Source organism: Frigidibacter oleivorans, assembly GCF_003993775.1.
Taxonomy (GTDB): Bacteria; Pseudomonadota; Alphaproteobacteria; order Rhodobacterales; family Rhodobacteraceae; genus Frigidibacter; species Frigidibacter oleivorans.
Window position 1 is genome coordinate 1 of sequence record NZ_RJRZ01000009.1, and the last position, 112,632, is coordinate 112,632.

Consider the following 112,632-nt stretch of genomic DNA (forward strand, 5'->3'; position numbering starts at 1 on the left):
GGGGGGGGCGCCGGGCGCAGGGGGGGGGGCGGGGGCCGGGGCCTGCGGCGCCGCGTGGCCGGGCTGCGCCGGGGCGGGGCGGGAGGGGCTGGACGACGCGGACGGCCCCTGGCCGAGGCCCGACGTCTCGGGCATCGGCGCCACGGCAAGGCCGGGGGCGAGCGCGGCCAGAACCTCGCCCTGCGGCGCGGCGGGGGCGGCCGGCGCCTCGGCCACCGCAGTCGGCGCCTGGGGACCGGACAGGGTGACGCCGCCATCCACCGTCTCGAACACGAATTCGGCCGGCGCGGACGGAGCCTCGGCCACCGCCGCGGGGGGGGCGGCCGGTGCGACGGCCGGTGCGATGGCTGGTGCAACAGGCGCGGGGGCTGCGGCGGCCGCCGGGGCGCCTGCCAGTTCCGGCGCGGCGGGATCGGCGACGGGGGCCGCGCCCAGCGTGGTGCCGCCATCCGCCGCGATTTCGAGGTTCAGGCTCGCCACCTCGATCTGTGCCTCGGCATTGGCCAGCGACTCTTCCGAAAAGCCCGAGGCGCGCAGCAATTCGATGAACTTGGTCCGATCCTCGGCGGGAAGCTGGGCCAGCAGTTCGAAATCCGCGTCGCTCAGTTCCTGCTTCCGTTCCTCCTCGGGGACGAAATAGAACTGTTCGCGCAGCGACGACTGGTCCCAGGGCGTCTGCCGGTCGCCGGTCGCATCCTCGACCGCGTTGCGCACCTCGATCATCATGTCCGACACGCTCAGCCCCGGCACCGCCAGATTGTCGAGCAGCGCCTGCGTGAACGGGCTGTGCGGCGCGCCCTCGACGCCGTCATAGGCCACCGCGCCCGGTTCGGTGGCGAAGGCCACGAAGGTCCCCGCCCCGGTCTGCAGCCGGGCCAGCCCGTCCGCCGTGCCCGATCCCCGCACCTCGGCCGGCAGCGGATCGTTCCGGCAGGCGTCGAGGAAGACCAGCGTCTGCCGCCGCCGGTCCTGCAACCGGGCGATCACGCCGTCGAGGCTCCAGGTCTCGGCCCGGATGGCCTCGCGGCTGTCCAGCGTGGCGCCGACCGGGATCAAATAGTTGACGCCGCTCATCTGGAAGGCATGGCCGGAATAGTAGAAGAGCGTGCTTTCCGCGCCATCGGCCTCGGCGGCGAAGCGGTCGAGCTCGGCCCAGAAGTCCGGCGCGGTGACATCCGTCAGCAGCGTCACCTCGAAGCCGATGCCCTCCAGCGCCTTGGCCACGCCCTGCGCGTCGCCCACGGCATTGGTCAGCTTCGGCACCGTCTCGTACCCGCCATTCCCCACCACCAGGGCCAGGCGGCGCGCCTCGGCCTCGCCCGCCGCGGCGAAGATCGCGCCCCAGACCATGACCGCCGCACAGGCGCCCCGCCGGACCGCATGGCCCGGCCCGAAACTGGGGCGCGGAAGGAAACCGGGCAAAGACATGGACGCAACCGAAGGACTGGGATGGAATGCGCCCGAGTCTACCGGCGGCAAGGCGGTCTGGCGAGTCACATTTGCCGTGCCAGCTGTCCGACGCGCCCACATCGAGTTCGCGCCCCGGCACGGGGCCGGCGGCCACGGGTCCGGGGACTGCCGGTCTAGGGACTGCCGGTCAGGAACAGCGTCCAGCGCTGCGTCTTCAGCGTGTCCACCTCGACGAAGCCCGCAGCGATGTTGCCCCGGCTCCAGCACTCCTGTGTGCCGCGGATGGTGAAGCGGCGGGGAGAGACGCACATCTGCGTGGTGCCGTTCAGCAGCGGCTGGCCCACCACGTCCTGCGCATAGACATAGACATAGCGCGTCGCCAGTTCCTCGCGGATGACGTTGGCGCACTGGTTCGGGCCGACCGTCCACCAGCCCCGCGTCTCGAACACGGTGCCGCTGTCGGCGGCGGTGGTGACGTCCAGCCCGATGGCCACGTTGACGACATCCAGCGACTGGTTGCAGACGGCGAATTCGGCCCGCACCGGCCCGGCCAGCGCCATCCAGCCGGCCAGCAGGGCCAGCGGCAATGTCATCGGGCCTGCGACGATGCGTGACATATAGGCCAGACTATATCCTCGTTTCATGCCTGAACCGCCCCGCCCTCTTGCGCCGCAATTGCCGCAAGGGGGTGTTTGGTCTAGAATCGGCGCATGTTCGGAACCCTGCGGGCGCGGTCTTCTTGTACCGGCAGCAGTTCCCAGTGCAACGGGATGGATCGGATGAAGACAGTTCACAGCTTCGCATTGCTGGCGGGAATGGCGGCGTCCGGCATCGCCCTGCCCGCCGCGGCCGCGCCGGATGCCCTGCAGCCCGGCATCGCCACCAACGGCAACATCACCTTCGAGGTGATCCCGCAGCCGGTCACCGTCTCGCCGCGGCCGAAGGCCCGGGCCGAGGTTGCGGTGGCCGCGCCCCGGACGCTCGCCCCGGCGGTGACAGTGCAGCGCGTGGCGCAGCCCGCGGCGACGGCGCCCCTGGCCCGCGTGGCGACGCGGTCCTTCCGGATGCCCTGGATGATCGGCGCCTACCAATAACCGTCCCGATGCCGCCGACCGGAGCCGCGCCGTGCCGAAGATGACCGCGACGACCCTTCGCGCCGCCTTGCTGCGCGGCATCGCCTGTGCCGGCCTGCTGGCCGTGCTGCCGGCGCCGGCCCTCGCCCAGACCGGGTCGATCGAGATCGAGCTGAACAACGCCGCCGACGAACCGGGCGGCTGCCGGCTGACCTATGTCGCCACCAACACCACGGCCATCGGGCTGGAGCGCGCTTCCTACGAGGTGGCGGTCTTCGACGCGACCGGCGTGGTGAAGCGGCTGGTGGTGCTGGAATTCGGCTGGCTGCCCGCGGGCAAGACCCGGGTGCTGCAGTTCGACCTGCCGGAGCAGGGCTGCGGCGACATCAGCCGCATCTCGGTCAACGGGCCGGTGGAATGCACCGCGGCCGCCGGCGAACAGACGCTGTGCCGCGACCAGCTGATCCTGAGTTCGCGGCTGCGCGAGATCCAGTTCAACTGATCCCCGGCAGCCGCGCGGCGCCCTCTATTCGATCCGGAAGGCGCGGAACACCGGCGCCACCGTCTGCCCGGTTTCGTCCAGCTGGGTGGCGATGAAGGGCATCAGCGCCCGCGCCGTCACCCCGTCGGGCACCACGGCCAGCTTGGTCAGCGGCTGATCCGTCACGATGGCCAGCAGCATCTGCCCCGCCGGTGCGCCATCGGCGAGGTTGACCGTGAAGCTGAAGCTGATCGTCCCGTCCGAGCTTTTGGCGATGAAGTTTCGCAGGTTGGTGGCGCCCCCCGCCCCGTTCACCAGGAACAGTTCCGCCGCCCGGTCGCCCACCCCCGCGAGTTCGCCCGACACCAGCGCGCCGCTGGCGAAACTGCCCTCGCCCGACAGGCGCAGCAGCGGCAGCGCCTCGGGCGCCGCGCGGTGGTCCTTGGCGAAATCCACGATGGGGCATTGCGTCGTCTCGACGATCTGGGTCTGGACCGTCGGCCCGTCCGGAAAGCGGCTGTCATAGGCGGCACGGGCCGGCGCCAGATCGGCTTCGGCGGCGGCGACGGCGGTGACCGCCGCGCCCGCCTCTGCCGGCAGCAGCGCGACGCAGGCGGGCGTCTCATGGGCCGCGATCCAGGCCAGCGGGTCGGTCGGTTCCGCCGCCAGGGGGGGCTCGCCGGCGGGGGGGGGGCCCGCCCCCGGGGGGGGGGGGGCGGGGTCGGGTTCGGCCGTGGCGGGCGCCTCGGGTGCCGCCGCCGTGGCGGGCGCGGCATCGGGCGCGGCGGGGGCCGGTGCCGCCGGCTCGGGGGCGGACGGCGCGGCAGGTTCGGGATCGGTGGCGGTCGCAGCCGGAGGCTCGGTAGTCGGTTCTGGGGCGATTTCGGGGGCCGGATCGGCGGCGGGCTCGGGCTCAGCCGCAGGCGCGGGATCCTCCGCCGCGGCAAGGTCCGTTTCGCCCTCGCCCGGCCCGCCCAGAAGACCGGTGAACCATGCGCCCCCTGCCCCGGCGGCGATCAGCACCAGCAGCACCGCCACCAGCATGCCCATGCCGCCGCCCGACCGGGCCGGGGCCGCCGACGCGGCAGAGGCGGACGCGGGGGCAGAGGCCGGGGCACCGAAGGGGCTGTCGCCCTCGTCCACCGGCAGGCTGCCGCGCGCCCCGGTCGTCTGCCTGCCGCCGGCCGGCACGCCCGTGGTCTGCCCGCCCGCCGCCGCCGCGCCGAAGCCGCCGGTCAGCCGCCCGCCGCCCAGTTCCGGCGGCAGGCTGACCGGCGGCAGCGATCCGGCGATCACCGTGCGGTTCGGGTCCGGCATTGCCGGCGGCGCCACGCGCGACGGCACCAGCGCCGGCGTGTCGAGCATGCGGATCACCTCGGCCATCGTTTCGGGCCGATGGGCGGGATCGGGCTCCAGCATATGTTCGATCAGCGGGCGCAGCGCCTCGGGCAGGCCGTCGATGGCCGGAACCGAGGCCCGCTTGCCCACCGCGTCGACGATGGAACTGCCCATGGGCACGACCGCGCCCCGGCAGGCCGCCGCGATCAGCAGCGCGAGGCTGTAGATGTCGGACCGCCCGTCCACCACCCCGCCGAAGGCGCCCAGCTGTTCGGGCGAAACGAAGTTGAACTTGCCCGCGAACTGCCCCTGCAACAGCGTGCCGCCGCCGATGGTCGAGGATTTGGCGATGCCGAAGTCGATGATCTTCGCGTGCTCGACGAAGCCATCCTCGAGGATGACGTTGTCGGGCGACAGGTCGCGATGCACCACCCCCGCCCGATGCGCCTTGTCGAGGCCCGAGGCCAGCCGGCGCATCAGCACCGTCACATCCTCCAGCGGCATCGGCCCCTGGTCCAGCCGGTCGGACAGCGACTGGCCCGCGACGAATTCCATGATCAGGCTGGGCCGCCCGATGGCCGGGTCGTTGGTGAAGACGTGATAGCGGACGATGGCGTCATGCGACAGCCGGCCCAGAACCGTCGCCTCTTTCTGGAACAGGGCCACGATCTTGGGGTCATGGGCAAGGCTCGGCAGCACGATCTTGATCGCGACCGGTTCGCCATTGTGGATGTTGCGGCCGCGATAGACCTCGCCCATCCCGCCCGAGGAGATCAGCTGTTCGATCTCGTAGGTGCCGATGATCTGGGTGCCGGCGGTCACGGCGGTGACGCGACGGTCGCCCTCGGCTGCCGAACCGGGCGCGACGCTGGCGCCGCGCGGGGCGTCCCCGGGGGGAACTGGGGGTTCGTTCGTCATCGTCAGCCGTCCAGTTGCCATTGATCCCCGCCGCCCGCGCGGCCGGGGGGATTTCCATACGCCCCCTGCGGGAGGCACCTTACCACCACCACCGTCACATTGTCGCGCGCCCCACGCGACAATGTAAGGTCCACCAGACGGTTGCAGGCCTCTTGCGCCGTGTGGCCCTGCAGCATCGCCGTCATTTCCTGCTCTGCCACATGTTCCGTCAAGCCGTCAGAGCACAGCAGGAACGTGTCCCCCGCCGCCAGCGCGCCATAGACCTCTTCGGTCATCGGCCGTTCCGCCACGCCGATGGCGCGGGTAATGACGTTGCGCCGGGGCCAGACCGCCGCCTGTTCCGGGGTGATCGCGCCGGACCGCAGCAACTCCTGCACCTCGGTATGGTCCGAGGTGACCTGCCGGAACTGCCCGTCCCGCAAGAGGTAGATCCGGCTGTCCCCGCACCAGATGCAGGCGAAATGGCGGTCGAAGATCAGCAGCGCCACCAGCGTGGCGCCGATGGTCGCGCCGCCGCGGCGGGCGGATTGCTGACGGATCAGGTCATGGGCGATGGCGATCCGGTCGTTGAACCGCGCCTGCAGGTCGGGGGCGGAACTGGGCCGGCCGATGGAGGCGGCGCTGTCGGCGATGGTCTGGCTGGCGAAATCGCCGGCCTCGTGCCCGCCCATGCCATCCGCCACCAGCCAGACGCCCGAGGGCGGGCTGACGAAATAGCGGTCCTCGTTATGGTCGCGCACCCGGCCGGTATCCGTGGCCGCGCCGGTGTCGAAGCTGAAGGGCGCCTCGCTCATTCTGCCTCTCCTCCATGGCGCATGGCGCGCCGTGCCAAGCGGTGCCTTGTGCCGGTGCCGGTCCGCAGGATCATGCTGCCCCCAGAAGCCAGGCGAGGACGGGGCCGCCGGGCAGTCCCGGCCCGGCATGGACCAGCGACGGCCGTTCCGGCAGGGCGGCAGGCGTCTGTACAGCCGGGGCCGTCGTGGCCGGCGCGGCGGGTGGTGCCGGGTCCTCCGGCGGCAGCGCATCCTCGGGCAGCGAGGGGTCGAGCCAAGCCGCGCCCGTCCAGATATCGGCAGGGACGGGCGCGGCGGGGGCCGGGGGCGCGATCTCCTCGGCCGGCGTCACAGCGGCGGGCGGTTCCGGCTCGTCCATCAGGGGCTCGGCCTCGGCGAGACCGGCCCCCGAAACCTCGGCCCCCACGGGTTCGGCCCCCACAAGGGCAAGTTCACGAGGTGGCGCGGGTTCGGCCGCCTCTGCGTCCGGCCCGCCGGTCGGCGCGGGCGCCGGGGTCGCCGCCGGGTCTTCGGCCAGCTCCGCCGCGGGCGCGACGGCCACCTGCCCGGCCCGCCACCAATAGCTGCGCCCGGCCGCGGCGCGGCGGTGGTCGGTCGCGGCGATATCGGCCAGCAACGCCGCCACATCCGCCGGCGCCCCCGTCGCCCAGAACCCGTCCGGCCCCGGTTGTCCGGCGGTCTCTGCCGCGGCCCCCGCTGCCGGCTCCAGCCCCTCGACCAGCGTGGCGGGCGGGCGGCCCGGCAGCGCGCCCGTACCGGCACCCGCCTCGTCCAGCCGGGCGCGCAGCGCCGCCTCCATCCCCGCATACCAGCCGAGATCGCCGGCCAGCACCGGCGGCGGCAGCGCGGTGCCGAGGTCGATCATCACCAGCGGAAAGCGGCGGCCCACCCGGTCGCGCGAGGGCGCGAGCACCCCGGCCATCGGCAGGCCCGCCATCGCCTCGCCGATCCAGAAGCACAGGACCGGCCGCGCCGCGCCCACCCGGTCCCAGACCCGTTCCCAGTCGGGGCCGAGCGCCTCGCGGCACTGGCCCATTGCGGCGTCGAGCCAGCCTTCCAGCATCGTCAGCGGCGCGGGCGGCAGGCCCACCTGCAGGAAGTCGCCCCAGCCCGGATGCTTGCCATAGAGGGCGAGCGCCATGTCACAGGCCCGTCGGACAGCCGAACTCGGACAGTTCGGACAGGTTGAACGGGTTTTCCAGCGCATTCACCCGCACGTCGAAGGCGATGTTGCGCCCGCCGATCACGTAGCTGACCTGCAGCACGTCGCCCACCTGCCGGGGATTGCCGTCGCGCAGGAACTGCAGCAGTCCCCACGGCCCCTGATAGCGGATCAGCGAGTCGCGGTTGCGCAGTTCCGGCAGCAGTTGCAGCGAGGTGGTGGTGCCGGTGCCGGGCCAGGTGATGGTGGTGGGGGTGTTGCCCACGGCACGGGTGACGATCTGCTGGTCGTCGATCGACAGGATCGCCTGCCGGATGCGGTCATGGGCCGCGGTCTGGTTGATGGTGACGTCGAGGCTGACCGTCGGGCTGCGCCCGGGGAAGAAGGCCTCGCGGATCTTCGCGGCGCGCTGGAACTGCCTCAGCGTCGCCAGCGACAGCCGGTCGCCCAGGGGGCTGTCGGCCCGCCATGTCCAGTCGGTGCCGCCCATATCGGCATGAACCGCCAGATTGGCGTTGAAATAGCGGTCGAGGATGCCGTCGGGCGCGAAAAGCTGGGCGAATTCGCTCATCGGCACCTGACGGCTGGGCGAACCGCCGAAGGGATAGCGGTTGGCGACGATGGTCTCGCAGGCGCGGGTGACCTGCTGGGCAAGGTCGTCGTTCAGCTGCGCGATGGTGGTCGAGGCGGCGCTGCCCTCGAAATCCTCCACCGCCTCGTCGGTCATCCGGCCGAGCGCGGGGGGCAGGCGCGACCCGGCGGTGCGCAATTGCCCGATCAGCGCCGGCATCTGCGCCGCCGCCTGCGCGATGCCGGAACTCGCCGCGATCACCAGGCTCTGGTGGATGCCGTCGAGGCTGGCGATCAGCGCGTCGACCGGCCGGCTGCCGGGCGTGCCGTCCAGCATCGCATGCCATTCCGCGAACTGCGCCTCGATATCCGCGCCGGGGATCACCGGAGCCGCGGCCGCCCCGCCGGCAGCCCCCGCGCGGCGCTGCGACTTGCCGGCCTCGAGCGCGAGGTCGAGCCCGATCCGCTTCAGCCCCGACATCCGGTGCAGGGTCAGCGCCTCTACCTCGCCCGCCGCCTTGGAGGCCAGCGCCGGGTCGATGCCCGCCTCGGCCAGCGGCGTGCCCGCCTGCGCCGGTTCCGCCGTCAGCCGGGTTTCCGCCGCCACCGTCTCGACCAGCCGCAGGATCGGCGAGGTCGCGGGCGACGAGGCCGCGGCGAGCGCCACATAGGCCGGCTTGTCGGCCGCCAGCGGCGCGAGGCGCAGGTTGTCGAGCATGGTTTCCCAGGCGGCGAGGAAATCGTCGCGATAGCGCGCCAGCAGCACCGGGCCCAGCCGGTCCAGCTGGTCGCCGATGCGCGCCTCTTCGGCCTGCGGACCCATCACCCAGGTCTCGGCCTCGATCTTGCGGGCGACCTCGCCCAGCTGGTCGAGGAAGAAGCCGTTGAAGCCTTCATAGGTGTAGAGCGCGGGGATCGTCACCTGCGCCAGATCGCTGCCATCGACCGTCTCGAATACCAGCCGCGCATCCGGCCCCAGCCGTTCCACGAGGTTGAGGTCCGGGATCCCGGAAAAGCCCGCCGTGGCCTGGATCAGCGAATAGGCCTGATCGGCGACGCTCATCCGGCCGAGGATGCGTTCCGCCTGCTGGATCAGCCCGCCGTTCAGCTCCACCGAAGGCTCGATCTCGGCATCCAGGTCGAGCATCGCCGCCAGATGCGCCTCGAGGTTGTCGCGCAGCGGCTGCTGGTTCACGCCGGGGAAGATGTCGCGCCATTCCTCGCGGAACCATTGCTGGATCAGCGGGTCCTCGGGTGCCGGGGCCAGACCGCCGAGCAGCTTGTAGACCTTCAGCGTCTCGTAGATCGCCAGCGTCTCGTTCGCCAGCACGAAGCCCTGCAACTGTTCCTCGATCCGCAGGATCAGCCGGGGCCGCAGCAGCCGTTCCAGCCCGTCGCGATAGGCCAGTTCGGCCGAGGTGTGCAGCTGCCGCCGCTGGCCGAGGCCGAAGCGTTCGGTGATGCCGCCGCCGGCATCGGGGTCGGCATAGCCCGCGGGCATGGTGCGCAGCAGCTGCAACTCGCCCGCCACCCGCGCAAAATCGGTATCGGCCACCTCGGTCGCCTGCAGGTCGTCGCGCGCCGCGATCTCGTAATCCGCCAGCGCCGCCTGCGCCGAGCGCACCAGCGCGCGGTTCTCGAAGAAGCTCCACCCCCAGGCGCCCAGCAACCCGGCCGAAACCAGCAGCATCGCTGTCAGCGCCGCATAGCGCAGCCCCGCGGACCGGCGCACCGCGCTGCGGTCATAGCTGACCCAGCCCTGTTCGGCGAAGATCACCTCGGTCAGCAGGTCGTGCAGGAAGAAGCTCTTGCCCCGGCCCGACATCAGCGCCGCGCCGGCATCGCGGCCGAAGCTGCGGTTCATCGCGCCCAGCACCTGGTCGATGGGCGTGCCTTCCTGCGTGCCCGAGGTGAAGTAGAAGCCGCGCAGCATCGCGTTGGTCTTGTAGCGCGTCGGCGCGAAGACCTGCCGCAGGAAATCCACCACCGGGTCGCGCAGGATCGCCATCTGCCCCGGCAGCCCGAAGATCGAGATGCGCGACACACCGTCGTTTTCCTCGCTCAGCCGGTCGATCACCTCGTCCGACAGGCGCGACACCAGCGCGTCGAATTCCTCGCCCGCCTGTTCATGCGTCGCCTCGCGGCGGCTTTCGGTCTGGAAGGTCACGCCCCAGACCTTGCGGCGGCGGCTGGCGCTGAACGAGGCGAAATATTCGCGGAAGCCGGCGATCAGGTCGGCCTTGGTGAACATCACATAGACCGGGAAATCCACCTTCAGCGTCTCGTGGATCTCGCCCAGCCGGTCACGCACGATCTGTGCATGGGCGGCGATCTGTTCGGGAGTGGCGTTCATCAGGTCGGCGACCGAGAGGGCGAGGATCACGCCGTTGACCGGCTGCTTGGGCCGGTTGCGTTTCAGCAGCGACAGGAACGAGGTCCAGCTGGCGCTGTCGGCGGCGGCATCGCTGTCCTGCGTGGTATAGCGGCCGGCGGTGTCGATCATCACCGCCTCTTCGGTGAACCACCAGTCGCAATAGCGCGTGCCGCCAAAGCCGGACAGGCCGCCCTGCTTCTGGTCGGCCAGCGGGAATTTCAGCCCGGAATTGACCAGCGCCGTGGTCTTGCCCGATCCGGGCGGGCCGATGATCACATACCAGGGCAGGTCATAGAGATAGGTCTTCGACTTCGACGACTTCTTCAGCGTCGTCAGCGCCCCGCGCATCCGTTCGGCCAGCACCGCGCCGTCGCCCGCCGGCGCATCCGCGACCATCGCCTTTTCCAGCGCCGCCTGACCGCGCCGCCGGCGCAGGAAGGCGAGCACCGCCCAGACCGCCACCGCCAGCAGCATCAGCCCGATCAGCAGCAGCCGCACCCAGACCGGCTCGAACGGGCGGGCGTCGCCGACGCCGATCAGCGGCCCCGCGAACCAGACCAGCACCGAAAAGGCCAGCGCGCCGAGCGCGATCAGCAGCGGTTTCAGCACGCGGCTCATTCCACAGCCTCCGTCGCGGCCTGCAGCGTTTCCTCGCGCGCGATCAGGATTTCCACCCGCCGGTTCAGCGCGCGGCCCTCGGCCGTGGCATTGTCGGCGATGGGATCGGCCTCGCCCTTGCCCTCGACGACGATGCGCGCCGGATCGGCCAGCAGCGGCGACAGCGTCGACTGCACCGATTCCGCCCGCGCCACGGACAGGTCGATGTTGTTCTTGAACCGCCCCGTGCCCTTCAAGGGCACGTTGTCGGTGAAGCCCACCACCCGGATCGGGCCGGGTTCCGGGTCCAGCGCACGGCCGATCTCGGCCGCCAGCGCCGCGAAATCGTCCTTCACCTCGGCGCGGCCGGAATCGAACAGCGCGGTGTTGTTGATACGCACGAAGATGAAATCGCCCTTCAGGTCGACCTCCATCAGCCCGGCCTCGATCTGCGGCGCCAGCGCGCCGCGGATGCGGTCCAGCTGCTGCAGCGTCGCCTCGGGCGGCGCCGGCGGCGGGGGCGGCACCACCGGTTCGGGACGGCGCAGGGTCACCGCCTGCGCGGGATGGATGCCGATCAGCCGCGACACCACCGCGCCGCCCTCGTTGGAAATCACCATCGACAGGCCCAGATAGGCGCCGAGCAGCGCCACCCCCAGCACCGAGGCCACCACCCATAGCGGCGTGCCGCCGAACCGCCGGCGCCCGCCCAGCCGGACCGGGTGCCAGCGCGGCGAGATGTCCTCGTCGGGACGCGGCTCGATCCGGCGCAGGCTGTCATGGATCATGCCGCGGATGCGCTGCAGCTCCACCGCGCCGTTCGGCATGGCGCGATACTGGCCCTCGAATCCCAGCGACAGGCAGACCAGCGCCAGTTCCAGCAGCTGGAACCGCTGCGCCGGGGCCTGCAGCGCCTTCTCGACCTCCTGAAAGAAGCCCACGCCCGAGGTGCGGCGATTGAAGAACCGCGCCACCATCGAATACTGCACCCACAGATGCCGGTCGGTGCCGGGGATGTTCTGCACGATGTCGTCGGCGGTGCCGCACAGCAGGTATTTCGCCACCTGCGCCTCATGCGCGTCGACACCAGCGGCGATGACATTCTGCTCGAAGGCCTCGATCTCGCGCGTGACGTGTTCCATCAGCGGCACGGCTTCCATCTCGACCATCTGGGTGCGCAGGCGGCCGAACAGGATCAGCAGGTTGGCGGCGGCGGCGAGGATCGGGTTCTTCGGCCCGCCCTTGCCCAGCCCCTTGGCCTGCAGCGCCAGCCGCAGGTCGATCTTCTGCGCGGGCGGCGCGAAGGACGCGGGTTCGGCGGCATGGGCATCGGGGAAGAAACTTTGCGAGGGCGCGAAGGCCCCTGATACCGGCGGCTGGCCGGGATAGGGCGGCTGCGGCTGGCCGAAGCCGCCGCCCCAGCCGGCCGCCTGCGAAGGTCCGGGCGGCTGTGCCGGGGCGGGCGTGCCCCAGGCATCCGCGGCGGGCGGCGGGGCGCCGTAGCCCTGCCCGAAGCCGCCCTGCTGGCCGAAGCCCTGCCCTTGACCGAAGCCGGGACCCTGACCGAAGCCGGGGCTTTGGCCGAAGCCGGGACCGGGGCCGAAGCCCGGCCCGCCCGGCGGGGCCAGCGCGCCGCCGATCACCGTGGGCTGGTGCTGCTGCGGAGGGGCGGAGGGTGGCGCGGAAGGCTGTGCGGGGGGCTGTGCCGGCGGTTGCGGAACGGGATTGGGCAGCGGGTTCGGCCCGGGGCCACCGAGGCTGCCGCCGATCACCGTCTTGTCCTTGTCGCTCCCCCCGCCCTTGCTCATGGCCCGTCCCTGCTCATGCCCCAGCCTTGCTCATGTCCGCGTCTCCACGATCGCCCAGAGGTCCAGCCGCAGTTCCGGCCAGTCGCCGGCGAAATGCATGCCGATCGCCGGGGCCGTACTGAATTCGCGCCACAACGGCGACGACTTGTCGAGCAGGAAATACACGTTGCGCGACATCGCCCGGATCTGCCGCGGCGGCGTCGGCGTGTGGATCAGCCCGATGCCCGGCAGGTTGTTGTTGACGATCTCGGCCATCCGCGTGTTCGGGCCGACCTTGCACAGTTCCGGGAATTGCAACTGGACCTGCGTCAGCGGGCGGCTCGTCTCGACCTCGATGACGAAGGCCGCGTCGCGGAACAGGTTGCGGTCGGGCACCTGTGCGAGGAAGGAATTCGCCCCCACCTGCCGCAGGTCCAGCCGCGTCGCCCGGCTGACATCGCGGCTGAGCAGGCGCTGGATGTCGCGCACCACCGGCTCGAAGCAGGATTTCAGGTCGGCATGGTCATAGGGCGGATATTCGGGCGCCAGCCGGCGGTCGTGGTCGAAGGTCCACAGCTCGCCGGAAAACCGCAGCAATTCCTCGAACAGCCGTTCGGGATGAACGTAACGCGACTGCCGGAAATGCCGCAGCACGTTGATGTTGCGGTTCAGCAGCAGCAGCATGAAGTAATCGGTCGCTTGCAGGCCGCCCCCCGCACTCGGGTCGGCGGCATAGCGCGACAGGCTTTCCAGCTTGGTTTCCACCCAGCCCACCACCCGGTCGAGCCAGCCCAGCACCACCGGATGCGCCTGCAGGGTCAGGACCGGCGGCGGGAAGGTGTCGTCGAGGATCACCACCTTGTCGCGCACCTCGAGGATGCGGGCGATCTTCAGGCACTGATAGCCCGGCTTCGGCGTGTTGCGGATATCGAGTTCCAGCCGCGGTTCGGCGATCTCGATCTGATGTTCGACCCGCATGGCCGAGGCGCTGTCGGCCACGGTTTCCGGCGCCACGACATAGCGTGTGGCCAGCCCCGCCTCGGCATCCAGCGCGATCTCGCGGCCGTTCATCGCCATGTCGGGCAGCGTCAGCCAGACCGGCACCCCGTCCGAGCCTTCGGGCACCTCGATGGCGGGGGGCAGCGCATTGACCGCCGGCGCGTCGAAGGGCAGCCCGTCCGGCAGGATGCCCGCGACCCGCACCAGCTCGATCCGGCCCTGCTGCAGCCGGTCGCGGTTGATGCGCAATTCCTCGACGCCCCAGGGATAGGGCGACATGTGCCGCGTGCGCGCCTCGATCAGTTTTTCGACATAGCGGTCGGATTGCTGGAAATGCTGGGGCTGCAGGAACAGCCCCTCCTTCCACGCGACCTTGCTGAACCACGACATGGTGTTGCCGCACCCTTTCGGGCCGGGGCGACGCCTGCGCCGCCCGCGGCCATTGCGATCAGAACGACAGGCGCAGCTGTGCGGTCAGCCCGAAGCTGTCTTCGACATCGTCGCCGAACCGGGCATCGGCCCGGACGTTGGCGTTCAGCTGCTTGGCCGTGCCCACCTGCCCGTCCAGCAGCGAGACATAGTTGACCCCGAGGCTGACCTCGCCGAACCCTTCCAGCGCCGAGGTGGTGACGTCGCTTTCGCCGAAGGCGGGCGAGGTGAAGGTCGAGTCGCGGTCGTCGGCGAATTCGTGGTAGTAGACCGCGCTCATAAACAGCGTGGTGCCGGCCGTGCCCGACTCGGCGATGGTGGTGCGGGCCAGCGTACCGCCGAAGAAGCCGATGAACGAGTCATAGGCGTCGGTCTCCAGCTCCGACCCGTCGTCGAAGCTCAGCTTCGATCCGCTGGTCCGGGTGTAGGAAAAGCCGGCCGTCGGCACCAGCGACAGCCCCTCGTCGTTCAGGTCCAGCGCATAGTTGACGCGGCTGCTGATCGTCGTGGCGGTCGTGTCGGTGTCGTCGTCCAGCCCGAGGTTCGTCGCCGGGTCCGAGGTGAAGCTGTAATCGGTCATGTCATAGCGCAGCTGCACGTCGGCGGTGAACTTGTCGCGCCGCGCCGCCATGTAGGCGCCGACATAGGTCTGGTCGAAATCGCCGTCGATCTGGCCCAGGGGACCGGCGCTGGTGTCGTACCGGGTCGGGTCCAGCGGGTCGATCGGGAAGACGTCCTGCGAGGTTTCGCCCGAGTTCACCCCGATCATGCCGCCGAAGGCGAGGTCCCAGCCCCCGAAGCGCCCGTCGAAGCAGCCGAAGTCGTAGCCCGCCTGGAAGCCGGCATAGGTCGCGTCGATGCTGGCGGTCAGTTCGCTGACGCCGTTGTCGCTCGACCCGGTGACGGTGGACTGGCCGCCGGTCGCCCGCCCGTAGCCGCCATGCGAACAGGCATCGCCCGAGGCGAGGCCCGACACGAAGGGGCTTTGCGGCCGGTTGACCACGGTGCCGAGCAGCGACTGCGTCAGCGAGATGTTGGCCGCGATGCCGCCGATGGCCGGGTTCGACTGGCCGACGACCGACAGGTCGCCATTCGCCCCCGCCTGCTGCAGCGCGAAGATCGTCGTGCCCGCGCCGCCCAGGCCCGAGGTATTGCCGATGGTGAAGTTGTTCGCCGCCCCGTCATTGACGTCGAGGACGAGGATCTCGTCGCCCAGGGTGTAGCCGTCGACGGTGCCCTGATCGAAGTCGAAGTTCAGCGTGCCCGTCGTGGTGCCGCCCACCGTCACCAGATCCGCCGTGCCGCCCGCCGTGTCGTCGAAGTCCAGCGCGAGCGTTCCGTTGTTCGAGAAGAAGTCGCCCGAGATGACCATCTGGTCGCCGCTGGCGCCGTCCTGCATCGAGATGGTGCCGGAATTGGTGGCGTTGCCGTTGACGGTGAACAGGCCCTGGATGTCGGTGGTGCCGCCATTGTCGAAATCGCCATTCACCGTGCCGTTGGTGGTGGTGAACTGGCCGAGGTTCGTGGTGCCGCCCGCGGTGGTCAGCGTGCCGCCGAGGATCAGCGAGGCACCCGCCTCGTTCAGGATCGAGGCCGCCGACAGCGTCCGCCCGGTCGACACCGTCAGCCCCGCCGGATCGGTCGAGCTGTTGGTGACCGCGCCCGCGCCGGTCAGGTCGCCGCCGGTGACATTCAGGTTGCCGGTATCCGAGATGGTGATCGCGTCGCCGCCGGCCACGAGGTTGCCGCCGGTCACGGTGAAGGTGCCGTTATCCTCGATGGCGATGGGGCCGGTGATGCTGCCGCGGGCGTTGACGGTGCCCGAGGTGGTCACGGCGTCCAGCGTGCCGGTCGAATTGACCGTGCCCGCCGCGCCGACCGTGGTGGCGCCGGTGACGGTGCCCGCGTTGTTCAGCGTGCCGCCGGTGACCGATGCGGTGCCGGTGATCTCGCCCGCGGCGCTGTTCGTGAAGGTGCCGCCGGTGTTGGACAGCGAAGCGACGTCGCCCGCGTTCGTTGCCGTGCCGCTGTTCGTCACAGCCCCGGCCGTGCCCGCCGCCTGGTTGGTGAAGGTGCCCCCGTTGGTCACCGCCGCCAGCCCGCCCGAGTTCGTCACCGTCCCCGCCGCGCCGATGGTCGTCGCGCCGTCCACGTCGCCCGAGTTGTCCAGCGACCCGCCGGTGATGCTCGCCGTCCCCGTCACAGTGCCGCTGTTGTTGAACGTGCCGCCGGTGTTCGACAGCGAGGCGACCTCGCCCGCGTTGGTGCCGGTGCCGCTGTTCGTCACCGCGCCGGCGGTCCCTGCCGCCTGGTTGGTGAAGGTGCCCGCATTGGTCACCGCCGCGAGGGTGCCCGAGTTGGTGACGGTGCCCGCTGCGCCGATGGTCGTCGCGCCGTCCACGTCGCCCGAGTTGTCCAGCGACCCGCCGGTGACGCTGGCCGTGCCGGTCACCGTGCCGCTGTTGTTGAACGTGCCGCCGGTGTTCGACAGCGAGGCGACCTCGCCCGCGTTCGTCGCCGTGCCGCTGTTCGTTACCGCGCCGGCGGTCCCTGCCGCCTGGTTGGTGAAGGTGCCCGCATTGGTCACCGCCGCGAGGGTGCCCGAGTTGGTGACGGTGCCCGCTGCGCCGATGGTCGTCGCGCCGTCCACGTCGCCGGAGTTGTCCAGCGACCCACCGGTGACGCTGGCCGTGCCGGTCACCGTGCCGCTGTTGTTGAAGGTCCCGCCGGTGTTCGACAGCGAGGCGACCTCGCCCGCGTTCGTCGCCGTGCCGCTGTTCGTTACCGCGCCGGCGGTCCCTGCCGCCTGGTTGGTGAAGGTGCCCGCGTTGGTCACCGCCGCCAGCCCGCCCGAGTTCGTCACCGTCCCCGCCGCGCCGATGGTCGTGGTGCCGTCCACGTCGCCCGAGTTGTCCAGCGACCCGCCGGTGACGTTGGCAGTGCCCGTCACCGTGCCGCTGTTGTTGAAGGTGCCGCCGGTGTTCGACAGCGAGGCGATCTCGCCTGCGTTGGTGCCGGTACCGCTGTTCGTCATCGCGCCGGCCTCGGCCCCGGCCTCGTTGGTGAAGGTGCCGGTCGTGGTCACCGTTCCGGCCACGCCGCCGTTCTGGTTGGTGAAGGTGCCGTCATTGGTGACGTCCGCCACGGTGCCCGAGCTGGTCAGTGCCGCGCCCGCGGCGACGGTCGAGGCGCCGTCCACGCTGCCGGTATTGGTGACGGTGCCGACATTGACATCGACGGTGCCGGTGATGTCGCCCTCGTTCAGGAAGGTGCCGCCGTCATTGGTCAGCGAGGCGATCTCGCCCGAATTGGTGCCGGTGCCGGTATTGGTGACCGCGCCGCCGGTGCCGCCCGCCTCGTTGACATAGGTGCCGCTGTTGTCGACCGCGCCGGTGCTGCCGCCGGACTGGTTGGTGAAGGTGCCGGCATTGGTGACGCCCGCCATCGTGCCGGAATTGGTGACGTCGCCCGCGGTGATCGTGGTGGCGCCGCCGACGCTGCCGCTGCTGGTGATCGTGCCGCCGGTCACGTCCATCGTGCCGGTGATGTCGCCCGTGTTGTTGAAGCTGCCGGCGGAATTCGACAGCGAGGCGATCTCGCCCGCGTTGGTGCCCGTGCCGCTGTTGGTGACCGCGCCGGCCTCGGCCCCGGCGGCGTTGGTGAAGGTGCCGGTGGTCGTCACCGCGCCCGCGACGCCGCCCGCCTGGTTGGTGAAGGTGCCGTCATTGGTGACGTCCGCCACGGTGCCCGCGTTGTTCAGCGTACCGGCCGCGCCCACGGTCGAGGCGCCGCCCACGGTGCCCCCGGTCAGGTTGCTGACCACGCCGCCGGTCACATCGGCGGTGCCGGTGATGTCGCCGCTGTTGTTGAACGTGCCGCCGGTGTTCGACAGCGAGGCGATCTCGCCCGCGTTGGTGCCGGTGCCGCTGTTCGTCACCGCGCCGGCCGTGCCCGCGGCGAGGTTGTCGAAGGTCGCGGCATTGTCCACCGCCGCCAGCGTGCCCGAGTTCTCGACCGAGCCGCCGGTGATCGTCGTGGCGCCGTCCACCGCGCCCGAGGTGGTGACCGCGCCGCCCGACACGTCCAGCGTGCCGGTGACGGTGCCGCTGTTGTCGAAGGTGCCGGCGCTGTTCGTCACATTGCCGTCGACGGTGCCCGAGCTGGTCAGGCCCGCCGCGTTGTCGACATCGGCGGTAAGGGTGCCGCCCACGTCCACCGCGCCGGTGCCGGTGACGGTGACACCGCTGGTCGCGGTAAGGTCGCCCGAGACGGTCAGGCTGCCCGCGCTGACATCGACAGTGTCCACCGTCGTGCTGTCGCCCGCCAGCAGTTCCGGTTGGTCCGGCAGGGCGCCGTTGTCGATGACCACCGCATCGGCGGCGCCGGGTTCGACGTCGCCGTCCCAGTTCGTGTCCTCGGTCCAGTCGGTGCTGGTGTCGCCGTCCCATGTCTGCGCCGCGACGCCCGTCGCGCCGAGCGCCAGCGCGACCGCCACGGAACAGAGCAGGCCGCTGCGCGAGGCGAGGGCGGGAATCCGAAGCCCGGTGAGCCGCGCGCGTGCGGTGCTGGTGGCGGCGACATCGAATGCAAGCATGATCTGACCCAATATGTTTTTCCGCGGGCGCGTCGGGCGAGCGAAATGAGCCCATGGCGTGCGACGGGTCCGCGCTTTCGAGCGAAGGAAACGCAACAATACTTCGTGAGGCAAGCAAAAACCGAGCGGGGTCCAATTTCCTGGACTGGGGTGGCAAAGCTGCGACGGGGCGTCGCAGCGCGCCGCCCGTCCGGCCCTCAGGCGGCCTCGACCGCCGCCGCCATCACCGCCGCGGTATCCGCCCAGCGGGGCAGCGCGGCCCCCGCCCGGGCCGCCGCCGCGGCCTTGGCTGCATGCAGGGCCGGATCCGTCAGCAGGGACCGCAGCGCCGCGGCGAAGGCCGGCACATCGTCCACCGCCACCAGCAGGCCCGCCGCCTCGGGCACGGTGTCGGGAATCGCCCCGCCCCGGCAGCAGACGATGGGCAGGCCGTGGGTCAGCGCCTCGGCGAAGACCATGCCATAGCCTTCATAGCGGCTGGCCAACGCGAAAAGATGGGCGCTGCGGAACTGTGCGGTCAGCGCCGCCTCGTCCAGCGGCCCGAGGAAGGTCAGCCGGCCCTCCAGCCCCGCCTCGGCCGCCTGCGCCTGCAGCGCCGTGGCCGTCGCCTCGTCCAGCCGCGCGCCGGCGATGCGCGCCTGCCAGGGCAGGTCGGTCAGGCTGGCCAGCGCCGCGATCAGCACGTCATGGCCCTTGCGCGGCACGAGGCTGCCCACCGACAGGATCAGCGGCGGGTCGGCGGGCGTCTTCACCGGATCGGGCGCGGGAAAGCCCGGTAGGGCGATGCGGATCTTCGCGGCGGGCACGTCATAGCGGTCCACCAGCACCCCGGCCGTATGGGGCGAGGGCACCACCACCTGCGCGGCCAGGCGCAGGTTGTCGCGTTCGGTCACGAACAGGTGCCGCGCCTCCGCCTCGGCCAGCCCGGTTTCCAGCGCCAGCGGGTGATGGATCATCGCCACGATCGGCGCGCGCACCCGCGCCAGCCCCGCCGTGTCGATGGCGCCATAGACGAGCCCGTCGAGGATCAGCACCCGGTCCTCCGGGATCGCCGTCAGCGCCGCCACCGTCTCGGCCATCGCGGCGGCATCAACCTGCGGGAACCCCCTTGGCAGCTGCAGGTGCCGCACCTCGCGCCCCGCCGCGCGCAGGGCCAGCAGCACCTGCTTTTCATAGATATAGCCGCCGGTCTTGGTGTCGATGTCGCCGGGAATGGCGAAGACGGCGGGGCGCAGGGTCATGGGCATCCTCAGCTCAGCTGTTCCGGTGCCGCCCGGGCCAGCACCGCGCGTTCGATCCGCGCCAGACCCGCCCAGGCCAGCATCGCCACGCTAGCGATCAGCGCGGTGGCGGACCAGAGCATCCCGTAGTCCGAGGTCGAGGCGACGGTGGCCATCAGCGCCCCCAGCCCCCGCCCCGTCGCCAGCCATTCCGCCGTCGTCGCGGCGAGGATCGCGGCCGGCACCGCCATCCGGGCCGAGGCGAAGAAGGCGGGTAGCATCGCCGGGGCCTGCGCATGGATCAGCCGGGTCAGCCGCGGCGCGCCATAGCTGTCGAAGATGTCGGTAACGGCAGCGGGGGTCTGGCGCATCCCCTGCAGGCAGGCGACCAGCGTGGGAAAAAAGATCATCGCCGCGACGATGGCGATGCCGCCCGCCGCCCCGCGGCCGAGCGCCAGCACGATCAAGGGCGCGGTGGCAAGGATCGGGATCGAGCGCAGGGCGATGGCCAGTGGCATCGCCACCCCCGCCACCCGCGGCGCCAGCACCAGCGCCGCGGCGATGCCCACGCCCAGGGCCAGCCCCGCCAGATAGCCGGGCAGCGCGATGGCCAGCGTCTGCCCGAGCGCCCCCAGAAGCTGGGCCCGGTGCAGGCCCGCCGCCGGTCCGGTCGCCAGATAAGCCCAGACATCGCCCGGACGCTTGGCGAAGAAGGCGGGCAGGCCCGCCGCCTCCATCGCCGCCCACCACAGCGCCAGCACCAGCAGGATCAACCCCGCCGCCCCGGCCAGCCGTGCCAGCGGGCCGCGCCCGGGGCGGGGCGGCGCGACGGCCAGGATCACCGGCGGCGGCGCGCGCGTCACCCGCCGCGCCAGCGCCCCGACCGCGGCATGGGCGGCGATGGCAGCGGCGGCGGCGATGCCGCCGATGGCCCATGTACCCGCCACGTCCAGCCCGCGCAGGGTGCGCAGGATCAGCACGCCCAGCCCTCGCTCGGCCCCCGTGAACTCGCCCACCATCGCGCCCAGGATCGCGGCCGGCGCGGCGATCTGCAGCCCCGCCGCCAGATAGGGCAGCGCCGCCATCGCCCGCACCTGCAGCAGCGCCGTCACCCGCCCCCGTCCATAGCTGCGGATCAGGTCCAGCCAGCCCGGCGGGGCGGCGCGCAGTCCCACCAGCAGCGCGACATGGGTCGTATAGCAGCAGGCCAGCGCCGCCAGCGTCACCTGCGGCCCGGTGCCGGGACCGTAAAGCACCCGCAGGATCGGCCCCGTCGCCACCAGCGGCAGGCAGAAGGCCAGCAGCGACAGCGCCGACAGCACCCGTTCGCTGCGCGGCACCAGCACCGAGACCAGCGCCAGCAGCATCGCCGCGAGATTGCCCCAGAGAAAGCCCTGCGCCGCCGCCCCCAGCGTCACCGCCGTCGCCCGGGTCAGCAGCCCCGCACGCTCTGCCGCCCAGTCCAGCACCGCCAGCGGCGAGGCGAGGATCCAGGCACCCGCCGTCGCCATCGCCAGGGCCTGCCACAGCAGGAGCAGCCCCAGCGTCGAGGCCAGCGCCGGCCCGGCGCCGCGTGTCATGGCCTCCAGCGCGCCGCGCATCACTCGGCCGCCAGCCGCCCGCCGCCACCGCCGAGCGCGTCCGACACCCGAGCCACCAGACGGCGATAGGGCAGGCTTTCCGTCACTGCCGCGGCGCGGGGCTGCGGCAGGTCCACGGGGATGTCGGCCACCACCCGCGCCGGACGGTCGGAAAAGACGAGGATGCGATCCGCCAGCAGTACCGCCTCGGACACCGAATGCGTCACCAGCAGCGTCGTCGTGCCCCGCGCCTGCCACAGCCGCGGCAGATCGAGGTTCAGCCGCAGCCGCGTGAGTTCGTCCACCGCGCCGAAGGGCTCGTCCAGCAGCAGCAGCGCAGGCTCGGTGACCAGACAGCGCGCGATGGTGGCCCGCTGCCGCATCCCGCCCGACAGTTCCGCCGGCCGCGCCTCGCCGAAGCCCGTCAGCCCCACGAGGTCGATCAGCCGGTCCACCGCCGCCGGATCGTCGGGCCGCCGCGCCAGCCGCAGCGCCAGCCGCACATTGCCGCGCAGGCTGCGCCAAGGCAGCAGCGCCGCCTCCTGAAAGGCGATGGCCAGATCGCCCTGCCGCTGCACCGCCGAGGGGCTCTGCCCGCCGATCCGCACCGCCCCGGCCGAGGGCGTCTCCAGCCCCGCGACCAGCCGCAGCAGCGTGGACTTGCCGCAGCCCGACGGCCCGACCAGTGCCGTCGTCTGCCCGGCGGCGAAGGTCAGGTCGAGCGGCGCCAGCACCTCCAGCTCGCCGAAGCGGCAGGCGAGGTCTCGGCAGACCACCTCGGGCGGGGTGTCAGCCATGGGCCTCTTCCAGCAGGCTGCGGTCCCACAGCTCGGGCGTCACCTTGCGGCCCAGCAGGGCCAGCGTCTCGATATTGGCGGCCACCGTCTCCTCGGTGAACCAGCCGAAGCCATTGGCATCGGTCAGGTCGGAAAACATCAGCGGCACCTGGCGGTCGGCCTGCAATTCCTGCGTCGGCAGGTCCAGCCCGGCATCGGGGAACATCCGCACCGTCAGCGCCGCCGCCGCCGCGGGGTCGGCCTTGTAGTCGGTCCAGCCCCGCACCTCGCCCTTCAGCAGCGCCACAAGCTCGGCCCGCCGTTCCGCGATCGAGGCATCGGTGGCGATGTAGGTCTGGGAATGGACGGCATAGCCGTGATCGGCCATCAGCATCGTCACCGCCTCGACGCCCTGCATCGCCATTGCGACCGGCAGGTCCGTGGCCCAGCACAGCAGGCAGTCCACCTGCCCCGCCAGCAGGGGGGCCGCGTCATATTGCGTCGGCACCACCTCGACCGCAGTCACATCGACGCCGTTCAGGCTGCACAGCGCCTGCAGCACGGGGGTATTGGCCAGCGCCATGCCGATACGCTTGCCCGCCAGATCGGCAGGGGTGTTGACCGGGTTGGCGGGCAGCGAGGCGATGGCAAAGGGGTTCTTCTGCATGGCAACGGCCAGAATGCGGAAAGGCGCGCCCTGTTCCACCGCGGCGGCGGTATAGTCGGCGGCGGAAATGCCGACCAGCGCCTGACCCGACACCACGGGCGGTTCCACCGGCGCGTTCGGCCCGCCGGGCTGCAGCACGACCTCCAGCCCCTCTGCCGCCCAATAGCCGCGGTCGAGCGCGATGTAGCTGCCGCCGAACTGCACCGAATGCAGCCAGGACAGCTGCATGGCGGCGGTCCGGGCCGCCTGCGCCTGCAGGCGCGGCGCGGCGAAGGGGGCGGCAAGGCCGGCGGCGAGCCCCCCGCCCAGCGCCAGCGCGGAACGGCGGGTCAGACGGAATGGCGGCATCGGTATCTCCCTGCTTGGTCAGGGAAAGCTTAGGGCGCTGTCACAGAAGAGCAATGATCCTGTGCCGGCCGCGCCGGGTCCGGGGTCACGCGCGCGGACGGTGCGACAGCCAGAAGGCACCGGGCAGGCTGGCGCAGAGGATGACCGCGCCGAAGACGATCGAGGCGGCGACGGCGGTTTCCGGGGTGATGCCGCCCAGGGGCAGCAGCGCCAGCGCCGCGCCTTCGCGAAAGCCCCAGCCCGCGATGCTGATCGGCACCAGCATCGCCGTCATCACCAGGGGCACCAGCGTCACCACCGCCTCGACCGGCATCACCACGCCGACGGCCCGGGCCGAGAAGGCGAAGGTCAGCAGGTTCAGCCCGACCACGGCCAGCCCCAGCACCGCCTGACGCGGCCAGACCTCGCGCGCCAGAACCGCCCGGCGCACCGGTTCGACCATCAGCGCGATCCAGCCGGGCCGGAACCGGCGCAGCCCCAGCACCGCCACCGCCAGCGCAAAACCGATCCCGGCCAGCCACAGCGGAATGATCTCGGTCCAGGCCGGCCAGCGCACCCCGCCCGGCAAGGCGCTGGCCAGCGCCAACCCGCAGAGCGTGACGATCAACAGCGCCACCTGACCCGTCAGCCGTTCGATCACCACCGCCTGGCCGGACACGGCCAGCCCCGCCTCGCCCTTGGTGCGGACGGCGCGGGCGGCATCGCCCAGCATGCCGCCGGGGAGGGTCTGGTTCACCAGCTGCGCCACGAAATATTCCCGCAGCGCGGTGGACAGCCGGATCTCGTGCCCGAGCGCGCCGGCCGTCAGCCGCCAGCGCAGCGCCAGCAGCACCGTCTGCAGCGCCGAGGCCGCGCAGGCCGCCGCCAGCCAGACCGGATCGGTCGCGGCCAGCCGCTCGGCAATGGCCGGGCCGTCCAGCCAGTGCCACAGCACGGCCAGCAGGATCGCCGGGACCAGCAGTCGCAGTGCCTTCATCGTTCCTCGTCGTCGCTCGCGATCGTTCCGCCCTGGCTGGTATATGTGCCGAGAAGCCGGTCGCGGAAAGCCTCCATCGGCAGGGAGGGCGCCGATGTGGCAGGGATCAGCCCGTTCGTCCAGCCCCAGTCCGCCGCCAGCGCCACCAGATCGGGCGGCCCGACCAGATGCGCGGGCACGTCGCGACCCTCGGCCTGCGCCACGAAGGGCGCGGGCGGATGGTCGCCCAGCACCAGCAACAGCGCCGGCCGGCGCCGGGGCTGCGCGGCATAGTCGAAGACGATGCGCAGGCTGTAGTCGATGGCCTGCCGGTACTGCGCGCGCACGCTGTCGGGATCGGCCCAGACCTGTTCGGGGCTGGGCGCGCCCTCGGTCATCGGGGTGAAGATCTCGCCGTTTCCCACGGCCGGCCATGGCACCGGGCGCGGCACCGGCACCCAGGGCGCGTGCGAGGAGATCAGCGCCACCTCGACGGCCCGCGGACCCCCGGCCCGGTCCAGCGCCTGCCCCAGCCGCGCCAGGGTGAACTGGTCCGGCATCGTCACCCAGTTGAAGGCCGCGCCGCGATAGTCCAGATCCGCCGCCGCCAGCACCTGCCCGAAGCCGAGCCGCGGACCTTCGGGCCAGGGCAGGGTGATCGCGGGGGCCACGGCCAGCGTCGGGCGGCCGGCGCCTGCGGCAATGTGCCACAGCGTCCGCCCGGGCGCGGCCAGCAGCGCGCCATAGCGTCCCTGCGTGTCGATCTTCAGCCCTGCGGCCAGCGTCGCATGGGCCAGCCAGCTTTGCCCGCCCGCGATGGGCGAGGTCAGCCAGCCCGACCGCATCGCCAGCCCCGCACGGGCCAGACCGGGTTCCGCCGCCGCCAGCGTGGCCCGATGGGTGGCGGCGTAGAGCGGCGCCTCGAGGCTGTTGCGGCCATAGCTTTCGACGAAGACCACGATCAGGTCGGCCCCGCCCAGCCGGTCCAGCGCCCCGGCCCGCCCGGCCCAGGCATCGGCCGCGGCGGCGCGGGCGAAGTCGCGGCGATCCTGCAGCCCGCGCTCCAGCCGCGCGGCGCGATCCAGCGCCAGCCGCGTCAGCGGGGCGTGGCCCGGCAGGGCGGGCAGCCACAGCGCCGCCGCCGTCCACAGCACCGCCAGCATTGCAAGCGGCAGCACCACCCGCCGCGGCCCCCGCCCCGCCAGACGGCGCAGCGCCCAGACCATCGCTGCCGCGACAAGGCCCAGGGCCAGCACCGCGCCCGCCACCGCGCCGGCCGCTGGCCCTGCCCCCACCGATCCGCGCAGCAGGTCGACGCCCGACCGCAGCAGCGGCAGATCCGTCAGCGGGTCGAAGGGCCGGGCGAAGGCGCCGGCCATCCCGGCATCGGCCAGCCGCCAGACCAGCGCCAGCAGCAGACCCCCGGCCAACCCCCACCGGGCCAAGGCGGCGGCCCGCCCCCGGTTCGGCAGCGCCAGCGCCAGCAGGATCGCTGTCGCCATCTCCGGCAGCGGCAGGCTGGCAAGGCGGGGCGGCAGGGCAACCGGCAGGGGCAGCGCCGCCAGCCCCACCGCCAGCGCGATGACGATGCCCGCCACCAGCGGCGGCACCGGCCCCCAGCCCCGCCCGCCGCTCATCCCCGCGCCTTGGCCAGCCTGCGGATGTCGACGGCGAAGGACCACAGCACCAGCGCCAGCGCCCCCGCCGCCAGCGGCACGGCAAGCGCCGCCGCCGCGGGCCAGAGGCCAGGCAGTTGCAGCGCGGCCAGCGCGCCGATCTGCACCACGCAGATCCAGCGGCGGCTGCGGCGCGGCGGCAGCGGCCCGTCGAGCCAGGGCCAGACCCACATCGCCGCCCAGAAGACATAGCGCGGCAGGCCCAGCACCAGCACCCAGGGGCCCAGCCCCGCCGTCTGCATCGCCAACAGCGCAAGCACCAGCGCCAGCAGCGAATCCGTCTCCATGTCGAACCGCGCGCCGAAGCGCGAGGCCAGCCCCGCCTGCCGCGCGAGCCAGCCATCCACCCCGTCCAGCGCCAGCGCCACCAGCGTCAGCGCCAGGCACAGCCCCGGCCGCGGTGTGCCCGCCAGCGCCGGGGCCAGAAGGCTGGCCGCCAGCGCGGCCCGGGTCAGCGTGACCGCATTGCACAGCCCGAGCCGGCCATGCGGATAGGTGCCGCTTCGCCCCCGCCCGATGCCGCGCACCGCCAGCGCCGCCGCGCCGAGAAACAGCGCCAGCGCGCCCGCACGGGACCGGGGCGCCGCCTCGGTCATCGCCTCGGCCAGCCCCAGCGTCAGCCCCGCCCCCGCCACGCACAGCAGCAAAAGCGCCGGCAAGGCCGGTGCGGCGGAGAAGGCTGCCAGGGGATGGGTCGGAAATGTCGCCATCCAGCGGGTGTAGGCGCATGGCCGGACCGGTCAAGACGGTTTTCCGGACTCGCCGAAAATTGCGCGCTCTGGCATCCTTCCTAAATCGCCAGCGCGAAAGGTCCGCCATGCCGCCGCCCCGCCCTCCGAGCGCCCGCCCGATGCCCGCGCCGTCCGCGACGGCGACGACCGTCGCCGACAGCGGGGTCTACAGCCGACCGGCCCGCCTCCTGCACTGGCTGGTCGCGGCGCTGGTGCTGACGATGGTGCCCGCCGGGCTGATCATGGTGCGCCCGGGGCTGGACCGGCCGCTGCAGGACACGCTGTTCATCTTCCACAAGAATGCGGGGCTGGTCGTCCTCGTGCTGATGCTGCTGCGGATCGGCTGGCGCATCGCGGTGCCGCCGCCGCCCCCCGTGCCGATGCCGCGCCTGCAGGCTGCGGTGGCCGAGGCGGTGCATGGCGCGCTCTATGTGCTGGTGCTGGTGATGGCGCTGTCGGGCTATGTGCGGGTGACGGCGGGGGGCTTTCCGCTGGAACTGGCCCAGAGCCTGGGCCTGCCGCCGCTGGTGCCGCGGTCGGAACCGCTGGCCGCCACGGCCAAGGCGCTGCACGGGGCGGTGGCGAACGGGCTGATCCTCGCGGTGGCGCTGCATCTGGCCGGGGCCGCGCATCACGGCCTGATCCGGCGCGACGGGCTGTTGCGGCGGATGTGGCCGCGCTAGGGGGCCGCTTCAGGGGCTGCGGCCCTTGCCAGCCCGCCCGCCGCGGTTAGGTTGCGCCCTGCCAGCGCCGGACCGGCGGGGCCCTGCCCACCCGCCGTCCGCAGCCCAAGGAGATGCGATGCCCCCTGACGAGCCCCGCAACGTCGACCCGAGCCCCGCCGCAACCGCCGAAACCGTCACGGCCGAGCAGTTCCGGCAGACGATGGCGCTGTTGCCGGCCGCAGTGAACATCGTCACCTCGGACGGGCCGGGGGGTCGCGCCGGGCTGACCGCCTCGGCCGTGTGCAGCGTCACCGATGCGCCGCCGACGCTGCTGGTCTGCGTCAACGCGCTGCGATCCACCGGCGACGCGTTCCTCGCCAACAAGGCGCTCTGCGTGAACACGATCGGCCCCGAACACGAGGATCTCGCGCGGCTTTTCGGCGGGCGCACCCCGCCCGAGGAACGCTTCGCCGCGGGCGACTGGCGGACGGGCCGGTCGGGCGCGCCGGTGCTGACGGGGGCGCTGGCGAGCTTCGACTGCCAGGTGGACGAGGTGAAGACCGTCGGCACCCATCACGTGCTGTTCTGCCGGGTGCTGGAGGTGGCCGCGCTGCCCGGCGGTCAGGCCAGCGTTTATTTCGCGCGCAGGTTCCACGCGCTGACCCCCTGACGCCGCGGCCGGCGAACCCGCGCCTTGCCCGGCCGACCCATCGGATGAACCATAGGCCGCACCCGGGAATCGGAGCAGCCGATGGCTTTCACCCTGCGCCAGTTGCAGTTCTTCACCGCCGCGGCCGAACTCGGTTCGGTCTCGGGCGCGGCGCGGGCGCTGTCGATCTCGCAATCCTCGGTGACCGAGGCCATCCGCGCGCTGGAAGACGACCTGGGCGTGACGCTGTTCGAACGCCAGCCGCGCGGCCTGCTGATCACGCACAAGGGATCGGCCTTCCTGCGCCATGCCCGCAACATCCTCGCCGATGTCGCCGCGGCGCGCACCGCCTTTCGCGACGAGGCGGAGCCTGCGACGGGGCGGCTGTCGCTGGGCGTGACCTCGCTGGTGGCGGGCTATGTGCTGTCCGACATCCTGCAACGGTTCCGCCGCGCCTTTCCGCAGGTCGACCTGTCGGTGACCGAGGACAGCGGCGACTATCTGCAGCATCTGCTGATCGGCGGCGAACTCGACGTGGCGGTGCTGGTCACCTCGGCGGTGCGCGACCGGATGGCGCTGCAGGTGGAAACGCTGCTGGTGTCGCCCTACCGCCTGTGGCTGCCGCTGGGGCATCCGCTGGCCCAGCAGGAGGCGATCGCGCTGGAGGAACTGGCCGGGCGGCCGATGATCCAGCTGATGGTGGACGAGATCGAGGAATCCACCCGCCGCCTGACCGCCGCGCTGCCGGTGAAGCCCGAGGTCGCCTTCCGCACCCGCAGCGTCGAGGCGGTGCGCAGCCTCGTCGCCACCGGGGCCGGGCTCGCGATCCTGCCCAGCCTCGTCTATCGCCCCTGGTCGCTGGAAGGCGACCGGATCGAGATCCGCGACGTGTCGGGCGACCTGCCCTCGGTGCAGGTGGGGCTGGCCTGGCGGCGGGGGGCACCGCTGTCGGTGCCGGCGCTGAATTTCGTGCGCTCGGCGCAGACCGGGCTGCAGGGCGGCGATCCCCTGCGCTGACCGCACGCAGCCATCGGAATTTCCGAAACCGCCCATCAGGCTTTTGATATTGCGAAGCCGCGGAGCGGGGCGCAGCCTTCGGCCATGACCGGATAACCGGCACCGGACCAACCGGCGGCCCCGACCTTCCCCGGCGGGCCATTCCACAGGGAGTTTCCGCATGACGTTCCGCATGACCCGCCACAAGACCCTGACCCGTTGCGGCACGGCGACGCTCGCCCTGCTCACCGGCCTCTCCCCCGCGCTGGCGCAGATGACCGAGATCGGCCCCGGCGAGGGCGAGCTGTCGATCGTCGCCTGGGCCGGCTATGTCGAGCGCGGCGAAACCGACGCCGCCTTCGACTGGGTGACGAAGTTCGAAGAGGCGACGGGCTGCATGGTCAGCGTCAAGACCGCCAATACCTCGGACGAGATGGTGGCCCTGATGAACGAGGGCGGCTTCGACCTCGTCACCGCCTCGGGCGATGCCTCGCTGCGGCTGATCGCGGGCGGGCGGGTGCAGCCCCTCAACGTCGACCTGATCCCGTCCTGGGCGACGGTGGACGACCGGCTGAAAGAGGCGCCCTGGCATACCGTGGACGGGGTGCATTACGGCGTACCCTACATGTGGGGGCCGAACGTGCTGATGTACAACACCGAGGTCTTCCCCGAACCGCCGACCAGCTGGAACGTGGTGTTCGAGCCGATGGACCTGCCGGATGGCCAGCCCAACAAGGGGCGGGTGCAGGCCTATGACGGCCCGATCCATGTGGCCGATGCGGCGCAATACCTGATGGCGCACCGGCCCGAACTCGGCATCACCAACCCCTACGAGCTGAACGAGGACCAGTACAAGGCCGCGCTGGACCTGCTGCGCGTGCAGCGCGATCTGGTCAGCCGCTATTGGCACGATGCCTTCATCCAGATGGACGACTTCAAGAACGAGGGCGTCGTCGCCTCCGGCTCCTGGCCGTTCCAGGTGAACCTGCTGAAATCCGAAGGGCTGCCCGTCGCCTCGACCATCCCCGAGGAGGGCGCGACCGGCTGGGCCGATACCACGATGCTGCATGTGGACAGCGAGCATCCGAACTGCGCCTATCAATGGTTCGAACACCAGCTGTCGTCGAACCTGCAATCGGACCTGTCGGTCTGGTTCGGCGCCGTGCCCTCGGTCCCCGCCGCCTGTACCGACGGGCGCGGGATGCAGACGGCCGAGGGCTGCGACACCAACGGGCTGGCCGATTTCGACCGGATCCGCTTCTGGACCACGCCCGTCGCCAATTGCAGCCAGGGCGAGGGCGCCTGCGTGCCCTATTACCGCTGGGTCAGCGACTATATCGGCGTGATCGGCGGGCGCTGAACCCGCCCTTCCCCCACCGTCCCGTCACACCGGCAGGCGCGCATCGCCGCGCCCGCCCCGGCCCCGCCTTCCCGCCTTCCGAAAGCCGTCCATGCCCGACATCCCCGCCGTGGAATTCACCGCCGTCTCGCGCCATTTCGGCGCGGTCCGGGCCGTGGACGGCGTCGACCTGACCATCGCGGAAGGCTCGTTCTTCGCCATGCTCGGCCCCTCGGGATCGGGCAAGACCACCTGCCTGCGGCTGATCTCGGGCTTCGAGGTGCCGACGGCGGGCACGATCCGCATCCTCGGGCAGGATGTGGGCCGGGTGCCGCCGAACCGGCGCAACGTGAACACGGTGTTTCAGGACTATGCGCTGTTCCCGCATCTGTCGGTGCGCGACAACGTGGCCTACGGGCTCATGGTCAAGGGCGTGGACCGCGCCCGCCGCCTGACCCGCGCCGACGAGATGCTGGCGCTGGTCAAGCTCGAGGGCTATGGCGACCGCCGCCCGGCGCAGCTGTCGGGCGGGCAGCGGCAGCGCGTGGCGCTGGCCCGGGCGCTGATCAACGAACCCCGGGTGCTGCTGCTGGACGAGCCGCTCGGCGCGCTGGACCTGAAGCTGCGCGAGGCAATGCAGGACGAGTTGAAGGCGCTGCAGCACCGGCTGGGCATCACCTTCGTCTTCGTCACCCATGACCAGTCCGAGGCGCTGTCGATGGCAGACCACCTGGCCGTGTTCAACGAGGGCCGGATCGCGCAGATCGGCACCCCGGCCGAGGTCTATGCCCGGCCGCGCACCCGCTTCGTCGCCGATTTCGTGGGCTCGTCCAACGTGCTGCCGCCCGAGGTCGCGGCCCGGCTAGGCGGTCCCGCCGCCTGGGCCTCGCTGCGGCCCGAGGCGTTGCGCCTGGCCCCGGCCGCGGGCGCGGCGCTGACGGGGCCGGTGGTGGCGACGCGCTATCTGGGGGCCGGGTCGCGGGTGGTGGTGCGCCTGCCCGGCACCGATCTGGCGGCGCTGGTGCCCGCGGGCCAGCCGCTGCCCGCCGAGGGCGAGACGGTGGGGCTGACCTTCGCGCCGGCCGACCTGCACCCGATGGAGGGCGAGCGATGACTGTGCCCGCCCCCGCCATCCTGCCCGCCCGGGGCGCCGGCGACCGGATCGGCGCGCTGTTCTGGCGCCATCCCCGCCTGCTGCTGGCGCTGCTGCTGGCGCCGCCGCTGGCCTGGCTGGGGGTGGTCTATCTGGGCTCGCTCGCCGCGCTGCTGCTGCAGAGCTTCTATTCCATCGACGAGTTTTCCGGCGTGATCGTGCGCGAGTTCACGCTGAAGACCTATGGCGAGCTGTTCCGTGCCCAGAACCTCGACATCATCCTGCGCACGCTGGCGATGTCGGCAGCGGTGACGCTGGCCTGCGCGGTGATCGCCTTTCCCATCGCCTATTTTGCCGCCCGCTATGCCCGGGGCCGCTGGAAGGCGCTGTTCTACCTCGGCGTCATGCTGCCGCTGTGGTCCAGCTATCTGGTCAAGGTCTATGCGTGGAAGCTGATCCTCGCCAAGGAGGGCATCCTCGGCTGGGCGGCCGAGCGGACGGGCACCACCTTCCTGATCGACGCGGCGCTGGCCCTGCCGGGGGTGGGCGGCAATTCGCTGTCCACCAGCCTGCTGGGCACCTTCATCGTCTTCGTCTATGTCTGGCTGCCCTACATGATCCTGCCCCTGCAGGCGGCGCTGGAACGGGTGCCGCTGTCGATGCTGGAGGCTGCCGCCGACCTGGGTGCCAGCCGGGCGCAGGTCTTCCGCACCGTGATCCTGCCGCTGGCGCTGCCCGGGGCCATCGCCGGGTCGATCTTCACCTTCTCGCTGACGATGGGCGACTACATCATCCCGCAGATCGTCGGCACCTCGGCGCGGTTCATCGGGCTGGCCGTCTATCAGCTGCAGGGCACGGCGGGGAACCTGCCGCTGGCCGCGGCCTTCGCCGTGGTGCCGATCCTGGTGATGCTGGTCTATCTGACCGTCGCGCGGCGGAAGGGGGCCTTCGATGCACTCTGACCGCGCGCCCTTGTCGCTGAAGGTCGCGGCCGGCGCGGGCCTCCTGTTCCTGCACCTGCCGATCCTGCTGATCTTCCTCTATGCCTTCACGACCGAGGAGCGCAGCTACCAGTTCCCGCCGCCCGGGCTGACGCTGAAATGGTTCGCGGTGGCATGGGACCGGCCCGACATCTGGCCGGCGCTGCGGCTGTCGCTGGCGGTGGCGGCGCTGGCCACGCTGATCGCCATGGTGCTGGGCACGCTGGTCGCCGCGGCGATGGCCCAAAGCCGCTTCTTCGGGCGCGACCAGATCAGCCTGCTGATCCTGCTGCCGATCGCCCTGCCCGGCGTGATCACCGGCATGTCGCTGCGCTCGGCCTTCTCGGTGCTGGACATCCCCTTCTCGACCCTGACCATCGTGCTGGGCCACGCCACCTTCTGCATCGTCATCGTCTACAACAACGCCGTCGCCCGGTTCCGCCGGCTGTCGGGTGGCATCCTCGAGGCCTCGGCCGATCTGGGCGCTACCGGCTTCCAGACCTTCCGCCACGTGCTGCTGCCCAATCTCGGTTCGGCGCTGCTGGCGGGGGGGATGCTGGCCTTCGCCCTGTCCTTCGACGAGGTGATCGTCACCACCTTCACCGCCGGCCAGCAGCAGACCCTGCCGATCTGGATGCTGGAGGAACTGGTCCGCCCGCGCCAGCGGCCGGTAACCAATGTCGTGGCGATCGTCGTCTTCCTCGCCACCGTCATTCCCATCCTGATCGGCTATTCCCTTACGCGCCACGGGTCCGAAACCGCCGGCGCGGGCAAATAACGGAGCTTCGCATGGACAGCATCCCCGCCGCCTTCGACACGCAGCTGCTGATCGGCAGCGATTTCGAACCCGGGCAGGAGGCCGCCGAGCCGATCCTGAACCCGCGCACCGGCGGGCTGATCCTCGACCTGCCCGAGGCCTCGACCGGGCAGGTGGACCGCGCCGTCGCCGCGGCCCGGGCCGCCTTCGAGCGGTGGTCGCGGACCACGCCCGCCGAACGGGCGGGGCTGCTTCTGGCCATCGCCGACCGGATCGAGGCCGAGGCGGAGGGGTTCGCCGCGCTGGAGGCGCTGAACTGCGGCAAGCCGGTGAATGCGATGCGCAACGACGAGATCCCCGCCATCGCCGACTGCTTCCGCTTCTTCGCGGGGGCGGTGCGCAGCCAGCACGGCACGGTGGCGGGCGAATACCTGGCCGGCCATACCAGCATGATCCGCCGCGACGCGATCGGGGTCGTGGCCTCGATCGCGCCGTGGAACTATCCGCTGATGATGATGGCCTGGAAGCTGGCCCCGGCGCTCGCGGGCGGCAACACGGTCGTCTTCAAGCCCTCGGAACAGACGCCGCTGACGGCGCTGAAGCTGGCCCGGATCCTGGCAGAGACCCTGCCCGAAGGCGTGGTCGGCATCCTGGCCGGGCGGGGGCATACCGTCGGCAACTACCTGATCAACCATCCCGGGGTGGACATGATCAGCCTGACCGGCGACGTGGCCACCGGCAAGAAGATCCTCGACGCCGCGGCGCGCACGGTGAAGCGCACCCATCTGGAACTGGGCGGCAAGGCCCCGGTCGTCGTCTTCGACGATGCCGATGTGGGCGAGGTGGTCGAGGGGCTGCGCGCCTTCGGCTATTACAATGCCGGGCAGGACTGCACCGCCGCCTGCCGCATCTATGCCGGCGCGAAGGTCTATGACCGGCTCGTCGCCGATCTGACCTCAGCCGTGGCCGATATCCGTCTGGGGCTGGAGGACGATGCCGAGAACGAGATCGGCCCGCTGATCAGCCAGCGCCAGCGCGACCGGGTGGCGAGCTTCGTCAACCGCGCGCGCGAGCTGAACCATGTCGAGATCACCACGGGCGGCGAGCCGATGGCGGAGGGCTTCTACTATCGCCCCACCGTCGTCGCCGGCGCCCGGCAGGAGGACGAGATCGTGCGGCGCGAGGTTTTCGGCCCGGTCGTGTCGGTCACGCCGTTTTCGGACGTGGACGAGGCCGTCGCCTGGGCGAATGACAGCGACTATGGCCTTGCCTCCTCGGTCTGGACGAAGGATGTCGGGCGCGCGATGGCGACGGCGGCGCGGCTGCGCTATGGCTGCACCTGGATCAACACGCATTTCATGCTGGTCAGCGAGATGCCGCATGGCGGGCTGAAACAGTCGGGCTATGGCAAGGACCTGTCCGCCTATGCGCTGGAGGATTACACCGTGGTCCGGCACGTGATGGTGAAGCACGGCTGACCGGGCGCGGCTGACCGGGCGCGGGGCGGCGAGGTCGCGGGGGGGCGCTGCCCCCCGGCCCGTCCCGGGCCGCCCCCCGGGATATTTGCGCCAACGAGAAGCAGCGGACGCGGGCGGGGGCGGCACGGGAACATCCCCTGCCCCTGCCTGTTCATTCCCCGAAGGCGCCGGCGACATGTCAACCGGGGGCGGCGGTACGAAGAACGTGGCGGTTTTCCCGGTTTCACGCCACGGCCAACGCAATGGCAGTCGAGCTTCTGTCCCGTCTGTCCCCGGCGCCTCACCCCTTTCCCTGATCCGCCGTTCCGGGCAGAAGCGGGACATGATCCTCTACCGGCTTCTGCTGTCGCTCGTCGCCCCCGCGATCCTCGCCCGCCTGCTGTGGCAGCGGCTGCGGGGCCGTGCCGCGCCGGGCGACCTGACCGAACGGCTGGGCGCCTCGGGCCACGGGCCGGCCGATCTGTGGCTGCACGGCGCCTCCAACGGCGAACTGGCATCGGTGCGGGGGCTGGCGGCGGCGCTGGTCGCGGCGCGGCCGGGGCTGCGGCTGCGGGTGACGGCGAATACCGCGACGGCGCGGGCGATGGTCGCGGGCTGGGGCCTGCCGGGGGTGAGCGCGGCGCTGGCGCCCCTCGACCTGCGATGGGTGCTGGCGCGGTTCCTGTCCCGCACCCGGCCGGGCCTGCTGGTGGTGGTGGAGAACGAGTTCTGGCCGAACCGGCTGACCGCCTGTGCCGCCCGCGGCATCCCGGTGGCGGTCGTGGGTGCCCGGATGTCCGGGTCGAGCGCGCGGGGCTGGCGCCGCTTTCCGGGGCTGACGCGCCGCGTGCTGGCGGCGATCCGGTTCCTCAGCGCGCAGGATCCGGGTTCCGAGGCGCGGTTTCGCGCGCTCGGCCTGCCCGGGGACCGGATCGGGCCGGTGGTGAACCTGAAGGCCTTCGTGGCGCCGCTGGTGCCGGAGGACGAACAGGCCCGGCTGGCGCCGCTGTTCCCGCGCGACCGGACCCTGCTGGCCGCCTCGACCCATGAGTGCGAGGAGGAGGCGGTGATCGCCGCCTTCGCCCGGCTGCACGCGGCGGATGCGTCCTGGCGGCTGATCCTCGCCCCCCGGCATCCGCGCCGGGGCGACGCGGTGGCGGCACTGATCGGCGCGGCGGGACTGGGCCATGCCCGGCGGTCGCGGGGCGCGGTGCCGGGGCCGGATATGCCGGTGCTGCTGGCCGACACGATGGGGGAGATGGCGCTGTGGCAGGCGCTGGCGGGGGTGGCCTTCATCGGCGGCTCGCTGGTCGACAGGGGCGGTCATGCACCCTTCGAGGCCGCGGCCCAGGATGTGGTGATCCTGCATGGCCCGCATGTGGCGAACTCGGCGGCAGCCTATGCCGCGCTGGACGCGGCGGGCGGGGCGCTGCGGGTGACGGATGCGGACACGCTGGCGGCGGCGGTGGCGGGTCTGGATGCGGCGGCGCGGGACCGGATGACCCAGGCGGCCCGCGCGGCGCTGGCCCGGCTGGCGGCCCCCGCCATCGGGGGCGAGACCGCGGAGGCGGCGCTGGCGGCGCGGCTGTTGGACCTGCTGGCGGCCCACCCGCCGCGACGCGCTTGAAATTTGCGCGGAAACCGTTACCTGCCAATCATATTCCCCGCAGGTCCGCGATGATCCGATATGCCCTGAAATGCCCCGACGGCCATGCCTTCGATAGCTGGTTCCAGTCTGCCGAGGCTTTCGATCGGCTGCAGGGCGCGGGGATGGTCGCCTGTGCCATCTGCGGCGCGACCGGGGTGCAAAAGGCGCTGATGGCGCCCGCCGTGGCGACGCCGCCCGCACCCCCCGCGACCGGCATCCCCGACCGGCCGGCGGCCGGGCCGCTGTCCGCGCCGCAGAACCCGGTCGAGGCGGCGCTTGCGGCGCTGCGCCGCCATGTCGAGGACAATTCGGAATATGTGGGCCTGCGCTTTTCGGCCGAGGCGCGGGCGATCCATGAAGGCACGGCGCCCGACCGCGCGATCCATGGCGAGGCCCGCCCCGACGAGGCGCGGCGGCTGATCGAGGATGGCGTGCCGGTGACGCCCCTGCCCTTCCTGCCGGCGCGCAAGGCGAACTGACCGGGCTGCCTATTCCGGCAGCGTCCAGGACCCCAGCGGGCCGAGATGGGCGAACTTCTTGTCCTGATGCCGGTCCATCCGCAGCAGGATGCCGCGCAGGAAGCCCACCGCCTCGACCAGATGCGGGCCCTTGTTCAGCATCACGCATTCCGCGCGCTGGCCCATCGCGGCATCCGTCGTCTCGGCCCGGCTGGCCTGCCCGTCCTTGACCAGCCCCTCCAGCACCTGCGTTGCCCAGACAGCCGGCACCTGCGCCGCCTCGCACAGCCACAGGATTTCCTCCTGCATCTCGGACAGACGCTCGAACCCGATCTCCACTGCCAGATCGCCGCGGGCGATCATCACCGCGACGGGGGCCGCGCCGCCCGCCCGCAGGATCAGGTCGGGCAGGTTGCGCACGGCGAGCGGCGTCTCGATCTTCAGCATGATCGCGGGCAGCGGCCGCCCCGCCCGCAGCGGCGCGAGCGCCGCCACCAGATCGTCCACATCCGCCGCCGTCTGCACGAAGGAGAACGAGACGATATCGGCATGTTCCGCCACGAAGGGCAGGTTGGCGCGGTCCTCGTCGGTCAGCGCCGGGATCGACAGGTCGGCGCCGGGCAGGTTCACGCCCTTTTCGGGCTTCAGCTTCTCGCCCTTGGCGCGCGCCCCCGTCACCGTCAGCAGCGCCGAGCCTTCGGACGGACGCTCCGTCACCTCGGCCCGCAGCTTGCCGTCGTTGATCCAGACCGGCTGGCCCGGCGGCATGTGGTCGAACAGCTGCGCGTGGCTGAGCAGCGCCACCGGCAGCTGCGGCACCGCCGCCGGGTGCAGCGCCAGCCCGAAGCGGTCGCCCGGCTTCAGCCGCAGCCCCTCGGCCCGGTCCACGCCGGCGATGCGGATCTTCGGCCCGGCCAGATCCATCGACACCGGCACCTTGCGGCCGAATTCCGCCTCGGCCGCGCGCAGATGGGCGATCATCGCCGCCCAGGCCTCGGCCCCGTCATGGGCGGTGTTGATGCGGACCGCCCCGGCCCCCGCCGCCACCAGATCGCGCAGCAGGGCCGGCGTCTCGGCCGCCTCGGACGGCAGGGTGACGAGGATGCGGCTGCGCGGCCCGTCGCCCTGCGGGCCGAACAGCGCGGCGCTGCGGCGGGCAAGTTCCGCGGCGGGCGCGGCAAAGGCGCCGGGGTCGGGAAAGGCGGGGGGGGTGCGGGCGCCGTCGATGCGCGCCAGTGCCGCGACCACGGCGGCGAGGGTCGCCGCGACATGCGCCTCGGCCCGGCCGAGCGAGGACAGGCCCAGCGTCGCGAGGCCCCGCTGCACCCCGCGCAGATCGTGCTGGCGCAGCGCCAGATAGCGGGCGAGGTTGGCGGCCGAGCTGCGGAACTCCTCGCGCCCGGGCGCCGGTACCCATCCGGCCAGCCGCCGGGCCACCGCCGCTTCCACATCGTCCTGCAGGGCGCGCAGCCGGTCCAGCAGGTCGCCAGCGCCCCAAGCCTCGTTCCTCGCGCCGTCCATGCCCATCCTCCCGACCCGGTCCGACAGAGCTATAGGCCGAATACGACAGCCAGATGTCATGCCGCGATGACGCAGACCCGCGCCCGCACGCCGCTGCCCATTCCCCTTGCATGGGGCGGGCGAAATGATAGGAAGCGGGCGATTTTGGCGGGCGGAGGCACGACATGCCGCTTCTGGTGATGAAATTCGGCGGCACGTCCGTCGCCGATCTGGCGCGGATCAGGAACGCGGCGGAAAAGGTCAAGCGCGAGGTCGATCGCGGCTATGACGTCATCGTCATCGTCTCGGCCATGTCGGGCAAGACCAATGAACTGGTGGGCTGGGTGGAACAGACCTCGCCGCTGTTCGACGCGCGCGAATACGATGCGGTCGTTGCCTCGGGCGAGAACGTCACCGCCGGGCTGATGGCGCTGACCCTGCAGGAACTGGACGTGCCGGCGCGCAGCTGGCAGGGCTGGCAGGTGCCGATCCTGACCACGAGCCAGCATTCCGCCGCCCGGTTCATGGACATTCCGCGCGAGAATATCGACCGCAAGTTCGCCGAAGGCATGAAGGTCGCCGTCGTCGCCGGCTTCCAGGGCGTTTCGGCGGAGGGCCGGATCACCACCCTGGGCCGGGGCGGATCGGACACCACCGCCGTGGCCTTCGCCGCGGCCTTCGCCGCCGAGCGCTGCGACATCTACACCGATGTGGACGGCGTCTACACCACCGACCCGCGCATCAGTTCCAAGGCGCGCAAGCTGGAAAAGATCGCCTTCGAAGAGATGCTGGAGCTTGCCAGCCTCGGGGCGAAAGTGCTGCAAACCCGTTCCGTCGAACTCGCCATGCGCTACAATGTGCGGCTGCGGGTGCTGTCGAGCTTCGAGGATACCGACGACAATTCCGGCACGCTGGTCTGCGCCGAGGAGGATATCATGGAATCGAAAGTCGTCTCCGGCGTCGCCTATTCGCGCGACGAGGCCAAGATCACGCTGTTCACCATCGAGGATCGCCCCGGCGTCGCGCAGGCGATCTTCGGGCCGCTGGCCGATGCGGGCGTTAACGTCGACATGATCGTGCAGAACATCAGCGAGAAGGACTATGACGAGGCCCATCCCGGCGCCGTCACCGACATGACCTTCTCCTGCCCGATCAATCAGGTGGCCCGGGCGAAGAAGGCGCTCGAGGATGCCAAGACCGCGGACCTGATCCACTATGACGAACTGATCATCGACACCGATGTGGCGAAGGTCTCCGTCGTGGGCATCGGCATGCGGTCCCATACCGGCGTGGCGGCGACCATGTTCCGGGCATTGGCCACCGAGAACGTCAACATCAAGGTCATCTCGACGTCCGAGATCAAGATTTCGGTGCTGATCGATCGGAAATACATGGAACTTGCGGTGCAGGCGCTTCATGATGCCTTCGAACTGGAGAAGGCGGCCTGAGCATCGGGGTCCGCACGGATGAGGGGCGTCGCGCGCGGAAATGCCCGACCGATCGGAGAGTGAAAGCCGCAAGCTGCTGCGCCGGCTGCGCGACCAGTTGGCCACCCCCGCCAAGGGGCAGGAACGGCTTGACCGCATCACCCATCTGATCGCGGATTCGATGCACACCGAGGTGTGCTCGATCTACCTGTTCCGCGACCGCGAGACGCTGGAACTGTGCGCGACCGAGGGGCTGAAGCCCGAGGCGGTGCACAAGACGCGGATGCGGCTTGGCGAGGGGCTGGTGGGCCGGGTCGCCAAGACCTCGAGCCCGATCAACACCGGCAATGCCCCCGGCGAGCGCGGCTTCCGCTACATGCCCGAGACGGGCGAGGAACTTTATTCCTCGTTCCTCGGCGTGCCGATCCAGCGTCTTGGCGAACGGCTGGGCGTGCTGGTGGTGCAGTCCAAGGCCGCCCGGCAGTTTTCCGACGACGAGGTCTATGCGCTGGAAGTCGTGGCGATGGTTCTGGCCGAGATGGCGGAACTCGGCGCCTTCATCGGCGAGGGCGAGGCGCTGTCGGCGCTGCACAAGAACCCGGTGATGTTCCGCGGCTTCACCGGGCAGGAGGGGGCGGCGGAAGGCCGGGTCTGGCTGCACGAACCCCGGGTGGTGGTGGCCAATCCCGTCGGCGACGACCCGAAGACGGAATCGCGGCGCCTGTCGGCGGCGGTCGAGGAATTGCGCCTGTCGGTCGATGCGATGGTCGACGGTGCCGAAAGCATGGACAAGGACCAGCACGAGGTGCTGGAAACCTACCGGATGTTCGCCAATTCCCGCGGCTGGCTGCGCCGGATGGAGGAAGACATCCAGCGCGGGCTGTCGGCCGAGGCCGCGGTCGAGAAGGAACAGTCGGCGGCCCGGGCCCGGTTGCAGCAGGTGCCCGACCCTTACCTGCGGGAACGGCTGAACGACCTCGACGACCTGTCGAACCGGCTGCTGCGCATCCTGACCGGACAGGGCCGCGACACCGGCGCCGAGATCCCGGACAACCCCGTGCTGGTCGCGCGCAACATCGGGCCCGGCGAACTGCTGGATTACGGGCGAAAGCTGAAGGGCGTGGTGCTGGAGGAAGGCTCCGTCGGCAGCCATGCGGCGGTGGTCGCGCGGGCGCTGGCGATCCCGCTGGTGATCCAGGCCGAGGGTCTGGTGGCCGAGGCGCTGAACGGCGACACGATCCTTGTCGACGGCGATCAGGGCGTGGTGCATCTGCGCCCCGAAGAAACGGTGGCCAGCGCCTTTCGCGACAAGATCGCCATGCAGGCCGAGGCGCAGAGCCGCTATGCCAGCCTGCGCGACCTGCCGGCCGAGGCGACCTGCGGCACGCGCGTCGCGCTGCACATGAACGCGGGCCTGATGGCCGACCTGCCCTCGCTGGTCAATTCCGGGGCCGAGGGCGTGGGCCTGTTCCGCACCGAGTTGCAGTTCCTGATCCGCAGCCGGGTGCCGCAGCGGGGCGAGCTGGCCACGCTGTATGCGCGGGTCATGGAATCGGCGAACGGCAAGCGGGTGGTGTTCCGCACGCTCGACATCGGGTCCGACAAGGTCCTGCCCTACATGAAGCCGCAGGACGAACCGAACCCGGCGCTCGGCTGGCGGGCGATCCGCGTCGGTCTGGACAAGCCCGGGGTGATGCGGATGCAGCTGCAGGCGCTGCTGCGGGCCGCGGCGGGCCGGCCGCTGACGGTGATGTTCCCCTTCGTCGCACAGATGGGCGAATTCGTGGCGGCGCGGCAGGCCCTGCTGGACGAGGTCGAACGCGAGCGCAAGCTGGGCCACCGGCTGCCCTTCAAGCTGGAAATCGGCGCGATGCTGGAAACCCCGAGCCTCGCCTATGCGCCGCGCGGCTTCTTCGAACTGGCGGATTTCATCTCGATCGGCGGCAACGACCTGAAGCAGTTCTTCTTCGCCGCCGACCGCGAGAACGAACGGGTGCGCCGCCGCTATGACACGCTCGACACCAGCTTCCTGTCCTTCATCGGCCATGTAGTGGACCGCTGCGAGGCGGCGATGACGCCGCTGTCCTTCTGCGGCGAGGATGCGGGCCGTCCGGTGGAGGCGGTCTGTCTGGCGGCGATGGGGCTGCGGTCGCTGTCCATGCGCCCGGCCTCCATCGGCCCGGTCAAGCACCTGATCCGCCGCGTGAACCTGCGTGACCTGCGCGCCCTGATCGACGCGCAGGTGAAGGCGGGCGCACAGTCGGTGCGCCCCGCCGTGATGGACTGGCTGGCGCGCCAGCCGCTGTGACGCGATCCTGCCCGGGCGTGGCTGGTTCGCCGCGGGCGACCCCTGCCCCCCCCTGCACCCCCCGGGGATAGTCCCGTCGGGTGCAGGGGGCGGCCGCGACAGACCGGATCAGGCCGCGCGGCGGTCGTGCCGGCCTTCGCGGATTTCCTCCACCAGCTTGGCGCAGAAGGCGTCGAGGTCGCCGGGGTTGCGGCTGGTCACCAGACCCATGTCGGTCACCACCTCGCTGTCCTCCCACTTGCCGCCCGCGTTGATCACGTCGGTCTTGATCGACTTGTACGAGGTCACGCGCCGGTCCTTGACGATGCCGGTCTCGACCAGCAGCCAGGGCGCGTGGCAGATCGCGCCGATCGGCTTCTTGGCCGTCCAGAAGGCGCGCACGAAGTCGAGTGCCGCCTGCTCCACCCGCAGCAGATCGGGGTTGATCTGGCCGCCGGGCAGGACGAGGGCGTCGTAATCCTCGGCCTTCACCGCCGACAGCACCTTGTTGACCTTGACCGGCTGGCCCCAGTCCTTCTTGTCCCAGCCCTTGATCTCGCCCGCTTCGAGCGAGACGACATGCACCTCGGCGCCCGCGGCGCGCAGCCGTTCCAGCGGCACCTCGAGTTCGGACTGTTCGAAGCCATGCGTGGCGAGGATGGCGACCGTCTTGCCTGAAATATCCTGCATCTTCGTCTCCGTTGATTGGGGAGTGAGCCCCCTCAACCCGCGGCGACGCCGGACGTTCCGGCAGTGGCGGCGCGGCGGCCGGACTTCGCTCAGGCCGCCGGTCAGGCCGCGCCCTCAGCCCCCGGCGGCGCGGCCGACCTCGCTGCGGCCCGCGGCGCGCGCGCGGATGCGGGCGCGCAGCGCCTCGGTCAGCGCCTCGCGCGGCAGGCCCTGCGCCTCGGCCAGCTTGCGCAGGCCGAACTGCACCCGCGCCATTTCCTGATAGTAGCTGGTATAGGAATAGTTGACCGCCGCCCCCGCCACGGCCCCCAGCACCGGCACCATCTGCGTGGCGAGCTTCTGGCCCAGCACCACCGACAGGCGCGGCGCCACCCGGGCGATCAGCGCATTGACGCTGGTGCCGGTCAGGGTGACGCGGGCGGCGAGGAAGCCGAGGTCGCTGCCATCGTCCTTGGTCATCGGTCCGGCGCTGGCGAAGACGCGGATGCAGTCGATCCGCGTCTGTTCGTCCTGCGGGTCGAAGCCGTGATCGGCGGCGATGCCCTGGATCGCGCGCAACAGCATCGTGGTCGTCACCGGCAGTTCCGCCATCGCGGTGGCGAGCCCGCCCGCCCCGCCCGCCACGCCCATCGCGGTGGCCAGCGCCGTGTTCACCCGGTCGGACCGGTCGCCCAGCACCCCGCGCGACCGCGCCGCCAGCGCAAAGGAGGTCTCGAGCGCGGCGCGGGTCACGGTTTCCAGCCGGTCCTTCACCTTGTCCGGCAGCCGTTCCAGCAGGTTTTCGGCGCTGCCGCCCACCATCCCCATCGCCTGCATCGCCAGCCCGTTCGCCGCCTGATGCCGCGCCGCCAGCGCGTCGAGCGCCACGGCCAGCGCCGGGTCGGCCAGCCGCTCGGCCAGGGGGCGCGCGGCGGCGAGGGTGTCGGTGGGGGTCTCGGCATTCTCTGGGGCAGTCATGGTGTCCTCCGGCGTCTGCCCCTTTCAGATGGGCGACGCTTCCGCCGGGACAAGGCTTCGGCCCGGCCGGCTGTTCCCTACTCCGCCGCCGCGCCGGCGGCCTGTCCCGTCTCGGGCAGGTCGCGCGTCACCTCGCCCGTCACCCCCGCCCAGGCCCCGGGCACGAGGTCGAGCCCCAGCACCCGGTCCGGGTTGGTCGGCGGCGGCATGATCACGCCGTCCTTGCGGACGAAGCCGAAGCGGCGGTAATAGGGCGCGTCCCCCACCAGCAGCACCCGCTGCCAGCCCAGGCGGCGCGCCTCGGCCAGGCTTTCGTGGATCAGGAGCCCGCCGAAGCCTTCGCCCTGATGCGTGGGATGCACCGCAACCGGGCCGAGCAGCAGCGTCCGCGCCCCGCCCACACGCACCGGCCAGTAACGGATCACCGCCGACAGCGCGCCCTCGCCGTCGCGCAGCACGAGGCACAGTTCCTGCACCTTCGGCACGCCGTCCCGCAGCCGGTAGGAGGACAGCGCCGTGCGCCCCGGCGCGAAGCAGAGGTCATAGAGCGCCTCCACCTCCCACCAGTCGGCATCGGTCTCTTCTTCCAGCTGATACATGGGGGACCCTGCATCGCGTCCGTTGCGGCTGGAACCGCGCGTATCATGCGCTAGGGTCGGGTTCAAACCGGAAAGGATCCCGATGTTCTACCGCCCCGAAGACGGCCACGGCCTGCCGCACAACCCGTTCAACGCCATCGTCGCCCCCCGCCCGATCGGCTGGATTTCCACCCGCGGGGCCGAGGGCGACAACCTCGCCCCCTATTCCTTCTTCAACGCGGTCGCCTATGTGCCGCCGCAGGTGATGTTCGCCTCGACCGCCAGCAAGGACTCGCTCGCCAACCTCACCGCGAGCGGTGTCTTCGCGGTGAACATCGTGGCCGAGGCGGCCCGCGACGTGATGAACGCCTCCTCGGCGGCGCTGCCGCGCGGGACGGACGAATTCGCCACCGCGGGCGCGGCCAAGGCCGAATGCCGGACCATCGACTGCCCGCGCGTGGCCGATGCCCCCGCGACGCTGGAATGCCGCCTGACCGAGGTCGTCCGGCTGAAGGGCAAGGACAATCACCTGATCCTGGGCGAGGTGACGGGCATCCACCTGCGCGACGACTGCCTGGTGGACGGCCGCTTCGACGTGACCCGGTTCCGCCCGCTGTCGCGGCTCGGCTATCAGGATTACGCGGTGGTGGAGCGGGTCTTCACGTTGGCCCGCCCGGGCGAGGGGTGACGGGCCGCGCCGCCGCCGCCCGGCGCGACAGGCTGCGCCCGCGCAACAGCGTGTAGATGCCGCTGGCGATGATGATCGCGCCGCCCGCCAGGGTCGCCGCATCGGGCCGCTCGCCCAGCACGACCGCCGCGACCGCGATGGCGAAGACGAGGCGGGTATAGCGGAAGGGGGTGACGACCGAGACCTCGCCCGTCCGCATCGCCGCCGTCAGCCAGGAATAGGCGATGACGCCGCACAGGGTGGCGCCGGCCAGCGCGGCCCAGTCCCCCGCCTGCGGCAGCACCGCGCCGCCGGTGACCGCCAGCAGGCCCGCGCCGGTGGGCAGCAGCGCCGCGAAACCCCAGAAGCCCAGCTGCGCGTTCGACAGCACGCGCGGCGCGGCGCGGGTGGCAAGGTCGCGCCCGGCAAAGCCCAGCGTGCCCACCACCGCCCAGAGCGAGGCCGGCTCGAACCCCGAAACGCCCGGGCGCAGGATTACCAGCACCCCGAGGAAACCGGCCCCGATCGCCGCCCAGCGTCGCCAGCCCACCCGTTCGCCGAAGACCAGCGCCGCCCCCGCCACCACGACCAGGGGCGTCGCCTGCAGGATCGCCGAGGCGCTGGACAAGGGCGTCAGCGCCAGCGCCAGGGTATAGCCCGCGCGCCCCGTCACCTCGAACCCCGCCTTCACGATCAGCGTGCGCGACAGCATCGCCGGATGCAGCAGCCGGCCGCCCTGCCGCCAGGTCAGCGCCGCGAAGACCGCCATGCCGCCCAGACCGAACAGCATCAGCACCTGCCCCGCCGGCAGATGCCGCGCCGCCGCCTTCACGCAGAGGTCTTCCAGCGTGAAGGCCGCCATCGCCGCCACCATCAGCAGGCTGCCCCGGACGTTGTCCATGCCCTTCCTCCGCCCCTGCCGTCCCGCGCGGTGCCGGCCCCGCTTCCTATCGCCGCGCCGGGGCTGCCGCCAGCGGCTTTCGGTCTTTTCGCGGCTGCGGCACGACCCTAAGCTGCGCCCCGGATCAGATCGGATCGCATCGGACCGGAACGGAGGCGCATATGCAGACGCGGATCGGCATCATCGGCGGATCGGGGCTCTATCAGATCGACGGGCTGCAGGCGGCGGAATGGGTCGAGGTGGCGACCCCCTGGGGGGCGCCCTCGGACGCGGTCCTGACCGGGACGCTCGACGGGGTGGCGATGGCCTTCCTGCCCCGGCACGGGCGCGGCCATGTGCATTCGCCGACCACCGTACCCTATCGCGCCAATATCGACGCGCTGAAACGGCTGGGCTGCACCGACGTGATCTCGCTTTCGGCCTGCGGCTCGTTCCGCGAAGAGATGGCGCCCGGCGATTTCGTCATCGTCGACCAGTTCATCGACCGGACCTTCGCCCGCGAGAAGAGCTTCTTCGGCACCGGCTGCGTCGCCCATGTCAGCGTCGCGCATCCGACCTGCCCGCGCCTGTCCGCCGCCTGCCTTTCGGCCGCCATCGACAGCGACATCACCGTGCATGACGGCGGCACCTATCTGGTGATGGAGGGGCCGCAATTTTCCACCCTCGCCGAAAGCCGGATGTATCGCGACCACTGGGGCGCGGATGTGATCGGGATGACCAACATGCCCGAGGCGAAACTCGCCCGCGAGGCAGAGCTGTGCTATGCCAGCGTGGCGATGATCACCGACTACGACAGCTGGCATCCCGACCACGGCAGCGTCGACATCACGCAGATCGTCGCCACCCTGCACGGCAATGCCGACAAGGCCCGCGCGCTGGTGGCCCGGCTGCCCGCGCTGCTGGGGCCGGACCGCGCGCCCTGCCCGCATGGCTGCGACCGGGCGCTGGACCACGCGATCCTGACCGCCCCCGGCGCACGCGATCCGCAGGCGCTGGCGCGGCTCGACGCGGTGGCGGGCCGGGTGCTGGGGGCGCCGGCATGACGCCTCCCGCGGCGGCGACGAAGACGGTGCGCGACTATATCCGCACCATCGCGGATTTCCCGCATGAGGGCATCCTGTTCCGCGACGTGACCACGCTCTTCGCCGATCCGCGCGGGTTCCGCATGGCGGTGGACCAGCTGGTGCATCCCTTCGCCGGCCAGCGCATCGACAAGGTCGTGGGGCTGGAGGCGCGGGGCTTCATCCTCGGCGGCGCGGTGGCGCATCAGCTGTCGGCGGGTTTCGTGCCGGTCCGCAAGAAGGGCAAGCTGCCCGGCCCCACCATCGCCGAGGCCTATACGCTGGAATACGGCGAGGCGGTGGTCGAGGTGCATGACGATGCGCTGATGCCGGGCGAGACGGTGCTGATCGTCGACGACCTGCTGGCCACGGGCGGCACCGCCATTGCCGGGCTGCGGCTTATGGAACGGCTGGGCGCGCGGGTGGCGGGCTGCGCCTTCGTGGTGGACCTGCCCGACCTCGGCGGGCACCGGCGGCTGCTGGACATGGGGATGGCCGTTCACACGCTCTGCGCCTTCGAGGGGCTCTAGGGGCGGCCGGCGCCGCGGGGGGCGCTGCCCCCCGGCTCGTCCCGAGCCTCCCCCCGGGATATTTCCGCCGACAAGACGCAGCGGGTCCGGGGGTCAGGCGCCGCGCAGCACCGCGCCGGGGTTGAGGATGCCCGCCGGGTCCAGCGCCGCCTTGATCGCCCGCATCGCCGCCAGTTTCGCCGGATCGCCATAGCGTTCCAGGTCGCCCACCTTCAGCCGGCCGACGCCATGTTCGGCCGCGACCGAGCCGCCGAAACCGTGGACGATGTCATGGACACAGGCCTTGATGTCGTGGCGCAGGTGATCGTCCATCGCCCGGCTGCGGCCTTCGGCGGGGAAGGCGTTGAAATGCAGGTTGCCGTCGCCCAGATGGCCGAAGCAGTTGATCCGCATCGGCGCGATCCGCGCCAGCGCGGCGGTGGCGCGGTCGATGAAGGCGGGAATCTCCGACAGCGGCACCGAGATGTCATGCGAGCTGAGCGCGCCGATCAGCCGGTTAGCCTCGGGCAGCATCTCGCGCATCGTCCAGATCTCGGCGCGCTGCGCCTCGCTCTGCGCGATCACGCCGTCGGAGACGAGCCCCGCCTCCAGCGCCTCGGCGAAGATCGCCTCCAGCGCCGCCTGCGGGTCGAGCCCGCGCGGCAGGCCGAGGTCGATCAGCACCGACCAGTCCGGCCCGGTGCCGAGCGGCAGGCGCACCCCGGGCAGCGTTTCCGCGAGAAAGCGCAGCCCCTGCCCCGAGATCAGCTCGAAGGCCGAGATGCAGCCCGAGGCCTGCGCCTCGGTCAGGGTCAGCAGCGCCAGCGCCGCCTCGGGCGAGGCCACGGTCATCAGCGCCGTGCCCTCGCCCGCGGGCCGCGGCGACAGTTCCAGCGCGGCGGCGGTGATGATGCCCAGCGTGCCTTCCGACCCGATCAGCAGGTGGCGCAGGTCATAGCCCGCATTGTCCTTCCTCAGCCGTTTCAGCCCGTGCAGGATGCTGCCATCGGCCAGCACCGCCTCGACCCCCAGGCAGAGGTTGCGGACATTGCCATAGCGCAGCGTCATCGTGCCGCCGGCATTGGTGGCGAGGATGCCGCCGATCTGCGCCGTTCCCTGCGAGGCGAGGCCGAGGGGGAAGATGCGGCCCTCGGCCTCGGCGGCCTGCTGGACGGCGGCGAGGGTCATCCCCGCCTCGACCACCAGCGTGCGTTCGGCAGGATGCACGGCGCGGATGCCGGTCATCCGTTCCAGCGACAGCAGCACCGGCGCGGGACCCGTCTCGACGATCTGGCCGCCCACCAGCCCGGTGCCGCCGCCGAACGGCACCAGCGGCACCCGCGCCGCGGCGCAGGCGCGGACGACCGCCGCCACCTCTTCCGCGGTCCGGGGGCAGGCCAGCAGGCCGCCGGCGCCGCGCCAGCGGCCGCGCGGTTCTTCCAGGTGCCGGGGTTCGGGCGCGGCCAGCCGGCCCGGCGGCAGCGCGGCCTCCAGCGTTTCGGCAAAGGCGGCATCGGCGGCATTCAGCATCGGCGGCTCCTGCGGGTTCGGCCGGAGTGAAGCCGCGCGCGCCGGGAATGGCAAGGCGGTGCGTCAGTCCAGCCAGCGCGGTTCCAGCACCAGCACGGTGGGCCGGCCGGGCAGGGTCCCAAGCGACACCTCCACCCAGGACCGGCCGGGCCGTTCCACCGCGAAATCCTCCTGCATTCCGGAGAGGAAGCGCTGCAGGTTCGGCTCGCCGAACCAGTGCATCGGGATCACCAGCGAGGAGCGCAGCCGCTGCATCACCCGGATCATCGCCTGCTGGTCCATGGTATAGCTGCCGTCCACCGGGGTCAGCACCACGTCCATCCGCCCCAGCAGGCCGTACTGGGCGGGGGTCGGTTCATGATGCAGATGGCCCAGATGGCCGATGCAGAGGCCCGCCACCTCGAAGACGAAGATGGAATTGCCGTCGGGGATCTGCGCCCCGCCGAAGCGGATGTCGGTGGTGACGTTGCGCACCAGTATCTCGCCCAGGTCCAGGTGGTGGCTCGCGGCCTTGCCGCCCTCGCCCCAGCCGCGCAGCACATGCGGGATGCGCGGATCGGGGCTGTCGGTCCAGTGGGTCGAATGGGCGTTGTTCATGGTCACCACGTCCGGCACCAGGTCTCCCGGCCCGAGAAAGCCGGAATAGTCGGTGGCGACGGTCAGCCCGCCCGCCGTCTCGATCACGAAGGTGGCGTGCGAGACGAAGTTCACCCGCACCGTATCGGCCGGCAGCGCCGCGCCGAAGCTGGCCCGTTGCAGCACCTCCATCCCCCGCACCGGGCCGGCCAGTGCCACGCAATGGCTGGGAATGCGGTCCTGCGCGGCGGCAGGCTGGGCAAGCGGCGTGGCAAGGGCAAGCAGCAGAGCCGCGGCGAGGCGGGCGCAGAATCGCATGGGGCAGGTCCGGGGTTGGGGGCGACTGCCGCAGGTTCGCCCGGAACCGGCCCGGCGGCGCCATCAACTTTCCGCTAGCGCCGCGACCGGCCCCTAGCCGACATCCGTCCGCCCGCGCCGGTCGCCGCGCAGGTTGGCGTACAGCACATGATTGCGCCAGCGGCCGTTGATCTGCAGATAGCTTTGCGCGACGCCTTCGTACTTGAAGCCGCAGCCTTCCAGCACGCCGCGCGAGGCCGCGTTCTCGGGCAGGCAGGCGGCCTCGATCCGGCTCAGGTCCTGATGGCTGAAGGCGTGATGCACCACGGCGCGGATCGCCTCGCGCATATAGCCCTGCCGGGCGTGGTCCTGCCCGATCCAGTAGCCCAGCGTCCCCGCCTGTGCCGGGCCGCGCCGGATATTGTCGAGCGTGATCGCCCCCAGAAGCTGCTGATCCTCGCGCCGGATCAGGAACAGGGGCAGCGCCGTGCCCTGCAGTTCCGCCCGCGCTGCCCAATAGACGCGATGGGTAAAGCTGCGGCGGCTGAGATGGTCGTCGGCCCAGACCGGTTCCCACGGGCGCAGGAAGTCCTCGCTGTGGCGGCGCAACTCGGTCCAGGCGCGAAAGTCGCCATGCCCGGGCAGGCGCAGCGTCATCCGCTCCGTCTCGATCCGGACCTTGCGCCTTCGCGCCAGCATCAGGCAGCCAGCCTCATGCGCAACTGATCGAGCCCCGGTGCGCGATCGACCGGCCCGTACAGCGCCAGCGCCGGGCGTCCGCCCTGCGCCATCCGCGCGGCGAAGGCGCGCACGGCATCGCGCGTCACCGCGTCGATCTTCTCCGCCGCCTCCTCGACCCCCGGCACGCGGCCCCAGATCGCCAGCATCCGCGCCATGCGCTCGGCGCGGCTGGACGGGCTTTCCAGCCCCATCAGCATCCCGGCCTTCATCTGGGCGCGGGCGCGGGCGACCTCGGCCTCGGTCATGTCGTCGGCGGCGCGTTTAAGCTCGTCGATGGTCAGGCCGGCGAGGTCACCGATCTCTTCGGCCGAGGTGCCGGCATAGATCGTCATCATGCCGGTATCCTCATGGGCCGAGGCCTGCGCGAAGATCGAATAGCACAGACCCCGCTCTTCGCGGATCTTCTGGAACAGGCGCGAGGACATGCCACCGCCGAGCGCGGTGGAATAGACCTGCGAGACATAGACATCGTCGTCGCGATAGCCCGGCGCCTCGAAGGCCAGGGCGAAATGGACCTGTTCCAGGTCCTTGGTCTCGCGCCGTTCCAGCCCCTGCCAGCGCGCGGGCAGCATCAGCGGCGCGCCCACCGGCCGCAGGCCGCCGAAGATGCCGGTTGCCAGCGCCACCAGCGCCTCGTGGTCCACCGCGCCGGCGGCGGACAGGATCATCTGATCCGGCCCGTAATGGGTGGCGACGAAACTTTCGAAATCCCCGCGCCGGAAGGCCGCGACCCGGTCGGCCGGCCCGAGGATGGTGCGCCCGATCGGCTGGTCGGGATAGGCGGCCTCCTGCAGCCAGTCGAAGATGATGTCGTCGGGCGTGTCCAGCGCCTGCCCGATCTCCTGCAGGATCACGTGGCGCTCGACCTCGATCTCCTTCGGGTCGAAGGCGGGGTTCAGCACGATGTCGGAAATCACGTCCAGCGCCAGCGGCACGTCGGCTTCCAGCACGCGGGCGTAATAGGCCGTCATCTCGCGCGAGGTATAGGCGTTGATATAGCCGCCCACATCCTCGATCTCTTCGGCGATCTGCAGCGCGCTGCGCCGTTTCGTCCCCTTGAAGGCCATGTGTTCGAGGAAATGGGCGATGCCGTTTTCCTCGGGCCGTTCGTGACGGCCCCCGGCATTCACCCAGATGCCCACCGCCGCCGAGGCGAGGCCGGGCATGTGTTCGGTGACGATGCGGAAGCCGTTCGGAAGGGTCGTCAGTCTGACAGTCAAGCGGTGCGCCTTTCGTGGACCAGCGCCTCTAGCGCGGCAAGATCGTTGGGAACCCGCGTCACGCGCTCGGGCCGGTCGAACAGGTCGGCCATGCGGGCGGGCAGGGCGGGGCGGATGCCGGTGGCGGCCTCGACGGCATCGGGAAACTTCGCCGGATGCGCCGTGGCCAGCGTCACCATCGGCGCCTCGGGGCGGATATGGGCATTCGCGACGCAAACGCCAACCGCCGAATGCGGGCACAGCAGCTCGCCCGTGGCGGCCAGCGTGTCGCGGATGGTGGCGCGCGTCTCGTCCTCGGACACCCGGCCCGACCCGAAGACCTCTCGCAGGGTCTGCAGCGCGCCCTGGCTGACGGTAAAGCCGCCCGTCGCCTTCAGCTCGCCCATCAGCTGCGCCACGGCGCGCCCGTCGCGGCCATAGGCGTCGAACAGCGCCCGTTCGAAGTTGGAGCTGACCTGGATGTCCATGGACGGGCTGATCGAGGGCGTCACCCCCTCGGTTTCATACCGGCCGGTGGTCAGGCAGCGGTGCAGGATGTCGTTCTGGTTGGTCGCCACCACCAGCCGACCGAGGGGCAGGCCCATGCGGCGCGCGATATAGCCCGCGAAGATGTCGCCGAAATTGCCGGTGGGCACGGTGACGTCGACCGCCCGGTGCGGCGCGCCGAGCGCGACGGCAGCGGTAAAGTAATAGACGACCTGCGCCAGCACCCGGGCCCAGTTGATCGAGTTCACCCCGGCCAGCCCGACCGCATCGCGGAAGGCGAAGTCGTTGAACATGTCCTTCAGCTTCGCCTGGCAATCGTCGAAATCGCCATCCAGCGCCAGCGCGTGCACATTCGCCTCGGCGGGCGTGGTCATCTGGCGGCGCTGCACCTCGGACACGCGGCCATGCGGGAACAGGATGAACACGTCGACATTGGCGAGGCCGCGGAAGGCCTCGATCGCCGCCGATCCGGTATCGCCCGAGGTGGCGCCGACGATCGTCACCCGGTCGCCGCTGCGCGCCAGCGCGATCTGGAACAGCTGGCCGATCAGCTGCATGGCGAAGTCCTTGAAGGCCAGCGTCGGCCCGTGGAACAGCTCGCACAGGAAATGCCCGGACCCCAGCTGCACCAGCGGCGCCCGCGCGGCATGGCCGAAGCCCGCATAGGCGGCGGCGATGGCCTGCCGCAGTTCGTCGTCCGAGAAGCTGTCGCCGGTGAAGGGGCGCATCACCCGGAAGGCAACCTCCTCATAGGGCAGGCCGGCCAGCGCCGCGATCTCCTCTGCCGGCATCTGCGGCACGGTTTCCGGCACGTAGAGCCCGCCGTCCCGCGCCAGCCCCGTCAGCATCGCCTCGGCGAAAGTCAGGGCCGGGGCCTCTCCGCGGGTCGAGACATAGCGCATCGCTGGTTCCTTCAGATGGTCCGGCGTCTGATACGCCACAGAAGATAGCCTGTCATCCCCGCCCAGACCCCGGCGAGCGAAAACCAGGTGATCGCGTAGTTCAGATGATCGTTGCGGATGCCCTCGACCGAGATGGGCACCGGCACCACCCCCTGCCCCGCGCCGTCGACGCTGCGGGCGGCCACCATCAGCGGTTCGGTCTCCAGCGCCGCCGCCATCGCCGGCACGTCGCGGGCGAACCAGATGTTGCGGCCGATGTCGGGGGCGGGGGTCGAGGCCGTCGTCTCGTCCGGCCAGTGGATGTTGCCGGTCACGTCCAGATCGACGGGCGGGCGCGGCATGTCCTTGGCCGTTTCGGGGATGAAGCCGCGGTCGAGGAGGATGCGGCGGCCGTCGGCGGTTTCGAAGGCGGCGATGACCTCGAAGCCGGGGCCCACGCCCTGACGCCCGGTCAGCATGTGCAGTTCCTGCCCCGTCGTCCGGCCCGCGACCCGGACCGGCGTATATTTAAGCGCCTGCCCGTCGGCGCCTTCGGGGGGCAGCTGTTCCGGCGGCGCATCGATGCGCGCCGCGATGGTGGCGAGGATGGACTCCTTCCACTCCAGCCGGCGCAGCTGCCAGAAGCCGAGGTTCAGCAGGATCGCGATACCGCCGAGGCCGAGGATCAGCGGAAAGAGGATGCGGCGCATGGGCGGCTTTCAGGAGGCGGAACGGCGAAGGCGCGCGGCCCTGCGGCCCCGCGCCTTTTCCAGTGGACCGATGGGGCGATCAGCCGCCCCAGATGTAGACGGCGGCGAAGAGGAACAGCCAGACCACGTCGACGAAGTGCCAGTACCAGGCCGCCGCCTCGAAGCCCACATGGCTGTCGGGGGTGAAATGGCCCCGCATCGCCCGCATCATGCAGACGAACAGGAAGATCGTGCCGACGATGACGTGGAAGCCGTGGAAGCCGGTCGCCATGAAGAAGTTCGCGCCATAGATGTTGCCGGCGAAGCCGAAGGCGGCATGGCTGTATTCATAGGCCTGGAAGAAGGTGAACAGCGCCCCCAGCCCGACGGCCAGCGCGAGGCCCTGCACCATGTCCTTCCTGTTGTTCTCGTGCACCAGCGCGTGGTGGGCCCAGGTGCAGGCCATCCCGGAACACAGCAGGATCAGCGTGTTGATCAGCGGCAGGTGCCACGGGTCGAAGGTCTCGATCCCCTCGGGCGGCCAGACGCCGATCGTCGCCGGGTAGTTGGCGCTCATCGGGTAGAGCGCGTGTTTGAAGAAGCTCCAGAACCACGCCGAGAAGAACATCACCTCGGACATGATGAACAGGATGAAGCCATAGCGCAGGCCGATCCGCACGACCGGGGTGTGGTCGCCCGCGAAGTTTTCGCGGATCGTGTCGCCCCACCAGCCGTACATGACGTAGAGCACCAGCACGAGGCCGATGAAGAACAGCCACGGCGTGGTGCCCTTCATGAACAGCACCGCGCCGGTCAGCATCAGGAAGGCGCCGATCGAGGCCAGGAACGGCCAGATCGACGGCGCGAGGATGTGGTAGTCGTGGTTCTTTGCATGCGCCATGATATGTCCCTGCGGCCGGGTCGTCAGTTTATGGATGTCTTGGTTGCGGCGGGCGCGTCAAGCGCGGCCTGCGCCTCGGGCAGATCGGTGACGTGGAACGTATAGCTGAGCGTGATGTGACGCACGTTCTTGGCGTCGCGGTCGTTCACCATCTCGGGGTCCACGAAGAAGGTCACGGGCATCTGCATCCGCTCGCCGGGTTGCAGCACCTGTTCGGTGAAGCAGAAGCACTGGATCTTCGAGAAGTAGTAGCCCGCGGCATCGGGCGAGACATTGTAGCTGGCCGTGCCGGCGATCGGACGGTCGGTCGGGTTGTAGGCCTCGTAGAAGGCCAGGCCCGTCTCGCCGATCTTCAGTTCCATCTGGCGCTCGACCGGGCGGAACTCCCAGGGCATGTCGCGCTCGACATTGGCGTCGAAGCGGACGGTGACGGTCCGGTCCAGCACCACGTCCGATTCCTGTTCCGCCACGCTGGTGGTGCCGGCATAGCCCGTCACCCGGCAGAACCAGTTGTAGAACGGCACCGCCGCGAAGGACAGCGCCACCATCACCACGACGATGCCGCTCAGACGCAGCGCCATCCGGGCGTTGGGGTCGGCGGGCTTGCGCATGTCAGTTCCCTCCCTGCTGCGGTTGCGGCACCAGTTCCGGCCGCGGGGCGTGGTCATAGCCCTGCAGGCTGTCGCCCTGCGACACCTTCACCACCGTCAGCGCGAAGATCAGCGCGACGAAGGCGGCCAGCACCAGCCCCAGCCCGAGGTTGCGGCCGAAGCGGCGCCGGTGCAGTTCGTGATCGCGTCCGAAGGCCACCGTCACCAGCCCCCCATGCCCCAGGGCCGCAGCGCGGCCTCGGCCAGCAGCGCCGCGAAATGCAGGAACAGATAGGCCAGTGACAGCTTGAAGAACCGCTTTTCGACCGCATAGTGATCCGCGGCCGCCGTGGCATCGCTCCGGGCGCGGATCCGCAGCGCGCCGGCCACGAATGCGGCGTTCAGCACCAGCGTCGTGGCCAGCATGATCGGCCCGCCGATCTGGCTGACAGCCAGCGCCGGCCCCACCGGCGCCAAGGCCAGCGTGTAGCCGAGGATGTGGCGGCGCGTCGCCGGGCGGCCATGCGTCACGGTCAGCATCGGCACGCCGGCCCGCGAATAGTCGTCGTTCATGAACAGCGCCAGCGCCCAGAAATGCGGCGGCGTCCACATGAAGGTCAGCAGGAACATCAGCACGGATTCGGCGCTGATCCCGCCCGTCGCCACCGCCCAGCCGATCATCGGCGGGAAGGCCCCGGCGGCGCCGCCGATCACGATGTTCTGCGGGGTCGAACGTTTCAGCCAGATCGTGTAGACGACGGCATAGAAGAAGATCGTGAAGGCGAGGAAAGCCGCGGCGAACCAGTTGGCCGCCAGCCCCAGCATCACCACCGAGATCCCCGACAGCGCGAGGCCGAGCGCCAGCGCGTCCTGCGGGCCCACGCGGCCCGCAGGTACCGGGCGGCGCTGCGTCCGGCGCATCACCGCGTCGATGTCCGCGTCATACCACATGTTCAGCGCGCCCGAGGCGCCGCCCCCCAGGGCGATGAACAGGATCGAGGCGAAGGCCACGAGCGGATGCACCGGCACCGGCGCCACCAGAAGCCCGACGGCGGCGGTGAACACCACCAGCGACATGACGCGCGGCTTCAGCAGCTGGACGTAGTCGCCGAAGCGCGCCTCGCCCGCCGCGTCATGGGCCGTGCCGTCAAATGCGCTCGTATCCGTCATCCTGTCCTCCAGGTGGGGCGAAGGCGCCTGCCTCCGGCCCTGCCGTGGTGCGGGGCTCCGATGACCCCGCGCGGGCCGCGCAGGGGCGGCGCAGCGTCATGTCGTCCGCGTCCGGGCGCTTGTCGCGCCCGCGCCGCAGCACGCCTCAGTTCGCGGCCACCCGGAACGACGAGGGCGCGGCGGCGAAGAGTTCCCGGGCACGGGCCAGCCACTCGGCATAGGCCTCCTCGCTGACGACCTTCACCGTGATCGGCATGAAGGCGTGATCCTTGCCGCACAGTTCCGAACACTGGCCGAAATAGACGCCCTCGCGGTCGGCGTTGAACCACAGTTCGGCGATCCGCCCCGGCACCGCGTCCTGCTTCACAGCGAAGGCCGGGATCGTCCAGGAATGGATCACGTCCGCGCCGGTAACCTGCACGACGACGGTCTTGCCCACCGGCACCACCACCGCATTGTCCACCGCCAGCCGGTATTCATCCTCGTTGTAACCGTATTCCGCCAGTTCCTCGCGCGCCAGCATCAGGCTGTCGAAGGCGATACCCTCGTCGGGATATTCATAGCCCCAGTACCACTGGAAGCCGGTCGCCTTGATCGTCAGGTCGGCCGTCGGAATCTCCTGCTGCTTGAACAGGATCGGCAGCGAGAACGAGCCGATGACCACGAGGATCAGGATCGGCACCAGCGTCCAGCCGATCTCCAGCGGCGTGTTATGGGTGAACTTCGCCGGCGTCGGGTTGCTGCGGCGGTTGAAGCGCAGGATCGCCATCACCAGCAGCACGGTCACGAAGATCGTGATCGCCGCGATGATGTAGAGCAGCATCCCGTCCAGCCATTGCTGGTCGCGCGCCAGTTCCGTCGCCGCGGGCTGGAAGCCCGTCCCGCCGTCATGTGCCTTGCCCACGACCTCGAGCCCGGTGATGCCGTCCTGCGCCCAGGCGGCGCCGGCGATCATGGCCGAGGAAATGACGGCCGGAAGGCCGATCAGCTTGGTTGCGAAACGCATTCTGTTCTTCCCGTTCCCCAAGGGCGGCTCTCCCTGCCGCCGCGCGTCGGATTTGATGGCCCGCCCGCGTTGTAAGACGCCATCCTAAAATCATATTGTCCACTGAGCGACAAGCAAAACCGTGCGGCACGGCGCCGCATCTGATCTGTATCAAGGACGGGATTCACGCCCATGACGAACCGCTTTGCCCCCTTCGAAACCCTGCTCGACCGCGACCGGGCGCTGGCGGTCCTGCGGGCGGCGGTGGCCGGTGCCGAGGATGGCGAGCTGTTCCTCGAACGCCGCCGGTCCGAAGCGATCGTCTTCGACGACGGCAGGGTGAAGACCGCAAGCTACGACGCCTCCGAGGGTTTCGGGCTGCGCGCCGTGCTGGGCGAGGTGGCGGGCTATGCCCATTCGACCGAGATTTCCGAGCCGGCGCTGCGGCGTGCCGCGGACACGACGCGGCTGGCGGTGGGCGATGGCGGCGGCGTGCTGGCCGATGCGCCGGCGGGGACCAACCGCAGGCTCTATACCGATGCCGATCCGATGGCCGATGCGGCCTTCGCCGCCAAGCTCGACACGCTGCGCGAGATCGACGCCTTCGCCCGCGCGCTCGATCCGCGGGTGGTGCAGGTGACGGCGAGCCTCGCCGCCGCGCATCAGGAAGTGGCGATCCTGCGGCCCGAGGGCGGCCTTGTGACCGACATCCGGCCGATGGCGCGACTGAATGTCGCGGTGATCGTCGAGCGCGACGGCCGGCGCGAAAGCGGAAGCGCCGGCGGCGGCGGGCGGTTCGGCCTCGCCCGGCTGCTGGAGCGGGATCACTGGGAATCGGTCGCGCGCGAGGCGCTGCGCATCGCGCTGGTCAACCTCGACGCCGTGGCCGCGCCGGCGGGGGTGATGGACGTGGCGCTCGGCCCCGGCTGGCCCGGCATCCTGCTGCACGAGGCGGTGGGCCACGGGCTGGAGGGCGACTTCAACCGCAAGAAGACCTCGGTCTTCGCGGGCCTTCTGGGCCAGCGGGTCGCCGCGCCCGGGGTGACGGTGCTCGACGACGGCACCCTGCCCGACCGCCGCGGCTCGATCAGCGTCGATGACGAGGGTACCGCCTCGGCCCGGAACGTGCTGATCGAGGACGGCATCCTCGTGGGCTACATGCAGGATCGCCAGAACGCCCGGCTGATGGGGGTCGCGCCCACGGGCAACGGGCGGCGCGAAAGCCATGCCCATATCCCGATGCCGCGGATGACCAACACCTACATGCTGGGCGGCGATGCGGCACCGGGCGATGTGGTGGCCGGCATCCGCGACGGAATCTGGGCCGTGGGCTTCGGCGGCGGGCAGGTCGACATCACCAGCGGCAAGTTCGTCTTTTCCTGCACCGAGGCCTATCGCGTCCGCAACGGCGTGGTGGGCGAGCCGGTGAAGGGCGCCACGCTGATCGGCGACGGGGCGACCGCGCTGCAGCAGATCCGCGCCATCGGCAGCGACCTGGCGCTGGACCCCGGCATGGGCAATTGCGGCAAGGCCGGGCAATGGGTGCCGGTGGGCGTGGGCCAGCCCACGCTGCTGATCGGCGGGCTGACGGTGGGCGGGTCGGCGGCCTGATCCCGAATCGGATGGCGTAAACCGGGCGTTAACCCTCGGCGCGCTATCAAGGCCCCGCGAATGAGGCGGAGGCCCGGATGGATGACGGTTCGTTTTCTTTTTCCACCCCCTTCACCCCACCCACCACGGAGGAAGATGAGCTTGTCCGGCTTCGTCTCATTCGCTCCCGCAGGGTCGGCCCCGCGACCTTCTGGCGGCTGATCGGCGAGCATGGCAACGCCGCCGCGGCCTTCGCCGCCCTGCCCGGGGTCGCCCGCGACGCGGGCGTCGAGAATTACATGCCCTGCCCCGAATCCGTGGCCCGCGCCGAACTGTCGGCGGGACGCCGGGCCGGGGCGCGGCTGGTCCATGCCGGTGGCCCCGGCTATCCCGCCCGCCTGCTGACCCTTCCCGATCCGCCGCCGCTGCTGTGGTGCCTCGGGCGCAGCGATCTGTCCACGCGGCCGATGGTGGCGCTGGTCGGTGCCCGCAACGCCTCGTCGCTGGGTCTGCGCATGGCGCGGCGGCTGGCGCAGGGTCTGGCCGAGGCGGGCCATGTCGTGGTCTCGGGCCTCGCCCGCGGCATCGACGCCGCCGCCCATGACGCCGCGCTGGCCGGCGGCACCGTCGCCGTGCAGGCCGGGGGCATCGACATCCTTTACCCCGCCGAAAACGCCGCACTGGCCGCCGCCATCGCGGAACGCGGCCTGCGCCTGTCGGAACAGCGGCCCGGGCTGGAACCGCAGGCGCGACACTTTCCGCAGCGCAACCGCATCATCGCCGGACTGGCCGAGGCGGTGGTGGTAGTCGAGGCCGCGCCCCGCTCCGGCAGCCTGATCACCGCGCGCGACGCGCTGGACCTGGGGCGCGAGGTGATGGCGGTGCCCGGCCATCCGGTCGATGCCCGCGCCGGCGGCTGCAACCAGCTGATCCGCGACGGCGCGGTGCTGGTGCGGGGGATCGAGGACGTGATCGAGGCGCTGACAGCCGGCGGCACCCGCGGACTGCCCCTGCGGAACGGCACCGCACCGCAGCCGCGGGCGGAGGAACCTGTGTCACCCCGCGCGGATGCGGACCGTCGCCCGCCCGGGACGCCGCCCTCCGCCGACGCCGACGCCGATTCCGATGCCGGCGAGAACGCCGCCCGCACGCCCGCGAAAAAGCCCCCTGGCACGTCCCGTGGCGCCTCTTCGGGGCCGTCGGACCAGGCCGCCGACCGTCGCAGCCTCGCGGAAACCGCCGCGCTGCACAGCCAGATCCTCGACCGTCTCGCCGCCGCACCGCTGGCCGAGGACCAGCTGATCCGCGACCTCGCCCTGCCCGCCTCGGCACTGGCGCCGGAATTGCTGACGCTGGAACTGGAGGGCCGGGTGTTGCGCGCGCCCGGGGGGTTGCTGTCCCGGCTCAACTGACGGCGGCGCGGACCTCGGCGGGCGCAGCCCGCTGCACATGGCACCGGGATGTGGAGACGGTTCGGGGGGGGACCGGAGTGCGCGACCACCTCCCGCCGCCGCTTCCGCCTGCCCCTCCGCAAAAGCCGCTCCTGCCGCCCCTGTCGGCAGCCCGGTCGGCGGCGCAGCGCGGCGGCCCCTGTCCGCCGCAGCCCGCCCCTCGCCGCGACCTGCAGGCCACCGCTGCCGCCTGCCCCGCCGCTCCGCCCGCCCTGGCGCAAAGGCCGCACCTGCCGCACCTGCCCGCGCGCCGTCCCCCCGGTCGGCGGCGCAGCGCGGCGGCCCCTGTCCGCCGCAGCCCGCCCCTCGCCGGGACCTGCCGGCCACCGCTGCCGCCCCCTCCATTGACATTCCGGCCGCAGCCACGACATGTTCCCCCGCCAAACTTCCCCGCCAGACGGCCCGGCGCCTGCCGCTCGGCCCGTGCCTGCCCGTACAGTTCGTCAAGAGGATCCCATGGCCGTCGTCGTCGTCGAATCTCCCGCCAAGGCCAAGACGATCAACAAGTATCTCGGGTCGGATTACACGGTGCTCGCCTCTTTCGGCCATGTCCGCGACCTGCCGGCCAAGGACGGTTCGGTCGATCCCGAGCATGAATTCGCCATGACCTGGGAGGTGGCGGCCGACAGCAAGAAGCATGTCCGCGCCATCGCCGAGGCGCTGAAGACGGATGACACGCTGATCCTCGCCACCGACCCCGACCGCGAGGGCGAGGCGATCAGCTGGCACCTGCAGCAGGCGCTTGCCTCCAGCCTGAAGAAGGGCAAGACCGTCCGCCGCGTCACCTTCAACGCCATCACCAAATCCGCGGTGACCGAGGCGATGAAGGCCCCGCGCGAGGTCGACATGGAACTGGTCGAGGCCTATCTGGCGCGCCGCGCGCTCGACTATCTCGTGGGCTTCAACCTCAGCCCGGTGCTGTGGCGCAAGCTGCCCGGCGCGAAATCGGCGGGCCGGGTGCAGTCGGTCTGCCTGCGGCTGATCGTCGAGCGCGAGATGGAGATCGAGGCCTTCCGCGCCCGGGAATACTGGTCGGTGACGGCGATGCTGACCACCCCGCGCGGGCAGGACTTCACGGCCCGGCTGACGGTTCTGGGCGGGCGCAAGCTCGACCGCTTCGACATCGCGACGGCGGAACAGGCCGAACTGGCGGTGCAGGCGATCCGTTCGCGCGACCTGACCGTCGCCGCGGTCGAATCGAAGCCCGCCAGCCGCAACCCCTACCCGCCCTTCATGACCTCGACCCTGCAGCAGGAGGCGAGCCGCAAGTTCGGCATGGGGGCGAAGGCCACGATGTCGGCGGCGCAGCGGCTCTACGAGGCGGGGCATATCACCTATATGCGGACCGACGGCATCGACATGGCGCCCGAGGCGGTGATGGCCGCGCGCGACGCGATCCGCGACCGGTTCGGCGCGTCCTACGTGCCGGACAGCCCGCGCATGTACAAGAACAAGGCCAAGAACGCGCAGGAGGCGCATGAATGCATCCGCCCCACCGACATGGCGCTGTCGCCCGACCGGCTGCCGGTGACGGATGCCGACCAGCGCAGGCTCTATGACCTGATCTGGAAGCGCACCATCGCCAGTCAGATGGCGGCGGCGCGGCTGGAGCGGACCACGGTGGACGTGACCAGCGCCGACGGGCAGGTGGGCCTGCGCGCGACGGGTCAGGTCGTGCTCTTCGACGGGTTCCTGAAGGTCTATGACGAAAGCCGCGACGAGACCGCCGAGGATGACGAGGGTCGCCTGCCGCAGATCATGCAGGGCGAGCGGGCCGACAAGCGCGAGGTGACGCCCGAACAGCATTTCACCCAGCCCCCGCCCCGTTATACCGAGGCGACGCTGGTGAAGCGGATGGAAGAGCTCGGCATCGGCCGGCCCTCGACCTATGCCTCGATCGTCACCACGATCCAGGACCGCGAATATGTGCGCAAGGACAAGAACCGCCTGATCCCCGAAGACAAGGGGCGGCTGGTCACGGCCTTCCTGACCAACTTCTTCCGCCGCTATGTCGAATACGACTTCACCGCCGATCTGGAGGGCGAGCTCGACGACATCTCGGCCGGGTCGCGGGATTACAAGGAGGTGCTCGCCCGGTTCTGGCGCGACTTCTCGGCGGCGATCGGCGAGACGAGCGAGCTGCGCATCACCGAGGTGCTGGAGAAGATCGACGAATTCCTCAGCCCGCATCTTTATCCGGCGCGGGCGGATGGCGGCGATCCGCGGATCTGTCCCACCTGCGGCACCGGGCGGCTGAACCTGAAGACGGCGCGGTCGGGCGGGGCCTTCATCGGCTGTTCCAACTATCCCGACTGCCGCTATACCCGCCCGATCTCGGGCGGCGAGGAGGGCGCGGGCGGCGCCGACCGGGTGCTGGGGCTCGACGAGCAGGGGCTGGAGGTCAGCCTGAAATCCGGGCGCTTCGGGCCCTATGTCCAGCGCGGCGAGGCGACGGCCGATCAGCCGAAGCCGCCGCGCGCCAGCCTGCCCAAGGGCTGGTCGCCCGAGGATATGGATCTGGACCGGGCGCTGCGGCTGCTGGACCTGCCCCGCGCCATCGGCCCGCATCCCGAGGACGGGGTGACGGTCGAGGCCGGGATCGGCCGCTTCGGCCCCTTCGTCAAGCACGGCTCGGTCTATGCCAACCTGCCCGATGTCGAGGAGGTCTTCACCATCGGCATGAACCGCGCGGTCGAGGTGCTGGCGCAGAAGGCGGCGCGCGGCCCGGGCCGGGGTGCCGCCGCGCAGCCCCTGCGCGAGCTGGGCGACCATCCGGATGGCGGGCCGGTTCAGGTGATGCCGGGCCGCTATGGCCCTTACGTCAAATGGGGCAAGGTCAACGCCACCCTGCCCAAGGAGATGACGCCCGAGGCGGTGACGCTGGACCAGGCGCTGGAACTGGTGGCGGCGAAGGCCGGGAAAAGCGGCAAGAAGCCCGCGAAGAAGGCCGCGGCCAAACCCAGGGCGGCCGGTGCGGCGGCCCCCGGGGCGGAGGCCGCGACGAAGCCGGCGGCGAAGAAGACGGCAGCAAAGAAACCCGCGGCGAAGAAGCCGGCGGCCAAGGCCGGGGCTGCGAAGACCGCGGCCAAGGGCGCGACCGGGACTGCGGCATCCCGCAAGGCGGCGGGGGAATAGCCCCCGCCCCGCCACAGGCCCGGCAAGACACGGCGCGGCACAACGGGGCGCGGCCGATTGACTTGCACAGGCGCGCTTGCCACAACCCGAGGCGAGTTGACCCAGGGAGGATCGGATGAAGAAGGTCTATGGCAGCGCAGGCGAGGCGCTCGACGGGCTGCTGTTCGACGGCATGCTGATCGCGGCGGGCGGCTTCGGCCTGTGCGGCATTCCCGAACTGCTGATCTCGGCGATCCGCGACGCGGGCACGAAGGACATCACCATCGCCTCGAACAACTGCGGCGTCGATGACTTCGGGCTGGGCATCCTGCTGAAGACCCGCCAGATCCGGAAGATGATCTCGTCCTATGTCGGCGAGAACGCGGAATTCATGCGCCAGTACCTGTCGGGGGAACTGGAACTGGAATTCAACCCGCAGGGCACGCTGGCCGAGCGCATGCGGGCGGGCGGCGCGGGCATCCCCGGCTTCTACACCAAGACCGGCGTGGGCACCGTGATCGCCGAAGGCAAGGACCACAAGGATTTCAACGGCGAGACCTATATCCTCGAAACCGGGCTCGTGGCCGACCTGTCGATCGTCAAGGCCTGGAAGGCGGACGAGACCGGCAACCTGGTGTTCCGCAAGACCGCGCGCAACTTCAACCCGCCTGCGGCGACCTGCGGCAAGATCTGCGTGGTCGAGGTCGAGGAAATCGTGCCGACCGGCAGCCTCGATCCCGATCACATCCACCTGCCGGGCATTTATGTGCATCGCCTGATCCAGGGCGAGCACGAGAAGCGGATCGAGAACCGCACCGTCCGCGCCGCCTGACGGCCGGCGCGGCGCGCACGGGACCGGAGCCTTGGCCGGATCGCCCTACAGCCGCCTGCCGCCCCGCGCCTTCTGGCGCAGCGCGGTGGCCGAGGCCGACCCGGCCGCCATATCCGACCTCTGGCGGCTGGCAGCCCCGCCCGCCCGTGACGACCGGCTGTTCAGCCTCGGCGGCAGCGTCGCCGCCGCGCTGCACCGGGGGCTGGCCGCAACCGGCTGGAACGCGATCGAGGCCGAGCCGCTGCCGGTGCGCCTCCCCGAACCGGTGCTGGCGCGCTATGGCTGGGGCGCGGGTTCGGCCCGGACCGGCCCGGTGCCGACGCTGCGGCTGGCGCTGGAAATCCTGGCCGAGGCCGCCGGCGCGACCGGGTGGGAGGCCTGTGCCTGGCCGCTGGACGGGGATCGCGCCGGGCGCTTCGTCGACGGGCGCCGCCCCGGGGTCGAGCCCGCCGGCCTGCCCTCGGCCGAGGCAGTGGCCGCGGCGCGGGCGCAGCATCTGGTCGATCTGGCGCGCGGATTGGCCGGCGCAACCCTTGTCCTGATCGCGCCCTCGGACACCCGCGTCTGGCTGGACCCGGACACCGGTGCGGCCTGCCCGGCCCCGCCCCCGCACCGCCACCGGGTCGAGGAGACGAGCCTGCCCGGCCTTCGCGATGAGATCGCCGCCCTGCGCGCGCTTCTGGCGCAGCTGGCGCCGCAGGCCCGGCTGGTGCTGGCCATCTCGCCCGATCCGGCCGGGGGCGCGGCGGCCAAGGCGCTGCTGCGGGTGGCGATGGCCGAGGCGGAAGAGGCCGGCACCGCCGCCTATTTCCCGGCATGGGAGCTGCTGACCAATCCCGCCGCGCGCGGCGCGCTGCTGGACCCGGCCGGCGGCGCGCCCTCGCAGCAGGGGGCCGCGGCGCTGCTGGCGGCCTTCACCGGCGAGGCCGGCCAGACCCCTGCGGCAGCGCCCGGCCCCGATGCTGCCGGGGACACGGACGACGAGGAGGACGACCTCCTCTGCGAAGAGGCGCTGCTGGAGGCCTTCCGGCAATGAGCGATCCGGGCGACATGCGCGACGGGGCCCGCCCGCGCCTGCTGGTGATCGGCACCTCGCATGCGGGCACGCTGCGCATGGCGGAACCGGCGATCGCCGCGGACTGGCCCGACCGGCGCCCCCAGTGGTATGCCCTGCCCGGCGGCGCCTTCGCCACCGCCCGGCGCGATGCCGAAGGGTATTTCGGCCCCGACCCGGACCATCCCACCGGCCCGCGCAAGGCGATCGAGTGGAACGGGCGCGACCGCATCGACCTGCGGCCGCATGACCGGATCCTGCTGGTTGGCGAACGGTTCCGGCTGTTCTACATCGCGGCGCTGCTGCGCGATGTCGACATCTGGGATCACCCCTCGCGCGGGGCGGCGCGCAGCCTGTCGCTGGCCTTCGTCACCGATGCCATCCGGGCGCTGGTCGATCTGGCCGCCGATCAGGTGCTGGCCCAGTTCGGCCCCGATGCCCGCATCACCGTCGCCCCGGCGCCCTACCCGCTGCTGCGCGCGGGCGAGCGCGGCTGGGGCCATGACCGGGCCATCGCCGGGCTGCGCGGCCTTCCCGCCGCGGCCGAGATCGAGGCGCTGTACGAACGCATCATCGGCGAGGCCCTTTCCGCGCGCGGCTATGGCTGCCTGTTCCAGCCGGACGAGACGCGCGCCGGCCCCTTCGCCACCGCCGACCGCTTTGCCCGGCCCGGCCCGGATGCGGCCCCCGGCGCCACGCCCCTCCGGCCGGACCTGCGCCACATGAACGCGGCCTTCGGCCATCTCGTCTATGCCGCCTGGATGCAGCGCCTTGCGGCAGAGCCCGCGCCGCAAGGGCTTTCCGCAGCGCCGCACTTGCCCTAATCATGCGTCCGGCGCCTGTTCGCGCCGTCAGAGGAGGAAGACATGCCCTGGGACCGCAACCAGATCGCCGCCCGCGCCGCCAAGGAACTGCAGGACGGGATGTATGTGAACCTCGGCATCGGCATTCCGACGCTGGTGTCGAACTACATTCCCGACGGCATGATGGTCACGCTGCAGTCGGAAAACGGCATGCTGGGGATGGGCCCCTTCCCGACCGAGGACAAGGTCGATGCCGACCTGATCAACGCGGGCAAGCAGACGATCACCGAACTGCCCCATTCCGCCTATTTCGATTCGGCGCAGAGCTTCGGCATGATCCGCGGCGGCAAGATCGCGATGGCGATCCTCGGCGCGATGGAAGTGTCGGAAGAGGGCGATCTGGCGAACTGGATGATCCCGGGCAAGCTGGTCAAGGGCATGGGCGGGGCGATGGACCTCGTCGCCGGGGTGAAGCGGGTGGTCGTGGTGATGGACCACACCAACAAGGCCGGCGAATCGAAGGTGCTGAAGGAATGCACGCTGCCGCTGACCGGCAAGGCGGTGGTGGACCGGATCATCACCAATCTGGGCGTTCTCGACGTGGTCGAGGGCGGGCTGCGGATCGTCGAACTGGCCGATGGCGTCACCGAGGACCAGCTGCGCGCCTCGACCGAGGCGACGATCGTTGGCTGAGGGCATGGACATCGCGAAAGAGATCGCCGGGTCCAAGGGCCGCTACGTCATCCGCCGCGACGGCGAAGAGGCGGAACTGACCTTCTCCATCGCCTCGCCGGTGCTGGTGATCGCCGATCACACCGGCGTCCCCGACAGCTTTCGCGGCACCGGCGCCGGACGGGCGCTGGTGGAACGGCTGGTGGCCGACGCGCGGGCCGAGGGGTTCAAGGTCGTCCCCCTCTGCCCCTTCGTGAACGGGCTCCGGCGGCGCCATCCCGAATGGGCGGACGTGTTCCAGGGCTGAGGTCCGGGGCCGGGTTCGCGGGCTGACGGTCAGCCCTGCGGCAGGCGAAAGACGCAGCCATCGCTGACCAGTTCCGGCGGGGTCAGGCACAGGCCCCGCGCCACCTGCCACGCCGCCAGCACCTTGGGCACATAGTCGCGCGTCTCGGCATAGGGCGGCACGCCGCCATTCGCCCGGACCGCGCCCTCGCCCGCGTTGTAGCCCGCCAGCACCATCAGCGGGTCGCGGTCGAATTCGCGCATCAGCCAGTCCAGATAGGCGACGCCGCCGCGGATATTCTGCACCGGATCGGCCGAATCCGTCACGCCGAACCGGTCGGCCGTGGCCGGGATCAGCTGCATCAGCCCCACCGCCCCGGCCGAGGACACCGCCGCCGGCCTGCCGCCGCTTTCCACCCCGATCACCGCCAGCACCAGCGCCGGCGACACCTGCGTGCCGATGGTCGCCATCAGGATGTCGCGCCCATGGGCGGTGGCGATTTCCTGCAGGCGCTGCAACCGGGGCGCGGCGACGGAGGATCCGCCCGGCCCCTGCGCCAGCGCGGCCAGCGCCTGCGGGAACCGGCCCTGCGCCTGGCCGAGGCTGGGCGACACCGTCTGCCAGAACCACTCATAGCTGCCCGGCACTGCGGGCGGGGCCAGCCCGCCATCGCCGCCGCGCGGGATCGGCACCTCGGGCGGCGGCATCACCGCCGCCAGCATCCGCGCCTGTTCCGCCGGGTCGATCTGCACCGTGATCCGCTTGGCGGTGCCGGGCTTCGGCACGCTGATGCGCTTGGCCGAAAAGTCGGGATAGGGGGCGGGGACTGCCGGGGCGGGTTGCGGCAGCGCCGACGGGTTCGGGTCCGGCGCGACCGGCGAGGCGGGCAGCGCCTCGTCAGGCTTTTCCGACGGCACCACGGCCTTCACGACGTCACGGGCCGCGGCCTGCTGCGCGGCCGCACCCTGCGTCTGTGCCAGAAGGCCACCTGCCATCAGAAGACCGAGGACGGCGCCACCGGCCGCCACGCCCCGAAACCCATGCACCATCGTGCCGGTCCTGTTCACTGCCCGTTGTTATCTTTGGTGGCAGTGTCGCAAGAATCGCGGCCGCGCGCCAGCCATCCCGGTTTCGATCCTGCCGAAGCGTGGCCCGGACGCCCCTGCAATACCAGAGAGATACCCCCGAATTTCCTCTGGCACGCCCAGATTGCGCCACGTTCCGGGGTGAAAAGACCTTCATACCGCAGCGGGAAGCCGGGCGGGTGGATCAAAGCGAAAACCTGGAGAGAAGACCATGAAACTGTTCAACCTCGTCAAGACCTTCCGCAACGACGAAGACGGCGCCGTGACCGTTGACTGGGTCGTGCTGACCGCCGCCGTCGTGGGCCTCGGCATCGTCGCCATGACCGCCATCGGCCCGGCGATCCGCACCATGTCGGGCAACATCGCCTCCGACATCTCGACCGCCGACACGATCCCGAACTGATCCGTCCGCCTTCGGGCGACCGCATCGGCCAGCACCGAAGACGCCCGCGCCCCCCGCGCGGGCGTTCGCCGTTTCCGCAGCGCCCTGCGGGTCCGCGGCCGCCCCCCACTGTCGCCGCGCGGCCGTTGCGCCCCGGCATTACCGGCAAAATGGACCCACAATTCCCCCGCGGTGCCCCAAACGCGCCACGATCGGCGGTCAGAACATCCTCATCCGCAGCGGAAAGGACACGGGGCGCAACCGTCCACCCGCCGCGGCGCAACAGCGAAGCCAGGAGAGAGAAGACCATGAAACTGTTCAACCTCGTCAAGACCTTCCGCAACGACGAAGACGGCGCCGTGACCGTTGACTGGGTCGTGCTGACCGCCGCCGTCGTGGGCCTCGGCATCGTCGCCATGACCGCCATCGGCCCGGCGATCCGCACCATGTCGGGCAACATCGCCACCGACATCTCGACCGCCGACACGATCCCGAACTGATCCTGACACCAGAGGCCCCGTGCCACCGGCCCGGGGCCCTTATTCCGTTCCGCTGCCCCGCGCGAAGACGCGCATTTCGACAGGACCGCCCGCATGCCGTCTCGGATGACCCGCCTTTCGCGCCGCCTTTCGGGGCTGCGTCCGGTTCTTCGCCCCGCGCTGGTGCTCGCCCGGCGGACCGGAACCGTGGCCGAACCGGTCGCCGGTCTCGCCCGCCGCGAGGAAGGGGCCGTCACCGTCGACTGGGTCGTGCTGACCTCGGCCGTCGTGCTGTTGGGCGGGATCATCGGCATGGCGCTGATCGGTCCCGTGACCGACCAGGGCGACACCATCGCCACCACGATCGAAAGCGCCGGATCGCTGAACGACTGATCGCGATCCTGCCGGGACCGTCGCACGGTTTCCGCCGTGTCACGTCCGCACCATGTTTTCGCCGCAATTGCGCGGCAGAAGCCTTTGCCGTCACGGCCAGTATGGCCCCGCCACCAAGGAGGCGCGCCTCATGAGATTGGTCTTCGGACTCGTGCTGATCGCCGGCCTCGCGCTGGCGGGGTTTGCCGTCTACATGGCGCAGGGCTACATGGCGCAGATGTCGCATGAACGCGACGCCCTGCGCGCCCAGCAGGCGCAGGCCGTGCCGCTGACCGATGTGCTGGTCGTCAAGATCGCGAAGAAATACGGCGAGCCGCTGACAGCCGCCGATGTCGTCGCGATCAAGTGGCAGAAGGATTCAGTCCCGCCGGGCGCCTTCACCGACCCCAAGCTGCTGTTCCCCGAGACCGGCCCCCAGACCCGCATCGTGCTGCGCGCGCTGGAACCGTTCGAGCCGATCCTGTCGGTCAAGGTGACCGAACCCGGCGAGGATGCGGGCCTGACCTCGCGCCTTGCCCCCGGGATGCGCGCCTTCACCATCCAGGTCGACGTGTCGAGCGGCGTGTCGGGCTTCCTGCGCCCGGGCGATTTCGTCGATGTGTTCTGGACCGGCACCTCCGGCGAGCAGCAGGTGACGAAGCTGATCGACACACGGGTGAAGCTGATCGCCATCGACCAGACCGCCGATTCCGAGATCACCGACATTGCCCAGATCGCCCGCACCGTCACCGTCGAGGCGACGCCGCAGCAGGTAGCGGCGCTGACGTTGGCACAGTCCACGGGACGACTGACGCTGTCGCTGGTCGGCGTGGGCGACGAAACCGCGATCGACGCCGTCGAGGTCAGCCGCGACCAGTTGCTGGGCATCGAGAAGCAGGAACAGGTGGTCGAGGCCGCGCCGGTCGCCAAGGTCTGCACCATCCGCACCAATCGCGGCGGCGAATCGGTCGAGACGGTGATCCCCTGCACCAACTGACCGCGGCGCCCCCGGCGCCGGATCAAGTGCCCGCCGCGTCAGCCATTTCCGCCCCGCGCACGAAGACTCGCCGGCAAACGGTTGATTCTTGCATATAAACGGGTTTTCGCGCATCCTGTCCCAAACCTGGACGCCAGTTCCGGGGCAGAGGCGCTACGGTTAGGCAGGATTGGCGGATGGTGAGAAGGTTTCTTCGGGCCGGATGCATGGCGGGTGCCGTGCTGATCGGACCCAGCGGTGCCGGGCAGGCAGAAGTGTTGCGGGTGCTGAACGGCTCGGTCTCGACCCCGCTGTCGGTGCCGATGAACCGGGCGGTCGTCGTCGAATCCGAGGCTCCCTTCGCGGAACTGTCGATCGCGAACCCCGGCATCGCCGATATCTCCACCCTGTCGGATCGCTCGATCTACGTGCTGGGCAAGGCGCCGGGTCGCACGACGCTGACGCTGCTCGGTGCCGATGGCGGCCTCATGACCAATGTCGAGGTGCAGGTGACGCCCGACATTGCCGAATTCAAGGAACGGCTCCGCCAGGTGCTGCCGGGCGAGACCATCGAGGTCCGCACCGCCAATGACGGCATCGTGCTGTCGGGCACCGTGTCATCCATCACCGCGCTGGACCGTGCGCTGGAACTGGCGCAGCGCTATGCGCCGGACCGGGTGTCGAACCTGATGAACGTGGGCGGCACCCAGCAGGTGATGCTGCAGGTCCGCTTCGCCGAGATGCAGCGCACCGTGTCGAAGAACCTCAACGCCTCGATCGGGCTGGGCGTGTCGCGCGGCAATTTCGATGCAGGCGCAGGGAATGGCAACAATACCGGCAATGCCGCCAACAGCGCCTCCAACGGAGCGGGGCTGGGTTTCAACCTGACGCGCGGCAGCTTCGAGATGGGCGTGCTGCTGGAGGCACTTGAATCGAAGGGGATGGTCCGCACGCTGGCAGAGCCGAACCTGACCGCCCTGTCCGGCCAGCAGGCGGATTTCCTGGCCGGCGGCGAATACCCGATCCCGGTGACCGACGAAGACGGCGGCATCTCGATCGAATACAAGCCCTTCGGCGTGGAACTGGCCTTCGTGCCGCGCGTCGTCGACGGCGACATCATCAATCTGGAACTGAACGCGGCCGTCTCGTCCATCGACAGCGGGGTGACGGTCGAAAACGGCGGCTTCACCGTCAACGCCTTCCGGCGGCGCGAGACCTCGACCACGGTCGAGATGCGCGATGGCGAGAGTTTTGCCATCGCCGGGCTCTTGCAGGACGATTTCACCGACCTGAACGGGCAGGTGCCGTGGCTGGGCGATGTGCCGGTGCTGGGCGCGCTGTTCCGCTCGGTGGAGTTCGAGCGGCGGCAGACCGAACTGGTCATCATCGTCACGCCGCATCTGGTGACGCCGACCCGCGGACAGGCGCTGGCGATGCCGACCGACCGGCTGCGCCTGCCGACGGAATCCGAACTGTTCCTGCAGGGCAAGGTCTCGGGCGCCGCCGCCGAAGTCGCCAAGCAGGATTTCAGCGGCCCCTACGGCTATGTGATGGAGTGACGGCGATGCGCCCCGCCCTGACGTTCCCCGCCTGCGCCGCGCTGGCGCTGCTGGTCGCCTGCAACCCGAATGCCGAGGTCGGCAGCCAGATCGACGGCACCGATGGCGCCTTCGGCACGGCGGCGACCGACAACGTGCTGATCCATTCCGGCGAGCGCGACTATGTCGTCGACCTGACCCGCCGCTTCGCCGCCGCGGTGCCGCCGGTGGTGAACTTCGCCTTCAACAGCGCGCAGCTGGACCCGCAGGCGCAGGCGATCCTGCGCCGGCAGGCCGATTTCATCCGCCAGTTCCCCGAGCTTCGCTTCCGGGTCTATGGCCACACCGACCTGGTCGGAACGAACGCCTACAACAAATCGCTGGGCCTGCGCCGCGCGCAGGCGGTGGTGGCCTTCCTCGGCACGCAAGGGATCTCGACCTCGCGGCTGGAGGCGGTGGTCTCCTTCGGCGAGACGCGCCCGCTGGTGCTGACCCAGGCCCCGGAAGAGCGCAACCGCCGCACGGTGACCGAGGTGTCGGGCTTCGTCCGGTCGCACCCCACGCTGCTGAACGGGAAATACGCGGCGGTGATCCAGCGCGAGTATGTGGCCAGCGCCACGCAGCCGCACACGGTGGTTGCCGGCGGCACCACCGGCGTGAGCGACTGAAACTGACCGTGCGGCCCGCCGGCGGCCCCGCAAGGGGCGCCGACAATCCGCATCACGGCTTTGTCACCGTCGCCGGATTCCGCACAATTTTGGTTTTTCAGCCGCAATCCTGCCCCGATTTTCCCCCACGGTCCGGTCGAGGAACAACCCCGACCAAGAGTCGTCGCGGGCCACCCGGCCCGCGGACCAGAGGACCAGACGCATGGGCAACGCAGCACCCGCCTTGCAGCCGGAACCGGCGCCGATCCTTGCCTGCACCGTGTCGCGCGATGTGGCGAATTTCGACCTGCTGATCGAGGACATGGAGGCCGAACTGGGCGAAAGCTGGGGCGACATCGCCATCGGCGATGCGCTGGCCTTTCTCGACCAGCCCGAGGGCGCGGGGCTGGAATTCATCGCCATCGCCGTCGATCAACGGGACGAAACCGACCTGACCCGCGTCTCGGGCATCATCGCCCGTGCCCGCGACCTTGGCGTGAAGGTGATCCTGATCGCCGACCAGCTGAGCCCGACCGCGCTGCACGGGCTGTTGCGCGCGGGGGCGGACGACTTCCTGCCCTATCCCCTGCCCGAACGCGCGCTGCATGACGCGATCGAGCGGCTGGTGCGCCAGCCCGCCCCCGCGCCACAGCCCGCCGAACCGCCGCCCCTGCCGCAGGCCGCGGCCCCGGCGACGCCCGGCTTCAAACCCTCGGGCCAGCGCGACGGCGTCGTGCTGCCGGTCCACGGGCTGGCCGGCGGCACCGGCGCCTCGACCTTCGCGGTGAACCTCGCCTGGGAACTGGCGACGCTGGTCAAGGACGGCGGCCCGCGGGTCTGCCTGCTGGACTTCGATTTCCAGATGGGGGCGGTGGCCACCTACCTGGACCTGCCGCGCCGCGAATCCGTCTATGACATGCTGTCGGACACCGCCCAGCTGGACGGCGACACGCTGGTGCAGTCGATGGTCACCTTCGGCGAGCGGCTGCATGTGCTGACCGCCCCGGCCGAGATGCTGCCCCTCGACATCGTCACCTCCGAGGATATCAACCGCGTCATCGACGTCGCCCGCGCGACCTTCGATTTCGTCGTCATCGACATGCCCTCGGCCGTGGTGCAATGGACCGAGGCGGTGCTGACCCAGGCCCATGTCTATTTCGTGCCGATCGAGCTCGACATGCGCTCGGCCCAGAACACGCTGCGGATGATCCGCGCGCTGAAGGCCGAGGAATTGCCGCTGGAAAAGCTGCGCTACGTGCTGAACCGCGCGCCGAAATTCGGCGACCTGTCCGCCAAGGGCCGGGTCAAGCGGCTGGCCGAAAGCCTCGACATCACCATCGAGCTGCAGCTGCCCGATGGCGGCCGTCAGGTGACGCAGGCCAATGACCACGGCCTGCCCCTGTCGAACGCGGCGGCCAAGAATCCGCTGCGCAAGGAAATCCAGAAGCTGGCCAAGTCGCTGTTCGATCTGAACCGCGCGGTCGAGGCCGGCCGGATCTGACCGCCTGTGCCCTAGGGGAAAGGTAACCGATGTTTTCGCGCTACAAGAAGCCTGCCGCCCCCGGTCCCGCGCCGATGGCGCCCGCCGCGCAGGCCCAGGCCGCGCCCGCGCCCGTCGCCGAACAGCTGCGCCCCGTCGTGTCGCGCCGGCCGCTGGACGGGGCGGCGCCGCTGCAGGCCGCGCAGGCGGTGGCCGCCGACAAGGAAAAGAAGCGCAAGGAAAAGCTGTCGGAACTGAAGGTCCAGCTGCACAAGCGGCTGCTGGACGACCTGAACCTGTCGGCGCTGGAACATGCGAGCGAGGCCGACCTGCGGCAGGAAATCGGCGCCATCACGAACGAGGCGCTGGAAGAGATGGGCGTGGTCCTGAACAAGGACGAACGCGCCACCCTGAACCAGGAACTGTATGACGAGGTGATGGGCCTCGGCCCGCTGGAGCCGCTGCTGAAGGACGACACCGTCAACGACATCCTCGTGAACGGGCCGCAGCAGATCTTCGTCGAACGGGCGGGCAAGCTGACGCTGACCGACATCACCTTCAAGGACGAACGCCACCTGCTGCGGATCATCGACAAGATTGTGTCCGCCGTGGGCCGGCGCGTCGATGAATCGAACCCCTATGTCGACGCCCGCCTTGCCGACGGCTCGCGCTTCAACTGCATGGTGCCGCCGGTGGCGGTGGACGGGTCGCTGGTGTCGATCCGGAAGTTCAAGAAGGAAAAGCTGAAGGTCGACGACCTCGTCCGCTTCGGCGCCTTCACCGAGGAAATGGCCGCCTATCTGCAGGCGGCGGTGTCCACCCGGCTGAACGTCATCGTCTCGGGCGGGACGGGGTCGGGCAAGACCACCACGCTGAACGCACTGTCGTCCTTCATCGACAATGCCGAACGCATCCTGACCATCGAGGATACGGCGGAACTGCAGCTGCAGCAGGTGCATGTCGGCCGGATGGAAAGCCGCCCCCCCAACGTCGAGGGCAAGGGCGCGGTGACGCAGCGCGACTGTCTGCGCAACGCACTGCGGATGCGCCCCGACCGGATCATCGTCGGCGAAACCCGCGGCGAGGAGGTTATCGACATGCTGCAGGCGATGAACACCGGCCATGACGGGTCGATGACCACGATCCACGCCAACAGCGCCCGCGACGGCATCAGCCGTCTGGAAAACATGGTGGCCATGGCCGGGATCGAGATGCCGATCAAGGCGGTGCGCAGCCAGATCGCCAGCGCGGTCAACCTGATCGTGCAGGCCAGCCGCCTGCAGGACGGCTCGCGCCGCATGGTCTCGATCACCGAGATCACGGGCATGGAGGGCGACGTGATCTCGATGCAGGAAATCTTCCGCTACGAACGGCTGGGCCTCGCCCCCGACGGCAAGATCATCGGCCGCTTCACCGCCACCGGCATCCGGTCGCATTATGCCGACCGGTTCAAGCAGTGGGGCTATGACCTGCCCGCCGCCATCTACGAACCCGCCGCCTGACGGAGACGCGCCATGCCCATCAGCCCGGCCCCCATCATCTACATCCTGATCTTCGTCGCGGTCCTTCTGCTGGTCGAGGGGCTGTATCTGCTGGTCTTCGGCAAGTCGATCAGCCTGAACGCGCGGGTGAACCGGCGGCTCGACCTGCTGGAAAAGGGCGGCCAGCGCGAACAGGTGCTGGAACAGCTGCGCAAGGAGGCCAGCCAGCACCTGACGGCGAACGGCATCCCGCTGTATTCGCTGCTCGCCTCGAAGGCGCAGAAGGCCAATATCGCCTTCTCGCCCCGGCAGCTGATGCTGGTGATGGTGCTGCTGGGGGTCGTCGCCTATGCGGGCCTGACGCTCGGCACCTCGGCCGCGCCCTCGGTCCGGATCGTGATCGCCATCGCGATGGGGATCGGCGGCGTCTATGTCTGGGTGAACGGCAAAGCGAAGAAGCGCCTGTCGATGATCGAGGAACAGCTGCCCGACGCGGTGGAACTGATGGTGCGCAGCCTGCGGGTGGGCCACCCCTTCTCCTCCGCGATCCAGATCGTCGCCAAGGAAGTGGCCGATCCGCTGGGCAGCGAGTTCGGCATGATCGCCGACGAGGCCGCCTATGGCCGCGACGTGACCGAAAGCCTGAAATCGCTGGCGGAACGGATGGACATGCAGGATCTGCGCTTCCTCGCCGTGGCGGTGACGATCCAGCAGCAGGCGGGCGGCAATCTGGCCGAGATCCTGGACGGGCTGGCCAAGGTGATCCGCGCCCGGTTCCGCCTGTTCCGCCGGGTGAAGGCCATCACCGCCGAGGCGAAATGGTCCGGCATGTTCCTGTCGGCCTTCCCGCTGGTGGCGCTGGTGCTCGTGAACGTCATCAAGCCCGACTACTATGACCAGGTGAAGGAAACCGCGGCCTTCATCCCGGCCGTGCTGGTCGTCTTCGCCTTCCTCGCCGTCAACATCGTGTTCATGCGCATCATGACCGACATCAAGGTCTGAGGAGGCTCTGATGGAATTACTCTCCGGACTGACCGCATCGCTCGGCCCGCTCGCCATGCCCATCCTGCTGGGCTGCGTCGGGCTGCTGATGGTGCTGGCCATGCTGCCCGTGATGCTGAAGCGCAAGCCCGACCCGCTGGTGAAGCTGCGCGAGACGGCGGGCCTGGCCCCCGGCAGCCTGCGCGGCCCCGCCACCGAGGGCCGCAGCCGCGCCCTGCGCCCCGGCAAGGCCGACAAGCTGGAGAAATTCGCAGGCTTCCTCGAACCGCAGGATGCCGAGGAAATGTCCTCGGCCCGGCTGAAGATGATGCGCGCGGGCTATCGCGGCAAGACGGCGGTGCGCACCTTCCACGCCATCCAGTTCGCGCTCGGACTGGGCCTGCTGGTGCTGGGCACGCTCTATGCGCTGATCTCGTCCGCGACCGGCGAGGTCGGGATGCAGCAGATGCTGCTCTACACGCTGCTGCCGGGGGTGGTGGGCTACTACCTGCCGAAATACTGGATCGACAAGCGCGTGGACGCCCGCCAGAAGGAAATGCAGAACGGCTTTCCCGACGCGCTCGACATGCTGCTGGTCTGCGTCGAAGCCGGGCAGTCGCTGGACCAGGGCATCATCCGGGTGGCGAAGGAACTGCAGGCGGGCTTTCCCGCGCTGGCCGAGGAATTCGAGATCGTCGCCTACGAGGTGAAGGCCGGCAAGGACAAGCCCACGGTGCTGCGCGGCTTTGCCGAACGCGCGGGGGTGCCCGACATCTCGTCCTTCGTGACGGTGATGATCCAGTCGCAGCAATTCGGCACCTCGATCGCCGATGCGCTGCGGGTCTATGCCGGCGACATGCGCGACAAGCGGGTGATGCGGGCCGAGGAACTGGCCAACAAGCTGCCCACCAAGATGACGCTGGGCACGATGCTGTTCACCGTGCCGCCGCTGCTGATGATCCTTGTGGGGCCTTCGGTTTACTCTATCATACAGCTGCTCGGAGACATGAACGGCAAGTGACGGAATGAGCCCTGCCCGCGCGGCCCTGCTGATCCCGCTTCTGGCGGTCGCCGTGCTGCCGGGCTGCCTTCCCTCCGGCCTGTCGGGCGGCCGCATCGCCGCCACCGACCCGACGGCCCCCACCGGCGTGGACCGGGGCGAGGCGGTCGACGGGCTGACCGTCGGCCACCGGCTGATGGAGGCCGGCGAATACGAGCTTGCACTGCGGGCCTATTACCGGGCCGCCGCCGAACAGGGGCCGACCGCCGACGTGATGTCGGCCATCGGATCGGCCGACCTGCGGCTCGGACGGCTGGGTCAGGCGGAACAGATGCTGCGCCGCGCGCTGGACATGGACGACCGCTTCGTGCCCGCCTGGAACAACCTCGGCGTCGTGCTGATGGAACAGGGCGAGCCGGCCGAGGCCAGTCGGGTCTTCCAGACGGCCTATGCGCTGGACAATGGCAATTCCGACCAGATCCGCGAAAATCTGCGGCTCGCCCTCGCGCGGATCGAAAATCCGGCGTATACTGAGAACAAAGAAACGACCGACTACAAACTGGTGCGCCGGGGGTATGGCGAATACCTGCTGCTCGGCCCGCCGCCCGAGGCCGAGCTGTAAAGGACGCAAAATGCGCCACCCCATGTTGCTGTCGCTGTGCCTCGGCATGGCGCCGCTGCTGTCGGCGTGCGGCGGAACTTCGGATGCCGAGGTCCAGCGCGCCATCGACAACGTCAACGTCATCGACGAGACGAACCTCAACGACATCATGCTGACCGTGGGCGACCCGGCAGAGTCGGTCAGCTACTTCCGCCGCGCCACCGCGGAAAAGCCCGACCGCATCGACCTGCAGCGCGGTCTGGCCAAGTCGCTGGTCCGCGCGGGCCAGAGCACCGAGGCCGTCACCGTCTGGGCCGGCATCGTCGCCCGCCCCGAGGCCACCGCCGAGGATCGCGTGGATTATGCCGATGCGCTGGTGCGGGCGGGCGAATGGGGCCGGGCGCAGGCGGAACTGAACCGCATCCCGCCGACGCACGAGACCTACGAACGCTACCGGCTGGAAGCGATGGTGGCCGACTACAACAAGGACTGGAAGAAGGCCGACGCCTTCTACGACACCGCCGCCGGGCTGACGACGAAACCGGCGGGCGTGCTGAACAACTGGGGCTTCTCCAAGCTCAACCGCAAGGACTATCGCGGCGCCGAAAAGCTGTTCGCCGAGGCGCTGACCTACGAACCCGGCCTGTTCACTGCCAAGAACAACCTTGTCATGGCACGGGCGGGCCAGCGGGACTATGACCTGCCCATCGTGCAGATGACCCAGACCGAACGGGCGATGCTGCTGTACACGGCGGCGCTGGCGGCGATCAAGCAGGGCGACGTGACCATCGGCAAGGGTCTGTTGCGCGAGGCGGTGGACACCCATCCCCAGCATTTCGAGGAGGCGGCCCGCGCGCTGGCCGCGCTCGAAGGCGGCGCGGTGATCCGGGGCTGATCGTGGACGGCTCGCTCCTCGGCCTGTCGCCGGCGGGGGCCGCGCGGCTGTTCCTGCTGGCGGTGGCGCCGGTGGCGCTGTGGGTCTGCTGGACCGACCTGAAATACATGAAGATCCGCAATCGCGCCGGATGGGCGCTGGTGGCGATCTTCGCCGTCGCGGGCCTCGCCGCGCTGCCGCCCGAGATCTGGGCCTGGCGCTGGCTGAACCTGGTCGTGGTCTTCGCGGCGGGCCTGTTCCTGCATCTGGCGGCGGGGGTGGGCGCGGGCGACGTGAAATTCGCCGCCGCCGCCGCGCCCTTCGTCGCCCCCGCCCACGCGCCGATGATCCTGCCGATCTTCTCGGCCTTCCTGCTGGGCGCCTTCGTCACCCACCGCGCCCTGCGCGCGATCCCCGCCGTCCGCCGCCTCGCCCCGGATTGGGAAAGCTGGCGGCGCCCGGACTTTCCCATGGGCCTCGCCATCGCCGGCACGCTTGTCGCCTATCTGGTGCTCACCGGCTGGCCCGGGCTTTACGGCGCGGTGCTGAACAGGATGTAAAGCGGGCTGCGCCCGACCTCGCGCAGCGGCGTGTCCGCCGCCGCCAGCGCCGCGACGATGGCCGCCCGCGTCTCGGGCGAACGGGGACAGAGCGGCACCAGCACCAGATCGGCATCCTCCAGCCCGTCGAGCCCGCCATAGGACCAGGGCGCCCCGCCCCGCAGCGGGCGAAAGCCGAACAGGCCGAGGGGGGACAGCACATCGACGGCGAAGACCCCGGCCCCGGCATGGCCCCGCGTCACCAGATCGCCCGCCACCGCCCGCCACCAGCCGACGGTGCCGTCCTGGATCTGGCAGTCGGGCAGGGCCTCGCCCGCGATCTGCAGCGGGGGAGTGTCCGACGGGGGCACCCCCGGCAATGCCACCGGCGTCAGCATGTTCGGCCGCAGGCTGCGAGTTCCGGCCAGCCGCAGATCGGCAAGCGGCCCGTCGGGGACCAGCGCCGTCGCCTCGGCCGCCAGCGCCCGCTGCCGCGGCACGCTGTAGGCGAGGTTCAGCAGCGAGGGCGAGCCATAGGCCAGCAGCGCCACCGCCAGCCCCCCCAGCCCGGCACGGGCGTCCCCCGCGGCCGGCCGCAACGCCGCCAGAAGGACCGCCACCAGCCAGACCCATTGCGGATCGTTGCCCCAGTTCTGCCAGGTCACGTAGACGAAGCCGGGGAACAGCAGCAGCAACAGCAGCCCCTCGTCCCCCCGCCCCGACCGGCGCAGCAGGATCACCCCCGCCACCGTCGCCAGCCCGGCCAGCAGCCATTGCGGCGCGGCGAGGATCGCGGCCGCATCCGCGCCCGGCTGCGACCGCGTCGCCGACCGCGCCACCGCCAGCAGGTCGTGCAGATAGGCAGGCCAGAAGCCGATGCCCCAGACCGCCGTCACGGCCCCCGCCACCAGCAGCCCGGCCAGCAGCCCCGCCAGGATCGCGCGCCATTCACGCCGCAGCGCGAAGCCCAGCACCACCGGGATCAGGAAGGCCGCCAGATAGGTCGCCTTCAGCAGCGCCAGCGCCGCCATGCACAGCCCGGCGATGGCGCCGTCCAGCACCGGCGCCCGACAGCCCGCCCGCGCCGGCAGCACCGCTAGCAGGATCGCCACGAAGGCCAGCGCCCAGCCCCAGCGGTTGTAATGCATCGAGATCGACACACCGCCATCGCCGCCGCCATGGACCAGCGCCAGCACCAGCACCATGACCACCGCGCCGAAGGCCAGCGCCAGCGGTCCCGGCAGCCGGCTGGCCCCGGCCCGGGCGGCGGCGGGCAGCAGCAGCAGCGACACCGCGACCTGCGCCAGCAGGAAGCTGATGCCGAAGCCCGCCCCGGCGGCCATCCACAGCGCCACCGGCCCCGCCGACAGCGCCCCGAGCGGCGTCATGAAATCCCGATGCGGCACCTCGCCCCGCGCCATGCGCAGCGCGATCTCGGCCAGATGCAGCGCATCGCCCTCGTGCAGGCTGATCGTCAGCGCCCCCGGCGACAGCGCCAGCCCCGCCAGTGCCGCCACGCCCGCCAGCAGCACGGCCGCCAGCCGCCCCGTCCCCATCGCCCGCATCGCCCGCCCCCGCATCTTCCGGGCCTTCCCGGCCCCGTTGCCGCCAGCATAGCCGCAAGCCCCGCCTGCCGGAAGCGGCGGCGCGGGGAGGGGCGGTAGCAGGGGGGCTGTCTGCCCCCCTCTTGGCCGTGCCGGCCAATTCACCCCCCGAGGATATTTCCGAACAGATGATGGGGCGGCGGCGAGAGCCCCGGACCCTGCCCCGCCGCGGCCTTACCCCTGCCGCAATCCTCGGCAGGATGGCGGCAGCAGTTGCGCAGACCGGACGACCCCATGACCCTTCAGGCCCCTACCCCCTCTGCACCCGTCGCGGGCGATCCCGCCGCCCGGACCCGGGTCGAGCCGCCGCCCGCGCCGCGCAGCATGGCCGACACCGGGCTGTCGATGGTGATGATGCGGGACATCCTGCTGAAGACGATCTTCCGGATGAACATCGACCTCGTGTCGGACATCGCCCGCATTTGCTGCCTGCCGATCGGCGTGGCGCAGGAACTGGTCGACCTCGCCCGCGGCCAGCGGCTGGTCGAGGCGACGGGCACCCTGCACGCGACCAGCGGCAACGAGATGGGCTATCAGCTGACCGATGCCGGCAAGGCCCGGGCGCTGGACGCGCTGAGCCAGTCGGAATATTTCGGCGCGATGCCGGTGCCGCTGGACGCCTATCGGGCGCAGGTGCGCCGGCAGTCGATCCGCGACATCGTGATGACCCGCGACCAGCTGACCCGGGCGATGGGCCACCTGATCCTGCCGCCGACGCTGCTGGACCAGCTGGGCCCTGCCGTGGGGTCGGGCCGGTCGATCCTGATGTACGGCCCGCCCGGCAACGGCAAATCCTCGATCTCGAACGGGATCCGCGACGCGCTCGGCGACCGGATCTATGTGCCCCGCGCCATCGAATATTCCGGGCAGGTCATCACCGTCTATGACCCGATCGTGCACAGCGCGGCCGAGGCGATGGTGGACGATCCGCGCAGCCTGCGCCGCGGGACGGGCCGGTTCGACGGGCGTTATGTCCTGTGCGAGCGGCCGACGGTCATCACCGGGGGCGAATTGTCGCTGGACATGCTGGACCTGACCTACAACCCCACCGCACGGACCTATACCGCGCCGCTGCAGCTGAAATCGACGGGCGGGGTCTTCATCGTCGACGACCTCGGCCGTCAGGCGGAACCGCCGCAAAAGCTGGTCAACCGCTGGATCGTGCCGCTGGAAGAGGCGAAGGACATCCTCGCCCTGCAATCGGGCGAAAAGTTCGAGGTGCCCTTCGACACGCTGGTGATCTTCTCGACCAACTTCCACCCGAACAGCATCTTCGACAAGGCGGCGCTGCGGCGGATCTTCTTCAAGATCAAGATCGACGGCCCGAGCCAGGAGAACTTCCTGAAGATCTTCGCGCTGGTCGCCCGCAAGAAGAAGGTGCCGCTGGACGAGGCCTCGCTGATCCACCTGCTGAAGGTGAAGTATCCGACCATCGGCAATGTCTATGCCAACTACCAGCCGGTCTTCCTGCTGGACCAGATCATCGCCATCTGCGACTTCGAGGGCATTCCCTACCAGATGACGCCGGCGCTGATCGACCGGGCCTGGGCCAACATGTTCGTCGAGGATGGCGAGGTCGCGCACTGACGGCGCACTGAGCGCGAACTGACCGTCCGAGGGGGCCTTGCGGGGGGCGTGGCAGCGGCTATGTTCACCGCATGTTCACCCTGCCCCCGCCCTTTTCCGGCTGGTTCGCCGCCCGCGGCTGGACGCTGCACCCGCATCAGGCGGCGATGGCGGCAGGGGCGGACGCCCCGGCCCTGCTGCTGGTCGCGCCCACCGGCGGCGGCAAGACGCTGGCGGGCTTCCTGCCCACGCTGATCGACCTTGCCGCCGATCCCCGGCCGGGGCTGCACACGCTCTATATCTCGCCGCTGAAAGCGCTGGCCGCCGATATCCGCCGCAACCTGACCGCGCCGGTGACCGAGATGGGCCTGCCGATCCGGGTCGAGGACCGCACCGGCGACACCACCGCCACCCGGCGCAAGGCGCAGCGCGCCGACCCGCCGCATATCCTGCTGACCACGCCCGAAAGCCTGGCCCTGCTGCTGTCCTACGAGGATGCGCCGCGGGTCTTTGCCGGGCTGCGGCGGGTGATCGTGGATGAAATTCACGCGCTGGCGGAATCGCGGCGGGGCGACCAGCTGATGCTGAACCTCGCCCGGCTGTCGCGGCTGTCGCCCGGCCTGCGCCGGGTGGGGCTGTCGGCCACGGTCGAGGATCCGCCGGCGCTGGCGCGGTTTCTGGCGAAGGCGCCGGAACCTTGCGCGATCCTGCATGCCGATCCCGGGCCGGAACCCGACATCGCCATGCTGGACACCGAAACCCCGCCGCCCTGGTCCGGCGGCGGCGGGCGCCACGCGATCCCCGAGGTCCTGCGCGAGATCGGCCGCCACCGCACCACGCTGGTCTTCCACAACACCCGCGCACAGGCAGAGCTGTTCTTCCACGCGCTGTGGCTCGCCAATGACGACGACCTGCCCATCGGCATCCATCACGGCAGCCTGTCGCGCGAGGCCCGCGAACGGGTCGAGGCGGCGATGGCGGCCGGGGCGCTGCGGGCGGTGGTCTGCACCGGATCGCTCGACCTCGGGATCGACTGGGGCGATGTCGATCTGGTGCTGCAGGTCGGCGCGCCGAAGAACGTCAAGCGGCTGGTGCAGCGGATCGGCCGGGCGAACCACCGCTACAACGCGCCCTCCAAGGCGCTGCTGGTGCCCGCCAACCGCTTCGAGGTGGTGGAATGCGTGGCAGCGTTGCAGGCGGTCCGCGCCCGCGATCTGGACGGCGATCCGCGCGGTCCGGGGCCGCTCGACGTGCTGTGCCAGCATATCCTCGCCACCGCCTGCGCCGGCCCGTTCCCGGCGGATGCGCTGTATGACGAGGTGGCGACGGCGGGCCCCTATGCCGGTCTGGCGCGGGCCGATTTCGACGCTTGCCTCGAATTCTGCGCCACAGGCGGCTATGCGCTGCGTGCCTATGACCGCTGGCGGCGGCTGATGGAACGGGACGGCCTGTGGCAGCTGCGCGACCCGCGCACGGCGCGGGCGATCCGCATGAACCTCGGCACCATCATCGACATCGAGGTGCTGAAGGTCCGCATGAAGGGCCGCCGCAACGGGCCGGTCGGCACGCCGCTCGGCGAGGTGGAAGAGGGCTTCGCCGCCAGCCTCACCCCCGGCGACACCTTCCTGATGGGGGGCGAGGTGGTGCGCTTCGACGGGCTGCGCGAGATGGTGGTCGAGGTGACGCGCGACCCGGGGCGCGAGCCGAAGGTGGCCGTGTTCAACGGCACCAAGTTCGCCACTTCAACGCAGCTCTCCGACCGGATCCTCGCCATCCTGAACGGGCAGGGCGCGGGCGATCTGCCGGGGCCGATCCGCGACTGGCTGCGCCTGCAGGCCGAGGTCAGCGAGATGCCGGCCCGCGACCGGCTGCTGGTGGAGAGTTTCCCCTTCGAGGGGCGCGAACATCTCTGCGTCTGGGGCTTTGCCGGCCGCAACGCGATGCAGACGCTGGGCCTGTTGCTGACCAAGCGGATGGAAGAGGACGGGCTGCATCCCTTGGGCTTCGTCGCCAATGACTATGCCGCGCTGATCTGGGGCCTCGACCCGGTGACCGAGGCCGCGCCGCTGTTCGATGCCGAAGCCCTGCGCGCGGGGCTCGACGGCTGGCTGGCCGGCAATGCGGTGATGAAGCGCAGCTTCCGCGCCGTGGCGCAGATCGCGGGCCTGATCGAGCGGAACCTGCCGGGCCAGCGCAAGACCGGGCGGCAGGCGACCTTTTCCACCGATATCCTCTATGACACGCTGCGCCGGCACGACCCCGGCCACCTGATGCTGCGCATCACCCGCGACGAGGCGATGCGCGGGCTGGTCGATTTTGGCCGGATCGAGGAGATGCTGGCCCGCATCGGCGGACGGGTGCGGACGCGCCGGCTGTCGCGGCTGCCGCCGCTGGCCGCGCCGCTGTTTCTGGAACAGGGCCGGGTGCCGGTGCAGGGCGCGGGGCGCGAACGGCTGCTGGCGGAAGAGGCGGCCCGGCTGATGGCCGCGGCGGGGCTGGAATGAGCGAGGCCGTCGACTTCGACCTTGCCGGGGCACGGCTGTCGGCGCGGGCGGCGGGCACGCTCTGGTGGCCCGAAATGCGGCTTCTCTGCGTGTCCGACCTGCATCTGGGAAAATCCGAGCGCATCGCCCGGCGCGGCGGCGCGCTGCTGCCGCCCTATGAGGTGGAAGACACGCTGGCCCGGCTCGACGCCGAACTGGCGGCGCTGGAACCCGAGGCGGTGATCTGCCTCGGCGACAGTTTCGACGATCTGGCCGCCGCGGACCTGCCCGAGGCGGCGGCGCTGTGGCTGGCGCGGATGATGGCGGGGCGGCGCTGGATCTGGATCGAGGGCAATCACGATCCCGGCCCGGTGGCGGTGGGGGGCGAGCACCGGGCCGAATGGCAGCATGGCCCGCTGGCCTTCCACCATATCGCGGCGGCGGGGGCGGCGGGCCCGGTGTCGGGCGAGGTGTCCGGTCACTACCATCCCAAGGCGCGGCTGGTGGTGAAGGGGCAGGCGCTGTCGCGGCCCTGTTTCCTGATCGACGGCGCGCGGGTGGTGATGCCGGCCTTCGGCACCTATACCGGCGGGCTCGGCTGGACCGACCCGGCGCTGGCGGGGCTGATGGCGCCGGGGGCGCGGGCGGTGCTGACCGGGCCGCGGGCGATCTGCCTGCCGCTGCCGCGCCGCTGACGGCCCCCATAACGCAGCCCGTGACGCAACGGCACCTTGGGCGGCGCGCTGCCCGGCCTGTAGCCTTGCCCGCGACCATGGAAGGGGGGCCGGGCATGACCGGGGACGGCAATGGACAGGCGGGGCGGATCGCCGCGAGTTTCGGGCGGCAGGCCTTCCTGCGCACGCTGGGCGCGCGGCTCGACCGGGTGGAGGCGGGGCTTTGCGTCCTGTCGCTCGATCTGGTGCCGTCGCTCGGGCAGCAGCAAGGGTTCGGCCATGCCGGGGTCGCCTTCACGCTGGGCGACACGGCGGCCGGCTATGCCGCGCTGACGACGATGCCCGAGGGCGCGGAGGTGATGACCGTCGAGATGAAGATCAACCTGCTGCGCCCGGCCGCCGGCACGGGCCTGGTGGCCACGGGCCGCGTCGCCCGCGCCGGCCGGCGGCTGACCGTGGTGACGGCCGAGGTGGAAAGCCTCGATGCCGAAGGCACGCGCCGCGTGGTGGCGCTGCTGCAGGGGACGATGATCCCGGTCGAGGCCGGGGCCTAGACCGCCATCCCCTCGGGCGGGGGCAGGCCATTGGCGCGGCAGGCGGCGGTCAGGGTGTTGGCCAGCAGGCAGGCGATGGTCATCGGCCCGACGCCGCCCGGCACCGGGGTGATCGCCCCGGCCACCTGTGCCACGCCGGCGAAATCGACATCGCCCACCAGCCGGGTGCGGCCCTCGGTCTTCACCCGGTTGATGCCCACGTCGATCACGGTCGCCCCGGGCTTCACCATGTCCGCGGTGATCATCCCCGGCCGGCCCACCGCCGCCACCAGGATGTCGGCCCGCCGGCAGATCGCGGCCAGGTCGCGACTGCGGCTGTGCGCGACCGTCACCGTGCAATCGGCGGCGAGCAGCAGCTGCGCCATCGGCTTGCCCACGATGTTCGACCGGCCGACCACCACCGCCTCCAGCCCCGAAAGGCTGCCCAGCCGGTCCTTCAGCAGCATCAGGCAGCCCAGTGGCGTGCAGGGCACCATCGCCGGCAGCCCCACCGCCAGCCGCCCCGCATTGGTGACATGGAACCCGTCCACATCCTTGGCCGGGTCGATGGCGCCGATCACCCGCGCCGCGTCCATCTGCGGCGGCAGCGGCAGCTGCACGAGGATACCATGCACCGCCGGATCGGCGTTCAGCCGCGCGATCAGCGCCAGCAGATCGGCCTCGGCCGTGTCGGCGGGCAAGAGATGCTCGAAGCTCGCCATCCCCGCTTCGCGGGTCTGGATGCCCTTGTTGCGCACATAGACCTGGCTCGCCGGGTCGGCACCGACCAGCACCACCGCCAGCCCCGGCACCACGCCCCGCGCCGCCAGCGCCGCCACCTGCCCCGCGATCCGCGCCCGCAGGCCGGCGGCGAAGCCCTTCCCGTCGATGATCGCGGCCGTCATCGCGCTGGTCCCTCCTTGCCCAGAACCTCTTCCTCGCGCGAGATGAAGAACTCCATCATCTCGCGCCACAGGGTTTCGGCCAGCGCCGGCGACAGGCCGCGCGCCTCGGCCGCGGCGCGGACCTTGGCCAGCACCTCGTCCACCCGCGAGTCGATCCGCGCGGGCAGGCCCTCGCCCGGTTTCAGCTCGATGGCCCGCTCGATCAGCCGCGCCCGGCGCGCCAGAAGCGCAACGATCTCGGCGTCCAGACGGTCGATCTCGGCCCGCAGGTCGCGCATCGTCGCAAGGCTGTCCGGATCGGCGGGAAGGTCGGTCGGCTGGTCGGTCATGCGTGCCCTGCCCTTGCTGCAACGTCTCGGCGCTTGGTGCACCATCCGGCCCGCAGGCTCAAGCCCGCACGGCCCTGCGCAGATAGGGGGACCATCGGCGGGGAACCGCCGGCCCGCTGTCGCGTTGACCCGACGAGACAGCAATCGCCACCGCGACAGCCGCAGACGAGGGAGACACCGATGCGCGCCGCCACCATCTTCGTCAATGTCGGCTTCGGCCTGGGCCTGACCTTCGCGTCCGCGCTGCTGATGCTGGTCTGAGGCGCGGCAAAGCCTAGCCCCCGCCGCCGCGCCATGCAGGCTGGTCCGGGACGAACAGCCGCAGCGCCTCGCCCACCCGCAACACGCCTTCCCGCTCCACCCAGGCCGTGATGCCGCGCCGCCCTTTCGCGGCCGATTTGAACCGCGCGCCGAACCCCGGATGCGCGGTCTCGATAGGCCGGGCAGGCAACTGGCAAGGGCGGTTTTCCATGTCCACCACCAGCGTCGCGCCGCCTGCCGCCTGCAACCGCGACGAGGGCGGCAGATGGCTGAAATCGCCGATCCCGCCCACGACGACACTGGCGCCGACCAGCGCCGGGTCGAGCCGTTGCAGGCCCATCGCGCCCGCGATTGCGTCCATATCCTCTTGCGAGACGATAGACAGCTGCCGCGTGTTGCGGATCTCGGTCCCGCGCGGATAGAGGCCCAGCACACGCGAACAGGACGGCCGCGTCAGCCCGCCATGCGCCTCGCCCTCCGGCCCTGCGAAGCTCAGCCGCATCTCCTCCACCGCGGCAGAGGCGAGCGCCGCGTCGCGGTCCGCCACGCGTCCCAGCCACAACACGGTGCCGGTCACGCCGCTATCCTTCAGCGCCGGCATCAGAACGGATGCCCGGGCAGGGTGAGGACCAGGAACAGCCGGCGGAAGGGGAACAGGACCGCCCCGTCCGGCTCCACCGGATAGGCGGCGGCCAGCGCCTCGTCATAGCGGGCGACCAGCGCCGACAGTTCGCCCGGCGCCAGCGCCTCGGCATAGGGCGGCAGCAGCGTCGGTTCGAGGAACTGGCGCACCGGATGGCCGCTGCCGGCGGACCCGGGGTCCAGCCGATGCAGGTATTCGGTTTCCCAGATGTCGAGTTGCCCCAGTGGCGTCAGCAGCCGGTGATAGTCGATCGGGGCCAGCACCGGCGCGGGTTCGGCAATCGTCCGGTCGGGGAACATGTCCAGCGTGAATTCGCGCAGGAAGCGGTGCGAGGGCGCGGCGGCCTGCCGGGGCATCTGCACCGCCAGCGTCCCGCCGGGGGCGAGGTGACCGGCAAGGGTCGGGAACAGCCTGTCGTGATCGGCCAGCCAGTGCAGCGCCGCGCAGGAAAAGATCAGCGCCGGCGCGGTGGCCGGGTCCCATGTGGCGATGCCCTCGGCCAGGCAGCGGCGGTAGGCGCCGGTGGCGGCCGCCCGCGCCAGCATCCGGTCCGACCGGTCGATCCCGGTCAGGGCACGGTCGGGAAAGCGGGCGGCGAGCGCCGGACCCGCCGCACCGCTGCCGCATCCCAGATCGACCACGCCGCCTTCGGGCAGGTCCCCCACCCGTGCCAGAAGTTCCAGCGCCGGGCGCAGGCCCGTCCCGCCGGCGCGGTCGTCCGCATCCGGGGTCGGGTCGGCAATGGCGCGGCCCGGGGCGTCAGCCATGCCCCGGCTCAGGCGGTGGGTTCCGGTTCCAGCCCGCCGCCCTTCGGCGCGCGCGGCTTGGAGGTGCGGGGGATCGCGGTCAGGCCCGGCGCGTTGCCCGACCCGAGGTCGTCGCCATCGTCGCCGCCCAGCTGTTCACCGCGGATCACCTTGCGGATTTCCTCGCCGGTCAGGGTTTCGTATTCCAGCAGGCCCTTGGCCAGACGTTCGAACTGATCGGGCTGTTCGAGCAGGATCTTGCGAGCGTGCTGGTAGCCTTCCTCGATCAGCGCCTTCACCTCTTCCTCGATCATCTCCTTGGTATGGGCCGAGACCGAGAAGCCGCCGGTATTGCCCTGATAGCCCTCATGCGCCTCGGAATAGTCGATGTTGCCCACCTTGTCCGACATGCCCCAGCGCATGACCATCGCCCGGGCCAGCTGGCTGGCCTGCTGGATGTCGCCCACCGGGCCGGAGGATACGCCCTCCTCGCCATACTTGATGATCTCGGCCGCCTTGCCCGCCATGGTCATGGCGATGCGCTGCTTGGCCTCATCCTTGTGGTATTGCAGCTTGTCCAGTTCCGGCAGGCTGACCACCATGCCGAGCGCGCCGCCGCGGGGGATGATCGTGGCCTTGTAGACCGGGTCGCATTTCGGCAGCGCCATGCCGACGATGGCGTGGCCGGCCTCGTGATAGGCGGTCTTTTCCTTCTGCTCGTCGGTCAGCACCATCGACCGGCGCTCGACGCCCATCATCACCTTGTCCTTGGCGTTCTCGAAATCCTCCATCGCGACGAAGCGACGGCCGACGCGGGCGGCCATCAGCGCCGCCTCGTTGACGAGGTTCATCAGGTCGGCGCCGGAAAAGCCGGGCGTGCCGCGCGCGATCAGGCGCAGGTCCACGTCGGGGCCGAGCGGCACCTTGCGGGCATGGACGTTCAGGATCTTCTCGCGGCCCTTGATGTCGGGGTTCGGCACATGGATCTGCCGGTCGAAGCGGCCGGGGCGCAGCAGCGCCGGGTCCAGCACGTCGCGGCGGTTGGTGGCCGCGATGATGATGATCCCCTCGTTCGCCTCGAACCCGTCCATCTCGACCAGCAGCTGGTTCAGCGTCTGCTCGCGTTCGTCATTGCCGCCGCCGAAGCCCACGCCCCGGCTGCGGCCCACGGCGTCGATCTCGTCGATGAAGACGATGCAGGGGGCGTTCTTCTTGGCCTGTTCGAACATGTCGCGCACCCGGCTGGCGCCGACGCCCACGAACATTTCCACGAAGTCCGAGCCCGAGATGGTGAAGAAGGGCACGCCCGCCTCGCCCGCGATGGCGCGCGCGAGCAGCGTCTTGCCGGTGCCGGGCGGGCCGACCAGCAGCGCGCCCTTGGGGATCTTGCCGCCCAGACGGCTGAACTTCTGCGGGTTGCGCAGGAATTCGACGATTTCTTCCAGCTCTTCCTTGGCCTCGTCGATGCCGGCCACATCGTCGAAGGTGACGCGGCCCTGCTTTTCGGTCAGCAGCTTCGCGCGGCTCTTGCCGAAGCCCATCGCGCCGCCGCGCCCGCCGCCCTGCATCCGGTTCATGAAGAAGATCCAGATGCCGATCAGCAAGAGGAAGGGCAGCCACAGCGACAGCATCGACAGGAAGCCCGACTGCTCCTGCCGCTCGACCCGCACCTCGACATTGTTGGCGATCAGCCGGTCCGAGATCTCTTCGGCCTCGGGCTTGACGGTCGCGTATTGCTGGCCGTCCTTGCCGCGGATGATCACCTGCTCGCCGTCAAGGATGACGCTCGCCACCTCGCCCCGGTCCACGCGCTGGATGAAATCGGAATAGCTGATCTGCCGCGAGTTCATCGTGCTCTGCCCACCGGAGAACAGGTTGAACAGGGCCAGGATCAACAGGAACAGCACGACCCAGAAGGCGATGTTGCGTGCGTTGCCCAAGGGGGGAACCTCCATCATTCGGATACCGGACAGACCCCGTTCCGGGGCAAGGGCATCGCTTGCGCTTCAAAATAGGGATTTGCGGCCCGGGTTCAATCCAGGAACAGCGCATCGAACGCGTCCTCGTCGCCGCAGGCGGAAACCGCCCGCCAGCCGGCACCCTGCCCGGCGAAGGGTGCGGACAGAAGTCGGTCGCCCTGCCACAGCGCCGGCGTCGCCAGCAGCGCGGCGCGGGGCAGCCCGGCGGCACGCCAGTCCGGGCAGGCGGCCAGCCCCTCGGGGCCGAGCGCGCGGATCTCCGCCCCGGGGGCGGGCGGGCCCTCGATCCGCCAGCGCCCGTCCCAGACGGCATCGGCGGGCGCCGTCAGCCCCACCACGGCGGCAGGTTCGCGCACCAACCGCAGCGCGCCCGCCTCGGGCAGGATCAGGCATCCGGCCAGCGTCGCCGCGCGCCCCTCCATCGCCGCCTCGACGGCGCGGCGCAGCGCGGCCAGCCGCGGGCGGTAGGGTTCGCGCCCGATCCAGCGCAGCGCGGCCGAGATCAGCCGCAGCCGCGTCTCCTCGGCCAGATCGCGCAGGCCGGGGGCCAGCACCACGCCGCCCGCCTCGACCCGCGCGATGTCGCGCGCGGCCCGGCGCGCTGCCGCCTGCAGCACCGCCTGCGCCATCCGCAGCCGGTCGGCCGTGCCGATCAGTCCCGCCACGCCCAGCCCCAGCGGCTCCAGCACCGTCAGGGCGGTGCGGGCCTTCACCCGGTCGAAGCGCGGGTCGTCGTTCGACGGATCGTCCACCCAGTCGATGCCATGCGCCGACAGCCACTGGCGCAGCGCCGCGCGGCGCAGGCCCAGCATCGGCCGCAGCCAGATCACCCCGTGCGAGCGGCGCTCTGCCGCCATGCCCGCCAGCCCGTCCACGCCCGACCCGCGCGCCAGCCGCAAGAGCACGGTCTCCGCCTGGTCGTCGGCGGTATGGCCCAGCACCACGGCGCGCAGGCCTTCTTCCCGCGCCCAGCCGGAGATCAGCGTCTGCCGTGCCTGCCGCGCCCGGTCCTGAAGGTTGCCGCGCCCGTCCCAGCCCTGCCAGCGCAGGATCCGGTGCGGCACCTTCAGCCCGTGACACAGCCGTGCCACGCCCTCGGCCTCGGCCGAGGCTTCGGACCGCAGCCCGTGATCCACGGTGACGGCGGCCAGCGGCGGGCCGCCCGCCGCATCGCGCCATTCCGCCAGCAGGTGCAGCAGCGCGACGGAATCGCCGCCGCCGGAAACGGCGACGCCCAGGCGGTCGAACCGCCCGGGCGTGACACCTTCGACGATCGTGGACAACAGGGGGTCGCGCACCCGGCCTGCCCTAGTTGCAGCCGAACCGGCTGAGGGCCGAGGCCGCCTCGGCCGTCGCCATATGCCCCGGGAAGCGGGCATTGACCTCGGACAGGGTGACGCAGGCCTCCTGCATCTGGCCCAGCTGGCCGAGCGCGAGGCCCAGCTTCAGCAGGTTGTCGGGCGCCTGCGGGCCGGAGGGATCGCCCGAGAAGCCGTCGAGATAGGCGCGCGCGGCATTGGCCGTCTCGCCCAGCTGGCTCAGCGCCTCGCCCCGCAGGTAATGCGCCTCGCCGGTCAGGGGGCCGCCCGTGTAGGTTTGGGTAAAGGCCGCAAAGAGGTCAGCGGCGCGGCGAAAGTCACCTTGACCGAGCACCTCCTTGGCCCGGTCGAAATCCGCCTGTTCGCTCATTGCCAGTTCCGCTCCGCCGCCCGCGGCGCCGTTGCCCGTCGTCGTGCTGCCGCCCGTCATCCCGCCGCCGGCCGGCGGGACCGCGGCGGGTGTGGCACCCGCCTCGCCGCCCAGGGTCGCGGTGATCGGCATGTTGCCGATGTCGCAGCCCGGTTCCAGTTCGCACAGCCGGAATTCCAGATCGCCCACGCGGTTGGTGCCATCGGCCACCACCCGGTCGATGCGGTTCTGCAATTCCTCGGTCTGCGAGGTCAGGCGCGACAGTTCCGCCTCGATCGTGTTCATCCGGTCCAGCGCGCTGGCCCCGCCCGCCGCCTGCAGCCCGGCGCCCGAACTGACGAGTTCCGTCTTCAGGCTCTGGATCTGCGTAGCAAGCTGCGACAGCTCGCTGCGGATGTCGGCCAGCGTGTCGGCCCGCGCCGCCCCGAAGGGCAACGCCGCCAGCAGCGCCGCCAGGGTGATGCCCCTCAGTTTCATGATGCGACGATCCCTCAGCTTCCGGCCCCGACCGAGATCACTGTGACGGCGCGGCGGTTCTGCGCATAGCAGCTTTCTTCCGAACAGACGGCCAGCGGGCGTTCCTTGCCATAGCTGACGGTCCGCAGCCGGCCGCCGGCGACACCCTGGCTGATCAGGAATTCCTGCACCGCCGAGGCGCGGCGCGCGCCGAGCGCGAGGTTGTATTCCCGCGTGCCCTGTTCGTCGGCATGGCCTTCGATGATGGCGGTGTACTGGGGATGGCTGTTCAGCCATTGCGCCTGACCGGTCAGGATCATCCGCGCCTCGGGCGTGATCGTCGACTGGTCGACCTGGAACAGCACCCGGTCGCCGATGGTCTGCGCGAAATAGGCCGGCGAGTTCGGATCGTTAGCACCGCCCTGGCCGTAGCCGGCGCCGCCCGCACCGGCACCGCCCGGTCCGCCCGCGCCGAACCGGTCGGGGTTGTTGCACGCGGCAAGCGCCAGCGCGCCGATCAGGAGCAGGGCCGAGGAATGCAGTTTCATGTGTCTCTGTCCGCCTTGGTTGAGCCTCGGGCCGGAAGCCGGGCCATTCGTTGATCAGGTTAGCATCGCGCCGCGGCGATGGAAACGTGGCGGGCGCGGGGGGCGCCCGCGCCTCAGGGCAGCAGCGGCGACCAGGCCGGGTCCGAGGCCGCGCCGGCCGTCGCCACCGGCTTCAGGTTCCGGCCCGAGATGTCGACGGAATACAGCCGCGGCTCGCCCCCTGCCCCCGCCGTTTCGCGGGTGAACATCAGCACCCGGCCATTCGGCGCCCAGGTCGGACCCTCGTCAAGGAACGACGCCGTGAGCAGCCGCTCCTCGCTGCCATCGGTGCGCATCACCCCGATGTGGAAACGGCCGGCATTCTGCTTGGTGAAGGCCACGAGGTCGCCGCGCGGCGACCAGACCGGGGTGCCATAGCGGCCTTGGCCAAAGCTGATCCGCGTCGGCTCGCCGCCATTCGCGCCCATGACATACAGCTGCTGCGTGCCCGAGCGGTCGGATTCGAACACGATCCGGCTGCCATCGGGGCTGAACGAGGGCGCCGTCTCGATGGCCGGGGTGTTGGTCAGCCGCACCGACTGGCCCGAGCCGAGGTCCATCTTCCAGATGTCGGTATTGCCGCCCTGTTCCAGCGAATAAACGACCTGACGGCCATCGGGCGAAAAGCGCGGCGCGAAGGTCATCGTGCCCGGCGTTTCCGGCAGCAACTGCGCCTGGACGCTGGCCACGTTCAGCAGCTTGATCCGCGGGAAGCCCGTCTCGAATGTGGTGTAGAGGATGCGGTCGCCGGCGGGCGAAAAGCGCGGCGCCAGGACGATGGTGCTGGAATCCGTCAGGTACTGGACGTTGGCGCCGTCGTAATCCATCACCGCCAGCCGCTTGGCACGCTGGTCCTTCGGCCCGCTTTCCGCGACGAAGACCACGCGGCTGTCGAAATAGCCGCCCTCGCCGGTGATGCGGCTGTAGGCGGCGTCGGCCACCTTGTGCGCCATCCGTCGCCAGCTGCCGGTGGTGGCGGCGAATTGCAGCCCCTCGCCCAGGGGCTGGCCGGAATAGACGTCGAACAGCCGGAACTTCACCACCAGCCGGTCGCCCTGCACATTGACCGCGCCGGTGATCAGCGCCTCGGCATTGATCGCCTGCCAGTCGGCATAGGCGATGGGCGCGTCGAAGCTGGTGACGCGGCTGATATGCGCGCCGGCCGGGATCTCGCGGAACAGCCCGGTGCCGGTCAGGTCGCTGGCCACGACGCGGGCGATGTCGGTGGCATATTGCTGCGCCGCCGGCGTCTCGGCCACGAAGTCCGGGACCGCATAGGGCAAGGGCTCGATCACCCCTTCGGTGATCTCGATGCGCAGCGGGCCGCGATCCTGTGCGGCGGCGGGCAGGGAGTGGGCAAGGGCCGCGCCGATCAGCGTCGCGGCCAGCGTCAGGGTCCGGAACAGGGGCATCGCCTTCCCTCTCTTGCGGGCGGTGTCGCCCATCGCTGAATATGCGGGTCTCGTCACGCCCGCTTCGGGGGCCGAACGGCGGACCGGACAGGTTCGTTCCGTCATTTGATCCTCATGTTCTCGGGGTTGAAGACCATCTCGATCTGGTCCCACTGGTCGTATTTCTCGGGCGGCAGGTCATAGCCCGAGGCGCCGCAGCGGATGATGGCGCGGCGAGCCGCCTCATAGGCCTGGTTGGCCGCCGCATCCGACCCGCCCTCATAGCCCAGCATCCGGATCGAGGCCGAGATCGGCCGCCCGTCCTGCGCCATGTCGACGCCCACCGTCACCGTCACCCGCAGCGCGTCCGAGGACAGCGAGCCGGTGTTCCAGCAGGCCTGAACCGCCACGCGCAACGCATCCTTCTCGCCCGCGGTCATCGGCGGGCCGCTGGCGGCGGTGCCGGTGCCGGCCTGCGTCTCGCCCTGCTGGTTGGCGGCCAGCGCCTCGGCCAGCGCATCGGCGACGGCATCCTCCGAGGTCTCGCGCGGGGCGGCGGGTTCGGCGGCGGCGGTTTCCGTCTCGGCCGGTTCGGCGGGGGCGGCGGGCCGCTGCGCCGGGCGCGACCGCGGCCGCGAACTCGCCAGCGGGGCCGAGCTTTCGGGCTCGTCGCTTTCGTTCGCCTCGGTGGCGATCTCGGTCGCGGCCTCTTCGGGCGCGGCCTCCTGCTGCGGCTCCTCGGGCACGGGTTCGGGCTCGGGCACCTCTTCGGGGCGCGTCTCCTCGACCGGGCGTTCGGCCAGCTCGGCATCGGGTTCCGGCGCCTCGGCGGGGGTCGGCGCCACGCGCGGCGCGGGCCGGGGCCGCGGCCGGGGGCTGATCTCGCTCAGGATCGTGGCCGAGGGCTGTTCGACCGGCGGCACCGGCGGCGTCGGCGGCAGGTCCGCCACCTCGGGCACGGGCGGGGTCAGTTCGGTGACGTCGGGGGCCGGGTCCGGCTCGGGCGCGGGTTCCGGCGCGGGGGGCTCGGGCGTCTCGGTCTGCGGCGGGGTTTCGGCCTGGGGCGGGGCTTCCTCGGCCTCGGGCATCTCGGGCGCGGCGGGGGCCGCGGGCGCCTCGGGCACCGGCTCGGGCGCGCGGCTCGCCGCTGCCTCGGCCGTGGCCGCGATCGCCGCGAATTCCGTCTCCGACATCAGCGAGACCTGCGTCATCTCGACCGGTTCGTTGGCATGGGGCGGAAACAGCCAGCCGCCGACGATGGCCCACAGGAACAGGGCCCCGTGTCCGACCGCCGATGCCGTGATGCCGATCCGGTCCGGGCTCGCCATCGCCTGCCCCTATTGCCCCGGCGCGGCCTGTCCGCCCGCCTGCACCCCGTCAAAGCGCGGCCCGCCGCCATCCGTCACCAGCACGATCGAGGTGAAGCCGCCCGCGTTCAGCGCGCCCATCACCTGCACCACCCGTTCATAGGGGATCGCGCCGTCGGCCCGCAGGAACAGCTTGGTATCCGTCCGCTCGGCGGCAATGGCGCGCAGCTTGGGCACCAGTTCCGCCTCGGGCGTGGGGGTGTTCATGATCGCGATGGCGCCATCGGCCTGAATCGAGATGGTCAGCGGTTCCTCCTGCTGCGCGGGGACCGCCTGCGCGGCGGTCTTCGGCAGTTCCAGGGGCACGCCCACGGTCATCAGCGGCGCCGCCACCATGAAGATGATCAGCAGCACCAGCATCACGTCCACGAAGGGGGTGATGTTGATCTCGCTCATCGCCTGCGCGCGGCCCCGGCGCCGTCCGCGCCGCCCGCCCCCGCCGGACTTCTTCATCACGCCCGCCGCCATCGGTCAGGCGTCCAGCTGGCGCGACAGGATGGTCGAGAATTCGTCGGCGAAGGCCTCGTAGCCCGAGATGATCTTTTCGGCGTCGCCGCTGAGCTTGTTGTAGAAGATCACCGCCGGGATCGCGGCCAGAAGCCCGATGCCGGTGGCCAGCAGCGCCTCGGCGATGCCCGGCGCCACCACGGCCAGCGAGGTGTCCTGGCTGATGGCGATTTCCTCGAAGGCCGTCTTGATGCCCCAGACCGTGCCGAAAAGGCCGATGAAGGGCGCCGTCGCCCCGGTGGTGGCCAGAACGCCCAGCCCCGAGGTCAGGTGTTCGCTTTCGCGCGCGATGGCCACATCCATGGCCCGGTCGATCCGGCTTTGCGCCCCGGCGATCAGCCCGCCATCCTGGCGGTGGCTGCGTCGCCATTCCATCATCCCGGCGGCGAAGACCTTCTCGCTCGCCCCGTCGGGGGCGCTGCCGATCTTCTCGAACAGCTCGTCCAGCGGCTCGCCCGACCAGAAGGCGCGGTCGAAGATGCCCGCCTCGCGCCGGGCCATCCGGTAGGTGATGGTCTTCTGGATGATGATCGCCCAGGACCAGATGCTGGCGCCGACCAGCATCAGCATCACAAGCTTCACGGTGAGGGAGGCGCGCGCAAAAAGCGCGAGCAAGGAGAAGTCGATCTCCTGCGCCATCGCAAGGGCTTCGGTTTCCATGTCTCTGTCTGCTCGCCGGTTGGGGCCGCATTCCGCGCGGCCCTCTTTGCACGCCTATCTACACGTGCGAAAGGCCGGGTGCCAACACATCTGCGTCACCCGTGCGGCATGAAACCGCCAATTTTCGCCGCAGGGCGGCGAAGCGGGCGGATGCTCAGCCGCCGGGCAGCCGCAGCGCCGCCGGCAGCCGCGCCGGCCGCCCCGCCGCCGTCAGGCCGACCAGCGTCACCCGCGCCGCGAACAGCCGCGCGCCGTCCCTGAGCACGGTCTGGTCCAGCACGATCCGCGCGCCGGTGGCGGCGACGAGGGCCGTCTCGACCGTCAGCAGGTCGTCGAAGCGCGCCGGGCGCAGATAGTCCGCCTCGACCCGGCGCACGGCGAAGACCAGCCCCTCGCCCGCCTTCAGCGCGGCCTGGTCGATCCCCAGCCCGCGCACCCATTCGCTGCGGGCGCGTTCGATGAACTTCAGGTAATTGGCGTAATAGACGATCCCGGCGAGGTCCGTATCCTCGTAATAGACCCGGCAGGTGAAGCGGTGGATCATGCGCGCCCGCCCCCGACAGTGCCCCCGACAGTGCCCAAGCCGGTCCGCGCGGCCAGCCGCAGCGCATGGCTCGCATCCCGCGCCGCCGCCGGCAGCACCGGGTCATAGGCCGCGCGGATCGCCGCCGCCACATCCGCCCGCAGCACCGCGTCGTGCCCCGCCAGCGCCAGCGGCGAGCCGCCCCGGAACGCCCCGTCCGACCAGGTGAGGATGACCTGCACCGCCTGCGCCAGCGCGATGGTCTCGGCCGGCAGCGCGGCCAGCGCCGCATCCATCCGCACAAAGACGAAGGCCGCGCGGATCGCCCCGTCGGCATCGAAGCGGAAGCCGCGATACTGGTTCGCCCCCGCCGCCTCCAGCCGGTCGAGCAGCGGGTCGAGATCCGACAGCAGCCGGTCCAGATCGGGCACGCCGCGCAGGTCGGACCAGTCGCGCAGGAAGAAGACGAAGAGGTTCGCCCCCATCTCCGGATCGGTCTCCGCCAGCCGGTGTCCGGCCAGCGCCACCACCGCCTCGATCGCGCCCTTCACCGTGGCCAGCGTCGCATCCTCGACCCCGAAGACCACCGGCACGATCGGCCGCCCCCAGCGGGCGCAGAGATAGCTGCCATCGGCACGGGTGAAGAAGGCGGCGATCTCGTCGGCGGAAACGGTCATCACTCTCCTGTCCCTGTCGCATCAGGCGGCCCTGCCCCGGCACACGCAATCCGGATGCCCTACCCGGCCCGTTCGCGCAGGAGTAGGATCGCGGCATTTGAATCACCTGATCGACGGAGAGTCCATTGACCACGATCTTCTTTGCCAGCAACCGCAATATCCGCCACCGCAGCTCGTCGAAGGGCGACCTGTTCGGCGACCGGTTCAACGCCGACGGCCCGCAGATCTTCCGCGTCGGCGAGGCCGAGGTGACACTGACCGGCCCCGATCCCAAGGAAGACGACAGCTGGCAGGTGGGCGCCTCGACGCTTTACGACGAACAGCTGCGCGAGACGGCGAAGACGCCGGCCAAGCTCGGCTCCGCAGCCCTGTTCGAGAAACTGCGCCGGATCCTCAAGGAAGAGGAGCGGGACGTGCTGATCTACATCCACGGCTTCGCCAATTCCTTCGAGAATTCGCTGCGCCGGGCCGCGGCGCTGCAGGAACTGTATTCGACGGCCCGGCAGAAGGTTCAGGTCGTGCTGTTCTCCTGGCCCTCCAACGGCACGGTGCAGCCCGCCTGGCACTATTTCTCGGACCGCGACGACGCGGCGGCATCCGGCATCGCCATGGCGCGCGCCCTGCAGCGGCTGGTGGAGTTCCTGACCGAGATGCGGCTGGACGATCGCCAGACCATCCTCGACGCGCGCAAGCTGGGCGCGGTGCCGGACCCGGACGACCTGCGGCAATGCACCCGGCGCCTGCATCTGGTGGCGCATTCGATGGGAAACTGGGCGCTGCGCCACGCGCTGCAGCGCTTCGTCGCCGAAAACGGCGGGCGGCTGCCGCGGATCTTCGACTGCGTGTTCCTGATGGCCGCGGACGAGGATCACGACGCGCTGGCTGACGCGATGAAGCTCGGACCGCTCGACGCGCTGGCGAACCGGGTGATGGTCTATCACGCGGCGGATGACGTGGCGCTGGCCGTCTCCGACACCACCAAGGGCATGGCCGACCGGCTGGGCACCGACGGGCCGCAGAACCTCGACCGGCTCAGCGCGCGGATCCTCGCCATCGACTGCGGCCTGATCAGCAAGACGGCGCTCAGCCACGGACGGCACCAGTATTACCGCCTGCGCGACGAGGTCATCGGCGATGTACAGATGTCGCTGGCGGCAGTGCCGCAGGACGGCCGGCCCGGGCGCAGCCCGATCCAGCCGGGGCGCAGCTGGCGGCTGCTGGCCGGCTAGCCGCGGCGCGCCTCAGGCGAACAGGTCGGACTGCCCGCGCGGATCGGGCGGCGGCAGGCCCAGATGCGACCAGGCGCGGGCGGCCAGCATCCGGCCGCGCGGGGTGCGCTGGATCAGGCCCTGCTGCAGCAGATAGGGCTCGATCACCTCCTCGATCGCGTCGCGGCTTTCCGACAGTGCGGCCGAGAGGGTTTCCACCCCCACCGGCCCGCCCTGGTAATGCTCTGCCATCAGCGTCAGATAGCGCCGGTCCGCCCCGTCGAGCCCGAGGTCGTCCACCCCCAGCCGGGTCAGCGCCCGGTCGGCGATGGCGCGGTTCAGCCGCCCGTCGCCCTCGACCAGCGCGAAATCGACGACCCGGCGCAGCAGCCTCCCGGCGATGCGCGGCGTCCCCCGCGCCCGCCGCGCGATCTCGCGCGTGCCGTCGGGATCGGCGGGCACCCCCAGCAGCCGCGCCCCCCGCGCCACGATCAGGTCGAGCTCGTCCTCGGTATAGAACTGCAGCCGGGTTGGAATGCCGAACCTGTCGCGCAGCGGTGTGGTCAAGAGGCCCAGCCGGGTCGTCGCGCCGACCAGCGTGAAGGGCTGCAGCTCGATCCGCACCGTCCGCGCCGCCGGCCCCTCGCCGATCACGAGGTCCAGCTCGAAATCCTCCATCGCGGGATAGAGCACCTCTTCCACCGCCGGGTTCAGCCGGTGGATTTCGTCGATGAACAGCACGTCCCGCGCCTCGAGATTGGTCAGGATCGCGGCAAGGTCGCCCGCCCGCGCCAGCACCGGGCCCGAGGTCATGCGGAAATTGACCCCCAGTTCCCGCGCCACGATCTGCGCCAGCGTGGTCTTGCCCAGACCGGGGGGGCCGTGGAACAGCGTGTGGTCCATCGCCTCGCCCCGCCGCCGGGCGCTTTCGATGAAGACGCGCAGATTGGCCCGCGCCTCGGCCTGGCCCACGAATTCCTCCAGACCCTGCGGACGCAGCGCCCGGTCGGCGGCGACGGCATCCTCGGGCAGAGGGCTGGCACGCAGGGTGGGATCGGGGGCTTGCATCGGCACCTTGACGGCCATGGCGGGGTTGCCGTTCCGTTCTCACAGGGAAGCCCGGCCGATGCAAGAGCGGTGAGGGCGCAGGGGGCGCTGCCCCCGTCGCCTGCGGCGCCTCCCCCGGGATATTTGCGAACAGAAGATGGGGCGCGGTCAGCCCCAGGGGCCGCGGCGGGCGGCGCGCCGGGTGCGGGGGATCGAGCTGGCGGCCGGCGCGGGGGCGCGGCCGGCGGTGCGGCCGCCCGCCATCTCGACCAGCGCGGCGACCCGGTTTGCGGTGTTCGGGTGGGTCGAGAACAGCTTGTCATGCGCATGGGCATGCAGCGGGTTGATGATGAACATATGCGCGGTGGCCGGGTTGCGCTCGGCGGCGGGGTTGTCGATCCGCGCGGCGAAGCCCTGGATCTTTTCCAGCGCCGCGGCGAGCCACAGGGGCTGGCCGCAGATCTCGGCCCCCACGCGGTCGGCCTCGTATTCCCGCGCGCGGCTGATCGCCATCTGCACCAGCGCGGCCGCCAGCGGCGCGAGGATCATCAGCGCCAGCGTGCCCACCAGCCCCATGCGTTCGCGGCTGCCGCCGAAGAACAGCGCGAAATTCGCGAGCATGGAAATTGCCCCGGCGAAGGTGGCGGTGATCGTCATGATCAGCGTGTCGTGATTGCGGATATGGGCGAGTTCATGCGCCATCACGCCGGCCAGCTCTTCGGGCGACAGGCGGCGGAGCAGGCCGGTGGTGGCGGCGACGGCGGCATTCTGCGGGTTGCGCCCGGTGGCAAAGGCATTGGGCTGGTCGGTGTCGATGATATAGCAGGCGGGCATCGGCATGCCGTTGCGCGCGCACATCTCGCGCACCATGCCGACATAGGCGGGGGCCTCCGCCTCGGTCACCGGGCGGGCGTTGTGCATGCGCAGCACCGCCCTGTCGCTGTTCCACCAGGTGAAGAGGTTCATCAGCCCCGCGACGACCAGCGCGATCACCGCGCCGCCCGATCCGCCGATCAGCCAGCCCACGCCCATGAACAGCGCCGTCATCGCCGCCATCAGCATCGCCGTCTTCACATAAGCGCCCATTGCCGCCCCTCTGCCTGCCTCACGCCATGGATATGGAGGCGGGGGCGGCGGCTGCCAAGGTTTCAGCCCTTGGGGGCGAGCAGGCGCAGCGCGGCCCGGATCAGGGCGGGGGTCGTGGCGGCGGGATCGGCGGCGGCGGCCTCGGCCACGGCGGCGGCGGCCTCGGACGGGCCGTAGCCGAGATTGCCGAGCGCCGACAGCGCGTCCGAGGTCGCGGCGGCAGAGGAGGGCGCGGCCGGCGCGGCGGCGGCGCGGGGGGCGGCGGGCGCCTCGATCACCGCATCGGCCCCGGGCAGGCCTGCATCCACCGTCAGCGCGCCGCCCAGTGCCATGACCGAAGGCGCGCGGTCCTTCAGTTCCAGCACCACCCGCTGCGCCAGTTTCGGCCCCACCCCGGGCGCGCGGCGCACCGCGTTCCAGTCGCCGAGCGCGATGGCGCGGCCCAGCCCTTCGGCCCCCAGCGTGCCGAGAATGGCGAGCGAGGCCTTCGCCCCGATCCCCTGCACCCCGGTCAGGAGCCGGTGCCATTCCTTTTCCAGCAGCGTCGTGAAGCCGAAAAGCTGCAGCAGATCCTCGCGCACCAGCAGGTCGGTATAGAGCGCGCAGGCCTCGCCCACCTTGGGCAGCGCCGCGGCGGTGCGGTCCGAGACATGGACGAGATAGCCCACGCCCCGCACGTCGATCAGCACGTGATCGGCGGCGCGGTGCAGGATCACCCCGGCGATGCGCCCGATCATGCGCCGCCCCCGACCGCGCGGCGGCGGGCAAGGTCGGCCCAGGCGGCAGCGCTGCTGCCGCGCCCGGCGCGGGCGGCCCTGACCGTGGCCGAGACGCGATGCGCGCTTTGCAGGTGATGGGCATGGGTGATGGCGATGGCCAGCGCATCGGCGGCGTCGGCCCCGGCGAACTCGACCCCGGGCAGTTGCACCCGCACCATGTGCTGCACCTGTTCCTTGCCGGCATGGCCGACGCCGACGACCGCCTTCTTCACCGCGTTCGGGGCATATTCGCCCACCGCGATGCCCGCCCGGGCCGGGGCCAGCAGCGCCACCGCCCGCGCCTGGCCGAGTTTCAGCGTGCCCGAGGCATCCTTGTTGACGAAGGTCTGTTCGACGGCCGCCGCATCGGGCGCGAAGCGGTCCACCACGGCGCAGATCTGGTCGAACAGCGCCAGCAGCCGCACCGCCAGATCGCCCTCGCCCGAGGTGCACAGCCCGTTGGCGACATGGGACAGGCGCGCGCCCTCGACCTCGATCACGCCCCAGCCGGTCGTCCGCAATCCCGGATCGAGCCCCAGAACCCGCATCATCCGCCCCTTCTGCCCTGCAGCTGGCCCGCTTCGCATCCGGGGGCCGGTCCTGTCGTTGCTGCGGGAAGGGCTAGCACGAAAGGCGAACATCCGCCAGCGGCAAGGCCGATGGGCGGGCCGCGACATCGGCGCCCGCGGCGCCTGTCGTAAAAGCGACATGCCGGAAGCGGAAAGCGACACAGGTTTCGCCCGGAAATCAACCGCTTGCGCGAAATGACGGCGCGGCGGCGGAGCCATGCTGCACGTGCATTGCGACCATGCAATCCGGTCGCTTGTGTTCGCACCCGGCCCGATCTATTTGCGCTTCAGGAAGCGAGTTGCTTCCATATTAATCGTTTTGAAAAGGACAACGATCATGGCCAGCTACGAACTCAGCCAGGTCTCGGGCCTCGGCATCGTGGGCCGGGTCCGCGCCGCCATCGCCGCGTGGAACGACGCGCGCGTTACCCGCCAGGCGCTGTCGCGTCTGTCGGACCGGGAACTGGACGATATCGGCCTGACCCGCAGCGACATCGACGCGGTCAGCCGCGGCTTCTGAGGCAGACCGAAGGCCCGCGCGGCCGACCTGACGACAAACGAACCGCACGAGACGGGGCCGTGGCAGAGCGATCTGCACCGGCCCTTAGTCGTTGAAGGCCCCTGATCGGTTTCGGCCCGTATCCGGAAAGGCGCGAAAAGGCCGCGGGGGCTCAGTCCAGCAGTGCCGCGGCCCGCCGGAACCCGTCGGCCAGCGCCACCGTCGCCGGGTCTGCGGCCAGCAGCATCGCCCCCACCCGGTCGGCCTGGTCGCCGGCGCGCAGCCGGTCCAGCCGCGCGTCATAGGCCGCGGCCCCGATCTGCGCCAGCATCGCGCCTTTCGTCAGCATCACCGCCACGGCCGTCACCGCCAGCATCCGCAGCACCGGCGAGCGCGGCTGCGGACGGCGAACGGGCACCTGCCGGCCCAATGTGCCCGGCGCCTCGAACCCGCCGCCCATGCGGTGCACCGTCTCGATGCGAGACAGGCGCCGGTAGAAATCCTCCATGTTCTCGTCAATCATCGCACATACCTCGGGCAAGACCGTCCGGTCCGGCAGGGGTAGGTCCGAAATGTGGCGAAATCCGGGCAGGCCGGCCGTCACTGGATCCGGCGCATCACCAATGTGGTCCATTCGCCGATTTCGTCCCGCGCATGCGTGGCAAAGCCGGCCTCGCGATAGGCGGCCTCGGTCTCGTCGGCCTGCACGGTCAGGATGCCCGACAGAATCGCATGGCCCGCGGGAGCGATCCGGCGGCCCATTTCCGGGGCCAGTTCGATCAGCGGACCCTTGAGGATATTGGCGAAGACGAGGTCGTAGGGCGCCGCCGCGTCGTGGCGGTCATGGTCGAAACCCGCGCATTCGAAACATTCGACCCGCCCCGCGAGTCCGTTGGCCACGACATTCGCCGCCGCCGTGTCCACCGCCACGATGTCGAGGTCGGATGCCATGACCGGCGCGATCTCCGGCCAGATCCGCGCCGCCGCCATCGCCAGAACGGCGGTGCCGCAGCCGATATCGGCCACCTTCGCGGCGCGCACGCCTTCGGCATCCAGCCGGTCGAGCGCGATCAGGCAGCCTTGGGTGGTGCCGTGATGGCCGGTGCCGAAGGCCATCGCCGCCTCGATCAGCAGCGGCTCGCGCCCTTCGGGCACCTTGTCGGCATCATGGGCGCCGTAGATGAAGAACCGCCCCGCCTCGATCGGGTGCAGGTCGCGGCGCACATGCGCAACCCAGTCGGTATCGGGCACCTCGGACACGATGAAGGGCTGCGCGCCGAAGGCCGCCGCCAGCAGCGCCAGTTCGGTATCGTCGGGACGGTCGAGGAAATAGCCGCCCACCTCCCACCGGCCCGAGCCGTCCTCGATCTCGAAGACGCCGACGCCGGTGGGCTCCGGCTCCATCGCTTCCATCGCCTCGCCGAGGGCTTCGGCGGGGTCGCGCCCGGCCAGCGTCGTCAGGGCGGTGAAGGTGGTCATGGCAGGCTCCGGCAGGAAGGGGGCAAACGATGGGGAACGCCCCGGGCGATAGGCCCGCCCGCCCCCGCCGTCAAGCGGCGCCGGATCGCGCGGCTTCAGCCCGCCGCGCGCGATCCGCTGCCGACCCCGGTGCCGATCGGGCAGGTCACGCCGGTGCCGCCGATGCCGCAATAGCCGTTCGGGTTCTTCGCCAGATACTGCTGGTGATAGTCCTCGGCCGGGTAGAAGGGCGGCGCGGGCAGGATCTCGGTCGTGACCGGGCCATAGCCCGCGACCCCCAGCCGTTCGGCATAGGCCGCGCGCGAGGCTTCGGCGGCGGCAGCCTGTTCGGGCGAGGCGGTGTAGATGCCGCTGCGATACTGGGTGCCCACATCATTGCCCTGCCGCATGCCCTGCGTCGGGTCGTGGTTTTCCCAGAACACCTTCAGCAGGTCCTCGTAGCCGATGACCGCCGGATCGTAGACCACGCGCACCACCTCGTTATGGCCGGTCATGCCCGAACAGACCTCGCGATAGGTCGGGTTCGGCGTCGGACCGCCGGCATAGCCCACCTGCGTGACCCAGACGCCGGGCAGGTCCCAGAACTTGCGCTCCACCCCCCAGAAACAGCCCATGCCGAACACCGCCTCCTCCATGCCCTCGGGCCGGGGACCGTTCAGCGGACGGCCGGACAGGAAATGCGTCTCGGCCGTCGGGATCGGCTCTGCCCGGCCGGGCAGGGCCTCGTCGGCCGAGGGGATGCGGGAAGGCTTGCCGAAAAGCGCGTTCAGAAGCATGGGGACCTCCTGTCCTGTTCGTCCCCTATGTAGGGGCCGCGCGGCCGGATCGCCAGTCGCACCCCAGTCGCGCCCCGGGGACGGAGCCCCCTGCCCCGCCACTCTCACGTTTCCGTGACCGCGGGATGCCGGCCCCGCCCCCTTGCGTCGCACTATCAGGCAGCCGGGCGGTCCGGCCGCCCCAGACCGGAGTTGACGATGCCCGACCTGCGTTCCGCCTGCCTTGTTCTTGCCCTGTCCGCCGTCCTGCCCCTGCCGGCAGCCGCCGCGCCCGCCATGACCGGCGGCAGCGCGCTCGGCCCCGTGCTGACCGATGCCAGGGGCATGACGCTCTACATCTTCGACGAGGATCGCGACGGGCAATCCGCCTGCTACGACGCCTGCGCCGTCAACTGGCCGCCGCTGCTGGCCGAGGCCGGGGCGGTGCCCGAGGGCGACTTCACGCTGTCCCCGCGCAAGGACGGCGCGATGCAGTGGACCTTGCGGGGCCAGCCGCTTTACACATGGATCAAGGATGCCGCGCCGGGCGACGTGACCGGCGACGGGGTGAAAGGTGTCTGGCACGCGGCCAAGCCCTAAGCGATACCGGACCCGCGCCCCCGCGGGCCATCCCGAACCATCCACGGCGCCGCCCGTCCGGCGCCGTTTTCCCCCGCCGCCGAGGCCGCATGTCGCTGCTGGACGAGATCGAGGCCCAGATCCCCGCGCTGCGCCGCCATGCGCGGGCGCTGACGCGCGACGCCTCGCGGGCGGACGATCTGGTGCAGGACTGTCTCGAGCGGGCGGTGGCCGCGCGCGACCGGTTCCGCGGCCCCGAGGCCGGGGGCGGATCGCTGCGCGGCTGGCTGTTCCGCATCCTGACCAACCTGCATCGCGACGCGCTGCGCCGCGACAGCCTGCGCAGCCATCTGGTCGTGGCCGGGGACCTGCCCGAACCCGCCCGGCCCGGCGGGCAGGAGGCGCATCTGGCCCTGCGCGAGGTGGAGGCGGCGCTGACCCGCCTGCCCGAGGATCAGCGCCGCGCCCTGCTGCTGGTCGCGGTCGAGGGGCTGAGCCTTGCCGAGGCGGCACAGGCGCTCGATATCGCCGAGGGCACGCTGGTGTCGCGGCTCGGCCGGGCGCGGGCCAGCCTGCGGGCCATGACCGGGCGCGAACCGCGCCGAGAACGGAAGGCGGAACGATGAGCGGACGGGACACCGGCACATCCGTGGGCGACCACGCGCTGATGGCGCTGCATCACGGCCGCCTGCCCCCGGCCGAACGCGCGGAGCTGGAGGCGCGGATCGCGCGCGATCCCGCCGCCGCGGCGATGCTGGCCGACTGGCAGGCGCAGGACCGGGCGCTGCAGGCGCTGTGCGATCCGGTCGCGGCCGAGCCGGTGCCCGGGCGGCTGACGGCGGTGATCGCGCAAGCCCGCCGCGCCGAGGGGCGGATCGAAGGCCTTGACCGGCGGCGGAACCGCCCCGCGACCCGCGCGGGCACGGCGGGGCGGCTTGCCCGCGCGGCGGGGCTGGTCGCCGCGGGGGTGGTCCTGGGCCTCGCGCTTGGCGGATGGGGGCTGCGGCAGGGCTGGCTGCCGGGACTTCCGGCCGGCGCGCCCGCCCTGCTGGCCGCGGCCGGCCCGGCCCCGGCGGCGGCGGCGGCGCACCGGACCTTCGCCGTCGAGGTGGCGCATCCGGTCGAGGTGACGGCCGAGGAGGACCGGCACCTGACCGGCTGGCTGTCGAAACGGCTGGGCCACCCGATCGTGCCCCCCGATGTCTCGGCGCTCGGCTTCCGGCTGATGGGCGGGCGGATCCTGCCGGCAGAGGGCGGCACTGCGGCGCTGCTGATGTACGAGGACGGCACCGGGCGGCGGATCAGCCTCTATGCCGCGCCGCAGGCGGGCGGGCAGACTGCCTTCCGCTTTGTCGAGATGCAGGGGCTGAACGGCTTCTGGTGGGTCGACGGCTCGGTCGGCTATGCGCTGATGGGCGATGTGCCGCGCGACCTGCTGCGCGATCTGGCCACGGCGGTCTACGAACAGCTGGGCTGACAGCGCCCGTCAGGCGCGAAGCCCGTCAGAAGAAGCTCTGCGGGTCGATGTCGATCGCCAGCCGCAGGTTCGCGGGCGGCTTCAGCTGCGCCACCCAGTCGGCCAGCGCCGCCTGCAGCGGCGCGGCGCGGTCGGCCTTGACCAGCAGCCGCACGCGGTGGCGGCCCCGGATGCGGGCGATGGGCGCGGGTGCCGGCCCCCAGACCTGCGCGCCGATGCGGTCCAGCGGCCCGCGCCGCCGCGCCAGCGCCGTGCCGAAATCGAAGACCGCCTGCACGTCGGGCGAGGACAGGATGATCCCCGCCATCCGCCCGAAGGGCGGCACCGCCGCCGCCCGCCGTTCCGCCGCCTCGGCGGCCCAGAACGCCTCTTCGTCGCCACCGAGGATGGCGCGGATCACCGGATGTTCGGGCTGGAAGGTCTGCAGCAGCGCCATGCCCGGCCGTTCCGCCCGCCCCGCCCGGCCCGCCACCTGCCGCATCAGCTGGAAGGTGCGTTCCGCCGCGCGCAGGTCCGATCCCTGCAGCCCCAGATCGGCGTCGATCACCCCCACCAGCGTCAGCAGCGGAAAGTTGTGCCCCTTCGCCACCAGCTGCGTGCCGATCACGATGTCGGCCCCGCCCGCCGCGATATCCTCGATCGCCGCTTTCAGCGCCCGGGCCGAGCCGAACAGGTCCGAGGACAGCACCGCGAGCCGGGCGTCGGGGAATTTCGCCGCCACCTCCTCGGCCAGCCGCTCCACCCCCGGCCCGACCGGGGCGAGCTTGCCCTCGGCCCCGCAAGAGGGGCAGGCGGCGGGCATCGGCTTCGTCTCGCCACATTGGTGGCAGACCAGCCGCTTCAGGAACCGGTGTTCGACCATCCGCGCATCGCACTGGTCGCAACCGATCTGGTGGCCGCAGGCCCGGCAGATGGTGACGGGGGCATAGCCGCGCCGGTTGAGGAACAGGAGGCTCTGTTCCCCCGCCTGCAGCCGCGCCGCCACCGCCAGCGCCAGCGCGGGCGAAATCCACTGGTTCGGCTGCATCGGCTCGGCCCGCATGTCGATGGCGCGCATCTCGGGCAGGGTCGCGGCGCCGAAGCGCGCGGTCAGGTCGATCCGGGCGTATTTTCCCGCCTGCGCATTCACCCATGTCTCCAGCGAGGGCGTGGCCGAAGCCAGCACCACCTGCGCCCCGCAGAAGCTGGCGCGCAGCACCGCCATGTCGCGGGCGTTGTAAAGGACGCCATCCTCCTGCTTGTAGGAGGTGTCGTGCTCCTCGTCGACGACCACCAGCCCCAGATCGCGGAAGGGCAGGAACAGCGCCGACCGCGCCCCCACCACCAGTTGCGCCCCGCCCTCGGCCAGCATCCGCCAGGCGCGGCGCCGTTCGGTCTGGGTGATGCCGGAATGCCATTCGGCGGGCCGCGCCCCGAAGCGGTCCTCGACCCGGGCGAGGAATTCCGCCGTCAGCGCGATTTCCGGCAGCAGCACCAGCGCCTGCCGCCCGCGCGCCAGACATTCGGCCACCGCCTCCAGATAGACCTCGGTCTTGCCCGATCCGGTGACGCCCTTCAGCAGCGTCGTGCCATAGGCGCCGCCGGCGACTCCCGCCCGCAGCCGCGCCGCGCCCAGGGCTTGGTCGGGGGCCAGCGGCTTGCCCGGCAGCGTGGGGTCCAGCCGAGGGAAGGGCAGGTCGCGCGGCGCCTCTTCCTCGGCGATGGCGCCGGTCTTGACCAGCCCCTTGATCACGCCCGTGGTCACCCCCGCCGCCGCCGCCACCTCGGACAGGGTCAGCGCCGCGCCGCCGAACTCCTGCATCGCGGCCACGACCCGGCGCCGTTCCTCCGTCATCCGCTCGGGCAGCCGGCCCGTCAGGCGATGGACGCGGCGGGTGCCCGGCGGATCGCCCAGGCCCGGCGCGCGGGTGGCCAGCCGCAGCATCGCCGGCGGCGGGGTCAGGGTGTAGTCGGCGGCGCGGATCAGGAAGGCGCGCAGTTCTGCCCGCATCGGCGGCGCGTCGAGCACCCGGTTCACCACGCGCAGCTTCGCCGCGTCGAACCCGCCCTCGCCCGGCCCCCAGACCACGCCCATCACCAGCCGCGGCCCCAGCGGCACCGCGACATAGGCCCCCGCCGCGCAGCCCCCCGGCGGCGCGAGATAGTCGAGCGGCCGGCCGATCGGTTCGCAGGTCAGCACCGCCACCCGCGCGCCTTCGGGAAAATGCCCCTCCTCGTCCATCGCCGCCTCTCGCCAGACCGGCACCGGGTGTCGCATCCGGGACGGCCGGGGTCAACGCCGGGGTCAGCCGCCAAGTCTCAGCCCCCGAGTCCCGGCGCCCGAGTCGATGCCGAGACTCACCGCGCCCCGCGACCCGTGGATTGCATCCGCCGAAGAATCGTAATATCAGAAGTTACATGAGACATGACAGCCGCCTCTCCTCGGTCCTCCACGCCCTGCTGCACATGGCCGAGGCCGACCGCCCCCTCACCAGCGAGACGCTGGCCCTGTGCATGAGCACGCATCCCGTGGTCGTGCGCCGCACCATGGCGGGCCTGCGCGAGGCCGGGTTCGTCCGCTCGGGCAAGGGGCCGTCGGGCGGCTGGACGCTGGCCTGCGACCTGAACGCGGTGACGTTGCGGCAGGTGCATGAGGCTCTTGGCGAACCCGCGATCTTTGCCATCGGCAAGCGCAGCGAGCGGCCCGATTGTCTCGTGGAACAGGCGGTGAATGCCGTTCTGGACGATGCCTTCGCCGCGGCCGAGGCGCTGCTGCTCGACCGCTTCGGGCAGGTGACGCTGGCGATGCTGGCGGCGGAATTCTCGCGCCGCCATGCGGGGGTGGCACGCTCTCCCCTCGCTCCCACAAAGGATGACAGCCATGTATGACGTGATCGTGGTCGGCGGCAGCTATGCGGGCCAGTCCGCCGCGCTGCAACTGCTGCGCGCCCGCCGCCGGGTGCTGGTGATCGACGCCGACCGGCGGCGCAACCGCTTTGCCGCCACCGCGCACGGCTTCCTCGGACAGGATGGCGTGGCGCCCGCCACCATCGCCCGGCAGGCCCGCGACCAGCTGCGCGCCTATCCGACGCTCGACTGGATCGACGGGACCGCGACCGCCGCCGAAGGGCAGCGCGACGGCTTCGCCGTGACGCTGGCGGACGGGATCCGGGCCGAGGGGCGGCGCCTGCTGCTGGCGCAGGGCGTGACCGACCAACTTCCCGACCTTCCCGGCCTGTCCGACCGCTGGGGCCGGTCGGTGTTCCACTGCCCCTATTGCCACGGCTACGAATTGCAGGGCGGACGGGTGGGGGTGCTGGCAAATGGTCCGATGTCGGTGCATCAGGCCGAGTTGCTGACGGAATGGGGGCCGGTCACCTATCTGGCGAACGGGACCGATCCGGGGGACGAGGCGCGCGCGGCGCTGACCGGCAGGGGCGTGGCGATCGAGCCGGCGCCCGTCGCCGCGCTGGCCGGAGAGGCCGAGGTGACGATGGAGGACGGGCGCAGCCTGCCTTTCGCCGGGCTGTTCGTCGCCAGCCGCACCACTCCGAACGGTCCGCTGGCCGGAACGCTGGGCTGCGCGGTCGAGGAGGGGCCGGTGGGTCCCTACCTGCGCACCGACGGGATGAAGGAAACGTCGGTCCCCGGTGTCTTCGCCTGCGGCGATATCGCCCGCCCCGCGGGCAGCGTCGGGCTGGCCGTGGGCGACGGCACCTTTGCCGGGGCATCGCTGCATCGGTCGCTGGTCTTCGGCTGACCCGCGGTTGTGACCCGCCCGCCCCGCCGTTATGATCGAACCGCCCCGATCAACGGACGGAAGATGGCTGACAGCGCACCGATCCCCGCCCCGCTCGACGCGCCGCTGCGCGAACGGCTGCTGTCGCAGCCCGAGATGATTCTGGAAGATCGCGACCTGATGAAGGCGCTGATCGCCGCCAACCAGCGCGCGATGGGGATGAATGTCGTCGACCTGCGCGGCATCGCCATGGAACGGCTGGAGGCGCGGCTCGACCGGCTGGAAGACACCCACCGCTCGGTCATCGCCGCGGCCTACGAAAACCTCGCCGGCACCAATCAGGTGCATCGCGCGGTGCTGGCCGTGCTGGAACCCGCGAGGTTCGAGGAGTTTCTCGCCGCGCTCGGCGGGCCGGTGGCAGAAATCCTGCGGCTCGACGCGGTGCGGCTGGTGCTGGAAACCCGGCAGCGCAGCGA

105 protein-coding genes and 1 pseudogene (1 of these 106 only partly in view) are annotated in these 112,632 nt (G+C 71.0%); 50 read left to right on the top strand and 56 right to left on the bottom strand.

From position 1 onward, the window contains the following. A partial coding sequence (locus EEY80_RS12025) for a caspase family protein (protein WP_164738236.1) occupies positions 1-1,428 on the bottom strand: 1,428 nt, incomplete at its 3' end. Positions 1,429-1,583: 155 nt separating this feature from the next. Then, positions 1,584-2,027: a DUF1036 domain-containing protein gene (locus tag EEY80_RS12030; protein ID WP_235829825.1), complete on the bottom strand. Its 444-nt coding sequence runs from the start codon at positions 2,025-2,027 to the stop codon at positions 1,584-1,586. 162 nt (positions 2,028-2,189) lie between these two features. On the opposite strand from EEY80_RS12030, the gene EEY80_RS12035 reads away from it, so the two are divergent. Together EEY80_RS12035 and EEY80_RS12040 are read left to right on the top strand one after the other, a co-directional pair. Next, a complete protein-coding gene (locus tag EEY80_RS12035) occupies positions 2,190-2,504 on the top strand; it encodes a hypothetical protein (RefSeq protein WP_126976822.1) in 315 nt (104 codons plus the stop codon). Positions 2,505-2,535: 31 nt separating this feature from the next. Further along, entirely contained in the window at positions 2,536-2,985 is a 450-nt protein-coding gene (locus EEY80_RS12040; protein ID WP_126976823.1) for a hypothetical protein, read from the top strand. Positions 2,986-3,009: 24 nt separating this feature from the next. On the opposite strand, the gene EEY80_RS12045 is transcribed toward EEY80_RS12040, so the two are convergent. The 14 genes and pseudogenes from EEY80_RS12045 to EEY80_RS12110 form a co-directional block, all read right to left on the bottom strand. Then, positions 3,010-5,220: a serine/threonine-protein kinase gene (locus EEY80_RS12045; RefSeq protein WP_164738238.1), complete on the bottom strand. Its 2,211-nt coding sequence runs from the start codon at positions 5,218-5,220 to the stop codon at positions 3,010-3,012. Between the two features lie 2 nt (positions 5,221-5,222). Further along, the gene (locus EEY80_RS12050) at positions 5,223-6,014 is read right to left on the bottom strand and encodes a PP2C family protein-serine/threonine phosphatase (RefSeq protein WP_126976825.1); all 792 of its coding nucleotides are present in this window, start codon (positions 6,012-6,014) and stop codon (positions 5,223-5,225) included. 70 nt (positions 6,015-6,084) lie between these two features. After that, on the bottom strand, positions 6,085-7,155 hold the full coding sequence (tagF, locus tag EEY80_RS20600) for a type VI secretion system-associated protein TagF (RefSeq protein ID WP_164738239.1): 1,071 nt from the start codon (positions 7,153-7,155) through the stop codon (positions 6,085-6,087). 1 nt (position 7,156) lies between these two features. After that, on the bottom strand, positions 7,157-10,738 hold the full coding sequence (gene tssM, locus EEY80_RS12060) for a type VI secretion system membrane subunit TssM (protein ID WP_126976827.1): 3,582 nt from the start codon (positions 10,736-10,738) through the stop codon (positions 7,157-7,159). Further along, positions 10,735-12,525: a type VI secretion system protein TssL, long form gene (gene tssL, locus EEY80_RS12065; RefSeq protein ID WP_126976828.1), complete on the bottom strand. Its 1,791-nt coding sequence runs from the start codon at positions 12,523-12,525 to the stop codon at positions 10,735-10,737. The genes tssM and tssL overlap by 4 nt, the downstream gene beginning before the upstream one ends. Before the next feature lie 30 nt (positions 12,526-12,555). Continuing rightward, complete coding sequence (tssK, locus tag EEY80_RS12070; protein ID WP_126976829.1) at positions 12,556-13,893, bottom strand: type VI secretion system baseplate subunit TssK; 1,338 nt, start codon at positions 13,891-13,893, stop codon at positions 12,556-12,558. 58 nt (positions 13,894-13,951) lie between these two features. After that, a complete protein-coding gene (locus EEY80_RS12075) occupies positions 13,952-18,526 on the bottom strand; it encodes a beta strand repeat-containing protein (RefSeq protein WP_126976830.1) in 4,575 nt (1,524 codons plus the stop codon). A gap of 197 nt (positions 18,527-18,723) precedes the next feature. Further along, positions 18,724-19,767, bottom strand: coding sequence for a glycosyltransferase family 4 protein (locus EEY80_RS12080; RefSeq protein ID WP_126976831.1), 1,044 nt, complete (start codon positions 19,765-19,767; stop codon positions 18,724-18,726). An 8-nt stretch (positions 19,768-19,775) separates the two neighbouring features. After that, positions 19,776-21,326, bottom strand: coding sequence for an ABC transporter permease (locus EEY80_RS12085; RefSeq protein WP_126976832.1), 1,551 nt, complete (start codon positions 21,324-21,326; stop codon positions 19,776-19,778). 20 nt (positions 21,327-21,346) lie between these two features. Continuing rightward, positions 21,347-22,027: pseudogene (locus EEY80_RS12090) on the bottom strand (ABC transporter ATP-binding protein); the annotation flags it as partial. An 88-nt stretch (positions 22,028-22,115) separates the two neighbouring features. After that, positions 22,116-23,117 (bottom strand): ABC transporter substrate-binding protein, encoded by a 1,002-nt coding sequence (locus EEY80_RS12095; RefSeq protein ID WP_205749105.1) that lies wholly within the window; start codon positions 23,115-23,117, stop codon positions 22,116-22,118. 85 nt (positions 23,118-23,202) lie between these two features. Continuing rightward, the gene (locus EEY80_RS12100) at positions 23,203-24,093 is read right to left on the bottom strand and encodes a lysylphosphatidylglycerol synthase transmembrane domain-containing protein (RefSeq protein ID WP_126976834.1); all 891 of its coding nucleotides are present in this window, start codon (positions 24,091-24,093) and stop codon (positions 23,203-23,205) included. Continuing rightward, complete coding sequence (locus EEY80_RS12105; RefSeq protein ID WP_126976835.1) at positions 24,090-25,709, bottom strand: sulfatase; 1,620 nt, start codon at positions 25,707-25,709, stop codon at positions 24,090-24,092. The genes EEY80_RS12100 and EEY80_RS12105 overlap by 4 nt, the downstream gene beginning before the upstream one ends. After that, positions 25,706-26,458, bottom strand: coding sequence for a CDP-alcohol phosphatidyltransferase family protein (locus EEY80_RS12110; protein ID WP_235829826.1), 753 nt, complete (start codon positions 26,456-26,458; stop codon positions 25,706-25,708). The genes EEY80_RS12105 and EEY80_RS12110 overlap by 4 nt, the downstream gene beginning before the upstream one ends. 140 nt (positions 26,459-26,598) lie before the next feature. Between EEY80_RS12110 and EEY80_RS12115 the strand changes: the two genes are divergently transcribed. The 10 genes from EEY80_RS12115 to EEY80_RS12160 all read left to right on the top strand — a co-directional run bounded on the left by EEY80_RS12115 (position 26,599) and on the right by EEY80_RS12160 (position 36,542). Further along, on the top strand, positions 26,599-27,162 hold the full coding sequence (locus tag EEY80_RS12115; RefSeq protein ID WP_126976836.1) for a cytochrome b: 564 nt from the start codon (positions 26,599-26,601) through the stop codon (positions 27,160-27,162). A gap of 118 nt (positions 27,163-27,280) precedes the next feature. Then, complete coding sequence (locus EEY80_RS12120) at positions 27,281-27,814, top strand: flavin reductase (RefSeq protein ID WP_126976837.1); 534 nt, start codon at positions 27,281-27,283, stop codon at positions 27,812-27,814. Between the two features lie 81 nt (positions 27,815-27,895). Next, positions 27,896-28,810 (top strand): LysR family transcriptional regulator, encoded by a 915-nt coding sequence (locus EEY80_RS12125; RefSeq protein WP_126976838.1) that lies wholly within the window; start codon positions 27,896-27,898, stop codon positions 28,808-28,810. 160 nt (positions 28,811-28,970) lie between these two features. Next, positions 28,971-30,149 (top strand): ABC transporter substrate-binding protein, encoded by a 1,179-nt coding sequence (locus EEY80_RS12130; RefSeq protein WP_235829827.1) that lies wholly within the window; start codon positions 28,971-28,973, stop codon positions 30,147-30,149. Between the two features lie 91 nt (positions 30,150-30,240). Next, positions 30,241-31,242 (top strand): ABC transporter ATP-binding protein, encoded by a 1,002-nt coding sequence (locus tag EEY80_RS12135; protein ID WP_126976839.1) that lies wholly within the window; start codon positions 30,241-30,243, stop codon positions 31,240-31,242. Then, a complete protein-coding gene (locus EEY80_RS12140; protein WP_126976840.1) occupies positions 31,239-32,183 on the top strand; it encodes an ABC transporter permease in 945 nt (314 codons plus the stop codon). Before EEY80_RS12135 ends, EEY80_RS12140 begins: the two co-directional genes overlap by 4 nt. Continuing rightward, a complete protein-coding gene (locus tag EEY80_RS12145; protein ID WP_126976841.1) occupies positions 32,173-32,979 on the top strand; it encodes an ABC transporter permease in 807 nt (268 codons plus the stop codon). The genes EEY80_RS12140 and EEY80_RS12145 overlap by 11 nt, the downstream gene beginning before the upstream one ends. Before the next feature lie 11 nt (positions 32,980-32,990). Continuing rightward, on the top strand, positions 32,991-34,436 hold the full coding sequence (locus EEY80_RS12150) for a gamma-aminobutyraldehyde dehydrogenase (protein ID WP_126976842.1): 1,446 nt from the start codon (positions 32,991-32,993) through the stop codon (positions 34,434-34,436). A gap of 322 nt (positions 34,437-34,758) precedes the next feature. Then, a complete protein-coding gene (locus EEY80_RS12155; RefSeq protein WP_126976843.1) occupies positions 34,759-36,042 on the top strand; it encodes a 3-deoxy-D-manno-octulosonic acid transferase in 1,284 nt (427 codons plus the stop codon). Between the two features lie 50 nt (positions 36,043-36,092). Beyond that, positions 36,093-36,542, top strand: a complete 450-nt coding sequence (locus EEY80_RS12160) for a DUF1178 family protein (protein ID WP_126976844.1) — start codon at positions 36,093-36,095, stop codon at positions 36,540-36,542. Between the two features lie 9 nt (positions 36,543-36,551). Here EEY80_RS12160 and EEY80_RS12165 read toward each other — a convergent pair whose 3' ends face one another. After that, positions 36,552-38,042 (bottom strand): pyruvate kinase, encoded by a 1,491-nt coding sequence (locus EEY80_RS12165; protein WP_126976845.1) that lies wholly within the window; start codon positions 38,040-38,042, stop codon positions 36,552-36,554. Between the two features lie 164 nt (positions 38,043-38,206). On the opposite strand from EEY80_RS12165, the gene EEY80_RS12170 reads away from it, so the two are divergent. Next, positions 38,207-39,469 (top strand): aspartate kinase, encoded by a 1,263-nt coding sequence (locus tag EEY80_RS12170; RefSeq protein ID WP_126976846.1) that lies wholly within the window; start codon positions 38,207-38,209, stop codon positions 39,467-39,469. 40 nt (positions 39,470-39,509) lie between these two features. Next, positions 39,510-41,756: a phosphoenolpyruvate--protein phosphotransferase gene (gene ptsP / locus EEY80_RS12175; protein ID WP_126976847.1), complete on the top strand. Its 2,247-nt coding sequence runs from the start codon at positions 39,510-39,512 to the stop codon at positions 41,754-41,756. Between the two features lie 108 nt (positions 41,757-41,864). On the opposite strand, the gene EEY80_RS12180 is transcribed toward ptsP, so the two are convergent. From EEY80_RS12180 to EEY80_RS12190, 3 genes are all read right to left on the bottom strand, one after another. Beyond that, positions 41,865-42,425 (bottom strand): type 1 glutamine amidotransferase domain-containing protein, encoded by a 561-nt coding sequence (locus EEY80_RS12180; protein ID WP_126976848.1) that lies wholly within the window; start codon positions 42,423-42,425, stop codon positions 41,865-41,867. A gap of 114 nt (positions 42,426-42,539) precedes the next feature. Then, positions 42,540-43,382 carry an EcsC family protein gene (locus tag EEY80_RS12185; RefSeq protein WP_126976849.1) on the bottom strand — a complete coding sequence of 281 codons (843 nt, stop codon included), beginning with the start codon at positions 43,380-43,382 and terminating at the stop codon, positions 42,540-42,542. Between the two features lie 77 nt (positions 43,383-43,459). After that, positions 43,460-43,981: a GNAT family N-acetyltransferase gene (locus tag EEY80_RS12190; RefSeq protein ID WP_126976850.1), complete on the bottom strand. Its 522-nt coding sequence runs from the start codon at positions 43,979-43,981 to the stop codon at positions 43,460-43,462. 82 nt (positions 43,982-44,063) lie between these two features. On the opposite strand from EEY80_RS12190, the gene EEY80_RS12195 reads away from it, so the two are divergent. Further along, the gene (locus EEY80_RS12195; protein ID WP_126976851.1) at positions 44,064-44,648 is read left to right on the top strand and encodes a flavin reductase family protein; all 585 of its coding nucleotides are present in this window, start codon (positions 44,064-44,066) and stop codon (positions 44,646-44,648) included. On the opposite strand, the gene EEY80_RS12200 is transcribed toward EEY80_RS12195, so the two are convergent. After that, positions 44,620-45,528 (bottom strand): DMT family transporter, encoded by a 909-nt coding sequence (locus EEY80_RS12200; protein WP_126976852.1) that lies wholly within the window; start codon positions 45,526-45,528, stop codon positions 44,620-44,622. The genes EEY80_RS12195 and EEY80_RS12200 overlap by 29 nt on opposite strands. 161 nt (positions 45,529-45,689) lie before the next feature. On the opposite strand from EEY80_RS12200, the gene EEY80_RS12205 reads away from it, so the two are divergent. Further along, positions 45,690-46,571 carry an S-methyl-5'-thioadenosine phosphorylase gene (locus tag EEY80_RS12205; RefSeq protein ID WP_126976853.1) on the top strand — a complete coding sequence of 294 codons (882 nt, stop codon included), beginning with the start codon at positions 45,690-45,692 and terminating at the stop codon, positions 46,569-46,571. Then, positions 46,568-47,119 (top strand): adenine phosphoribosyltransferase, encoded by a 552-nt coding sequence (locus tag EEY80_RS12210; RefSeq protein WP_126976854.1) that lies wholly within the window; start codon positions 46,568-46,570, stop codon positions 47,117-47,119. The genes EEY80_RS12205 and EEY80_RS12210 overlap by 4 nt, the downstream gene beginning before the upstream one ends. Before the next feature lie 93 nt (positions 47,120-47,212). Here EEY80_RS12210 and EEY80_RS12215 read toward each other — a convergent pair whose 3' ends face one another. The 11 genes from EEY80_RS12215 to coxB all read right to left on the bottom strand — a co-directional run bounded on the left by EEY80_RS12215 (position 47,213) and on the right by coxB (position 57,185). After that, on the bottom strand, positions 47,213-48,628 hold the full coding sequence (locus tag EEY80_RS12215; protein WP_126976855.1) for an FAD-binding oxidoreductase: 1,416 nt from the start codon (positions 48,626-48,628) through the stop codon (positions 47,213-47,215). Between the two features lie 63 nt (positions 48,629-48,691). After that, entirely contained in the window at positions 48,692-49,522 is an 831-nt protein-coding gene (locus tag EEY80_RS12220) for an MBL fold metallo-hydrolase (RefSeq protein ID WP_126976856.1), read from the bottom strand. Between the two features lie 93 nt (positions 49,523-49,615). Further along, complete coding sequence (locus tag EEY80_RS12225; protein ID WP_126976857.1) at positions 49,616-50,200, bottom strand: GNAT family N-acetyltransferase; 585 nt, start codon at positions 50,198-50,200, stop codon at positions 49,616-49,618. Continuing rightward, positions 50,200-51,462, bottom strand: coding sequence for a M16 family metallopeptidase (locus tag EEY80_RS12230; protein WP_126976858.1), 1,263 nt, complete (start codon positions 51,460-51,462; stop codon positions 50,200-50,202). The genes EEY80_RS12225 and EEY80_RS12230 overlap by 1 nt, the downstream gene beginning before the upstream one ends. Beyond that, a complete protein-coding gene (thrC, locus tag EEY80_RS12235) occupies positions 51,459-52,850 on the bottom strand; it encodes a threonine synthase (protein ID WP_126976859.1) in 1,392 nt (463 codons plus the stop codon). The genes EEY80_RS12230 and thrC overlap by 4 nt, the downstream gene beginning before the upstream one ends. Before the next feature lie 11 nt (positions 52,851-52,861). Then, positions 52,862-53,539: an SURF1 family protein gene (locus tag EEY80_RS12240; RefSeq protein ID WP_126976860.1), complete on the bottom strand. Its 678-nt coding sequence runs from the start codon at positions 53,537-53,539 to the stop codon at positions 52,862-52,864. A 79-nt stretch (positions 53,540-53,618) separates the two neighbouring features. Then, positions 53,619-54,419, bottom strand: a complete 801-nt coding sequence (locus tag EEY80_RS12245; RefSeq protein ID WP_126976861.1) for a cytochrome c oxidase subunit 3 — start codon at positions 54,417-54,419, stop codon at positions 53,619-53,621. 23 nt (positions 54,420-54,442) lie between these two features. Beyond that, a complete protein-coding gene (locus EEY80_RS12250; protein ID WP_126976862.1) occupies positions 54,443-55,030 on the bottom strand; it encodes a cytochrome c oxidase assembly protein in 588 nt (195 codons plus the stop codon). A gap of 1 nt (position 55,031) precedes the next feature. Then, positions 55,032-55,235 (bottom strand): hypothetical protein, encoded by a 204-nt coding sequence (locus tag EEY80_RS12255; protein ID WP_328590525.1) that lies wholly within the window; start codon positions 55,233-55,235, stop codon positions 55,032-55,034. Further along, positions 55,232-56,179, bottom strand: coding sequence for a heme o synthase (gene cyoE / locus EEY80_RS12260; RefSeq protein ID WP_126976863.1), 948 nt, complete (start codon positions 56,177-56,179; stop codon positions 55,232-55,234). The genes EEY80_RS12255 and cyoE overlap by 4 nt, the downstream gene beginning before the upstream one ends. Before the next feature lie 145 nt (positions 56,180-56,324). Next, positions 56,325-57,185 carry a cytochrome c oxidase subunit II gene (gene coxB, locus EEY80_RS12265; RefSeq protein WP_126976864.1) on the bottom strand — a complete coding sequence of 287 codons (861 nt, stop codon included), beginning with the start codon at positions 57,183-57,185 and terminating at the stop codon, positions 56,325-56,327. A gap of 171 nt (positions 57,186-57,356) precedes the next feature. On the opposite strand from coxB, the gene tldD reads away from it, so the two are divergent. The 8 genes from tldD (at position 57,357) to EEY80_RS12305 (ending at position 66,987) form a co-directional block, all read left to right on the top strand. After that, complete coding sequence (tldD, locus tag EEY80_RS12270) at positions 57,357-58,775, top strand: metalloprotease TldD (protein ID WP_126976865.1); 1,419 nt, start codon at positions 57,357-57,359, stop codon at positions 58,773-58,775. A 77-nt stretch (positions 58,776-58,852) separates the two neighbouring features. Next, positions 58,853-60,166: a DNA-processing protein DprA gene (gene dprA / locus EEY80_RS12275; RefSeq protein ID WP_126976866.1), complete on the top strand. Its 1,314-nt coding sequence runs from the start codon at positions 58,853-58,855 to the stop codon at positions 60,164-60,166. 495 nt (positions 60,167-60,661) lie between these two features. After that, entirely contained in the window at positions 60,662-63,340 is a 2,679-nt protein-coding gene (topA, locus tag EEY80_RS12280) for a type I DNA topoisomerase (protein WP_126976867.1), read from the top strand. A gap of 115 nt (positions 63,341-63,455) precedes the next feature. Next, a complete protein-coding gene (locus EEY80_RS12285) occupies positions 63,456-64,151 on the top strand; it encodes a CoA transferase subunit A (RefSeq protein WP_126976868.1) in 696 nt (231 codons plus the stop codon). Between the two features lie 31 nt (positions 64,152-64,182). After that, positions 64,183-65,187: a GSCFA domain-containing protein gene (locus EEY80_RS12290; protein WP_126976869.1), complete on the top strand. Its 1,005-nt coding sequence runs from the start codon at positions 64,183-64,185 to the stop codon at positions 65,185-65,187. After that, a complete protein-coding gene (locus tag EEY80_RS12295) occupies positions 65,184-66,029 on the top strand; it encodes a hypothetical protein (RefSeq protein WP_126976870.1) in 846 nt (281 codons plus the stop codon). The genes EEY80_RS12290 and EEY80_RS12295 overlap by 4 nt, the downstream gene beginning before the upstream one ends. 42 nt (positions 66,030-66,071) lie before the next feature. Further along, positions 66,072-66,701, top strand: a complete 630-nt coding sequence (locus EEY80_RS12300; protein ID WP_126976871.1) for a 3-oxoacid CoA-transferase subunit B — start codon at positions 66,072-66,074, stop codon at positions 66,699-66,701. Between the two features lie 4 nt (positions 66,702-66,705). Then, positions 66,706-66,987 (top strand): GNAT family N-acetyltransferase, encoded by a 282-nt coding sequence (locus EEY80_RS12305; protein ID WP_126976872.1) that lies wholly within the window; start codon positions 66,706-66,708, stop codon positions 66,985-66,987. A gap of 29 nt (positions 66,988-67,016) precedes the next feature. On the opposite strand, the gene EEY80_RS12310 is transcribed toward EEY80_RS12305, so the two are convergent. Beyond that, complete coding sequence (locus EEY80_RS12310) at positions 67,017-68,015, bottom strand: lytic transglycosylase domain-containing protein (protein WP_235829828.1); 999 nt, start codon at positions 68,013-68,015, stop codon at positions 67,017-67,019. A gap of 247 nt (positions 68,016-68,262) precedes the next feature. Between EEY80_RS12310 and EEY80_RS12315 the strand changes: the two genes are divergently transcribed. The 13 genes from EEY80_RS12315 to EEY80_RS12375 all read left to right on the top strand — a co-directional run bounded on the left by EEY80_RS12315 (position 68,263) and on the right by EEY80_RS12375 (position 79,422). Then, positions 68,263-68,454 carry a Flp family type IVb pilin gene (locus EEY80_RS12315; protein WP_126976873.1) on the top strand — a complete coding sequence of 64 codons (192 nt, stop codon included), beginning with the start codon at positions 68,263-68,265 and terminating at the stop codon, positions 68,452-68,454. Positions 68,455-68,741: 287 nt separating this feature from the next. Then, on the top strand, positions 68,742-68,933 hold the full coding sequence (locus EEY80_RS12320; protein ID WP_126976874.1) for a Flp family type IVb pilin: 192 nt from the start codon (positions 68,742-68,744) through the stop codon (positions 68,931-68,933). A gap of 105 nt (positions 68,934-69,038) precedes the next feature. Further along, positions 69,039-69,305: a hypothetical protein gene (locus EEY80_RS12325; protein WP_126976875.1), complete on the top strand. Its 267-nt coding sequence runs from the start codon at positions 69,039-69,041 to the stop codon at positions 69,303-69,305. Between the two features lie 130 nt (positions 69,306-69,435). After that, positions 69,436-70,281 carry a Flp pilus assembly protein CpaB gene (gene cpaB / locus EEY80_RS12330; RefSeq protein ID WP_126976876.1) on the top strand — a complete coding sequence of 282 codons (846 nt, stop codon included), beginning with the start codon at positions 69,436-69,438 and terminating at the stop codon, positions 70,279-70,281. A 206-nt stretch (positions 70,282-70,487) separates the two neighbouring features. Next, positions 70,488-71,819 carry a type II and III secretion system protein family protein gene (locus EEY80_RS12335; protein ID WP_235829833.1) on the top strand — a complete coding sequence of 444 codons (1,332 nt, stop codon included), beginning with the start codon at positions 70,488-70,490 and terminating at the stop codon, positions 71,817-71,819. A 5-nt stretch (positions 71,820-71,824) separates the two neighbouring features. Further along, a complete protein-coding gene (locus EEY80_RS12340) occupies positions 71,825-72,466 on the top strand; it encodes an OmpA family protein (protein ID WP_126976878.1) in 642 nt (213 codons plus the stop codon). 202 nt (positions 72,467-72,668) lie between these two features. After that, on the top strand, positions 72,669-73,946 hold the full coding sequence (locus EEY80_RS12345; RefSeq protein WP_126976879.1) for an AAA family ATPase: 1,278 nt from the start codon (positions 72,669-72,671) through the stop codon (positions 73,944-73,946). Positions 73,947-73,975: 29 nt separating this feature from the next. After that, a complete protein-coding gene (locus EEY80_RS12350) occupies positions 73,976-75,427 on the top strand; it encodes a CpaF family protein (protein WP_126976880.1) in 1,452 nt (483 codons plus the stop codon). Positions 75,428-75,439: 12 nt separating this feature from the next. Continuing rightward, positions 75,440-76,408 carry a type II secretion system F family protein gene (locus EEY80_RS12355; RefSeq protein ID WP_126976881.1) on the top strand — a complete coding sequence of 323 codons (969 nt, stop codon included), beginning with the start codon at positions 75,440-75,442 and terminating at the stop codon, positions 76,406-76,408. A 10-nt stretch (positions 76,409-76,418) separates the two neighbouring features. Beyond that, the gene (locus EEY80_RS12360; protein WP_126976882.1) at positions 76,419-77,408 is read left to right on the top strand and encodes a type II secretion system F family protein; all 990 of its coding nucleotides are present in this window, start codon (positions 76,419-76,421) and stop codon (positions 77,406-77,408) included. Between the two features lie 4 nt (positions 77,409-77,412). Then, a complete protein-coding gene (locus tag EEY80_RS12365; protein WP_126976883.1) occupies positions 77,413-78,009 on the top strand; it encodes a tetratricopeptide repeat protein in 597 nt (198 codons plus the stop codon). A gap of 10 nt (positions 78,010-78,019) precedes the next feature. Continuing rightward, positions 78,020-78,883, top strand: a complete 864-nt coding sequence (locus EEY80_RS12370; protein WP_126976884.1) for a tetratricopeptide repeat protein — start codon at positions 78,020-78,022, stop codon at positions 78,881-78,883. A 2-nt stretch (positions 78,884-78,885) separates the two neighbouring features. Beyond that, positions 78,886-79,422 (top strand): prepilin peptidase, encoded by a 537-nt coding sequence (locus tag EEY80_RS12375; RefSeq protein WP_126976885.1) that lies wholly within the window; start codon positions 78,886-78,888, stop codon positions 79,420-79,422. Here EEY80_RS12375 and EEY80_RS12380 read toward each other — a convergent pair. Next, a complete protein-coding gene (locus EEY80_RS12380) occupies positions 79,395-80,981 on the bottom strand; it encodes a hypothetical protein (protein WP_205749107.1) in 1,587 nt (528 codons plus the stop codon). The two genes, EEY80_RS12375 and EEY80_RS12380, sit on opposite strands and share 28 nt — an antisense overlap. Before the next feature lie 348 nt (positions 80,982-81,329). Between EEY80_RS12380 and EEY80_RS12385 the strand changes: the two genes are divergently transcribed. From EEY80_RS12385 to EEY80_RS12400, 4 genes are all read left to right on the top strand, one after another. Then, positions 81,330-82,592, top strand: coding sequence for a P-loop NTPase family protein (locus EEY80_RS12385; protein ID WP_126976949.1), 1,263 nt, complete (start codon positions 81,330-81,332; stop codon positions 82,590-82,592). 71 nt (positions 82,593-82,663) lie between these two features. Beyond that, positions 82,664-85,075 (top strand): ligase-associated DNA damage response DEXH box helicase, encoded by a 2,412-nt coding sequence (locus tag EEY80_RS12390; RefSeq protein ID WP_126976887.1) that lies wholly within the window; start codon positions 82,664-82,666, stop codon positions 85,073-85,075. After that, positions 85,072-85,749 (top strand): ligase-associated DNA damage response endonuclease PdeM, encoded by a 678-nt coding sequence (pdeM, locus tag EEY80_RS12395; RefSeq protein ID WP_126976888.1) that lies wholly within the window; start codon positions 85,072-85,074, stop codon positions 85,747-85,749. The genes EEY80_RS12390 and pdeM overlap by 4 nt, the downstream gene beginning before the upstream one ends. A gap of 95 nt (positions 85,750-85,844) precedes the next feature. Further along, complete coding sequence (locus EEY80_RS12400) at positions 85,845-86,282, top strand: PaaI family thioesterase (protein ID WP_126976889.1); 438 nt, start codon at positions 85,845-85,847, stop codon at positions 86,280-86,282. On the opposite strand, the gene folD is transcribed toward EEY80_RS12400, so the two are convergent. From folD to EEY80_RS12470, 14 genes are all read right to left on the bottom strand, one after another. After that, positions 86,279-87,166 (bottom strand): bifunctional methylenetetrahydrofolate dehydrogenase/methenyltetrahydrofolate cyclohydrolase FolD, encoded by an 888-nt coding sequence (folD, locus tag EEY80_RS12405; RefSeq protein ID WP_126976890.1) that lies wholly within the window; start codon positions 87,164-87,166, stop codon positions 86,279-86,281. The genes EEY80_RS12400 and folD overlap by 4 nt on opposite strands. Next, on the bottom strand, positions 87,163-87,495 hold the full coding sequence (locus EEY80_RS12410) for a chorismate mutase (RefSeq protein ID WP_235829829.1): 333 nt from the start codon (positions 87,493-87,495) through the stop codon (positions 87,163-87,165). The genes folD and EEY80_RS12410 overlap by 4 nt, the downstream gene beginning before the upstream one ends. Before the next feature lie 274 nt (positions 87,496-87,769). After that, positions 87,770-88,357 carry an MOSC domain-containing protein gene (locus EEY80_RS12415; RefSeq protein ID WP_126976891.1) on the bottom strand — a complete coding sequence of 196 codons (588 nt, stop codon included), beginning with the start codon at positions 88,355-88,357 and terminating at the stop codon, positions 87,770-87,772. Beyond that, positions 88,357-89,166 carry a methyltransferase domain-containing protein gene (locus EEY80_RS12420; RefSeq protein WP_126976892.1) on the bottom strand — a complete coding sequence of 270 codons (810 nt, stop codon included), beginning with the start codon at positions 89,164-89,166 and terminating at the stop codon, positions 88,357-88,359. The genes EEY80_RS12415 and EEY80_RS12420 overlap by 1 nt, the downstream gene beginning before the upstream one ends. 8 nt (positions 89,167-89,174) lie before the next feature. Further along, positions 89,175-91,085, bottom strand: a complete 1,911-nt coding sequence (gene ftsH / locus EEY80_RS12425; RefSeq protein ID WP_126976951.1) for an ATP-dependent zinc metalloprotease FtsH — start codon at positions 91,083-91,085, stop codon at positions 89,175-89,177. Positions 91,086-91,177: 92 nt separating this feature from the next. After that, positions 91,178-92,422 (bottom strand): tRNA lysidine(34) synthetase TilS, encoded by a 1,245-nt coding sequence (gene tilS / locus EEY80_RS12430; RefSeq protein WP_235829830.1) that lies wholly within the window; start codon positions 92,420-92,422, stop codon positions 91,178-91,180. Between the two features lie 10 nt (positions 92,423-92,432). Beyond that, on the bottom strand, positions 92,433-93,284 hold the full coding sequence (ybgF, locus tag EEY80_RS12435) for a tol-pal system protein YbgF (RefSeq protein WP_205749111.1): 852 nt from the start codon (positions 93,282-93,284) through the stop codon (positions 92,433-92,435). A gap of 20 nt (positions 93,285-93,304) precedes the next feature. Then, positions 93,305-93,817 carry a peptidoglycan-associated lipoprotein Pal gene (gene pal, locus EEY80_RS12440; protein WP_126976895.1) on the bottom strand — a complete coding sequence of 171 codons (513 nt, stop codon included), beginning with the start codon at positions 93,815-93,817 and terminating at the stop codon, positions 93,305-93,307. 113 nt (positions 93,818-93,930) lie between these two features. Further along, the gene (tolB, locus tag EEY80_RS12445; protein ID WP_126976896.1) at positions 93,931-95,268 is read right to left on the bottom strand and encodes a Tol-Pal system beta propeller repeat protein TolB; all 1,338 of its coding nucleotides are present in this window, start codon (positions 95,266-95,268) and stop codon (positions 93,931-93,933) included. A gap of 101 nt (positions 95,269-95,369) precedes the next feature. Further along, positions 95,370-96,575: a hypothetical protein gene (locus EEY80_RS12450; RefSeq protein ID WP_126976897.1), complete on the bottom strand. Its 1,206-nt coding sequence runs from the start codon at positions 96,573-96,575 to the stop codon at positions 95,370-95,372. A 9-nt stretch (positions 96,576-96,584) separates the two neighbouring features. Next, the gene (tolR, locus tag EEY80_RS12455) at positions 96,585-97,082 is read right to left on the bottom strand and encodes a protein TolR (protein ID WP_126976898.1); all 498 of its coding nucleotides are present in this window, start codon (positions 97,080-97,082) and stop codon (positions 96,585-96,587) included. Between the two features lie 3 nt (positions 97,083-97,085). Next, positions 97,086-97,781, bottom strand: a complete 696-nt coding sequence (gene tolQ / locus EEY80_RS12460; RefSeq protein WP_126976899.1) for a protein TolQ — start codon at positions 97,779-97,781, stop codon at positions 97,086-97,088. 154 nt (positions 97,782-97,935) lie between these two features. Then, complete coding sequence (gene ybgC, locus EEY80_RS12465) at positions 97,936-98,325, bottom strand: tol-pal system-associated acyl-CoA thioesterase (RefSeq protein WP_126976900.1); 390 nt, start codon at positions 98,323-98,325, stop codon at positions 97,936-97,938. Further along, entirely contained in the window at positions 98,322-98,981 is a 660-nt protein-coding gene (locus EEY80_RS12470) for a hypothetical protein (RefSeq protein ID WP_126976901.1), read from the bottom strand. The genes ybgC and EEY80_RS12470 overlap by 4 nt, the downstream gene beginning before the upstream one ends. Before the next feature lie 125 nt (positions 98,982-99,106). Between EEY80_RS12470 and EEY80_RS12475 the strand changes: the two genes are divergently transcribed. Further along, positions 99,107-100,210, top strand: coding sequence for an alpha/beta hydrolase (locus EEY80_RS12475; RefSeq protein ID WP_126976902.1), 1,104 nt, complete (start codon positions 99,107-99,109; stop codon positions 100,208-100,210). 12 nt (positions 100,211-100,222) lie between these two features. Here the strand turns inward: EEY80_RS12475 and ruvB are convergent, their stop codons facing one another. The 4 genes from ruvB to ruvC all read right to left on the bottom strand — a co-directional run bounded on the left by ruvB (position 100,223) and on the right by ruvC (position 103,628). Next, positions 100,223-101,257: a Holliday junction branch migration DNA helicase RuvB gene (gene ruvB / locus EEY80_RS12480; protein ID WP_126976952.1), complete on the bottom strand. Its 1,035-nt coding sequence runs from the start codon at positions 101,255-101,257 to the stop codon at positions 100,223-100,225. Positions 101,258-101,404: 147 nt separating this feature from the next. Then, positions 101,405-102,322, bottom strand: a complete 918-nt coding sequence (gene htpX, locus EEY80_RS12485) for a zinc metalloprotease HtpX (protein WP_126976903.1) — start codon at positions 102,320-102,322, stop codon at positions 101,405-101,407. Between the two features lie 62 nt (positions 102,323-102,384). After that, positions 102,385-103,059, bottom strand: coding sequence for a Holliday junction branch migration protein RuvA (gene ruvA, locus EEY80_RS12490; protein WP_126976904.1), 675 nt, complete (start codon positions 103,057-103,059; stop codon positions 102,385-102,387). Then, a complete protein-coding gene (gene ruvC, locus EEY80_RS12495; protein ID WP_126976953.1) occupies positions 103,056-103,628 on the bottom strand; it encodes a crossover junction endodeoxyribonuclease RuvC in 573 nt (190 codons plus the stop codon). The genes ruvA and ruvC overlap by 4 nt, the downstream gene beginning before the upstream one ends. Positions 103,629-103,986: 358 nt before the next feature. Between ruvC and EEY80_RS12500 the strand changes: the two genes are divergently transcribed. After that, entirely contained in the window at positions 103,987-104,169 is a 183-nt protein-coding gene (locus EEY80_RS12500; RefSeq protein ID WP_126976905.1) for a DUF1127 domain-containing protein, read from the top strand. Between the two features lie 151 nt (positions 104,170-104,320). Here the strand turns inward: EEY80_RS12500 and EEY80_RS12505 are convergent, their stop codons facing one another. The 3 genes from EEY80_RS12505 to msrA all read right to left on the bottom strand — a co-directional run bounded on the left by EEY80_RS12505 (position 104,321) and on the right by msrA (position 106,403). Further along, the gene (locus EEY80_RS12505) at positions 104,321-104,671 is read right to left on the bottom strand and encodes a hypothetical protein (protein WP_126976906.1); all 351 of its coding nucleotides are present in this window, start codon (positions 104,669-104,671) and stop codon (positions 104,321-104,323) included. Between the two features lie 77 nt (positions 104,672-104,748). After that, positions 104,749-105,627: a 50S ribosomal protein L11 methyltransferase gene (locus tag EEY80_RS12510; RefSeq protein ID WP_126976907.1), complete on the bottom strand. Its 879-nt coding sequence runs from the start codon at positions 105,625-105,627 to the stop codon at positions 104,749-104,751. 95 nt (positions 105,628-105,722) lie between these two features. Further along, positions 105,723-106,403 (bottom strand): peptide-methionine (S)-S-oxide reductase MsrA, encoded by a 681-nt coding sequence (gene msrA / locus EEY80_RS12515; RefSeq protein WP_126976908.1) that lies wholly within the window; start codon positions 106,401-106,403, stop codon positions 105,723-105,725. A 198-nt stretch (positions 106,404-106,601) separates the two neighbouring features. Between msrA and EEY80_RS12520 the strand changes: the two genes are divergently transcribed. The 3 genes from EEY80_RS12520 to EEY80_RS12530 all read left to right on the top strand — a co-directional run bounded on the left by EEY80_RS12520 (position 106,602) and on the right by EEY80_RS12530 (position 108,438). Beyond that, on the top strand, positions 106,602-106,982 hold the full coding sequence (locus EEY80_RS12520) for a COG4315 family predicted lipoprotein (RefSeq protein ID WP_126976909.1): 381 nt from the start codon (positions 106,602-106,604) through the stop codon (positions 106,980-106,982). Between the two features lie 89 nt (positions 106,983-107,071). Further along, positions 107,072-107,587, top strand: a complete 516-nt coding sequence (locus tag EEY80_RS12525) for a sigma-70 family RNA polymerase sigma factor (RefSeq protein ID WP_126976910.1) — start codon at positions 107,072-107,074, stop codon at positions 107,585-107,587. Further along, positions 107,584-108,438: an anti-sigma factor family protein gene (locus tag EEY80_RS12530; RefSeq protein WP_126976911.1), complete on the top strand. Its 855-nt coding sequence runs from the start codon at positions 107,584-107,586 to the stop codon at positions 108,436-108,438. The genes EEY80_RS12525 and EEY80_RS12530 overlap by 4 nt, the downstream gene beginning before the upstream one ends. A 25-nt stretch (positions 108,439-108,463) precedes the next feature. Here the strand turns inward: EEY80_RS12530 and EEY80_RS12535 are convergent, their stop codons facing one another. Continuing rightward, the gene (locus tag EEY80_RS12535; protein ID WP_126976954.1) at positions 108,464-110,659 is read right to left on the bottom strand and encodes a primosomal protein N'; all 2,196 of its coding nucleotides are present in this window, start codon (positions 110,657-110,659) and stop codon (positions 108,464-108,466) included. A gap of 176 nt (positions 110,660-110,835) precedes the next feature. On the opposite strand from EEY80_RS12535, the gene EEY80_RS12540 reads away from it, so the two are divergent. From EEY80_RS12540 to EEY80_RS12550, 3 genes are all read left to right on the top strand, one after another. After that, the gene (locus EEY80_RS12540) at positions 110,836-111,306 is read left to right on the top strand and encodes an Rrf2 family transcriptional regulator (protein WP_126976912.1); all 471 of its coding nucleotides are present in this window, start codon (positions 110,836-110,838) and stop codon (positions 111,304-111,306) included. Continuing rightward, on the top strand, positions 111,299-112,177 hold the full coding sequence (locus EEY80_RS12545) for an NAD(P)/FAD-dependent oxidoreductase (RefSeq protein WP_205749108.1): 879 nt from the start codon (positions 111,299-111,301) through the stop codon (positions 112,175-112,177). Before EEY80_RS12540 ends, EEY80_RS12545 begins: the two co-directional genes overlap by 8 nt. Positions 112,178-112,240: 63 nt before the next feature. Further along, positions 112,241-112,632: the 5' portion of a DUF484 family protein gene (locus EEY80_RS12550; RefSeq protein WP_126976914.1), read on the top strand. 328 nt of this gene lie beyond the right edge of the window; only the first 392 of its 720 coding nucleotides appear in the window; its start codon is at positions 112,241-112,243; its stop codon lies beyond the right edge, outside the window.

Excerpts from the sequence above, each read along its gene's own strand:
- tolQ (WP_126976899.1), bottom strand. The coding sequence starts at position 97,781 with ATGGAAACCGAAGCCCTTGCGATGGCGCAGGAGATCGACTTCTCCTTG.
- EEY80_RS12450 (WP_126976897.1), bottom strand. The coding sequence starts at position 96,575 with ATGGCGAGCCCGGACCGGATCGGCATCACGGCATCGGCGGTCGGACAC.
- folD (WP_126976890.1), bottom strand. The coding sequence starts at position 87,166 with ATGACGGCCGCGATCATCGACGGGAAGGGCTTCGCCGCCGGCCTGCGG.
- EEY80_RS12095 (WP_205749105.1), bottom strand. The coding sequence starts at position 23,117 with ATGCCGCCATTCCGTCTGACCCGCCGTTCCGCGCTGGCGCTGGGCGGG.
- EEY80_RS12310 (WP_235829828.1), bottom strand. The coding sequence starts at position 68,015 with ATGGTGCATGGGTTTCGGGGCGTGGCGGCCGGTGGCGCCGTCCTCGGT.
- EEY80_RS12030 (WP_235829825.1), bottom strand. The coding sequence starts at position 2,027 with ATGTCACGCATCGTCGCAGGCCCGATGACATTGCCGCTGGCCCTGCTG.
- EEY80_RS12205 (WP_126976853.1), top strand. The coding sequence starts at position 45,690 with ATGCAGACGCGGATCGGCATCATCGGCGGATCGGGGCTCTATCAGATC.
- EEY80_RS12240 (WP_126976860.1), bottom strand. The coding sequence starts at position 53,539 with ATGCGCCGCATCCTCTTTCCGCTGATCCTCGGCCTCGGCGGTATCGCG.
- EEY80_RS12530 (WP_126976911.1), top strand. The coding sequence starts at position 107,584 with ATGAGCGGACGGGACACCGGCACATCCGTGGGCGACCACGCGCTGATG.
- ruvC (WP_126976953.1), bottom strand. The coding sequence starts at position 103,628 with ATGCGGGTTCTGGGGCTCGATCCGGGATTGCGGACGACCGGCTGGGGC.
- EEY80_RS12145 (WP_126976841.1), top strand. The coding sequence starts at position 32,173 with ATGCACTCTGACCGCGCGCCCTTGTCGCTGAAGGTCGCGGCCGGCGCG.
- dprA (WP_126976866.1), top strand. The coding sequence starts at position 58,853 with ATGGATGACGGTTCGTTTTCTTTTTCCACCCCCTTCACCCCACCCACC.
- tolB (WP_126976896.1), bottom strand. The coding sequence starts at position 95,268 with ATGCCCCTGTTCCGGACCCTGACGCTGGCCGCGACGCTGATCGGCGCG.
- EEY80_RS12415 (WP_126976891.1), bottom strand. The coding sequence starts at position 88,357 with ATGCCGGCGCTGAAGGATAGCGGCGTGACCGGCACCGTGTTGTGGCTG.
- EEY80_RS12520 (WP_126976909.1), top strand. The coding sequence starts at position 106,602 with ATGCCCGACCTGCGTTCCGCCTGCCTTGTTCTTGCCCTGTCCGCCGTC.
- EEY80_RS12190 (WP_126976850.1), bottom strand. The coding sequence starts at position 43,981 with ATGTATCAGCTGGAAGAAGAGACCGATGCCGACTGGTGGGAGGTGGAG.
- EEY80_RS12400 (WP_126976889.1), top strand. The coding sequence starts at position 85,845 with ATGACCGGGGACGGCAATGGACAGGCGGGGCGGATCGCCGCGAGTTTC.
- EEY80_RS12540 (WP_126976912.1), top strand. The coding sequence starts at position 110,836 with ATGAGACATGACAGCCGCCTCTCCTCGGTCCTCCACGCCCTGCTGCAC.
- EEY80_RS12365 (WP_126976883.1), top strand. The coding sequence starts at position 77,413 with ATGAGCCCTGCCCGCGCGGCCCTGCTGATCCCGCTTCTGGCGGTCGCC.
- pal (WP_126976895.1), bottom strand. The coding sequence starts at position 93,817 with ATGAAACTGCATTCCTCGGCCCTGCTCCTGATCGGCGCGCTGGCGCTT.
- EEY80_RS12045 (WP_164738238.1), bottom strand. The coding sequence starts at position 5,220 with ATGACGAACGAACCCCCAGTTCCCCCCGGGGACGCCCCGCGCGGCGCC.
- EEY80_RS12370 (WP_126976884.1), top strand. The coding sequence starts at position 78,020 with ATGCGCCACCCCATGTTGCTGTCGCTGTGCCTCGGCATGGCGCCGCTG.
- EEY80_RS12355 (WP_126976881.1), top strand. The coding sequence starts at position 75,440 with ATGCCCATCAGCCCGGCCCCCATCATCTACATCCTGATCTTCGTCGCG.
- msrA (WP_126976908.1), bottom strand. The coding sequence starts at position 106,403 with ATGCTTCTGAACGCGCTTTTCGGCAAGCCTTCCCGCATCCCCTCGGCC.
- cyoE (WP_126976863.1), bottom strand. The coding sequence starts at position 56,179 with ATGACGGATACGAGCGCATTTGACGGCACGGCCCATGACGCGGCGGGC.
- EEY80_RS12250 (WP_126976862.1), bottom strand. The coding sequence starts at position 55,030 with ATGCGCAAGCCCGCCGACCCCAACGCCCGGATGGCGCTGCGTCTGAGC.
- EEY80_RS12120 (WP_126976837.1), top strand. The coding sequence starts at position 27,281 with ATGCCCCCTGACGAGCCCCGCAACGTCGACCCGAGCCCCGCCGCAACC.
- EEY80_RS12315 (WP_126976873.1), top strand. The coding sequence starts at position 68,263 with ATGAAACTGTTCAACCTCGTCAAGACCTTCCGCAACGACGAAGACGGC.
- EEY80_RS12140 (WP_126976840.1), top strand. The coding sequence starts at position 31,239 with ATGACTGTGCCCGCCCCCGCCATCCTGCCCGCCCGGGGCGCCGGCGAC.
- EEY80_RS12340 (WP_126976878.1), top strand. The coding sequence starts at position 71,825 with ATGCGCCCCGCCCTGACGTTCCCCGCCTGCGCCGCGCTGGCGCTGCTG.
- ybgC (WP_126976900.1), bottom strand. The coding sequence starts at position 98,325 with ATGATCCACCGCTTCACCTGCCGGGTCTATTACGAGGATACGGACCTC.
- EEY80_RS12200 (WP_126976852.1), bottom strand. The coding sequence starts at position 45,528 with ATGGACAACGTCCGGGGCAGCCTGCTGATGGTGGCGGCGATGGCGGCC.
- EEY80_RS12160 (WP_126976844.1), top strand. The coding sequence starts at position 36,093 with ATGATCCGATATGCCCTGAAATGCCCCGACGGCCATGCCTTCGATAGC.
- EEY80_RS12210 (WP_126976854.1), top strand. The coding sequence starts at position 46,568 with ATGACGCCTCCCGCGGCGGCGACGAAGACGGTGCGCGACTATATCCGC.
- EEY80_RS12050 (WP_126976825.1), bottom strand. The coding sequence starts at position 6,014 with ATGAGCGAGGCGCCCTTCAGCTTCGACACCGGCGCGGCCACGGATACC.
- ptsP (WP_126976847.1), top strand. The coding sequence starts at position 39,510 with ATGCCCGACCGATCGGAGAGTGAAAGCCGCAAGCTGCTGCGCCGGCTG.
- pdeM (WP_126976888.1), top strand. The coding sequence starts at position 85,072 with ATGAGCGAGGCCGTCGACTTCGACCTTGCCGGGGCACGGCTGTCGGCG.
- EEY80_RS12130 (WP_235829827.1), top strand. The coding sequence starts at position 28,971 with ATGACGTTCCGCATGACCCGCCACAAGACCCTGACCCGTTGCGGCACG.
- EEY80_RS12180 (WP_126976848.1), bottom strand. The coding sequence starts at position 42,425 with ATGCAGGATATTTCAGGCAAGACGGTCGCCATCCTCGCCACGCATGGC.
- htpX (WP_126976903.1), bottom strand. The coding sequence starts at position 102,322 with ATGGGCGCTTATGTGAAGACGGCGATGCTGATGGCGGCGATGACGGCG.
- EEY80_RS12125 (WP_126976838.1), top strand. The coding sequence starts at position 27,896 with ATGGCTTTCACCCTGCGCCAGTTGCAGTTCTTCACCGCCGCGGCCGAA.
- EEY80_RS12080 (WP_126976831.1), bottom strand. The coding sequence starts at position 19,767 with ATGACCCTGCGCCCCGCCGTCTTCGCCATTCCCGGCGACATCGACACC.
- EEY80_RS12295 (WP_126976870.1), top strand. The coding sequence starts at position 65,184 with ATGAGCGATCCGGGCGACATGCGCGACGGGGCCCGCCCGCGCCTGCTG.
- cpaB (WP_126976876.1), top strand. The coding sequence starts at position 69,436 with ATGAGATTGGTCTTCGGACTCGTGCTGATCGCCGGCCTCGCGCTGGCG.
- EEY80_RS12420 (WP_126976892.1), bottom strand. The coding sequence starts at position 89,166 with ATGGCTGACGCCCCGGGCCGCGCCATTGCCGACCCGACCCCGGATGCG.
- thrC (WP_126976859.1), bottom strand. The coding sequence starts at position 52,850 with ATGCGCTATGTCTCGACCCGCGGAGAGGCCCCGGCCCTGACTTTCGCC.
- EEY80_RS12135 (WP_126976839.1), top strand. The coding sequence starts at position 30,241 with ATGCCCGACATCCCCGCCGTGGAATTCACCGCCGTCTCGCGCCATTTC.
- tssL (WP_126976828.1), bottom strand. The coding sequence starts at position 12,525 with ATGAGCAAGGGCGGGGGGAGCGACAAGGACAAGACGGTGATCGGCGGC.
- EEY80_RS12345 (WP_126976879.1), top strand. The coding sequence starts at position 72,669 with ATGGGCAACGCAGCACCCGCCTTGCAGCCGGAACCGGCGCCGATCCTT.
- tssM (WP_126976827.1), bottom strand. The coding sequence starts at position 10,738 with ATGAGCCGCGTGCTGAAACCGCTGCTGATCGCGCTCGGCGCGCTGGCC.
- EEY80_RS12155 (WP_126976843.1), top strand. The coding sequence starts at position 34,759 with ATGATCCTCTACCGGCTTCTGCTGTCGCTCGTCGCCCCCGCGATCCTC.
- EEY80_RS12510 (WP_126976907.1), bottom strand. The coding sequence starts at position 105,627 with ATGACCACCTTCACCGCCCTGACGACGCTGGCCGGGCGCGACCCCGCC.
- EEY80_RS12215 (WP_126976855.1), bottom strand. The coding sequence starts at position 48,628 with ATGCTGAATGCCGCCGATGCCGCCTTTGCCGAAACGCTGGAGGCCGCG.
- EEY80_RS12390 (WP_126976887.1), top strand. The coding sequence starts at position 82,664 with ATGTTCACCCTGCCCCCGCCCTTTTCCGGCTGGTTCGCCGCCCGCGGC.
- EEY80_RS12110 (WP_235829826.1), bottom strand. The coding sequence starts at position 26,458 with ATGGCGACATTTCCGACCCATCCCCTGGCAGCCTTCTCCGCCGCACCG.
- EEY80_RS12545 (WP_205749108.1), top strand. The coding sequence starts at position 111,299 with ATGTATGACGTGATCGTGGTCGGCGGCAGCTATGCGGGCCAGTCCGCC.
- EEY80_RS12285 (WP_126976868.1), top strand. The coding sequence starts at position 63,456 with ATGAAGAAGGTCTATGGCAGCGCAGGCGAGGCGCTCGACGGGCTGCTG.
- EEY80_RS12170 (WP_126976846.1), top strand. The coding sequence starts at position 38,207 with ATGCCGCTTCTGGTGATGAAATTCGGCGGCACGTCCGTCGCCGATCTG.
- topA (WP_126976867.1), top strand. The coding sequence starts at position 60,662 with ATGGCCGTCGTCGTCGTCGAATCTCCCGCCAAGGCCAAGACGATCAAC.
- EEY80_RS12115 (WP_126976836.1), top strand. The coding sequence starts at position 26,599 with ATGCCCGCGCCGTCCGCGACGGCGACGACCGTCGCCGACAGCGGGGTC.
- EEY80_RS12105 (WP_126976835.1), bottom strand. The coding sequence starts at position 25,709 with ATGAGCGGCGGGCGGGGCTGGGGGCCGGTGCCGCCGCTGGTGGCGGGC.
- EEY80_RS12300 (WP_126976871.1), top strand. The coding sequence starts at position 66,072 with ATGCCCTGGGACCGCAACCAGATCGCCGCCCGCGCCGCCAAGGAACTG.
- EEY80_RS12525 (WP_126976910.1), top strand. The coding sequence starts at position 107,072 with ATGTCGCTGCTGGACGAGATCGAGGCCCAGATCCCCGCGCTGCGCCGC.
- EEY80_RS12150 (WP_126976842.1), top strand. The coding sequence starts at position 32,991 with ATGGACAGCATCCCCGCCGCCTTCGACACGCAGCTGCTGATCGGCAGC.
- EEY80_RS12320 (WP_126976874.1), top strand. The coding sequence starts at position 68,742 with ATGAAACTGTTCAACCTCGTCAAGACCTTCCGCAACGACGAAGACGGC.
- tssK (WP_126976829.1), bottom strand. The coding sequence starts at position 13,893 with ATGTCGTGGTTCAGCAAGGTCGCGTGGAAGGAGGGGCTGTTCCTGCAG.
- tolR (WP_126976898.1), bottom strand. The coding sequence starts at position 97,082 with ATGGCGGCGGGCGTGATGAAGAAGTCCGGCGGGGGCGGGCGGCGCGGA.
- tldD (WP_126976865.1), top strand. The coding sequence starts at position 57,357 with ATGACGAACCGCTTTGCCCCCTTCGAAACCCTGCTCGACCGCGACCGG.
- EEY80_RS12535 (WP_126976954.1), bottom strand. The coding sequence starts at position 110,659 with ATGGACGAGGAGGGGCATTTTCCCGAAGGCGCGCGGGTGGCGGTGCTG.
- EEY80_RS12225 (WP_126976857.1), bottom strand. The coding sequence starts at position 50,200 with ATGCTGGCGCGAAGGCGCAAGGTCCGGATCGAGACGGAGCGGATGACG.
- ruvB (WP_126976952.1), bottom strand. The coding sequence starts at position 101,257 with ATGCAAGCCCCCGATCCCACCCTGCGTGCCAGCCCTCTGCCCGAGGAT.
- EEY80_RS12410 (WP_235829829.1), bottom strand. The coding sequence starts at position 87,495 with ATGACCGACCAGCCGACCGACCTTCCCGCCGATCCGGACAGCCTTGCG.
- EEY80_RS12220 (WP_126976856.1), bottom strand. The coding sequence starts at position 49,522 with ATGCGATTCTGCGCCCGCCTCGCCGCGGCTCTGCTGCTTGCCCTTGCC.
- ruvA (WP_126976904.1), bottom strand. The coding sequence starts at position 103,059 with ATGATCGGGCGCATCGCCGGGGTGATCCTGCACCGCGCCGCCGATCAC.
- tagF (WP_164738239.1), bottom strand. The coding sequence starts at position 7,155 with ATGGCGCTCGCCCTCTATGGCAAGCATCCGGGCTGGGGCGACTTCCTG.
- EEY80_RS12035 (WP_126976822.1), top strand. The coding sequence starts at position 2,190 with ATGAAGACAGTTCACAGCTTCGCATTGCTGGCGGGAATGGCGGCGTCC.
- EEY80_RS12245 (WP_126976861.1), bottom strand. The coding sequence starts at position 54,419 with ATGGCGCATGCAAAGAACCACGACTACCACATCCTCGCGCCGTCGATC.
- coxB (WP_126976864.1), bottom strand. The coding sequence starts at position 57,185 with ATGCGTTTCGCAACCAAGCTGATCGGCCTTCCGGCCGTCATTTCCTCG.
- EEY80_RS12075 (WP_126976830.1), bottom strand. The coding sequence starts at position 18,526 with ATGCTTGCATTCGATGTCGCCGCCACCAGCACCGCACGCGCGCGGCTC.
- EEY80_RS12385 (WP_126976949.1), top strand. The coding sequence starts at position 81,330 with ATGGCCGACACCGGGCTGTCGATGGTGATGATGCGGGACATCCTGCTG.
- EEY80_RS12505 (WP_126976906.1), bottom strand. The coding sequence starts at position 104,671 with ATGATTGACGAGAACATGGAGGATTTCTACCGGCGCCTGTCTCGCATC.
- EEY80_RS12350 (WP_126976880.1), top strand. The coding sequence starts at position 73,976 with ATGTTTTCGCGCTACAAGAAGCCTGCCGCCCCCGGTCCCGCGCCGATG.
- EEY80_RS12470 (WP_126976901.1), bottom strand. The coding sequence starts at position 98,981 with ATGACCGTTTCCGCCGACGAGATCGCCGCCTTCTTCACCCGTGCCGAT.
- EEY80_RS12085 (WP_126976832.1), bottom strand. The coding sequence starts at position 21,326 with ATGACACGCGGCGCCGGGCCGGCGCTGGCCTCGACGCTGGGGCTGCTC.
- EEY80_RS12165 (WP_126976845.1), bottom strand. The coding sequence starts at position 38,042 with ATGGACGGCGCGAGGAACGAGGCTTGGGGCGCTGGCGACCTGCTGGAC.
- EEY80_RS12360 (WP_126976882.1), top strand. The coding sequence starts at position 76,419 with ATGGAATTACTCTCCGGACTGACCGCATCGCTCGGCCCGCTCGCCATG.
- EEY80_RS12325 (WP_126976875.1), top strand. The coding sequence starts at position 69,039 with ATGACCCGCCTTTCGCGCCGCCTTTCGGGGCTGCGTCCGGTTCTTCGC.
- EEY80_RS12305 (WP_126976872.1), top strand. The coding sequence starts at position 66,706 with ATGGACATCGCGAAAGAGATCGCCGGGTCCAAGGGCCGCTACGTCATC.
- EEY80_RS12335 (WP_235829833.1), top strand. The coding sequence starts at position 70,488 with ATGGCGGGTGCCGTGCTGATCGGACCCAGCGGTGCCGGGCAGGCAGAA.
- EEY80_RS12500 (WP_126976905.1), top strand. The coding sequence starts at position 103,987 with ATGGCCAGCTACGAACTCAGCCAGGTCTCGGGCCTCGGCATCGTGGGC.
- EEY80_RS12380 (WP_205749107.1), bottom strand. The coding sequence starts at position 80,981 with ATGCGGGGGCGGGCGATGCGGGCGATGGGGACGGGGCGGCTGGCGGCC.
- EEY80_RS12100 (WP_126976834.1), bottom strand. The coding sequence starts at position 24,093 with ATGAAGGCACTGCGACTGCTGGTCCCGGCGATCCTGCTGGCCGTGCTG.
- EEY80_RS12195 (WP_126976851.1), top strand. The coding sequence starts at position 44,064 with ATGTTCTACCGCCCCGAAGACGGCCACGGCCTGCCGCACAACCCGTTC.
- EEY80_RS12185 (WP_126976849.1), bottom strand. The coding sequence starts at position 43,382 with ATGACTGCCCCAGAGAATGCCGAGACCCCCACCGACACCCTCGCCGCC.